The following is a 114135-nucleotide window of genomic DNA, read 5'->3' on the forward strand; positions in this document are numbered from 1 at the left end:
ATGCCGCCGCCGCACCGCGGGCGGCGCTGCGGGGTGGCATTCGCGCCCTGGCCCGTTCAGGCAGCGCCGGGGCGTAAACCGGGCGGTCCGGCGGATGCCCTACAATCCGCGCCATGGGTAACGGGGCCATCCACATCTCGAGCAGCCTGGCGATTCCGGAAGACGAAATCGTCGAGCGCTTCGTGCGCGCCAGCGGCGCCGGCGGGCAGAACGTCAACAAGGTCGCCACCGCGGTCGAGTTGCGCTTCGACCTGGCCGGCTCGCCGTCGTTGCCGGAGCCGCTGCGCGCGCGTCTGCTGGCGCGGCGCGATCGCCGCATCACCGCCGACGGTGTGCTGGTGATCGATGCGCAGCGCTTCCGTACCCAGGACCGCAACCGCGACGATGCGCGCCAGCGCCTGGCCGAGTTCATCGCCGCCGGGCTGTCGGTGCCGAAGCGGCGCATCGCCACCAAACCCTCGCACGGCGCCAAGTTGCGACGCCTGGACGCCAAGCGCGAGCGCAGCCAGATCAAACGCGGCCGCTCACCCGGCCGCTGGGAGTGACTTTTGACCGAACGCGATTACCGCCTGCCCGCAGCGCCCCCGAACATCCCGATGGTCAAGCCCAGCCGCTTCATGCGCTGGCTCGGCCGCACCGCCTTGCGGCTGACCGGCTGGCGGGTGGTGGGCGAGTTCCCGAACGAGCCGAAGCTGGTGATGATCGTGGCCCCGCATTCGTCCAACTGGGACGGCTTCGTGGGCTTCGCGGTCAAGTTCGCGGTCGGCTTCGAGGTGCGCGTGCTCGGCAAGACCCAGTTGTTCTGGTGGCCGCTGGGGCCGCTGCTGCGCAAGCTTGGCGGCATCCCGCTGGACCGCAACTCGCCGCGCGGGGTGGTGGAACAGGCCGTGGCGCTGATCCGCGGCGCCGAGCGCATGTGGTACGTGATCACCCCCGAGGGCACGCGCAAGCGCGTGGAGAAGTGGAAGACCGGGTTCTGGAAGATCGCCCACGGCGCGCAGGTGCCGATTTTTCCGGTGTATTTCGACTACCCCAGCCGCACCATCGGCCTCGGCGAAGTGGTATGGACCAGCGAGGACATGCAGGCCGACATCGCCGCGATCCGCACCTGGTACCGGCCGTGGCGCGGCAAGCATCGCGATACGTTGTGAGGATGGGCGGCGCTTGAGGGCTGCGCCGACCCGCCGTTGCACCCAACGGCGCCACCCGCTGTCGTAGATACCGTCTTACCCCCTAGCAGGCAAGGCCCCTTTTCGGGTCGAACGCGGTGCCCGATTTGAGGACGCCATAGGCGAGGTGCAGGAGCTTGCGCATAGCGGCGCACACGATCTGCTTGCCGGCTTTGCCGCGTTCGCTTAGCCGCTGTTTCAGCGCCCGGATGACCGGGTTGTGGGTCATGGCCACCAGGGCCGGCATGAACAGGCCCGCGCGCAGGCGCGGCGAGCCGGTGCGCGAGATGCAGACATGGCCTTTGCGGTCGCCCGACTCCTGCAGGCACGGATTCAGGCCGGCGAAGGCGGTCACCGCCGAGGCATCGGCAAAGCGCCTCACATCGCCAAGCTCGGCCAGCATCAAGGCCGCGCTGGTGTCGGCGATGCCCTGGATGCTCACCAGTAACTCGCGCTGCCCCCGCAAGGTCGGATCCTGGTCGATATGGTCATCGATGGCCTGCTCGATCTGGGCGATGTGATGTTGCAGATCGGCCAGATGGACCTGGATCGAGTCCTTCACCTGGGCCGGAGCGACGTCCAGCCGGTTGCGCTCCATCTGCAGCATCTGTTGCAAGTCCTGGCGCCGGCGCACCAGTGCCTTGAGCTGCTTGAGCGCCGGCGGATCAGGGTGCCAACGGCGTAACTGCTCGCGGTGACGCAGGGCATAGCTGGCGATCAGCTTGGCATCGCTGCGATCGGTCTTGACCCGGCTGAGCTGGCTGCGTGCATACGCGGCCGTCTGCGCCGGGTTGAGCACGCACACCCGATAGCCTCGTGCGTGGAGGAACTCGGCCAGTGCCTGGTGGTAGGTGCCAGTGGCCTCCATGGCGATCCAGCTCTCGGGCTGCGCATGCGTCTGCAGCCATGCCTGCAGGGCCTGGAAGCCCTTGGCATCGTTGGACAACTTGGCCTTGGTACGGTGCTTGCCATTGGTCAGCTCGATGGCCACATCGAAACTGCGCTTGGCGACGTCGATGCCGATGACGGGAGACATACGCGATTCCTCCATCGTGTCAGGGTCATGATCGGCGCTGTGCCCGGTCCTGCCTTGTCGATGCGAGTTCACGCCGGGGGCGGACTCTGGATACCGTTCGGACACCCAAGGGCCAGCATGTGGAGAGGGGAGCCGATCTACGATGCAAGCTCTAAGCTTCAGGAGCGACTGGACTTCCCACACCTCCTCCGATGATCAGTCGGAAGACATGACGCCTGTTTAAGGGCGACAGGTCCAGATACAAGGAGCGGCTTCAGCCGCGACCGGGCATCGGGAAAGCTTCGGTCGCGGCTGAAGCCGCTCCTACAAAAAAAGCGCGTCGTACTTCATCGTCGATCCCGTACGATGCCTCAGCCATGGTCGAGGTTTCAGTCGTGATCGGCTTTCCCGATGCCCGGTCGCAGCTGAAGCCGCTCCTACAGGCAGCGGATCGTGAGTCCTTGTGGGAGGGACTTCAGTCCCGACGACGGACGGTGTCAGTCCGCGTTCGGTTTCGCGCGTCGCGACGGAATTCGCTCCCACAGGGAGCCTGCGTTGCATCGATGCTGCATTGCAGGGCCGGTGGAAATGCGCTGGACATGGTGCCTGCCTGCAAAGGTCAGGTGTCTGTTGTAGGAGCGGCTTCAGCCGCGACAGGCCTTCCCGGTAACGCCCTGTCGCGGCTGAGGCCGCTCCCGCACGATCGCTTCGACGCCTGCGCTACAGCGCGCTGCCGCCGAACTTCTGCGTGTATTGCAGGTACACGCTGCGGCCCACGGTGTCGAACCAGGACACGTCGTAATACGGGTACGCCGTGTAGGTGCGGTCGTGCGGCGGCATCTTGTCGAACAGGTTGGTCACCGTCAGCGACAGCTGCGCGTGGTCGGTGAAGCGGTGCTGCAGCGAGGCGTTGTAGCGATAGGTCGCCCCGATCCAAGGGCTGTCGCCGCTGGCCGGGTCGTAGACCTGGTCGTAGGAATCCGAGGTGGGCAGCCGGCCCAGGCGTTCGCCGTGCAGCGTCGCGGTCCAGGCGTTGCGCTCCCACGACACGCTGGCGCTGGCCTTGGTGCGCGGGATGTCGTAGCCGCTGTTGACCGCGAACTCATCCACCATCGCTTCGCCGGCGTACACCTGGATGTCGTGGCGGCGCACCCAGGTGTAGTTGCCGCTCAGGCGAAAGGTGCCGATGCCGGTGTCGAGGCGGTACTGCGCGCTCAGGTCGATGCCGTTGGTGCGCTCACGGGCGATGTTGATCGGATTGACGTAGACCCCGTACAGGCGGCCGTCGGCGCTGCGGGTGACCCGTGCCAGCGCCTGCTGGCAGGTGGTGGAGGTGGCCTGCAGCACGCCGAGGCGGCAGTCGGCCTCGTCGCGCAGCACCTGGTCCACGCGCAGGTCCTGCACCTGGTCGCGCATGTCGATGTTGAAGTAGTCCACCGACAGGTCCAGGTCCGCCAGCGGCGACCACACCAGGCCGGCGGTCCACGAGGTGCTGTTCTCCGGATCCAGCGCGCGGTTGCCGCTGCGGCCGCGGATCACCGCGTCCTCGTTGTAGCTGCAGTCCTGGATCGCCACGTCCGGTTCCTCGCTGGCGCAGCGGTAGTAATCGACCCCGGTGGTCTCGTCGTTGCCGGGGCCGGCATACACGTAGTGCAGATCCGGCGCGCGGAACGCGGTGCCGTAGGAGGCGCGCACCAGCAGCGTGTCCACCGGCCGCCACTCCAGCCCACCGCTGTAGGTGAACTTGCCCAGCGCGCGCCCGGCGAAGCGGTACTGGTCGTAGCGCCCGGCCAGGCTCAGCGACACCGTCGACAGCACCGGCAGGCGCAGCTCGCTGGCCAGCGCCCAGCGGTTGCGGCTGCCGTGGCCATCGGAGTCCTTCCAGCTGTAGTAGTAGTACTGCGTGGCCAGCGGATCCGGGCGCAGGTTGTAGCCCTGGTTGCCGAACTCGGCGGTCGCGGCGATGCCGGCATCGCCGCCGGGCAGCGAGAACAGCGCGGTGTTGGTGGCGGTGAAGGCGAGGGTGTCGGTGCGCGAGCGCGGCTGGTACACCGTGCGCTGAGCGATGCTGTCGTACTCGGCGCGGCTCAGCGGCGTGTACAGGCGCTGCGGGTCGGCGTTGAAGATCGGCAGCCCCGAGTCCTCGTCCACGCCCAGCTGCGGGCCGAGGAACAGCGCGTTGGCGCGCGCGGCGACGATCTGCGGCCAGCTGATCGTGGCCTGGTACTGCGAGTGGCTGAGGCTGGCCTCGTAGTCCCAGTCCGCGCCCAGGTGGCCCTTGAAGCCGGTGGTGACGCTGAAGGTCTTCTGCCGGGTGCGGATGGTGCCGGCGTTGAGGCCGCCCATTTCTTCCGGGCTGAACTGCCGGCCCCAGGCTTCCACCTGGTCGGTGGCCTGGTTGTAGAAATAACCCTGCTCGTTGCCATCCGGGGCCATGTAGCCCCATTGCGTCACGTCGCGGAACAGCGACAGCTCGTGGTAGCCCAACTGCACGTCGGCGAACCACTCGCTGCCGTTGTCGAAGGCGTAGCGCAGCGAGGCGTAGCCGTTGAAGCCGCGGCGCTTGTTGGTGATGGTGCCGTAGCCGATCGAGGCGCTGCTGCCGCAGAACGCGCCGTAGCCCGGGCGCGTGGCGTAGCCGGTGCTGCCGCCGTTGAGGCCGGACACTGACGCGCAGGTGTCCTCGCCCGGGTCGAGATAGTTGTCGTCGTAGTCGGTGCGCAGGAAGGTGCGCCGCGGCACCTGCGAACGCGCGGTGGGGCCGTCCAGGGTGCTGTCCTGGCGGCTGCGCTGATAGGCCCACAGCGGCGTCTGCGACACCAGTTCGGTGCCGAACACCGCATCGAAATTGCCGCGCGACCAGCCGCTGCTGAGGCTGAGGTTGAAGCTCTCGCCGCCGCCGCGGGTGGTGTCGCCGAAACGGTAGTCCAGCGTGGTGCCGTCGGCGTGCTTCTTGAGGATGAAGTTGACCACGCCGGAGATCGCGTCCGAGCCGTAGATCGCCGAGGCGCTGCCGGTCAGGATCTCGATGCGGTCGATCATGCCCAGCGGGATGTTGGAGATGTCGGTGAAGTTGCTGCGGCCCTTGAACGGCATCGGGAAGTCGGCGATGCGGCGGCCGTTGACCAGCACCAGGGTGTGGTTGGGGCCGAGCCCGCGCAGGTCCACCTGCTGCGCCCCAGGCGAGAAGTCCGCGCCGCTGGCCGACTGCGGGCTCTGCGTCTCGCCGCCGTTCTGGGTCATCGCGCGCAGCACGTCCGGCACCGAGGTGAAGCCGTTGGCCTTGATCTGCTCGGCGCTGATCACGCTGATCGGTGCGGGGCCTTCCACCTGCGTGCGCGGGATGCGCGAGCCGGTGACGCGCAGCGTGTCCAGTTGCGCCACCGGCGCATCGGCCGCCGCGGCCGGCGGCGGCGCGGCGGCACGGGCTGGCTGCGCGCGGGCCGGGGCCGGCTCCTGGCGCCGCACCAGCCAGGCGCCGGAGGCATCGCGCTGGGCAACGAAGCCGCTGCCGCGCAGCACCTGCTGCAGCGCCTGCGCCGTGTCCAACCGGCCGTGCGCGCCGCCGCTGCGGGCCTGGCCCAGTTGATCGGCGCGGTAGATCAGTTGCGCGCCGGATTGCCGCGCCAAGGCATCCAGCGCCGCACGCAGCGGGCCGGCGGGGACGTCCACCGCGCCGGCGGCGGCCACGGCAGCGGGTTGCGCCTGCGCCGCACAGGCGCTCGCATAGGCCATGCTCAGCAGCAGGGCGCGCATCGGATACCGCATCGAGTTTTCTCCCCAAACGGGCGCGGAGCGCGCCTCCGTAGCTCCAGGACGAACGAGACCGGCAAATCCCCCCGCCACCGCGACTCCCCGGCGCGGAACGGCTCACCGACTGTGCAACAGCACCGTGTCGCCGCGGCGCTCGGCGCGGATCGGGAACCCCTGTTCGAGCAGGCGCACGAAGGCGTCGACGTTGGACCAGCGCACGTTGCCGCCGACCCGCAGCGCCGCGGCGCCAGCGTCGGCGACCTGCAGCTTGACGGTGTTGTAGCGGTTGAACTCGGCCACCGCCGCCTGCAGCGGGGTGTCGTCGAAACTCAGGTAGCCGCTGCGCCAGTCCAGCACGCGCTCGGCCTCGGCCAGCGCCACCCGGCGCACCAGTACCCCGTGCGGACCGGCCTGGGCGATGCTGCCGGCGTGCAGCAGCAGCGGCGGCGCCTGCGGCGCGCTCGCCGATTCCAGCCGCACCGTGCCTTCGGTGACCACCACGCGCAGCGCATCGGCTTCGCGGCGCACCGCGAAGCGCGTGCCCACCGCCACCACCCGGCGCACGCCGCTGGCGACCACGAACGGCCGGTCCGGGTCCTTGCTCACCACGAAGAACGCCTCGCCGCGCTGCAGGTCGATGTGCCGCTGCGCGTGCGACAACGCCACCGCGATACGGCTGTCGCTGCTCAGCGTCGCCTGCGAACCATCGGCCAGGGCCACCGGGCGCAGCTGGCCGGTCACGCTGGCGTAGGCGGTCGGTACCGGTTCGCGCGCATGGCGCCAGCCCAGGCCCAGCACCGCGGCACCGATCAGCGCCGCCGCCAGCGCGGCCGGCCAGCGCCGGCGTGGCTGCGCGCGTGGACGTGGGGCGAAGTGCAGGTCGCGCAGATCGGGCGCGGCCGTGGCGGCCGGCACCGTCGTGCTGCGGCCGCCCAGGCCCTGCCAGCGGCCGCGTTCGGGCACTTGCCCATCGCGTTGGCCTGCCCCCAGCGCCTGCAGGCGCCCGCTCTCCTGCCAGGCGGCCTGCAGGCGCAGGAACGCCACCCGGTGCGCGGTGGCCGCGGCCAGCCATGCGTCCAGGCGCGCCTGCCGTGCGTCGGACCAGTCGCCGCGGTCGCGCCGCGCCAGCCAGGCCGCCGCACGCGCCTCAATCCACCTGCTGTCCATCGCGTGCCCGCGCCTGCATCGGCTTCGCCGGCGCAGCCGCGCCCTCGTCGCCATGGAAATGATCGGCCAGCAGGCGCATGCCCCGGGCCACCTGCTTCTCCACGCTCTTCTCGCTGATGCCCAGGCGCACGGCCACCTCCTTCTGCGGCAGTTCCTCGACCCGCCGCAGCCAGACCACGCTGCGGCAGCGGTCCGGCAACCGGTCGAAGGCGGCCGCCAGCCGGCCCAGCACCTGGCGTCCGCCGCACCAGCGCTCCGGCGACAACTCGTCTATGAGGACGTGCATCGACTCCAGATCCCCCACCGCCTCGATCGACACCACCCGGTTGCGGCGCAGGCGGTCGGTCATCAAGTGCCGCGCGGTGGCGAACAGGAACGACTTGGGCAGGCTCGGCCGGGCCTTGCCGGCGGCCTCGTAGACGCGCACGTAGATCTCCTGGCGCAGGTCGTGCCACTCCTCGCGATGCGGCCAGCAGCGCCGCAGGTAGCCGCTGAGCGCCTGCTCGTGGACGAGGATTTCTTGGACGAACCAATCGTCGAGGGAAGCGGGCATGGATCCCACATTAGCCGATCGCCGGCGCGTGCGGGCAAGTGCCGCGCGTCGAACATGGGAGGGTGGCGCGGCGGGGGGAAACCGTGCCGCCGTTCGTCCCCTCTCAGCAACGAGCCGCACGCTCGCCTGCCCGCCCGTTTCCCGAGGAGATCCGCATGACCCGTTCCGTCGGCATGTTCCGGCCCTGGATGTCGCTGCTGCTGGGCCTGTGCCTGGCCACGCCCGCCGTCGCGCGCGATTACCGCCAGTACCTGGTCGGCGACCCGGCCGCGCCCACACCCGGCCCGGTGTCGCCCGGCCTGCTGCTGATGGGCGGCGGCGACCGCAACTACGACGCGCTGCGCTGGTTCATGGCCAAGGCCGGGCATGGCCACGTAGTGGTGCTGCGCGCCTCGCAGGCGGGCGAGGTGGGCGAGGAGTTCTATCGCAAGGTCGGCGGCGTGGCCTCGGTGGAGACGTTCGTGTTCAGCGGCCGCGGCGCCTCCAGCGATCCGGCGCTGCTGCGCGCGCTGGCGCGGGCCGACGGCATCTTCATCGCCGGCGGCGACCAGTCGCGCTACGTGCACTACTGGAAGAACACCCCGGTGGCCGACGCCCTGGACGCGCACGTGCGCGCCGGCAAGCCGCTGGGCGGCACCAGTGCCGGCCTGGCGATGCTCGGCGAGTACCTGTACGGCTCAATGGACGGCGGCAGCATCACCAGCCCGGCGGCGCTGGCCGATCCGCTGGGGCCGGCGGTCACCATCGAGACCGACTTCCTGCACCTGGACCTGCTCAAGCGGGTCATCACCGACACCCACTTCCGCGAGCGCGACCGCCTCGGCCGCCTGTTCGTATTCCGCGCCAAGGCCGCCACGCTGGCGCCGCAGGGCGCGCCGCTGATCGGCCTGGGCGTGGACGAAAGCGCCGCGCTGGCGGTGGAGGGCGACGGCACTGCCCGCGTCTACGCCACCGATCCGCAGGCCGTCGCCACCGTGGTCGCCGGGCCGCTGCAACCGCCGACCCCGGCCGGGCAGCCGCTGCAGGCCGCCCGCATCGAGACCGTCGGCGTCGGCCCCGGCTCCACCCTGCACCTGCCCGACGGCCGCGTCGAGGCGCCGGTGTTCCACCGCTACTACGCCGTGCAGGACGGACGCATGCGCGAGATCCCGGCGACCACCCTGGTGATTCATGGCGGTGCCGGCGTCGAGCGCGCCAGCAGCAGCGCCGCCGACCTGGCCGAGGCGCGCGCGGCGATGGAACAGGCGTTGCGCACCGGGCAGGCGCTGCTGGCGCAGGGCAAGTCGGCGACCGATGCGGTCGCCGCGGCGATCGCCGTGCTGGAGGATTCGCCGCAGTTCAACGCCGGCAAGGGCGCGGTGTTCACCCACGATGGCCGCAACGAGCTGGACGCGGCGATCATGGACGGCCGCACCGGCAAGGCCGGCGCGGTGGCCGGCGTGCACCGGGTCAAGAACCCGATCGCACTGGCGCGCGCGGTGATGGACCAGTCCGAGCACGTGATGCTGGTCGGCGACGGCGCCGAGATCTTCGCGCGGCAGCACGGCATCGCCCTGGTCGATCCGTCCTACTTCCGTACCGAGAAGCGCTGGCGACAACTGCAGCAGGCGCTGAAGGAAGAGGCCAACAAGCAGGCGCACGCCGACCTGGAGACGGCCAAGCACTTCGGCACGGTCGGTGCGCTGGCGCTGGACCTGCAGGGCAACCTGGCCGCCGGTACCTCCACCGGCGGCATGACCAACAAGCGCTACGGCCGCGTCGGCGACTCGCCGATCATCGGCGCCGGCACCTACGCCGACAGCCGCTGCGCGGTGTCCGGCACCGGCTGGGGCGAGTTCTACATCCGCGCGGTGGCCGCCTACGACATCTGCGCGCGGGTGAAGTACGCCGGGCAGAGCCTGGCCCAGGCCGCCGATGCGGTGATCGACAGGCAGATCCCCAAGGCCGGCGGCGACGGCGGCGCGATCGCGCTGGGCGCCGACGGCAGCGTGGCCTTCCCGTTCAACACCGAGGGCATGTACCGCGGCTGGATCGGCGCCGACGGCGTGCCGCACGTGGCCATCTTCAAGGACGAGGCGTTGCCGCTGCCCGGCGGGCAGTGAGCCGGCGCGCCGGCCCGCTCCGCGGTGCCGGCCGCTTCCTTGCGATTGGCCGGCGCCCGTACCGCCGACCGTCTTGCCCCCTGGCAGGCAAGGGTCCTTTCCGGGTCGAACGCGGTGGCCGATGCGAGGACGCCGTGGGCGAGGTGCAGGAGCGAGGTCACCCTGCCGGCGCTGGCGCCAAGCCCGCGCCCGGCGATCTGTACGCCGGCTGGCTGCCGTACCGGGCCGAGCCAATGGCACATGCCGCTGCCAGGCAAACCCGGTAACGTGGGCGGCTGTCTTGGCCCCAAGGTCCTCCCAGGAGTTCCACCTCATGTCGCGTAACGTCGTTCTGGCCGCCGCCATCAGCCTGGCGCTGGCCGCCTGTTCCGGTAAGGAGTCCACCCCCGTGCCCGCCGCCCCCGCTGCTCCGGCCGCCGCGCAGCCCGCCGCCGCCGCCAACCCGCTGCTGACCCCGAGCACGCTGCCGTTCCAGGCGCCGCCGTTCGACAAGATCAAGGACAGCGACTACCTGCCGGCCTTCGAAGAAGGCATGAAGCAGCACCTGGCCGAGATCCGCAAGATCGCCGACAACCCGGAACCGGCCACCTTCGCCAACACCCTGGAAGCGATGGAGCGCAGCGGCGAGACCCTGACCCGCGTGTCGCGCATCTTCTTCGGCCTGGTCCAGGCCGACACCAACGATGCCCGCCAGAAGATCCAGGAAGAGATCGCGCCCAAGCTGGCCGCGCACCAGGACGAGATCAGCCTGGATCCCAAGCTGTTCGCGCGCATCAAGAGCCTGTACGACCAGCGCGACACGCTGACCCTGGACCCGGAGCAGAAGCGCCTGGTCGAGTACGAATACCAGGAGTTCGTGCGCGCCGGCGCGCAACTGTCCGACGCCGACAAGGCCACTCTGCGCAAGCTCAACGTCGAAGAGACCACCCTGGCCACGCAGTTCCACACCAAGCTGGTCGCGGCCACCGCCGCCGGTGCGGTGGTGGTGGACGACAAGGCCAAGCTCGACGGCATGTCCGACGGCGACATCGCCTCGGCCGCGCAGGACGCCACCGCGCGCAAGCTCGACGGCAAGTACCTGCTGGCCCTGCAGAACACTACCCAGCAGCCGGTGCTGGCTTCGCTGAAGGACCGCGACCTGCGCCAGCAGGTGATGGCCGCCTCGCAGTCGCGCGCCGAGAAGGGCGATGCCAACGACACCCGCCAGACCGTGCAGCGCCTGGCGCAGCTGCGCGCGCAGAAGGCCAAGCTGCTCGGCTTCGACAGCTATGCCGCCTACAGCCTCAGCGACCAGATGGCCAAGACCCCGGACGCGGCGCTGAAGCTGCTCACCGACACCGTGCCCGCCGCCACCGCCAAGGCGCGCAGCGAGGCCGCGGAGATGCAGAAGGTGATCGACGCGCAGAAGGGCGGCTTCAAGCTCACCGCCGCCGACTGGGACTTCTACGCCGAGCAGGTGCGCAAGGCCAAGTACGACCTCGACGAAGCGCAGATCAAGCCGTACTTCGAACTGGACAACGTGCTGCAGAATGGCGTCTTCTACGCCGCCAACCAGCTGTACGGCCTCACCTTCAAGGAACGCACCGACATCCCCACCTACCACGACGGGATGAAGGTCTATGAGGTGTTCGACAAGGACGGCAAGTCGCTGGCGCTGTTCTACACCGACTACTTCAAGCGCGACAGCAAGTCCGGCGGCGCCTGGATGGACGAGTTCGTCGGCCAGAACGGCCTGACCGGCACCAAGCCGGTGGTCTACAACGTCTGCAACTTCACCAAGCCCGCCCCGGGCCAGCCGGCGCTGCTGAGCTTCGACGACGTCACCACCATGTTCCACGAGTTCGGCCATGCGCTGCACGGCATGTTCTCCAACGTGAAGTATCCGACCCTGGCCGGCACCGCCACCTCGCGCGACTTCGTCGAGTTCCCGTCGCAGTTCAACGAGCATTGGGCGTCGGATCCGAAGGTGTTCGCGCACTACGCCAAGCACTACCAGACCGGCGAGGCGATGCCGGCCGACCTGGTGGAGAAGATCAAGAAATCGCGCACCTTCAACCAGGGCTACGCCACCACCGAATACCTGTCGGCGGCGCTGCTCGACCTGTCCTGGCACACCCTGCCGGCCGACGCGCCGCTGCAGGACGTGGACAAGTACGAGGCCGACTCGCTGAAGAAGTACAAGGTGGACCTGCCGGAAGTGCCGCCGCGCTACCGCACCACCTATTTCGACCACATCTGGGGCGGCGGCTACTCGGCCGGCTACTACGCCTACTTCTGGGCGGAAGTGCTCGACGACGACGCGTTCCAGTGGTTCAAGGAAAACGGCGGCCTGTCGCGCAAGAACGGCGACATCTTCCGCGCCAAGATCCTCTCGCGTGGCAACACCGTCGACCTGGCCACCCTGTACCGCGACTTCCGCGGCAAGGACCCCAGCGTCGAGCCGCTGCTGGAAAATCGCGGCCTGAAGAACTGATCGGCGCGTCGCCGATCGGGTGTGTCGAGAACGGGATGGCCTTGCGGCCATCCCGTTTTTCGTTGGGGGAATGTGCGGTTGCTAATGCAGCCGTTCGCTTCCCGCAGGCAGCACGACCGGCTCCAGCGTATAGACCGCACACGCCTCACGCACGCCGTTGGGCGTCGCTGCGCGCAGTGGCTGGCAGGCGATCTTCAGCAGCAGCGCTCGCATTAGCGCCGGCCGGCGTGCTCGAGCTCGATTTCTGAGCTGCCTACGCGGCAGTGAACGCTAACGTGGCTTTCCATCCTCGCCAGCATAAGGTTTCCTCGGCAACAGGACGCCTCCTCTGCTCGCTGGAGTTGTTGCTGGTAGGCAGATGCGATCACTGCTTTAAGCTTGTCCACGACGTGCAAAGCAGCGCCGAGTAGTCGAAGGACGACCGCTTGGCGCCCAGTCGTCAGGTGGGGATCTCACAAGCGAAGAAATCCAACGGCTGTCTCAGAATTTGCAACAAGGACCGGTAAGATGGCGCCGCCAAGGAGCTGCACGCTGCGGCTACCGGCACTACAACTCAATCGATGCTCAAGGACGAAGCTATGCCGAACCCCCACGTTCGTGCCGCCCGCCGTTTCGGCGGTGCCTCCCTGCTGCTGCTCGCCGGCGCGCTAGCGACCTTCCCCAGTGTGGCGGTCACCCCGAAGCGGCAATATGGGCCGCCGTATGTCGGGGATTCCAGCAATGGTTCGCAATCGTTTGCCACCGTGAACGAGGCGGTGCAGTTCGTCATCGATGGCGCCATGCGGGTGTGCCAATCCAATGGCTGCGAAAAACCGCCCGTCTTTACCGTGTCCTACAGCGACGGCTTCGCGGCCGCGAGCGTGTATCAAAACGGCCATTGGTGGGGCGATGTCTACGCCAACGATAAGATTGTGGGCGAAGGCCAGCCGGTCAAGAACACGGGCAGTTGCAACACCGGGTGCACCGGCGGGCTTGGCCAGGCCGGCGACAACACCGGCCCGCATGGCAGCAGCGGCAACGCGGCTCTGAAGCAAGGGGGGGTGCATCGGGGAACCGCCTTCGAAGGCGACCCCATCAATACGTCCACGGGCAACATGTTCCGCCAGGACACCGACTACGACTCGCCGACCTGGCTGACCCTGCGCCGGTTCTACAACAGCAAGACCTTCGTGACCGCGGTGACGCTGGGCAAGCAGTGGCGCCACTCCTTCGAGCGTCGACTGGATCTGATGCTGTCGGGCGTCGCCAATGGAGGCAGCTTTATCGATGTCCAACGGCCTGACGGTGTGGTGGAACGGTTTCGTCCCAGCAACGGCGCGTGGGCGCCGGATCCGGACATCGCCGATACCTTGACCGAGCGCCGCGACAGCGCCGGCGTGTTGCTGGGCTACTCCCTGGCGGTGGCGGCGACCCAGCAGACCGAGCTCTACGACACCGCCGGCCTGCTGCGCTCGGTGTTCGATCGCATGGGCCAGACGGTGTTGACCTTGCAATACAGCGACCTGCCGCCGGTCGCTGGCAGCAAGCCGCCGCCGAACCTGCTGCAGCGGGTCACCGATGCCGGTGGCCGCTCGCTGAACTTCGCCTACGACAGCAACAACCGCCTGAGCACCGTCACATTGCCCGACGGTGGCACATTGACCTACGGCTACGACAGCATCGGCAACCTGACCTCGGTGCAGTATCCGGACGGCAAGACGCGCCAATACGTTTACAACGAGGCCTCGCTCACCTCCAACAAGAGTCAGCCGACGGCATTGACCGGCGTCGTCGACGAGAAGGGCGTGCGCTTCGAAACCACACGCTATGCCAGCAGTGGCGATGCGATTGCGTCGAGCTTCGCCGGCAACGTCGATGCCATCTCGGTCGAGTATTCGGCCTCCACCTCCAACTGGGCCACCCCGGCCGCAGTCACCTCGCCGCTGGGATTCAGGACCTTTCTGACATACACCGACACCGGCTACGGCTCGCTCAAGCCGACCGGTGCCAGCGTGCCGTGCGGTCAACAATGCAATCAGCCCTGGAAGGCGCTGACCTACGACGACAACGGGTATCCGGCGTCGAGGACCGACTTCAAGGGCACGGTCACCAAGACCACCTACACGGCCGGTGGCCTGCTGACCCAGCAGATCGATGCGTCGGGGACTGCGCAGCAGCGCACGACGAACACCACCTGGAACACCAGCCTGCGCGTGCCGCTGACGCGCACGGTGCTCGATGCGACCGGCGCCACGACCGCCAAGACGGTGTGGGCCTACAACGCCCGCGGCCAGCAGACAGCACGTTGCGAGATTGATCCGGCCGTATCCGCCGCCATGAGCTACAACTGCGGTAGCACTGCCAACGCGCCGACCGGCGTGCGCCAGTGGCTGACCAGCTACTGCGACGCCGTGGACGGCACGCAGTGTCCGCAGATCGGCCTGGTGCTGAGCCAGGACGGCCCGCGCACGGACGTGACCGACACCATCACCTACCGCTACTACCTGACCGCCGACGAATCCGGCTGCAGCAACATCGGCGGTGCCTGCCATCGCGCTGGGGATCTGTATCAGGCCATCGACGCGCTTGGCCGGGCTACCACGTATGTGACCTACGATCGCAACGGGCGCCCGACGCGCACCCAGGACGCCAATGGCCTGATTCGCGACCTCACCTACACGCCACGCGGCTGGACCGCCTAAAGCACGTTGCGCGCGAACGCTGATGGAATACCGTCCGACCAGGATCAGACCACAGTCGTGGCCTACGATGAGGTGGGGAGCATCAAAAAGGTGACCGACCCCGACGGCACGTTCGTCACCTACGGTTACGACGCCGCGCATCGCTTGACCGACGTGACCGATGGTGCCGGCAACACCATCCACTACACGCTGGATCCGTCGGGCAACCGGGCCAAGGAAGATATCAAGGACGCGTCGGGCAACCTCACGCATACGCTATCGCGTCTCTACAACCGAATTGGCCAGTTGGCGACGCAGGCCACGGCCGAAGCCGATCCGACCGACTTCAGCTACGACGACAACGGCAACGTGCAGTTGGTCACCGACGCGCTCAAGCACAAGACCCAGGCCGACTACGATCCGCTCAACCGGGTCAAGCAGACCACGCAAGACGTGGGCGGCATCGCCGCCAAGACCCAGTTCGACTACGACGCGCTGGACCGCATCGCGAAGGTCACCGATCCCAAGGGCCTAGCCACGGTCTACCAATACAACGGCCTGGGCAACCTGTTGAAGCTGACCAGCCCCGACACCGGCGTGACCAGCTATACCTACAACAATGCCGGCGACATGGTCACGCAGACCGATGCGCGCGGGACCAAGACCAGCTATCTCTACGATGCGCTGGGGCGCCTGACCAAGACCAACTATGCCGACAAGGCGCTGATCGCCACCTACACCTATGATGCCAGCGAGAACGTGTGCGCGGCCGGGGAAACCTTCGCGCTGGGCCGCTTGAGCAAGTTGCAGGACGGCAGTGGCACGACCCAGTATTGCTACGACCGGTTCGGGCGCGTGGTGCGCAAGGTGCAGACCACCAACGGCAATGCGTTCGCGCTGCGCTACGCCTACACCAAGGGTGGCCGCCTCAGCCAGGTGACCTATCCGGACGGCGCCGTTGTCGACTACGTGCGCAACGCCCTGGGACAGCCCACGGAGGTGGGCGTCACGCCCGCCGGCGGCGTGCGTCAAAAACTGCTGAGCGGCGCGACTTACTACCCGTTCGGCCCCAGCGCTGGCTGGACTTATGGCAACGGCCGTCCGTTGCAGCGCGTGCTGGACAAGAACTACCGCCCGCTGGCGATCCAGGACGGCCGCAAGGATGGCCTGAACATCGGCTTTGGCTTCGATGCGGCGGGCAACCTCACTGCGCTGACCGCGCCGGGCAACACCGCACCCGTGGTGAAGTTGGGCTATGACAACCTGAATCGGCTGACCGCCTTCAAGGATGGCCCGACCGGCACGCTGATCGATGGCTACAGTTACGACGCCACCGGCAATCGCCTCAGCGCCCAGGTCAACGGCGCCAGCCAGACCTACACCTATCCAACCGACAGCCACCGCCTGGCGAGCGTGGCTGGCGCAGCGCGCAGCTACGATGCCGCGGGCAACACCACGGCCATCGATGGCACGGCCCGCACGTTCGCCTACGACGCGACGGGGCGCATGAGCCAAGCCACGCGCAATGGCACGTTGGCGATGGAGTATCGCTACAACGAGCGGGGCGAGCAGGTGCGCCGCTTCCTCGGCACCAACAACACCTACACTGTCTACGACGAAGCCGGCCATTGGATGGGCGACTACGACACCAACGGCAAGGCGGTCCAGCAGGCGATCTGGCTCGATGACCTGCCGGTGGGGGTGCTGGCGGGGGCCGCACTGAACTACGTGCAGCCGGACCACCTAGGCACGCCACGGGCGGTGATCGACTCGGCGCGAGACGTTGCCATCTGGGCTTGGGACATCAAGGGCGAGGCCTTCGGCACTACGCAGCCGAATCAGGATCCGGACAACGACGGCACTGCGTTCGTGTTCAACCTGCGGTTCCCGGGTCAGCGTTACGACAGCGCAACGGGGCTCAACCAGAACTATTTCCGCGACTACGACGCTGGCGCTGGCCGGTATGGGCAGAGTGATCCAGTAGGCTTGGGAGGCGGGCTCAATACTTATGCCTATTCGGAATCCAGTCCCTTTGCTAATAGTGATCCGTATGGACTAACTATCGTTGTTCCGCCGTGGTGGTCCATATCTTCGCCGAAGCCCGCTTTGACGCCTCGCCCAATAACGGCCCCTATTGATCCGGCTATTCCGGTTCCAGGCACTTCATCCAATGACCCCTTGGGTGAATATTGCCAAAGCCTTGCGAGAAGAATCGAAAACACCAAGAAGGAGATCTATGAAAAGAGATATCCAGATCTTGGTAAGGATCCTAATCCTCTCCCTTGGCGTATAGGGCCAGGAGAGAAGTTGAGAGATACTATTCGAGGACATGAGAAGCTGCTGAATAGAAGGCTAAGGGAGTTGAGGCAGCTTGAGGACGAATATGACCAGAAGTGTCGTATAGTCGCGTGCACTTAGATTCCAATTTGGATGGGTTGAAAGTGGCTAAGAAAACAGAATTTCAGCGGGCTGCGGGCAAGCTCATCTCTGCCATTCAAAAGGAGTGGGGCGAAGAGCTTGGTGAGAAAAATGCTGATTTCTCGGAAGATGTTATGAATGCTGCGCACGACATCCTGCAATGCAGAAGCTCTGAAAAATTGAGAGACATGTTAGGTGGGAAGAACGTAAGACAGCATCTGGGGGATGTTTGGGTGCAGCGGCATCCCAGCGTGAAGCCCGCCATTGCGGAACTAGAACGAGTCGTTGCCGCTGACTTGGGGGCATAACAGGCGTGGGGTTTTCTGACACTGCGATCGTAAGCTCCCCTATCTGGCAGACACCGCATAAGTAGATCTTTCTGGCATCTTTCCCCAGCCAGGAGGTTCCATGCGCACATCCAAATTCACCGAGTCTCATATCGTTGCCACACTCAAGCAGGGTTGACGCCGGGTTACCGGTCAAAGACATCCGCCAGGTCGGCAGCAGCACGGCGATGTATTACCAGTGGAAGAGCAAGTACGGCGGCTTGGAGGCTTCCGAGCTGCGGCGGTTCAAGAGTTCGAGGCCGAGAACGCCAATCTTAAACGGATGTACGCCGAGCTGGCCCTGGACAAAATTGCGATGAAGGGTTTGATCGCAAAAAACTCTGGGGCCGGCGCGCAAGCAAGAGGCCGTGCGGTACATGGTGCAGGTGCACGGGTGGCCGTTGCGTCGGTCCTGTGTTTGTGTCGGACTGTCCAGAGCGACGTGGAACGCGCCGCCGTTGGGCTGGACGGGGCGTGATGCCGAATTGATCGCGGCAATCGCCGGCTTCGTCGAGGCCCACCCCAGCCACGGCTTCTGGATGTGTAGCGATCAGCTGCGAAAGACACATGTGGACTGGAACCCCAAGCGGATCTATCGCGTGTACAAAGCCATGAAACTCAACCTGCGTCGCTCCGCCAAGCGGCGCTTGCCCAAGCGAGGACGCGTTGCGCTCTACATCCCGCATTGCCGGACAGGTTCTCGTCGTGGACTTCATGAGCGATGCCCTGGCCTATGGTCGGCGCGGCAAGGCGCTCCAGCAGGCGATCTGGTTCGACGGCTTGCCAGGGGGCGTGCTGGTGAGCACGACGCTGGACTACGTGCAGCCCGACCAAGTGGGGACGCCACCATGGATTGTCGCCAAGAAAAAGGACGGCTTGCTATGAGGCGGCAAATACCAGTTATCGTCAATGTATGGGGTATGAGTGATGATGGCCAATCGTGGTGAACTGATCGCAGAAAGAGCTCTTCTGTTTTCTGAAGCCTCTGGCTCAGATTTGAACGAGTTAAAGGTGCAAATTTTTTCTCCAACTTTCGCCGATTTGACAGGTCTAAATGCAAAATTGGATCAAGGTGCTGCTATTTGCGTCGTAAGGTTTTTGGGGATCGCTGAGCCGGATGTGGAGATACATGGCATAGATGGCGTTCATGCGTTGAGTCAGGCCGCTGACGTGGACTCGCTACTGAAGGTGGTTGCCAAGAAGAATGGTTATCAGCTCTTCTGGACTTCTGGCGAGCCCTATTTCGAAGACTGATTAGCTCGCGAAACGGCTTAATATATTGGATGTAAATGTATAAAGCCGACGGAAGGCCTCGCATTCGAGGCCTTTTCTTTGGCTCAATTGAGGTTGCTGCCTTCGAGAAACCGGCCATGGAGTATCGCTACAGCGACCGCGACTAGCAGGTGCGCCGCTTACTCGGCACCACCAACACTTGCACTGCCTGCGATGAAGCCGGCCATTCGTTCGAGCATTTCTGAGCTGCCTACACGGCAGTGAACTCAAAAGCTTGCGTCACCTCGATCATCTCTGCTTTCTGAGCTGCCTGTTTCTCGGCGCACGGCGCTCACCGAAGGCGCTATCGCCATGCCTTTCGTCACTGGTCCGCCGAGCCGCCAAGCGCGCACTGTCGCACTGGCACATCCCGTGCCGCCTTCGTTCACCAGAGGTGCCCCATGACCCCCACCGATCCGCATGCCACCCGCCTGCAGCGCGCCGCGCGCTGGACCCGCAAGGAACTGTTGCCGATGGTGGTGATGCTGTTGCTGCTCACCGCCGCACGGTCGTCCTTTGCCAATCACTACGTGGTGCCCTCCGGCTCGATGCAGCCGACCCTGCAGCCTGGCGATCGTGTTGCCGTGGACATGAGCGCTTACGGTCTGCGCGTGCCGTTCACCGAGTACCGCGTGTTCGAGCGCGGCCGGCCGCAGCGCGGCGACGTGGCAGTGTTCGATTCCCCGCGCGATAGCACGCGCCTGATCAAGCGCGTGGTGGCGGTGGCGGGCGATCGTGTGGACGTGCGCGATGGCCATCTCTCCATCAATGGCCAGCCGCTGCAGGTGGGCGCCGCGGGCGATGCGGAGCGATTCGGCGCACGCATCGCGCGGCTCGACCTGGACGCGGGCGGCGGTCCGGACCTGCACGACGTGCGCGTGCCGCCCGGCAAGCTGCTGGTCATGGGTGACCATCGCGGCGACAGTTTCGACGGCCGCTACTTCGGCTTCGTCGATGCGGACAAGGTCTATGGCAAGGCGCTGGCGGTGTTCTACCGTCGCGGTGAGGGCTTTGAGTGGGCGCGGCTGTAGGGCATCGCTCGCAACGACGGGACGTGATCCGTAGGAGCGGCTTCAGCCGCGACGGGCTTTACCGGTAAGGCCTGTCGCGGCTGAAGCCGCTCCTACAAGGGGGCAACCTGGTTCTGCTGGGACATGGCGAGTGCAGGCCTTCAGTCGGCGAGCAGGAGCTGCTGCCGGTGGTGCGCTCAGAACGTCACGCCCGCCAGCGTGCACGCCACCTCCCACAGCCGCGCGGCCACCTGCGGATCGCGTGCCTGCCGGGCGATCCTGGCTGGTGCCGGGTCGCCTTTCAGTTCGAACAGGCCGTCTGGTCCGTAGTACGCGCCGCCCCGTACCTGCGGCGAGGTCGCGGCGTAGAGCGTGGGGAGTGCCCCGGCCGCGGCGGAATGGCTGATCAACGGCGCCAGCCACCTGGTCGCAGTGCCCACTACGCTGCGGCGTCCGTTTGCGTCCGGGCCATTGGCGACCAGCGCGGTCTGCGCGATGCCGGGATGCGCGGAGACCGCGCACAGGCCCCAACCCCGCGCGTCACTGCGCCGCTGTAGTTCCAGCGCAAACATCAGCATCGCCAGCTTGGATTGCCCGTAGGCCTTCCACGGCCGGTACGGGCGTTCGCTCTGCAGGTCGTCGAAGTCGATGCGGCCGTGGCGGTGCGCCAGGCTCGACAGGTTCACCACGCGTGCGGCCGGCGCAGCGCGCAGCAGTGGTAGCAGCCGCGCGGTCAGCGCGAAATGGCCGATGTAGTTGCTGCCGAACTGCAGCTCCAGGCCGTCGGCCGTGGTCTGCCGCTGCTGCGGCGCCATCACGCCGGCGTTGTTGATGAGCAGATCCAACCGCGGGTAACGCATCGCGATGCGCTCGGCGAAGGCGGCCACCGAGACCAGCTGCGCCAGGTCCAGCGCTTCCACGCGTACGTCGGCCGCCGGATGCGCAGCCAGGATCGCCTGCCGCGCGGTCTCGCCCTTGGCCGGGTTGCGGGCGGCCAGCACTACGCTGGCGCCCGCGCCGGCCAGCGCCAGCGCAGTTTCGTAGCCCAATCCGCCGGGGCTGGCGCCGGTCACGATCGCGAGCTTGTCGCGCTGCGACGGCAGGTCGGCCAGGGTCCAGCGGCTCACGGCGCCACCGCCTGCGCCAGCGCACGCCACCAACGCTCTCCAGTGGCCGGCTGCTTCAGGTCGACGCGCTCGCCCATCCGCGGCGTGGCCAGCGCCACGCCGGCGGCGTCGGCCAATGCCGCGAGGCGTTCGAAGGGTTCGTGCCAGGCGTGCATGGCCAGGTCGAAGGTGCCGTTATGGATCGGCAGCAGCGTGCGTCCGCGGATGTCCCGATGCGCCTGCAGGGTCTGTTCCGGCTGCATGTGCACGTGCGGCCACTCCACGTCGTAGGCGCCGTTTTCGATCAGCGCCACATCGAAGGGACCCAGTCGCTCGCCGATCGCCTTGAAGCCATCGGAGTAGCCGCCGTCGCCGCTGAAGAACAGCTTCAGTTCCTGCGTCTCGATCGCCCACGAGCACCACAGCCGGCGCCCGCGGTCGAACATCCCGCGCCCGGAAAAGTGTTGCGCCGGGGTGGCGGTCAGCGTCACGCCGTCCACCGTGGTCGACTGCCACCAATCCAGTTGCCGCACCTTGTCCGCAGCCACGCCCCAGCGCATCAGCAGGTCGCCCACGCCCAGCGGGGTCACGAACGTCCCGACGCGCTCGGCCAGGCGGCGGATGCTGGCGCGGTCCAGGTGGTCGTAGTGATCATGCGAGAGGATCACCCCGGCGATCGGCGGCAACGCGTCCAGCGCGATCGGCGGTGCGTGGAAGCGCCGTGGGCCGGCGAACGGAAACGGCGAGGCGCGTTCGGAAAACACCGGGTCGGTCAGCCAGAAGCGTTCGCGCAGCTTGAGCAGCACGGTGGAGTGACCGAGCCGGTACAGACTGCGGTCGGGCGCCGCCAGCAGTTGCGCGGCGGTCAGCGGCAGCACCGGCAGCGGCTGCGCGGGCACCGCCTCGGGCGACTTGCGGGTCAGCAGATGCCACATGATCCGCAGGGTCCCGGCCAGACCGGGCATGCCGCTGGTGCCCGGGGTGGCGTTGCGGAAGCGGCCATGGCGGTACTGCGGCGAGCCCAGATGCGAGGGCGGGACACGGGACAGCGGGGGAGCGGACGCAGACATTGCAGCAATCCTTGAAAGGTGATCCGGCAAGATAATTACACTACACAGTGTAGTTTCCTTTTCGTGAAAGTAAACCGTCCGGTGTAACATCCGTCCATGGCTTCTCCTTCCACGCCCACCCCGGCACGGCTGACCGAACGCAAGCGCCAGGCGATCCTGGAGGCGGCGATCGCCGAGTTCCGTGGCCATGGCTTCGAGGCCACCAGCATGGACCGCATCGCGGCCAGTGCCGGCGTGTCCAAGCGCACCGTCTACAACCATTTCCCCAGCAAGGAAGCGCTGTTCGACGAGATCCTGGTGCAGCTATGGCAGCGCAGCCTGGACACGGTCGGCGTGCCCTACAACCCGCAGCAGCCGCTGCGCGCGCAACTGCTGCAGTTGCTGCAGCAGAAGCTGCAGATGTTCGACGATCCCGCCTTCGTCGGCCTGTCGCGGATGGCGATCGCCGAAGGCATGCGTGCGCCCGAGCGTGCGCGCGAGTTGACCGCGCGCCTGGGCAGCAAGGAGGAGGGCACCCTGGTCTGGTTGCGCGCGGCCCTGGCCGATGGCCGGCTCAAGCCGTTGCAGCCCGAGTTCGCCGCGCAGCAACTGCATGCGCTGATCAAGGGCTTCGCCTTCTGGCCGCAGCTGACCATGGGCCAGCCGCCGCTCAGTCCCGCGCAACAGGCCGAGGTCGCCGCGTCGGCGACCGACATGTTCCTCGGGCATTACGCGCGGGATCCGGGTTAGCGAGAGTGCGTGGGTGTGCCCGCGCAGCACGGTTCTCTACATTCCGAGCGTGCATAAGGAGCGATGCAATGAGATACACGGAACAGCAGATCATCGGAGACCTCGGCGAACTCGCGGTCGCGCGCGCCTTCATCCGGTACTTCCGCTGGCCGTGCCGGCGCCAGACCGTCGATCTGGGCGTGGATGCCGAAGTCGAGATCACCGACGACGATTTGAACGCCACTGGCAAGATCATCAAAGTCCAGGTCAAGGCCAGCATGAGCCCATTCGTGGATGGGAAGAACACGGTCTATCTCGAGACGCGCCATGTCGATTATTGGAAGGACTTTTCCGTGCCGGTGCTGCTGTGCGCGGTGAGCGTGGCGACCGACGAGGTGCTTTGGAAAGTGATCGCCTCCGATCGCGACTATGCGACGGGCCAGGGCGGCGCCAAGGTCGAATTCGATCGGGTCGCCGACGCCTTGTCGCCGGCGTCTCGCCACGCCATCGAGCGGATCGCGGTCGAAGGCGGCGACATGATCATGCAGATCCTGGGGATCGCCGAGGCAGCGATTGTCCCGATGCTCGGTAAGACCGGGACGCCCGCGATCTCGCTGGAGGACAGTGCGCAGGTCGAACGGCATGCATTGAACGGGCGCTTGCTGAGCATGGCCCATGCGCTTGTGCAACTCACCAGCAATTCCCGCCCTGCTGCCACCACTCGCCTGGCATGGTTGCAAGGTGCCTGGAACGCGATCGATCAGGCGCTGGATAGGGAAAACAAAGCTGATCTCTACTGAGCAATGGCGCCGAATGACGCACTGTCTCGTATCGATGGGGGGCGGCACCTGCTACCGGCCAAACGTGGCCGCGCGGCTGCCTGCCGAGCCGACGCGCCGCGAACAGGCGCGTGCGGCATGACGTTCCTGGTCTGCCGGTTCGCGGCGTGGCAAGGAATGTGGGGATGAACCGGCATCAGCCCTCGCACCACACCGCCAACTCGTAGCCGTCGCGGTCGGCGAAGTGGAAGCGGCGTCCGCCCGGGAACGCGAACACAGGGCGCACGATGCGGCCGCCGGCCGCTTCGATGCGGGCCTGCGTGGCTGTGAGATCGGTGGAGTACAGCACCACCAGGGCACCGCCAGGCTGCGCGGTGCCGTGGAAGAAACCGCCGCTCAGGCGGCCGTCGCGGAACTCGCAGTAGTCCGGGCCGTAGTCCTGGAAGGTCCAGTCGAAGGCCTGGCCGTAGAAGGCCTTGGCCGCATCGATCGAGGCGACGGCGAATTCCAGGTAGTCGATGCGGTGATGCTGTTCGGCGCGGGACATGGGCGGCTCCTGTGGACGAGGCGCCAGTATCGGGCAGCGCGCGGCGGCTGGCTTGGCGAAAACGGCCACAGCGCACGTCCGGTGTCGGCTGCGAGCGGCATGTGCGGGCGAGCGCGATCCCGGCGATGACGGAGGCGCGGCGGCGCCGCGAACGAGGGAGCGATGGCATGGACATCCAGGTACTGGCGCGGCGGATCTTCGACGCACAAGCCTTCAGCCGGCTGCTCGGCGCGCGGCTGGACGCGATCGGCGAGGGACAGGTCGAGATCGTCCTCGACATGCGCGACGAACTGCGCCAGCAACACGGCTTCGCGCATGGCGGCGTGCTGAGCTACCTCGCCGACAATGCGCTCACGTTCGCCGGCGGGCTGGCGCTGGGCGGCGATGCGCTGACCGTCGAGTTCAAGATCAACTACCTGCGTCCGGCACGCGGCAGCCAGCTCATCGCCCGCGCGCAGACGCTCGGGCAGGGCAAGCGCCAGGCGGTGTGCCGCTGCGACATCGTCTCGGTCGAGGAGGGCGGCGAACGTCTGTGTGCCGTGGCGCAGGGCACCATCGTCGCCGCACCCTGAGCCGTGTGCCGATGCCGACCGTCTCGGGCGCCTGCGTCGATGCCGGGCTGCGCGAGCGCCGGTCGCGATCCGTGCGGACGCACCGGGCCGGAGTCATTTCGGCGGCAGCGTCTGCACGAACGCGATGGCCTCGCGCAGCAGGCGCGCGGCGAGCGCGTCGTCGGCGAAGGTCTCCGACGCGACCCGGACCCAGCCGGCCATCGCCCGGCCGCGCGACAGCATCGGCACGATTCCCGGTATCGCCAACGCCCACGCGTCGTGACCCTTGCCGAGCCGCACCAGCACGCCGTCGTCGCGCGCGCCGCACAGCAGATGGCCGTGCAGCAGCCAGGCCCAGCCACCGAACATCGGCTTCTCGGTCAGATCGCGCTGCGCACCGAGCGTGTCGCGCAGCATGTGTTCCAAGCCTGCATCTCTGGCCATGTGTCACCCAGGTCTTCGCACTTGGCGGCACGGTAGCAAACTGCGCAAGACGACAGCCTGCGCTCGGTGCAGCGCGGCGCCGGCGCCGGCATGCAGGCAAGCGGTTTTCGCCGTAATCCGAGCGAATGCAGGTGCGCGCGTAGGCGCGGTTCCTGGCCACTTTTTCGTGATCAGCCGCGATGGGTGTTATCGGGAATGCCTGTCGCGGCTGAAGCCGCTCCCACGGGTGCGGCACCAGCCTTGTCGGAGGACCGCACTGTGGGAGGGACTTCAGTCCCGACGACGGAGGGTGTCAGTCGGCGTTCGGCTTCGCTTGTCGCGGCTGCATGACAGGTGACTCCTACAGGGGGCCACAGCGCGCGTTTGTCGCGATCGGCGGCGCATTGCCGTTGCAGGCCCTGTCAGCGCGCGTGCCGTTGCACCAACTCGCGTGGGCTGAGCCCGGTCAGTTGCCGGCTGTCGCGCACCAGGTGCGGTGCGTCGCCGTAGCCGGCCTCGAGTGCCGCCGCAGTCAGGCTGGGATGCCGGTGGGCCAGGCCCAGGAAGCGTTGCAGGCGCAGGATGCGCTCGAGGGTCTTGGCGCCGTAGCCGAAGGCGTCGTGGCTGCGCCGCCGCAGCGTGCGTTCGCTGACGCCCACCATGCGGGTCAGCGCGGCCAGGCGCGGTGGCGTGTCGCCGGCGAGTTGTGCGAACAACCAGGCCATCTCGCGGTCGGCCTGCAGCGGGCGGCTGGCGCACAGTGCGTGAAGGGCCGCCAGCGGGTCGGCGGCCTCTTCCAGGCGCGCCTGCCAGTGACGGCCGCGTCTGCCCCACAGCGCGTCCAGCGGTATGCGCTGGTCGGCGATGGCATGCAGCGACAGGCCGAGCAGGCTGGGCCCGGCGCCCGCAGCCAGCCGCACCGCCGTCAGCACGCTGCCCGGCGCCACTGTGGCGTCGGTGGCGCAGTGGTCCGGCCCGGCCACGAACAGCGCGCGACCGTCCCAGATCAGATCGACGCAGCCGTCGGGCAGCACCTGCGTCGCGTCGGTGTCGGCCTCGCCCTGACGGAAGCGCCAACTGCAGCGCAGGCGGTCGCGCAACGCCGGTGGTGCGTCGCATTCGGCTAGCGGGAGGGCAGGGACATGGGCGGTCGGTGTGCAGCGAGCGTGCCGCCACCGTAGCAGAGGCAATGGCGCCGCTGTCTCGCGCGGTGTGGCTACCGCTCCGACGGCCCGCTCTCGTCGTAGCCGCGCGGGGTGAACAGGTCCGGCTGGATCAGTTCGATGAAGGCACGTGCCTGCGGCGACAGGTACTTGCCCTTGCGCACCACCACGCCGTAGCTGCGCGCCGGGAAGTAATCGCCCAGGGCGCGGGTGGCCAAGCGCGCATGGTCGGCGTCGGTGAGGCAGATCGAACTGACGATGGACACGCCCATGCCCATCGCCACGTACTGCTTGATCACCTCCCAGCCCCCGACCTCCAACGCCACGGTGTAGGGCACCCGTGCCTGTTGGAACACCAGGTCGACCAGGCGGTAGGTGACCTGGCGCCGCGGCGGCAGGATCAGCGGGTACGGCGACAGATCCTCCAGGGTCAGCTTGGGCTTGCGGGCCAATGCGTGGTCGCGCGGGGCGATCAGCAATTGCTCGAAGCGGTACACCGGGGCGTAGCTGAGGTCGGCTGGCACGTCGAGCATGGAGCCGACCGCCAGGTCCACCGCGTCCTCGCGCAGCAGGTCGGTGCCGTCGGCGCTGATCGCGTTGTGCAGGGTCAGCCGCACCTGCGGGTGGCGGGCACGGAAGGCCTCCACGATCTTGGGCAGCAGATAGAGGATGGTGGAACTGTTGGCGGCGACGTTGAGCTCGCCGGCGTCCAGCCCGCGCGCCTTCTCGCGGAAGTCCGCCTCCAGCCGGTCCAGGCTCTCCACCAGCGGCTGCGCCATCTCGTACAGCAACTGGCCCTCGCGACTGGGCACCAGGCGGCGACCACTGCGCTCGAACAGCACCACGCCTAGCTCCCGTTCCAGCGCCTGCAACTGCAGGGTCACCGCCGGCTGGCTGACGAACAAGGCCTCCGCAGCCCGCGATACCGCCCCCAGCCGCACCGTCTGGCAGAACGCGCGCAGCGGTTTCAACCGGTCGGATTTGTAAGGAAATCGAGGGGTTGCAGTGCTGCCCGTGGCCATGACGTGATAGATATAAGTATTGCTTATATAAAGCATTGACAAAACTGCTTTGTCAAATACATGCGCTGGAAGCACGGTGGAGCCCCGGAAACATCGAGGAATCCCCACATGTCCGCCCCCGCTTTCGCCGCCGCTCCCGACCCGTCCACGCGTTCCACGCCGGGCATTGCCCTGACCACGTCGCTGGCCGGCCAGGACGCCTTGCTGCCACCGCCGCTGCTGGCCCTGCTGGTGTCGCTGCACCGGGCGATCGAGCCGGAGCGGCAGGCGCGACTGGCGGCGCGGCGCGAGCGCCAGGCGTTCTTCGACGCCGGCGGCCTGCCGGACTTCCGTGACGACACCCGCGCCATCCGCGACGGCGACTGGCAGGTGGCGCCGCTGCCGGAGGCGCTGCAGGACCGCCGGGTCGAGATCACCGGCCCGACCGATCCGAAGATGGTCATCAACGCGCTGAACTCCGGCGCCAAGGTGTACATGGCCGACTTCGAGGACTCGACCGCGCCGACCTGGCGCAACCTGGTCGCCGGCCAGCGCGCGCTGGCCGAGGCGGTGGCCGGTACCCTGACCTTCACCGCGCCGGCCGCGCGCGACGGCAGCCCGGGCAAGCGCTATGCGCTGCGCCCCTACGAGGAACAGGCGGTGCTGATCGTGCGCCCGCGCGGCTGGCACCTGGACGAGAAGCACGTGCTGGTCGACGGCCAGCCGCTGGCCGGCGGCCTGTTCGACGCGGCGCTGTTCGCCTTCCACAACGGCCGCGCGCTGCAGGCCAAGGACCGCGGCCCGTACCTGTACCTGCCCAAGCTGCAGTCGATGGAGGAAGCGGCGCTGTGGGAGACCGCGCTGGCCCACGTCGAGGACATGCTCGGCCTGCCGCAGGGCCAGATCAAGGTCACCGTGCTGATCGAGACGCTGCCGGCGGTGTTCGAGATGGACGAGATCCTGCACGCGCTGCGCGGCCGCATCGTCGGCCTGAACTGCGGCCGCTGGGACTACATCTTTTCCTACCTGAAGACCTTCCGCCGGCATCCGGACCGGGTGCTGCCCGAGCGCGGCCAGGTGACCATGACCCAGCCGTTCCTGAAGGCGTATTCGGAACTGCTGATCCGCACCTGCCACCGCCGCGGCGCGCATGCGATGGGCGGCATGGCCGCGCAGATCCCGATCAGCCACGACGAGGCGGCCAACGAGCAGGCGATGGCGCGGGTGCGCGCGGACAAGCTGCGCGAAGTCACCGCCGGCCACGACGGCACCTGGGTGGCGCACCCGGCGCTGATCCCGATCGCCCGGTCGGTGTTCGACGAGCACATGCGCACGCCGAACCAGCACGCGGTGCGCCGCGAGGACGTGCAGGCCGACCGCGACACGCTGATCGCCCCGTCCGCCGGCACCATCACTCGCGCCGGCTTCGAGGGCAACATCGAAGTGTGCGTGCGCTACCTGGCGGCGTGGCTGGACGGCAACGGCTGTGTGCCGATCCACCACCTGATGGAGGACGCCGCCACCGCCGAGATCAGCCGCAGCCAGCTGTGGCAGTGGCTGCATGTGGGCGGCCTGCACCTGGACGACGGCACCGCCATCGACTTCGCCCTGTTCGACGCCTGCCTGCGGCAGTTGCCGGCGCGGCTGGGCGAGCGCGCGCTGCTGCCGGGCGGCGCGCGGGTGGACGAGGCGATCGCCTTGCTCGACCGCCTGACCCGCGACGAAGAGCTTGCCGATTTTCTGACCTTGCCGGCCTATCAGTTGATTGATTGAACGCGGGGATTGGGGAGTCGGGATTGGGGATTCGCAAGGGCGGATGCCCGTCCTCCCCGAAGCCGACCGCGACACCCCACCGTTTCATCGCTGCATCCATTTCGAGGAGAACGCCAGATGAGCACCACGCTGCAGACCGCCGAACAGATCCAGCGCGACTGGGACACCGATCCACGCTGGGCCGGGATCACCCGCAACTACACCGCCGCCGACGTGGTGCGCCTGCGCGGCACGGTGCACGTGGAGCATTCGCTGGCCCGGCTCGGCGCCGAGAAGCTGTGGAAGTACCTGCACGAGAAGGACTTCGTCAACGCGCTGGGCGCGCTGACCGGCAACCAGGCGATGCAGCAGGTCAAGGCCGGGCTCAACGCCATCTACCTGTCCGGCTGGCAGGTCGCCGCCGACGCCAACCTGGCCGGGCAGATGTATCCCGACCAGTCGCTGTACCCGGCCGACTCGGTGCCGGCGGTGGTCAAGCGCATCAACAACACCCTGCTGCGCGCCGACCAGTTGCACCATGCCGAAGGCAAGGACGAGATCGACTTCCTGCAGCCGATCGTGGCCGACGCCGAGGCCGGCTTCGGCGGCGTGCTCAACGCCTTCGAGCTGATGAAGGCGATGATCGAGGCCGGCGCGGCCGGCGTGCACTTCGAGGACCAGCTGGCCTCGGTGAAGAAGTGCGGGCACATGGGCGGCAAGGTGCTGGTGCCGACCCGCGAGGCGATCGAGAAGTTGAACGCCGCGCGCCTGGCCGCCGACGTCATGGGCGTGCCGACCCTGCTGGTGGCGCGCACCGATGCCGAGGCCGCCGACCTGGTGACCAGCGACATCGATCCCAACGATCGTCCGTTCACCACCGGCGAGCGCACCGTCGAAGGCTTCTTCCGCACCAGCAAGGGCCTGGACCAGGCGATCAGCCGCGGCCTGGCCTATGCGCCCTACGCCGACCTGATCTGGTGCGAGACCGGCAAGCCGGACCTGGAGTTCGCGCGCAAGTTCGCCGAGGCCATCCACGCCAAGTTCCCCGGCAAGCTGCTGGCCTACAACTGCTCGCCCAGCTTCAACTGGAAGAAGAACCTGGACGACGCCACCATCGCCAAGTTCCAGCGCGAGATCGCCAGTTACGGCTACAAGTTCCAGTTCATCACCCTGGCCGGCTTCCATGCGCTGAATTACTCGATGTTCAACCTGGCGCACGGCTATGCGCGCCGGCAGATGAGCGCCTTCGTCGAGCTGCAGGAGGCCGAGTTCGCCGCCGCCGACCGCGGCTTCACCGCGGTCAAGCACCAGCGCGAGGTCGGCACCGGCTACTTCGACGCGGTGACCCAGGCGATCCAGCAGGGCCAGTCCTCGACCACCGCGTTGACCGGGTCGACCGAGGAAGAGCAGTTCCACGGCGAGAAAGCGGCCTGACCTGCAGCCAGACGCTCACGACTCGCCCCTCCCTGGCAGGAGGTGGGAAGCCCGGGTTCGCCCGGGCTTTTTTTTTGCGGCGCGCTGGCGCCGGCGGCGGGAAGCTGTCTACCGGGTGCGACACCTGGCCGCGGCGTCTCTTTGGCGACGAGATTGGCTGTGAAACGTATCGTGAGCATCACGTGTAGGTGCTATGCTCCCCAGCCAGGGGCCAGCGACGTCACATGAGGGGGCCGGATGAGCTGCGACAGCGCCGCATCCACCGCACGCGGCACAATTTCCAACGCTGCGGTCGCTCCGAAGCCGAACGAGCTGGCGGTGCTGACGGCCGCGGAATTGCGCCTGTTTTCCGAGTTCGGTCGCGCCCGCACGGTGCGCGCCGGCGATGTGCTGTTCCGCCGCGGCGACGGCGGCAGCGCCATGTTCGTGATCACCAGCGGCGTGATCGATCTGGATTTCGGCGAGGACCTGGTGGTCAAGCACCTGGGCCATGGCGAGTTCTTCGGCGAGCTGGGTCTGTTGATCGGCAACCACATGCGCAGCGCCGACGCGCTCGCCGCCAGCGATGGCGCCCTGGTGGAGCTGGACCACGACGACTTCCAGCGCCTGGTCGACCGCGACCCGGGCGTGGTCGCCTACTTCCTGCGCCGTACCATCATGCGCGTGGTGATGAACGAGCAGACCCTGATCCGCCAGCTGCGCCGACGCAACCGCGACCTGGAAGCGGCGCTGGACAACCTCTACGCCACCACCCACCAGCTCACCCAGACCGAAGAACTGGTGCGCACCGACGAACTCACCGGCCTGCACAACCGCCGCGGGCTGATCCTGCGCCTGCAGGAGTGCCGCCGCGACGGCCGTTCGCCCGGTCCGGGTCTGCTGCTGATCGACTGCGACCGCTTCAAGCACATCAACGACGCCCACGGCCACCTGGTCGGCGACCGCGTGCTGCAGAACGTCGCCAACATCCTGCGCTCGGTGGCCGGGCCGGACGACATCGCCTGCCGCCTGGGCGGCGACGAGTTCTGCCTGCTGGTGGCCGCCGGCACGGTCGAGGATCTGCGCCGCATCGGCGAATTCGTGCTCGCCACCGTGCAGAACCTGCTGGGCGTGCCGCACCCGGCGCCGCACATCTGCCCGGTCAGCATCGGCATCAGCCGGGTCGACCCGCATTCGGACTGGAACGACTGGTACGCCAACGCCGATGCGGCGCTGTACGAAGCCAAGCGCCAGGGCGGCAATCGCCTGTACTGGCACGACCTCGCCTCCGCCAACTGCTGAGCCACCGCGCCCCCGCCGAGCCGCCGCCATGACCGACGCCCCCGCACCGCCGCCCGAGGTCCCGCAGCTCCGCACCCTGCTGCTGACCGACCTGTGCGACTCGGTGGCGCTGGTGGAAAAACTCGGCGACGCCAAGGCGGCCGAACTGTTCAAGCAGCACGACTCGCTGGTGCTGGAGCTGCAGCAACGTTGGCGTGGCCGCCTGATCGACCGCTCCGACGGCCTGCTGCTGCTGTTCGAACGGCCCATCGACGGCCTCGGCTTCGCCCTGGACTACAGCCGCGGCCTGCACGCCCTGGGCGCGGCGCGCGCGCTGGAGCTGAAGGTGCGCGCCGGCCTGCACGTCGGCGAGGTGCTGACCTGGCGCAACAGTGACGCCGCGGTGCAGGTGGGCGCCAAGCCGCTGGAAGTGGAAGGCCTGGCCAAGCCGACCGCGGCGCGGCTGATGACCCTGGCCCGACCCGGACAGATCCTGCTCTCGGCGGTGGCCGAGTCGCTGACCCATCGCGCCGCGCGCGAACTGGGCGAGCGCGGCGAGCGCCTGCTGTGGAAATCGCACGGCCGCTGGCGCTTCAAGGGCATGCCCACCGCGCAGGAGATCTACGAAGTCGGCGAGATCGGCCACACCCCCCTGCGCGCGCCCAAGCCCACGCCCAAGGCCTGGCGCGACATCCCGCTGTGGCGCCGGCCGGCGGCGCTGGCGGCGGAAGCGGCGCTGATCGCCGCGTTCGCGCTCGGCGCCTGGTTCGTCACCCGCCCGCAGCCGGCCATCGCCTTCGCCGAGCGCGATTGGGTGGTGGTGGGGGATCTGCGCAATCTCACCGGCGATGTCGCCCTGGACGACTCGCTGCAGCAGGCCTTCCGTATCAGCCTGGAACAGTCGCGCTATGTCAACGTGCTCAGCGATCTGAAGGTGCGCGATACGCTGATGCGGATGCGCCGCGATCCAGAGCACACGCCGTTGGATCGCGCCATAGCTTCGGAGATCGCGCAGCGCGACGGTGCGCGCGCCGTGCTGCTGGCCACCGTCTCGGAGGTCGGGGGACGGGTGCGGGTGAGTGCGGAAGTGGTCGATCCGCGGACGCAGGCGACCGTCTATGCCGAGTCCCACGACGGCCGCGGAGCGGGCTCGGTGCTGGCCTCGATCGATTCGGTGACCGCATCGCTGCGCGAGCAATTGGGCGAAGGCGAAGAGATCATCAGAAAGAATTCGCCGCCGCTGCCGAGCGTCACCACCAGCAGCCTCGATGCCCTGAAGGCTTACGCCATCGCGGTGAAGTACTTCACCCGGCGCGACTATCAGACCGCCGATCAGTACTTCGCCAAGGCGGCGGAGATCGACAAGGATTTCGCGCTCGCCTACATGGGGTCGATGCGGGTCGAGATCTCCACCGCCAACAACCGCGCTGCGCTGCAGTATCTGGCCAAGGCCATGGCCTTGCGCGACCACCTTTCCGAACGCGATGCGCTGTACCTGGATGCATGGGCGAGCGAACTCGGCCCGCACCCGTGGCGGCAGGCCAAGCAGAAGTGGAAGATGCTGTCGGAACTGTATCCGGACTACTATGCCGGCGCGGCGCAGTTCGCCTGGGACGAGTTCACCGAAGGCAATTACGCTTCCGCCGCGCATAGCGTGCAGAAGTTCGCGGTGCCGCAGAATCCGCTGCGCGACGTGGCGGTGGAACTGCAGGGCCGCATCTACCTGGCGCAGGGCCGGTATGGCGACGCGCTGAACGCCTTCAAGCAGGCCGAGGAACTTGGTGGCTATCCGGCGACCCGGCGCCATGCTGCGGCGTTCGCGGCGATGAAAGACTATCCGGCGGCTGGCAGGATCATGGCGGCGCTGGCGGCGTCGGGAACGGCGCTGACCGACCACTTCGAACAGATCTCCATTCCGCTGGACCAGGGACGTTTGCACGATGCCGCCGCTGCCGCGCAGGCGGCCGTGGCGGCGTCGGCGGATGCCGAGCCAGTGATCCGTTATCCCCTGCAGATCGCGCAGCAGGCGGTCGCCTTCGTTACCGATCCGCGCACGGTGGACAGGGCGTTGTTGGCGCGAATCGCCGGCGAAGCGTTGGAGCGCGCGGTCCACGGTGACGCCGGCGATCGCGACGACCTGATCATCGTCGCGATGTCGGCGATCCGCTTGGCGCAGCGCAGCGGCGACCGAACGCTGTACGACCTGCACGCTGCGCAGCTCGCGTCCCTGGTCGCGGAGTCGGGCTTTCCGCCCATGACCAAGCTGCTGTCCTTGCTGCAGGCGCAACAGCTCGTCGACAGCGGAAATCCCACGCGTGCGGTCGCTCTGTTACGCGAACAGATCGATGGCCGGGAGCCGTACCAGCTCCATGTCAGCCTGCGTGACGCCTTGCTCGCGGCCGGCGAGAAGAAACAGGCCATCGCCGAAAACGACTGGCTGGTCGCGCGTCGCGGCCTGGCGTACATCGAGCCGACCGGCGGACTGGTGCTGCAATCGATGAATGTCGCCGACGCGAACCTGGCGGTGCTGAGTACCACGGAAATCCTGGCCAGCCTTGGCGAGGCCGACCAGGCACGGCAGAAGGCGGAAACCTTCCGACGCGCCTGGGCCGGGCAAGCGCTACCGAACTATCTGGCGGTCAGGCTGGCGACGACGGAACCCGCCTCGAAACAGTGAACGACCGTGTGCGTACCCTCGGCGGTGAGGTAGGCCAGCAGCAATTCCAGGGCTTCCTGGATTTCTTCCTTGCTCGCCAGGTCCGACGTGCACAGGCAGGTCGGCTCCTCCAGCGCGGCAGCGGCGCGTTGCTCGGAAAGGCCGAGGCTACGCAGCGCCGCGCCCGGATCCTGCGCGAACAGCGCGCGGAAGTCGTCGTCGGTGGACAGAAGCGTGAGCAATTGCTGGGCGGTGGCGAGATCGAAGGGCGGATGCCCCTGCGGCTGATCGGTCATGATGTGGTCCCCTGTTGCGATAGCGGTGGACATGCGATGCACGCATGGTGGAGGTGCGGTTGCCACGGGTGCTCGCAGGAGCGACCGGGGCCGCGACGGTATCCTAGCAGTCCGGCATCTCTCCAACGTGGCAAATCGATGCAGCGCTCCCGCACCGCGGAAACGAGGGATTCATGCGCCTGAGGCGCTGCGCCGTGCTGTTCGTCGAGGCGAGGGAAAGCGTGGCGTTCGACCTGGCTAGCCTGCTGCGGGGCGGTGCGGGCCTGCGTCGCCGGCGGGCCTGGGTCGCCCTGGCGCCGCACTTGGACGGCGAGCTCGAACTGGACGTGGCCGAGCTTCCGTTGCTCGGCCAGGTCAGTCCTACGGAATGGGTCGAGCGCGCACAACTGGTCGACCATGCGGACGATGCGATCGAGCGGGCGCTTGAGCGCGGCCTGCTGATCGGCGACGACGCACGTTCTGCGGCGTTTCGCGAACGCGACGAGGCATTGCGGTCCGCGCATTGGTGGCCGGCTGCCGCCGTCGCGCACTGGGCGAGCCGTTGGCAGGGCATCGATGGGGTGACCGCGATGGAGCGCAACGGCATGGTGTCCGCCCCCGACCTGCGCCGCAAGCTGGGGGCGCCACCGCCCGAAGTGCAGGAGGTCGATTCCGGTCTCGCCAGGATTCCGCTGCCGCGGCTGGACGACGGCGCGTTCGAGGCCATGCTTGCGCGTCGCGTCACCTGCCGCAACTACGACGCTGCCCGCACGCTGCCGCATGCGCTGTTCCTGCGCATGTTGCAGCGCGTGCTGATGGCGCGGGCGACGCTGCGTGTCCAGGACGATACTGTATTCCTGAAGAAGAACGTGCCGTCCGCTGGCGGGTTGCATCCCACCGAAGCCTATCTGCTGGTGCGCCGGGTGGAAGGGATCGAGCCGGGGCTGTACCACTACCACCCGGTGGAGCATGCGTTGTCACCGTTGTCGTGCCCGGGGCCGGACATCGACGCATTCGCGCGTCTGGCGCTGGCCGGACAGCACTGGTTCGCCGATGCCCACGTGCTGGTGCTGCTGGCGCCGCGATTCAACCGGACGTTCTGGAAGTATCGCCAGCACGCCAAGGCTTATCGCGCACTGACCCTGGACGTCGGCCACATTTCGCAGGCGTTGTACTTTTCGGCGACCGATCTGGGGTTGGGCGCGTTCGTCACCTCTGCCATCAACGACGTCGATCTCGGCAAGGCACTGGGCCTGGATCCGATGCGCCAGAGCGTCATGGCGATCTGCGGCTTCGGTTGGCGGTCCGAGCACGCAGCGACGACCGAGTTCGATCCGGCGTGCGACGTCTGGGCGGCGGGGCCGCCTTCGCGGGCCTGAGTGTCTCGCGACGGTTCGGCCGGCCGTCGCCATTCGGCGCCAAAGCATCGCAACCGCGGCGCTTGCGCAGCGAGCAGCTGAGCGATGGCGATGCGCTCGATCCGCGTGAACTTCTCACATTCCGCGCCGGCACGTGCCGGTGAGACATCGCGTTCCTGAGCCAGGAGCCGTGGCGCCCTGCGGAAGCTGGCCGTGGTCATGGGCATCGCCAGGGCCTCCGCCTGCGTGTCGAAGCGATGTTGATACGGACAAGGCCGCGTATCCGCCGTCGCCCGATACCGTAACGATACTTCGATCGCGCCGCCATTGCGCCTAACGTCTGCATCGTCGGTTCTCGCCACGCCGGGATTGCGAAGCGCAGCCAGCGCCGACCCCAAGTCCGCCAGATCGCCTTCGGTCCAATCCTCTCAGGAGCACACATGAAAAACATGACCTTGCGCAACAACACCAAGTACGTGGCCCAGTTCGTGGTCACCAAGGGCCAGCAGGTCGTCGCACGCATCCCGGGCATCGAACCCAATTCCTCGATGCTGGTGCCGACCGACAATGCCTACGAAGTGACCGCGACGGCGGTCATCGACGGCAACACCTACATCTCCGCGCCGCTGCAGGTGTCCGGACCCACCGGTTTCCTGGCGCAGGTGCTGCAGGTCAGGGCGCAGGGCACGTACGAGTTCAACGTGGTGGAGGTTCCCAGTCTCAACCCGAGCCAGTTGCAGTTCCAGAAGACCTGCCTGAGTCCGGTCACCTTCACCATCACCAAGAACAAGCGGCCGCTGCAGAGCGTGGTGGTGAACGACTCGTTCGAAGTCCAGTCGTTGGACATCAGCGACACGTACTACGTCTACGCCGTGGTCAACGGCGTCACCACCGACACGCTGACCACCAGCAACCCGGAGTCCACCATCACCGCCAGTACCGACAGCAGCGATCTGGAACGCGGCTACGCCACGCTCGACCTCGGTTGAGCACGTGTCCGGCCCGCATGCACGGGCCGGACTTCCTTCTGAGGAACGATCATGGCACTCGAATGCGGCCCATCGCTGATCGTGCGCAATCGCATGCGCGTGGATGCGCGCCTGCGCTTCCATTGCGGCCGCCACGCACTATGGGACACGCGCCTGCAGCCCGGTGTGTCGCTGGACGTGCCGGACCTGGCCTACGCCGACATCGAGATCGCGACCTGCCATCTGGATCCACAGACGCAGGTGGCGAGCAGGCTGTCCACGCGCATCGACGGCGGCTTCGGGCGCAGCGGTGTCGAACTGCCGCGGCTGGTCGCCAAGGTGCAGTGCGGCGCGGGCGGCAGCGGCTTCGCCGTCGCGCAGGAAGCGCACCCGGACGCCCAAGCGCTCGGACTGCTGAACCTGACCGGCGCGGAGGTGCGCTTCCACTGCCGGTTCCTGTGTACGCCGTTCGAGTGCGTGATGAACGTGCCGCCGCAAGCGACGCACCTGCTGCGCCTGGGCCACGTTCAGCTGACGGTGACGGTCGATGGGTTGACGACCGCAGGGCTGCCTTTGCTGCCGTGGCGCAGTAGCGCCGCCACCATCGAACCGTCCCACGACAGCGGCGAGCCGCGCTTGCAGTGGTCGCCGGCCGGACCTTGATCCATTCCTTCCTTGCCGTCGGAGCGACACCATGGACAAACAGATGCTCAGCTTCACCAGCGCGGTTCCCGCGGACCAAGTGCTGACGTACGCGCTCAAGGACAGCACGCCGGGGGCGAGCCCGATCAGATTCTCGCTGGCCTGCGACGGGACGATGGAGTACGACTGCGGCCATGACATCCCGCCATGGACGGTCGACTACTACGTCAACGAGAACAAACGCAACGGGAAGCTGCTCTCCAACGGCCAATGTCAGGTGCCGCAGGCCGGTTCGCTGATCTCCGTGGACGACGGCCATCACTGCGTGATCGGTCCGCCAGCGCCGTCTGCGCTGGCCGGCGAGTCGTTCGCTCCCATCGATGGCGTGCCCGCAACCGGGGAGAACGCGCTCCTGCCGGCGCTGCCGCAGGTGCTGTCGACCGCTGCGCCGGGCGAGCCGGCAATCGGATTCGCGCCAGCGCATGCCGATGCCGCGCCCACCGTCGCGCCGCCGCGCCTGCGTGCCGACATCGCCGGGTATGTGCAACAGGCGCAGGTGCAGACGCAATGGTGTTGGGCCGCGGTCGCGTCGTCGGTGGCGACCTTCTATGCGCCGCCGCCCAATCCCGAGTTCAGCCAATGCTGGCTGGCCTGCTGGGCAACCGGTGCCGACACCTGCTGCGCCGACGGCGGCAGTGCCGCGTGCAATCAGCCGCAGTTGCAGAGCCAGGCATTGCAGCACGTGGGTCATCGCCGTGCCTCCAGCGCCGGCCGGTTGTCGTTTGCTGAAGTCCGCGCAGAGATCGATGCGCTGCGGCCGATTGCGGTCACCGTGCTCTGGGCCCGAGGCGGCGGTCATGCGCTGGTGATCACCGGTTACAGCACGTTGCAGAGCAGGCCGTACGTCACCGTGCAGGATCCGTCTGGTGCGGCCACCGCGCTGGTCGCCCTGGACGACTTCCCCATCGGCGGCAGCTGGAACTGGACCGTCACCACCCGCGCTTGAATTCGGAGTTCCCCTCATGAAGATCGTTCCCAATCCGAACCTGCCGGATGCAACGGCGCAGGTCGTGGCGCTGGTCGCCGACGCGCTGGCGGCGGCGGTCGCGCCGCCAGGCCTGCAAGGCGTGAGTGCCGAGCAGATCGGTATCGAGACACCGCACGCGATCCTGGAACTCGCACTGCAGGACCTGGCCGACGGCCGCGGTCTGGACAGCGCGACGCGTACCGGGCTGCGCTATCTGCTGCGCAACCCCAAGGCCGCGGACGCGATCGCGGCAGTGGCCGATGTCGGCATCGGCCGCAGCAATCCGGCGGCGCTGTGGGTCAAGTCGCTGAGCCATGGCGCCTGGTCGAGCCGACTGGCCAGTGCACTCGCGCGGATGGCCGCGTATCCGGCGCCGGAGACAGCCGGCAGCGTCGAGCTGGCGCTGTTGCGCTGCCGCGGCGTGAATGTCGAGGCGTTGGTGGCCCTGCCCACCGCCGGCGGCCACGCGATGGTGTTCCCGTTCATCAGCGCTGTCCCCGCGGTGCAAGGCGGCGCCTACCGGGAATCGGCCTTCTTCGACGCGCTGTGGCCGGAAGCCCGACGCGCGCAGCGGGTGTTCGCCCGGTCGCGCCCCGACGAGGAATCGTTTGTCGGCTGATCGTCTCGCCCCGCAGCGGCGCCATCGCCGTCGCCGCTGCGGCGTGCCCGTTTGACTTCTCCCACGTGGATCGCTCATGTCCCTGTCTGCCGACACCCTCGTCTCCGCGCCCTCCGCAGTGCCTACGGACGCGCCGCATCGCCACCTGTGGCAGCACGCGGCGCGCGCCGGATTCCAGGTGCAGGTGACGTGGTCCTGGCGCGAGGAAGGGCGTGGCGTCGAAGGCGAGGTGCGCGATCTGCGCGGCGGCGAGGCCGTCGCCTTCGCGCTGAGCCTGGCGGAGGGTGCGCACAAGGCGCTGCTGATGCTGACGCATGCGTCAGGCAGGCAGCCGGAGACCTTCATCGACGTAACGCTGCGTCTGGTGCGCGAGCACGATGCGGTCGCGCTGATGTGCAACCTGCCGCTGGACGAGAGTCGCTATCTCGAGCAACGCGTCGGTGAATGGCGCACGGCGACGCCGGACCAGCCGGACGGGGATGCGGGCGACAGCGCGGACGATGCGTCCTTCATCCAGGCGCAGGCGCGCGCGGAGGATCTGTTTCCGTTCGTGTGGATGCAGCCGCCGAGCCCGTCGCAGGCCGCCGACGCCGCGTTGCGCTTCCTGCGCTGTCCCGATGCGTTGCTGAAGAACGCAGCCACCGCGATGCCGTTGTACGCCGCCCTGCAGGCCGCCGCCGATGCCGCGGCGAAGATCGCGGCGGCGCGGCAGTTCCGCACCGGGACGGCGTTCGTTCCTGCCTTGGAGGCGCTCGGCGCGACCGTGGCGGCGATGCCGGCGCTGGCGACGCACCTGTGCGGGATTGGCGGCGAGTGGCCGGTGTCGGAGATGCGCGCTTACGTCTGCGCCGCACTCGGTTTGCCGGCGGGAACCACGCCCGCCGACTATCTGGCCGGGGCCGAGTGGCAGGCGGCCGAGCCGCAGCTGTGGCAAAGCGTGTTCGCCTTGGCATTGGTGGGGACGGCGCCCGATGCGGTGTTGGCCGCACACCTGATCGCGGCCTTGCGGGTGGGCCGCTTGCTGGCCCTGCTGCCGGCGACGGCCGCGACCGCAACGCCCACCGCGGCCGATGCCGAGGCGGGCGCCGCCGCCGCCCCTGGCCCCGATCCTGCCAACACCAACACCAACACCAACACCGCGCCGACGCCGTTCCCGCCTGCGCGTCCCGCGCCGTCGCCGCAGCACGCCTCGGTCCGCCAGAAGGTGCTGCATGCCCGGGTGGTGGTGCCCGACGCCGTCGCCACGCAACCGCCGCAGCCTGCGTTGCGCGGTGCCACCGCCGATGGGCGGGCGCGCTGGGAGGTGCTGGGCGTGGGTGAATTGAAGATGGCGCGGCATCGTCTTGCCGGGTATGCGCCGGGCGAGCTGGCCGACGTGGTCAACGTGATGCCGCGCGAACGCCAGGAGGTGTCCGAGCGCAGCGTCGAGCGTCATGTCGAACGCACCCGCGCCAGCACGGTGGAGACGCATGCGCAGGAGCAGCGCCAGTTGCGTTCGGCCAGCAGCGAACTGGCCGACAGCATCGCCGAAGTGATGGCGGCCGATGGCCTGGGACGCAACCTGAGCGGCGTGCAGCCCAGCTACGAGAACCTCAACATGCAGCTCAGCGGCACCTGGGCCGGCGCCGCGGCCAAATCCGGCTGGCGCAGCCGCGACAGCGCGTCGCTGGCGCAACGCATCACCGAACGCGCCGCGCGGCGCATGAACGATAGGGTCAGCCAGCGTCGCGGCCAGGAATGGCATGCGCTGCGCGAGCAGCGCCGCGCACAGTCCATCGACAATAGCGGCCATGGCCGTCTGGTCGGTGTGTACCGCTGGATCGACCGGGTGGTGCAGGTGCGGCTGGACCCGCTGGGCAGTCGCCTGGTGCTGGAATTCGAGCTGGCGCAGCCGGCGCAGCCGTGGCTGGCGCAATTGCGCCTGGCCGCCACGCCGCCGCTGCAGCCGCCGCCGACCTTGCCGCTGCCGGCGAGCGGGCAGCCCCCATGCAGCGTGGTCACCGCGGACAACTACCTGGCCTTGGGCGCGACCTACGGCGTGTTCGACCTGGAGCCGCCGCCGTCGCCGCAATGCACGGTCAGCGCGACCCTGGATCGGGTCGCGCTGGCCGATCTGGGGGTGCTGCGGGTGCCGGAGGGTTATCAGGCGCAAACGGCGCAGGTGACGCTGGCCGTGGCCGACAGCCGCTACGTGATGGCCTGTTCGATCGGCGGCCATGACGCCAGCGCCACCTCGCCCACGGCATTGCCGGCGTTGAGTGCGCCATTGCCCGCCTACGCGACCGCGACCGCCGCGGGCCCGGCGCAGATCGCGCCGCCGGTGGTGATCCAGCCGTATCAGAAGACCCAGCAACTGAGCGGGCTGACGCTGGCCGGGGCGGTGCCGGTGACGGTGATGACCTCGGCACCGGCCTTTGCTGTGTGCGTCAGCCTCGACTGCGCGTTGATCGGTGGCGCGGCGGCGTCGCCGCTGTTCCAGGCCTGGCAGTTGCGCCAGTTCGCCCGACTGCAGCGCGCCTGCGCCGAGGCGTGGAGCGGCTACGACGCCGCGCTGCGCGCATGCATCGACACGGCAGCGGTGCAGCCGCTCGCCCTGCAGCGCCAGGTGCTGCAGCAGGCGTGCATCGCCGCGCTGCTGCCGGCGCTGCCCGCCGAGGCACTGGGGCCGCGTGAGTTGGAGGCCGTGCTGGATGCCGCGCATATGACCTGGCAGTACCAGGCGTGGCCGCTGGACAGCGTTCACCCCTGGCCGGTGCCGGCGCCGGGACAGGCGCAGCGCGCGTCCCAGCAGGAGAGCCTGCAGGGCTTCCTGCAGGCGCGCAGTGCGCGGGTGCTGATGCCGGTCGCGGTGGGCTGGGAAGCCTGGCTACTGTGGTTGCTGCAATGCCCGGCGCCATGGGCCGGCGGACCTGCCGACACGCCGGTGGTCGCCAGCAGCGAGGGGGTGCTCGAGACCTTGTACGGCGCGGCCGAGTTCCCGCCGGAGCCGGCGCCGCGCTGGACCCTGCGCGTTCCCACCACCTTGCTGTATCTGCAGGACGGCGCAGGCCTGCCCATGCACATGCGCCAGGAGTCCGCCGATGATCAATAACGGGTTCTATTTCCCCGGCCTGCCGCTGCCCCGGGGACAGGTGCCGATCGGCGTGGTGCTGCCCTATGCCGGTCCGCTTGCCGACACCGATGCGCTGTCCAGCGCGGCCCGGGCCGAGGTGCGGACGCGGCTGGCCGCGGACGGCTGGCTGTTCTGCAACGGCGATGCGCTCAGTTGCAAGGACTACGCGCTGCTCTATGCAGTGATCGGCACGGCCTTTGGCAGCGATGGCAATGGGCATTTCAACCTGCCGGACCTGCGCGGCCGCTTCGTGCGCGGGGTGGACGGCGGCAGCGGGCGCGATCCGTCGCTGGACAAACGCCAGCCCGCCGCCTCGGGCGGCAACACCGGCAACCAGGTCGGCTCGGTGCAGGCGGACGCCTACCAGGGGCACGAGCACGACTACAGCGCGTCCAGCACCAGCATCGAGGTGGAGCCGGGCGAGGTGCCGGTATTCGGCCCGGTGGACACCGTCCAGGCGACGACCAGCCAGCTCGCCGATCAGGCCGGCGATGGCGCACCGCGCGCAGACAAGGAGACCCGTCCGGTCAATCTCTATCTCAACTACATCATCCGCTATCGCTGAGCGCCGTGCGGCGGCGCGAACACGTCGTGGCGCAGGCGGGCGCAGATTGCCGTGGACAGCGCTTCCTGGGTCTGCAGCACACCCTCGTCCGGCTGATCGAAGCGCTCGCACCACAGGACGCATTCGCTGTGCGGATCGACCAGGCGCAGGGTCGCCCGGGCGATGCCTTGCACCTGCCGCACGCTGCCTTCCAGCCGATAGGCCGATGCCGCAGCCGAGGTGCATGCGGAGGGCAGGGCGGCGCCGCTCGCCACGCAGGGCGAGACGATCGCCAGTCCGCCCAGCTCACGATGCAGCCGATGCATCAGCTCCTCGCGCAAGCCCAGCGCGAAGCGCACCGCACCCCGCCCCTCGGCCAGCGCCTGCAAGGCGGACACCAGCAGCGTGCGGTGCGCCGCGCCGGCGGCCGTGCGCTGGGTCTGGGAACGGTGGATCAGCGCGGTGTAGCTGCCGTTTGGGATCTCGAAGCGCAGCGGATCGGCAGCGCCAGCGTCGGCGTAGTAGCGGCCCAGTCGCTCGCGCAGCCGCCCGACCTGTACCCGCACGCTGGGATCCTCCTGGGGGCTGTAGGTGCGCGGGTTCTTGCCCAGCGCTTCCAGGCCGATCCGGTACTCGCTCGGCCGTGCGTCCTGGCCGTCGAGGCTGGCCTCCACCAGGTAGCGCAGCAGCCGGCGCATGCAGGGCGAGCGGGCGAACGGTGGGCTCGCCAGCACCCCGGCCAGGGCCGCGCGTACCGCCTCGGCCTGCTCCGGCGCATTGCGGTTCGATGTGACGGCGGCGGTGGCAAGGGCGCGGTATGGGTGGCTGTCCTGCATGGAGGCGGCTCCGTAAGTGCACCACCTGGCGGATGTATACGAAGCGTGATGGTGCGTTCGGTAGACTGGCGGCGGCCCACTGCGGCGTCTCTTCCGATTACCTTACGATGCGTAACTTGTTGGAAGAGCAGGGGTTTGGTCCCGAGCCCGATGGCGCCCCAGCGCATGCGTTGCCGCTCCAGGAGCGCTTCCGTTTCGGCGCGTGGTGGGTCTGGCCGCAGGCCAACGCCATCGCCGGCGAGGTGGATGCCACGCGCCGGCAACTGGAACCGCGCCTGATGCAGGTACTGGTCGCGCTGTGCGCGCGTCCGGGCGAGGTGCTCAGCAGCGAGCAATTGCTGCACGCCTGCTGGGGGACCACTGTGTATGGCGACGGGCCGCTGCACAAGGCCATCGCGCAACTGCGCAAGGCGCTGGGCGATCCGCCGGGGCAGGCCCGCTACATCCAGACCATCCGCAAGCGCGGCTACCGCACCGTCGCCGCAGTCCTCCGCGATGCGCCGCATGTGCCGCCGCGCGAACCCGCACCCTGGCGCGACGGTTCGCCCTTCCGCGGACTGGAGCCGTTCGCCTCGCAGCATGCGGCGGTGTTCCATGGTCGCGCCCGTGCCCAGGCCGAACTCATCGCGTGCGTGCGCACCCAGCATGCCCACGGCGTGCCGATGGCGTTGCTGCTCGGCCCCAGCGGCAGCGGCAAGACTTCCCTGCTGCAGGCCGGGCTGCTACCGGCGCTGCAGGATCCTGCAGCCGGCGATCTCGCGTTGCACACGGTGTCCAGCGTGGACAGCGCGCGTATCGCCCTGGTCGGCCCCTGGTTGCCGCTGGCGGAGGCGCTCCTCGGCTGGCGCCTGGTAGGGCAGCCGCTGTGGCCGGGGCAACCGGCGGCGGTGCTGGCGCGGCGCCTGGCCGAGGCCTCGCCGTTGGTACTGACCGAGCTAAGCTGGCATCTGGACGTGGGCCTTGGGCGGCCGCGCCGCGGCCCTGCGCTGGGCCTGGTGGTGGATCAACTGGAGCAGCTGTTCCTGGCGCAGGATCTGGATGAGCCGGCCCGCGCCGCCTTCGTCGACGTCCTGCAGGCGCTGGCGGCCAGCGGCGAGGTGCTGGTGCTGCTGGCCTGCCGCAACGACTTCTATCCGCAACTGACCGCGCTGGCGCCGCTGCTGGCATTGAAGCTGCGCGGCGGGCATTACGACGTGCAGCCGCCCAGCCAGGCCGAGATCGCGCAGATGATCCGCCTGCCGGCACGTGCCGCCGGCCTGCGCTTCGGCACCGATCCGCGGACCCAGGCGCACCTGGACGACGTGCTGTGCGCCGTCGCCGCGGCCAGCCCGGATGCGCTGCCCCTGCTGCAGTACGCCCTGCAACAACTCTACGAAGCACGCACGCCGCTCGGCGAACTGAGCGCCGAGGCCTACCAGCGCATCGGCGGCCTCGAAGGGGCGGTGAGCTACCGCGCCGAAACCGTGCTGGCCGCGCTCGACCCGCGCGAACGGGCCTGCCTGCCGCAGATCCTGGCGCGGGTGGTGTCGCTGGCCGAGGACGCGGCCGTGGTCGGGCGCCGCGTCGCCTGGCGCGACATCGATAGCGCCGCCCAGCGACAACTGGTCCAGGTGTTCGTCGAGGCGCGGCTGTTGGTCAGCAGCGCCGGTGCCGGCGATGCCGAATTCGCCGTTGCCCACGAAGCCCTGTTGCGGCGCTGGCCGCGCGCCATCGCCTGGATCGAGCAGCATCGCGCTGGGCTGCGCGCGCGGGCGCGGCTGGCGGCGGTCGCCGCGCGCTGGCAGGAGGAGCGGCGCAGTCACGACCTGTTGCTGCCGGAAGGGCGTCAGTTGGACGACGCGCGGCAGTTGCTGGCCGACGGGACGATTCCGCTGGCCGCGCCGGAGCGCGCGCTGATCGCGGCCTCGGCGCGGCGTGCCGGCGGCCGCCGGCGCCTGCGCATCGCCGCGTTCGCCAGCATCGTCGGGCTGGGGCTGGCGGCCGGCGCCTTCGGGCTGCTGGCCTTGCGGTCCGATCGGCAGGCGCAGGCGCAGCGCAGCCGCGCGGAAGGGTTGCTGACCTACATGCTCGGCGACTTCGGCGACAAGTTGCGGCCGCTGGGACGGCTGGACCTGCTCGAGGACATCAGCGCCAAGGCGCTGGCCTACCTGACCGACGCCTCGGCACCGGCGCGCACCGCGCCCGAGCAGCGGCAACGCGCGCAGGCGCTGGCGTTGGTGGCCGAAGTAGAGGTGGCGCGCGGCCATCCGCAGCAGGCGGTGCAGGCGCTGGACGCCGCGCAGGCGATCCTGCGGGCGCGCCTGGCGCAGGCGCCGCAGGACGTCGACGCCCTGCGTCTGTCCGGTGCCAATGCCTTCTGGCTGGGCAAGATCGCCCTGGACCGCAACGCATGGCGGCAGGCGCAGGCGCATTTCCTTGCCTACCTGCAGGCCGGCCAGCGTTGGCAGATGCAGCGCCCGCACGATGTCGATGCGTGGGTCGAGCAGTCGTACGCGTTGAACAGCCTGGGCACGCTGTGGCTCAGGCACGACGATCTGTCGCGTGCAGCCGACGCTTTTGCTGCCTCCATCGCGCTCAAGCGCGCCGCGCTGACGCGGCGTCCGCACGATCCGACACTGACCGCCGAACTGGCCGATAGCCTGACCTGGCAGGCCTCCGCGCAACGCCGTCGCGGCGCACTGGCGCAGGCGTCCCGCACCTACGCCGAGGCGATTCAAACGCTCGAAGGCATGCATGTTCCGGTGCCGCGCGATGCGCTGTGGGGCCATCGTCTGGCCACTGCGCTGACCAACGGCGCCGAACTGGATGCCGCCATGGGCGATGGTGCGGGAGCGATGGCGCGACTGCAGCGCGCCATCGCCCTCCTCGATCCGCTGGTCGCCGCGCAACCGGAGCAACTGCAGTGGCAGCGCGACCGGCTGTACGCGCAACTGCAGCGCGCACGGCTTGCCGCGCCGGGAGCGCCGGCGCGGTCGCCGAGCGCATGGCGCGCGCTGGTCGATGCTTCACGGGCCCTGGTGGCGCACGATCCGAGCAATGCGCAATGGCAACGATTGCTGGCAGCTGTGCAGACCCAGTCGGCCCTGGCGTTGTCCGCTACCGGCGCTCGCGCGCAGGCCGGCGAGGACATCGCGGCAGCGGTGGCGATCCTGCAGCCTGCCCACCTGCGCAACCCCGACAACATCAATGGCCGCCAGGCGCTGGCCGAGGCGTGGCTGGCATCGGCGCAGATCGCCGGTCGCGACACGGCCGCCGCCCGCTCGGCGTGCCAGCGCAGCGCCGACCTGTTCACCGCGGTCAACCAGACCAGCGAGGACTACCTTATTCTCCTGCCGTGGATGCGCAGCCAGCACTGTCTGGGCAACGATGCGGCCGGCGCGCGCGTCGCACGCCTGCTGGCCACGATCGGCTACCGCGGCGCATCGCATGACGACTTCGATCTTCCACTCACCAAAGGACGCTTGCCTCATGACCCAGCACGCCCATAACATCCTGTCGCCCGACGATCCCATCGCCACCATCGAGGTGACGGTCTACGTCTACCGGGTGACGGATCGCGATGCGCCGCAGCCGCACGGCAACACCGCCAGTGGCCAGTACATCGTCCTGCTCGACAAGGACGTGGTGCACGTCGAAGCCGCAGGCGTCTCCACCGATATCGTGTATCGGCTGAGCCCCGACACCGTGGCACGTGGCATCGCTTTCACCGGTGCCTTCGCCAGCGACCCGCGCTTCCAGCTCAGCGGCCCTTATCTGCGGAGCAGCGCGACCGGCTCGGCGGATCCTGCCCACGACGTCCTGTCCTACCAGCATTGCAACACCCACGCCAGCCTGATTTCGTTGTCGCTGCAGTTCAGCGACACGCAACAGCCGGACAGGAGAGTGGCCTACGACCCGCAGGTCACCAATTCGCCTGGCGATAACGGCTGACATCGTTGCGTTGGTAGTGCCGCCTTAGCCGCATCGCACTAGCGGCTGGCGTCGGCGTCATGGACATAGAGGCGGCTGAGCAGCGGGACGTGCGTCGATCGCCAACTCCGCCGATGCCGGGTGTTGCACCCGGCATCCCGCGGCTCGACGCCATGCCTGCTTCGCGACGCTGCAGACCCCGTGTTCCTCCACGTCGTTCCGAATCCTTGGCATGGTCGCCATCGTGGCTGCGCGCGGATCAGTCACGGCATTTGCCAATGCTCCAGCAATGGTCCACCCGTCCCGAGTAACGGATCGCTCCGCGGAAACGGCACCTCGGCGATCCGTTGCAGCATCGCGGCGCTGGGCGCCTCCCGGCAGATGTCCCAGTCCTGGCCCTCGGGATAAGCGCCGACGACCATGAAGTCGGCGCTGGCGAACAGCCGGCAGTGGCCGGTGCCGGCCGGCAGCAACAGGGCATCGCCAGCCGCGAGCGCGACCTCGATGCCGCCGGGGCCGCCGAGCAGCACGCGGGCGCTGCCACCGGCGACGCCCAGTACCTCGTGCGCGGTGGAGTGGTAGTGGTGGTAGTCGTAGATGCCGTCGCGCCATTGCGGCGGCCAGCCGTGGGCGCCGAAGCGGCGTTCGAAGCCGTCGGCGTCGATGGCGCCGACGCAGTGCCGGTAGTGCAGCACCGGCAGGAACGGGTGGTTGGGCACCCAGTCGTGCGGCGGTAGTTGCCAGTGGTCCAGCGGCATCGCGGTTCTCCTGCACGGTCGTCGGCAGGCCGATGCTAATCGGTCGATGTCGTCGCCATGTCGCCACAGGAACGCAAGCGCGGTGGCGGTCGCGCGGCGTGCCTGCTGCCCACGCGATGCGCCGCATCGCGCGGTGTCCGGATTGCCCCTCAATGCAGAGGCACACTCTCCACGTCGCCGTTCTGATGCGTACCCAGCCGCCCGACCATTGCCGCACTGCTCGGGTTCAGTCCGACCACATGGACCTGCGCGCCGTGGCGGCGGAACTTCAGTACGACCTGGTCCAGTGCGCCGATGGCGCTGATGTCCCAGACGTGCGCCTGGCTCAGATCCAGGGTGACCCGCGCCGGCGCATGGGCGAAGTCGAAGGCGCCGGCGAAGCTGCCGGCCGAGGCGAAGAACAGCTGGCCGCGGATGCGGTAGGTGTGGCCGCCATCGGCGTCCTGGCTTCTGGCGATATCGAGCATGCGCCCGACCTTGCGCGCGAAGAACAGCGCCGACAGCAACACCCCGGTGAGCACGCCGCGCGCCAGGTCGTGGGTGGCCACGGTCACCACGACGGTGCCGAGCATCACCACGCTGGAGCTGGCCGGGTGGGTACGCAGCTGCACCAGCGAGCGCCAGCTGAACGTGCCCACCGAGACCATGATCATCACCGCCACCAACGCGGCCATCGGGATCTGCCGTACCCAGGCGCCGGCGAACACCACCAGCAGCAACAGCACGCTGCCGGCGACCAGCGCCGACAGGCGGCCGCGCCCGCCGGACTTCACGTTGATCACCGACTGCCCGATCATCGCGCAGCCGGCCATGCCGCCGAACAGGCCGCTGACGATGTTGGCCAGGCCCTGGCCCACGCATTCGCGGTTCTTGTCGCTAGGCGTGTCGGTCATGTCGTCGACGATCTGTGCGGTCATCATCGACTCGAGCAGGCCGACCACCGCCATCGTCGCCGCGACCGGGAACACGATCCGCAGCGTCTCCAGCGTCCACGGCACGGTCGGCAACAGCAGGCTGGGCAGGCGATCGGGCAGTTGCCCCTTGTCGCCGACGGTGGGCACGTGGATGCCGAAGTACAGCGCCAGTCCGGTCAACAGCACGATGGCCACCAATGGCGGCGGTACGGCCAGCCCGCGCGTCCAGCGGTGCCCGAGCAGCAGCGCCGTCGCACCGCCCACGGCGACCGGCAGCAGCGTCCACGGCGCCATGCTGCCTGCGGTCAATGCCGCGCCCAGCACCAGCAGCCACAGGCCGATGCCGGGGAAGCTGCGTCGAGACAGCCAGGGCAGGCCGTAGATCAGCAACAGCCCCAGCGCCACCAGTGGGTACACCGGCACGGGCACGCCGATCAGTTCGGGCAGTTGCGCCATGAAGATCAGGATCGCCAGCGCGTTGACGAAGCCGGTGATCACCGAGCGCGAGACGAAGCGCATCAGCGCGCCGAGCTTGAACAGCCCGGCCAGGATCTGCAGCACGCCGGTCAGCAGCGTGGCCGCCAGCAGGTAGGGCAGGCCGTGTTGTTTGACCAGGCCGATCATCAGCAGCGCCATCGCGCCGGTGGCGGCGGAGATCATGCCGGGGCGTCCACCGGCGAAGGCGATGGTGACGCAGATGCAGAAGGCGGCGTACAGGCCGATCTTGGGGTCGACCCCGGCGATGATCGAGAACGCGATCGCCTCGGGAATCAGCGCCAGTGCGACGACCAGGCCGGCGAGCACGTCGCCACGAAGATTGCCGCACCAGGATTGGCGCAGGGAAGAGGAAAATTTCAAGGTAGACACTCCCGACACCGCCCTGTCGCAGGGCAGCGCTCGCTGTATGCAATGGAAAACCAGCAACCTGCGGCCAGCCGTCGAGGCGGGCCGATGCGAGCGGCGGGGTTCAGGGTGGCGTCATGGGAAGCGCGTGGTGAGGGATCGGCGCGAGCAGAGGCGCGTCGCCAGTATACGCGACGGCTGTCGCCGTGCCCGCTGTGACCGCATCCACGCTGCCGCCATCGTGCGACTCACGTTGCGCTCACTTTCGCGGCGCAGAATGTGGCAATCGCAACGCCGCATCGTGGAGTCGGCCATGCAGGATCTACGCATCGATCATGTCGATGGCGCCTTGTCCGCCCTGGACCAGGCCGACCCGCAGTACAAGGCGGCGCTATGGCAGTGGGCGTGCCTGGAAATGCTGCACGAGACGCTCAGCGCCATGCACCAGCTCTCGCACCGCGCCGGCGTGGCCGAACTGGTCGCCGATGCCTGGCTGGCACCGGTCGATGTCATTGCGCCGGAGCAACCGTTCCTGGAGCGCGCCGCATTGGCCGATCCCCGCGTGCCGGCGTTCGCACTGGCGCTGGATGCGGCGTCGTCGCGGCAGTCGCGCGCCGAGCTGTGGCGCAGCGGCTACGCCAGTGCGGTGCAGGCCACCTTGCAGGGCATGCAGGCATTGGCCGGCAAGCACCGAATCGACGCGCGGCTGCCGCAGCACGCCGCAGTTGCCTGAGCGCTGCGCGGAGCACGCCATTCGTGCTGCTGCGCCTTCGGGCGGGCGTGATAACGCGGCATGTGTTCTGCTCGTACTGAGTCGTCTTCGTCGCTAGCCTCGGCCGTGCGCGCCGGGGCGCAGCACCGCCTCGACATTGCGCTTCGCTGGTCGCGCAATGACACGCGCCCCACATCGCGTTCACCCCCATGCGACGGCCTTCGCGACAGCCTGGGTGCATGCGCCACGACGACCGCCATCCTGCGGCTCCCCCTTCCGCGCCCTCGCCGCCACCGAGGCGCGTCCGAGACGCCAGCGGCACTTCCGAAGCCGCGGCCTGGTGGCGGCAGCTGCGTGGCAGCCGCTGGCTGGGCGCAGTCGTGGTGCTGCTGTTGCTGGCGCTGGTCGTCGTGCTCCTGCTGCGCTGGGGCGGCGCGTGAACGAGGCAGTGCGCCTTCCCGATCCGCACGGAGCATCCCACATGGCCCGATCCGCTCCCCATGCCCAGGTCCGCGCCTGTCATCTGCGCGAGGCCGCGTCCGCTGGCCATGAGGCGGCCACGCATGCCTGGGTGGTCGCCGAAGTGGCGCGCCTGATGCATCTGCCGTTGCACGAGGAAGGCTGTGCTGCCGGAGCCTGTGCGTTCTGCGTGCCGGACGAAACCCTCACCACCGCGCAGGCCGAACAGTTCGGCGTGCATGCCGCGGCCGATCTGCTTGGCGGCGTGGTGCCGCATGCCTTCGTCGCGACCAAGGCGATCAGCCATCCGCTGATCGATGCCGATGCACAGGCGCCGGATGGCTGGCAACCGGACCTGGGCGTGGCGCTGGCGTCGGCCACGCTGCCGGGCTACACCGCCTTCAGCGCAGCGGACGCCCGCCGCGCGTATGCGTGCCTGTGCGAGGGCGGCCAGGTGCGGCTGAAGCTGCCACATGGGGTCGGTGGACTGGGGCAGGTGTTGCTTGGCGATGCGCAGGCGCTGGATGCCGCGCTGGCGGCACTGCCCGCACAGGAGCTGAACCGGCATGGCGTGGTACTGGAACGGCATCTGCACCAGCCGACCACCTTCAGCGTCGGCGAAACCCACTGCGCCGGCGTGACCATCGCCTACTGCGGCACGCAATCGCTCACCCGTGACAGCAGCGGCCGCGAGGCGTACGGCGGCTCGGAACTGCACGTGATCCGCGGCACCCTCGACACGCTGCTGGAGCAGCCATTGCCGCCGCGCCAGCGCACCGCGGTGATGAAAGCGCGCGATTACGATCGACTGGTGGCCGCGGCCTATCCCGGCTTCTATGCCTCGCGGCGCAACTACGACGTGATCGAGGGCCTGGTGCCCGACGGCAGCGTCGCCTGCGGCGTGCTCGAGCAGTCCTGGCGTGTCGGCGGCGCCACGCCGGCGGAACTGGCCGCGGTCGCCGCGTTCCAGCAGTCGCCGACGCTGCAGCGCGTGGTCGCCGCCACCGTCGAACGGTACGGTGCGCATCCGCCGCCGCCGGCCGGGGCGCAGGTCTACTACGTCGGCGAGGAGCCGCGCACCGGCCTGCTGACCAAGTACCGCTACATGCGCAGCGCGGCCTGATCCATGGAAGCCGAACTTTCCAGCATCGACATCGCAGTGGATGGCGCATCCCTCAGCGGCACCCTGCTGACGCCGACCAGCCGCCTGCCCGGCGTGCTGTTCGTGCATGGCTGGGGTGGCAATCAGCACCACAACCTGGTGCGCGCGCGCGAGGCGGCGGGCCTGGGCTGCGTCTGCCTGACCTTCGACCTGCGTGGCCACGAAGGTCTGGCGGCGATGCGCGAGACGGTGACGCGCGCGCAGAACCTGGACGACATCAAGGCGGCCTACGATCGCCTGGCGGCGTCGCCGCAGGTGGATCCGGAGTCGATCGCGGTGGTGGGGCTGAGCTACGGCGGCTATCTGGCCGCGTTGCTGACCCTGGAGCGGCCAGTGGAGTGGCTGGCGCTGCGCTCGCCGGCGCTGTACAAGGACGCGCACTGGGACGGCCCGAAAGTCGCGCTGAACCGCGATCCGGACCTGATGCCGTACCGGCACCGCGTGGTGGCGCCGGCGGACAACCGCGCCCTGGCGGCATGCCAACGCTATCGCGGCGATGTGCTGCTGGTGGAGGCCGAGCGCGACGTGATCGTGCCCGGGCAGGTGCTGAGGAACTACGCCGCCGCGTTCTCCAACGCACGCTCGCTGACCACGCGCACGATCGCCGGCGCCGATCACGCGCTGACCGAGAAGGCGCACCAGGCCGCCTACACGCGCTATTTGATCGACTGGTTGACCGACATGGTGATCGGACGCCGCGTGGCGCTGGCCAGCAGCGTGGTCGAACAACGCAAGCAGCGGCTCAAGCGCAGCGAGGGCGATGCAGCGACGGCGCCGGGCCAGGGGTCGAACGCGTTCCACGGCCGCCTCGAAGCGAAGGAGCGCAGCGCCCCGCCGCCTACTTCCACCTCGCCGCCCACTTCGTCGCGTTGAGCCGTATGCAGCGCGGGAGGCGTGTGACCGCTGCACGCGGCGCAGGCCGCGAATGTGCCGTGTGCGCGATGGTGTGCTAGCCGGTTGTCGCTGCTGTGCCGGCAGGCGGCGCCCTGGGCGCTTTCAATAACGCCCGAAGACTCGTCGTAGGAGCGGCTTCAGCCGCGACAGCAGTTCCCAGTAACGCCAGTCGCGGCTGAAGCCGCTCCTACACGGGCGACGATGAGATGCCCCGCTGCGCGAGGCGCTCTTCAGTGACAACGCCCCGCATGCGCCAGGTGCTGCCAGGCATGCCGCACCAGCCAGCGCGCCTCGTCCCATGGCACCGACAGCATCGGCGCGCACTGGTGATAGGCGTCCTGCAGCACGCGGTACAACTGCGCCTCGCTGGCGCGCGGGTAGGCCAGGTACACGTCGTAGCCGATCTTCAGCAACTGCGCGTAGTCGGTGAAACCCTGATGGCCGAGGCGGCCCTCGGCGTGGGCCTGGCGCCAATACGCCATCTCCGCGTCCAGATCGACGGCGTGGCGGTGCTGATGCGCAGGATTGGCAGGCTGGGCAAGTGCGGAGGCGGTGTGCATGGACGTCACTCCGATGTCGGCGATCCCCTGTGATGCCGATCCTAGCCGATGAACGAAGGCTGACCGTGAGGGAGGCGTTTGCCGGGCGTGAAGCCGCGCCGTCGTCGGCCTGAGGGCCAGTCGCGGGCTGGGATGGTCCGCACCCTGCATCGCTTGGCCCTTTGATTGCAGGCATCTCCGGCGTCCCCTGAGGCCCGTGTGTCACGGCGGCCGGGCATGCTGCACTGCAGCTTGCGCCGAAATAATGATGATCTATAACTATTATCAGTCCTAAGTGATCTTTCCTCCCCTCCCCCCATGCAGGCCTATCCATGAGCAGCTACCAAGACCGCTGGCAGACCGTCCAGGTCGAGATCGACGCAGGCATCGCCTGGGTCACCCTGAACCGGCCGGACAAGCGCAACGCGATGAGTCCCACCCTCAATCGCGAAATGATCGACGTGCTGGAGACGCTGGAACTGGACAGCAGCGCCGAGGTGCTGGTGCTGACCGGCGCCGGCGAATCCTGGTCGGCCGGCATGGATCTGAAGGAATACTTCCGCGAGACCGACGGCAGGGAAGAGATCGTGCAGGAGCGCATGCGCCGCGACTGCTCGCAGTGGCAGTGGCGCCTGCTGCGCTTCTACAGCAAGCCGACCATCGCCGCGGTCAACGGCTGGTGCTTCGGCGGTGCGTTCTCGCCGCTGGTGGCCTGCGACCTGGCCATCGCCGCCGACGAGGCGGTGTTCGGGCTGTCGGAGATCAACTGGGGCATTCCCCCGGGCAACCTGGTCAGCAAGGCGGTCGCCGACACCATGGGCCACCGCAACGCCATGCTCTACATCATGACCGGGCGTACCTTCACCGGCACCGAGGCGGCGCAGATGGGCCTGGTCAATGCCAGCGTGCCGCGTGCGCAGCTGCGTGACGAGGTGACCAAACTGGCGCAGGAACTGCAGCAGAAGAATCCGGTGGTGCTGCGCTTCGCCAAGCACGGCTTCAAGCGCTGCCGCGAGCTGACCTGGGAGCAGAACGAGGACTACCTGTACGCCAAGGTCGACCAGTCCAATCACCGCGATCCCGAGAAGGGCCGGCAACAGGGCCTGAAGCAATTCCTGGACGACAAAACCATCAAGCCCGGTCTGCAGACCTACAAGCGCTGACCCGTCGCGTCGCCTGCGGCCCGCGGGGCCGCGGCGGCGTTGCCGCACGCCGTACCGTCTCTTTCCTCCGGATGGTTCCGATGAATGCCGCTGAGTCCGTTGCCACCGCCGTGCGCTACCGTCCTGTCGGACTGAGCCACGCCGATACCGAGGTCCACCGCGATGCCGACGGTGTGCTGCGCCTGCGCGCGCGCGAACCGCTGGCGCCGCTGCCCAGGCACCTGCTGCAGCGCCTGCAGCATTGGGCGCTGCACACCCCCGATGCGACCTTCGTGGCGCAGCGCGACGAAGACGGGCAGTGGCGGCGCCTGAGCTACGCGCAGATGCTCGAGCGCACCCGCCGCATCGCCGCCCATCTGCTGGACATGGGGCTGTCGGCGCATCGGCCGCTGGCGATCCTGTCCGGCAACGACCTGGAGCACCTGCAACTGGCATTCGCGGCGATGTACGCCGGCATCCCGTACTGCCCGGTGTCGCCGGGTTATGCGCTGTTGTCGCGCGATTACGCCAAGTTGCGGCACGTGGCCGAGGTGCTGCGCCCGGGCCTGCTGTTCGCCAGCGACGGCGAGGCGTTCGCCACCGCCATCGCCGCGGTGTTTCCCACGGATGTGCCGGCCGTGTGCGTGCGCGGTGCGGTGCGCGACCGCGCCAGTCTGCGCTTCGACGACCTGCTGGCGCCGCGTGCGCTGGATGCCGCCGATGCGGCCTTCGCCGCCTGCGGCCCGGACAGCATCGCCAAGTTCCTGTTCACCTCCGGCTCCACCCTGCTGCCCAAGGCGGTGATCACCACCCAGCGCATGCTGTGCGCCAACCAGCAGATGCTGTTGCAGACCTTCCCGGTGCTCGGCGAGACGCCGGTGCTGGTCGACTGGTTGCCGTGGAACCACACCTTCGGCGGCAGCCACAACATCGGCATCGCCCTGTACAACGGCGGCAGCTTCTACCTCGACGACGGCAAGCCGACCCCGGCGCTGTTCGAGCAGACCCTGCGCAATCTGCGCGAGATCGCGCCCACCGTATACCTGAGTGTGCCGCGCGGTTGGGAGCAGCTGGCGCAGGCGCTGGAACAGGACGCGGCGCTGCGCGAGACCTTCCTGTCGCGCATGCGCATGTTCTTCTTCGCCGCCGCGGCGCTGTCGCAGGAAGTCTGGGATCGCCTGGAACGCATCGCCGAGGCGCACTGCGGCGAGCGCATCCGCATGCTCGCCGGCCTGGGCATGACCGAGTGCGCGCCGTCGTGCACCTTCACCCACGGCACCAGCAACACGCCCGGCGACGTCGGCGTGCCGGCGCCGGGCTGCGAGGTCAAGCTGGTGCCGGTCGGCGACAAGCTGGAAGCGCGCTTCCGCGGGCCGCACGTGATGCCGGGCTACTGGAACGCGCCGCAGCAGACTGCCGAGGCCTTCGACGAAGAAGGGTTCTATCGCTCCGGCGACGCGCTCAAGCCGATCGATCCGCAGTACCCCGAGCGCGGCCTGCTGTTCGACGGACGCCTGGCCGAGGACTTCAAGCTGTCCTCCGGCGTGTTCGTCAGCGTCGGCCCGCTGCGCACGCGGGTGCTGATGGAAGGCGCCGCCTACGTGCAGGACGTGGTGGTCACCGGCGCCGACCGCGACGCCATCGGCCTGCTGCTGTTCCCGCGGCTGGATGCGTTGCAGGCGCTGTCGGGGCTGCCCGCGCAGGCCGACGCGGCGCAGGTGCTGCACGCGCCGCCGGTGCGCGCCTGGCTGCAGCGGCTGCTGGACACGCTCAACCGCAGCGCCACCGGCAGCGCCAGCCATGTCGCGCGTGCGGCGTGGCTGGAGCAGCCGCCGAATCTGGAAGCGGGCGAAATCACCGACAAAGGTTCGATCAACCAGCGCAACGTGCTGCGCGCACGCGCAGCGTTGGTCGAACAGCTCTACGCCGGGACCGCGCCGGGCGCTGTCGCGGCGCCGTCATGACCGGGCCACCCCGGCGCGGCACCGCATAGGCGGATCGCGCTTCTTCGCACCACTGGCTTCGAGACTTGGGAGGGAATCGATGACTGTGCCTCTTGCGCGCACCCGGCGTGCGCCCCGTAGCGTGTGCCTGGCAATTCTGTGCAGCGTCGGCTGCGGCCAGGCCAATGCCGAACCCGACGGCCCGCAGGGCAAGCTGCTGGCCGATCAGGAAGACTATTCGGCGCTGGCGGCGCGTCCGCGCCAGGGCTGGGAGAAGTGGAAGTACATCCCGCTCGGCGATGGCTGGCTCAGCCTCGGCGGCGAGAGCCGCACGCTGTATGACTACCGCGAGCACGCCGGCTTTGGCCGCTTCGCCACCGATCCGCACGGCTACGCGCAGCAGCGCCTGCGGCTGTGGGCGGACTACCGGCCCTCGGCGTATGTGCGCCTGTTCGGCGAGCTCGCCGACAGCCGGGTCGCCGGCCTGCAGACGCGGCCGGTGCAGGCCACCGACCGCAACCCGCTGGATCTGGCGCAGGGCTTCGTCGAGCTGTCCGACGGGCAGGCGCAACCGGCCTGGCGCCTGCGCGCCGGCCGCCAGCAGATCGCCTATGCCTGGCAGCGCCTGCTCGACCCGCGCGATCCGGCCAATTCGCGCATGCCGTTCGATGCGGTGCGCCTGCTGACCCGACAGCCGCGCTGGAGTGGCGGCCTGCTGTGGGGGCGCCCGGTGCTGACCCGCACCGGCAGTTTCGACGACCGCAGCAACCGCGACCAGCGCCTGTGGGGCGCGCACGCCGAAGTGCCGCTGTCGCCCGGCCAGCCGAAGGCGGCATTGCTGGAGACGCTGTACCTGGACACCGTGCAGGACGGGCGCCGCTATGGCGGCGTGGTCGGCGAGGAGCATCGGCACACCTTGTCCACGCGCCTGAGCGGCGCCGTGCAGGGCTGGGACTACGACCTGGAACTGATCGGCCAGCGTGGCCATTTCGCCGGCCAGCGCGTGCGCGCCTGGCAAGGCACGCTGTTCGGCGGCTACACCTTCGCCGCGACGGCATGGACGCCGCGCCTGGGCTGGCGCATGGAGGCGTCCTCCGGCGACCGCGATCCGCGCGATGGCGAACTCAATACCTTCAACGGCCTGTACGCGCGCGCCTCGGTGTTCGACGGCAGCATGATCAGCAGCAACGTGCGTTCGTTCGGCCCGGAACTGGTGCTGCGCCCCAGCGAACGGCTGTGGATCGACATGTACGTGCTGAAGCTGCAACGGCAGAGCCTGCACGACGGCGTGTACGCGGCCGGCTGGCGGGTGCTGCAGCCGGGCGACGCCAACGCCGAACGCGACATCGGCACGCGCTCGGTGCTGTGGGTGAAGTACCGCTTCAACGCCTTCGCCAGCCTGGACGTGTACGCCCACTACACCCAGGCCGGGCCGTTCCTGCGCGAGGGACCGGTGCGCGGCCGCGACTATTTCTACATCGCCCCCTTCCTGACCCTGCGCTTCTGAGCCGGAGCCTTTCCATGCGCGATCCGCTGCCATCGTCTGCGCCGTACCGCCCGCTGTATGCGTGGTACGTCACCCTCGTGCTGTTGCTGGCCTACACGCTGTCCTTCGTCGACCGGCAGATCCTGGGTCTGCTGGTGCAGCCGATCAAGCGCGACCTGCAGTTGTCCGACTCGGCCTTCAGCCTGGTCCACGGCTTCGCCTTCGCGGTGTTCTACACACTGATCGGGGTGATGCTGGGTCGCGTCGCCGACCGCCGCAACCGCCGCAACCTGATCGTGCTCGGCGTGGTGGTATGGATCGCGGCGACCGCCGCCGGTGCCTACGTCACCAGCTTCTTCACCCTGTTCCTGGCGCGGGTGTTCGTCGGTGTCGGCGAGGCCTCGCTGTCGCCGGCGGCGTACTCGATGCTGGCCGACTATTTCCCGCCGGAAAAGCGTGCGCGGGCGATGAGCGTGTACACCTCCGGCGTCTACATCGGCTCGGCGGCCGCGTTCATCGTCGGCGGCCTGGTGATCGCGGCCACCAGCAAGGAGAGCATGGTGGTGCTGCCGCTGCTGGGCAGCTTCAGGCCCTGGCAGGCGGCCTTCATTCTGGTCGCGCTGCCCGGGCTGGCGGTGATCGCGCTGATGGCCACGGTGCGCGAGCCGGCGCGGCGCGAACAGGCCGCGGCGGTGCCCAGCGTGCGCCCGGACCTGAGCCACCTGCGCGACAACGCGCGGGTGTACGTGGCGCTGTTCCTGGCCAACGGCGTGATCGCGATGATCACCTTCGGCATCACTGCGTGGCTGCCGGCCACCTTCATCCGCCGCTGGCAGTGGACGCCCGGCGAGATCGGCCCGGCCTACGGCATCATCATCCTCACCTTCGGCATCGCCGGCATGTTGTTCAGCGGCTTCCTCGCCGACCGCCTGGCCGCGCGCGGCAACCGCGATGCGGCGCTGAAGATCTCGCTGGTCGGGGCCGTGCTGCTGGTGATCAGCAGCGCACTGTTCGCGGTCGCGCCGGGACCGTGGCCGGCACTGGCGGCGATCGCGCTGACCACCTTCGTGCTGGGCATGCCGGTGGCGCTGGCGCCGGCGATCCTGCAGGCGGTCACCCCGAACCGGCTGCGCGGCCAGGTCACCTCGATCTACCTGCTGCTGGTCAACCTGATCGGGCTGGGCCTGGGTCCTTTCCTGGTGGCGCTGGGCACCGACCACGTGCTCGCCGACGAGCGTCAGGTCGGCCTGTCGCTGGGCGTGGTGTGCATGGGCGCGGCGCTGCTCGGCGCGCTGTGCCTGTGGACGGCGGCCGCGCCGTACCGGGCGCTGCTGCGGCGCGTGGACGCGGCGTTGTGACCATGCGCGGCCATGCCCCTACAATGCAGCTGCGACGGTGTTGCCGGCCGGCGCCGATGGATGCGTGCGCATCCGCCGTGACCTGGTCGCAGGATGCCCCATGCAGGAAGCGCAGTGAGTTCGAAACCGAGTCCCGAGATGTCCAGCAGCGCGTTGCCCGCCGATCCGCATGTGGACAGCGTGGACCAGCGGCGCCTGACCAGCCTGATCGGCTACCGCATCACCCGGACAGAACTGCAGGTGCGGCGCCTGTTCCAGGATTGCGTGCGTGCCTTCGAACTGAAGCCGGTGGAGTATTCGCTGCTGGTGTTGGTGGACGCCAACCCCGGCATCAACCAGCGCCAACTGGGCGAAGTGCTGAGCGTGTCGCCGCCGAACCTGGCGATCGTGGTCGCGCGCCTGGTCAAGCGCAAACTGCTGCGCCAGGTGCGCGGGCGCCAGGACCGGCGCATGCAGCACCTGCATCTGACCGCTCCCGGCATTGCGCTGCTGGCGCAGGCCGAAGCCGAAGTGGTGCGCATGGAGCAGCAGCTCGGCACCGCGCTCGGTGCGACCTCGGCGCGCGCGCTGCTGCAGGCGCTGGACCGGCTGGACGCGCTCGAGCGTCTGTAGCGGTCCCCGGCGGCGCGGCTGGTTCCCGCCGACCGCCCCGCTTTTTCACTGATTCGCGACCCGTCGCCAGCGTCCCGCTGACGGCGCGCGTCGCCGCGTGGCCGCGCCCTGCGCGCGGCGGCGCCCATTCGCGTTCCTGTCTCTGTCCCCCCGCACCCCGCCGTTCCCCTTTCGCTTGGAGTGCCTGCCCGTGAAGCGTGTTCGCCACCGTGTCCCCTCGCCGTCGCGTGCCCGTGCGCGCCTGTCCCTGCTCGCCGTGCTGGCCATCGCCTGGGTCGCCCCGGCGGCCGCGCAATCGGTGCCGCAGAGCGCCACCTTGCCGACCGGCATCAATACCGGCGGCACCAGCTTCTTCGATGGTTTCAGCAAACCCAATCCGGGCTGGACGGCGATCCAGTACCTGCGCCGCTACGACTTCGATGCGATCAAGGACGCGCACGGCGACGACGTGCCGGTGTTCCGCGATCCGCACATCGGCTCCTCGGTGTGGGTGACCCAGGTGGCCTACCTCAGCGACTACAAGCTGTTCGGTGGTTCCCTCGGCATCACCGCGCTGGCTGCGCTCGTCGATCTGGACACCTCGTTCGCGTACGACAGCCCGGTGGCGCTGCGCGACAACGGCGCCGGCCTGGGCGACCTGACCATCGGCCCCTACCTGCAGATGGCGCCGGTGATCCGCGATGGCCGCCCGGTGTTCTCGCAGCGCTTCGAACTGGATGTGCTGGCGCCGATCGGCAAGTTCGACCGCAACCGCGACGTGAACCAGGGCTCAGGCTACTGGTCGGTGCTGCCGAGCTGGGCCTTCAGCATCCTGCCCACGCCGCGCTGGGAGATCAGCGGACGGCTCAACTACCTCTACAACTTCCGCGCCGACAAGGCCTCCAACGTGCCGCAGGGCGACGGCTTCGTGTTCCGCAACGGCCAGGCCGGCGACGCGGCGTGGCTCAACTTCGCCAGCTCGCTGGAAGTGGTCAAGGACCTGCACCTGGGCATCAACGGCTACTACCTCAAGCAGCTGCGCGACAACCGCACCAACGGCCAGCGCGTCGCCGACAGCAAGCAGACCCAGTTCTATCTCGGCCCGGGCCTGTCGTGGCGGATCGACCAGAAGAACATCTTCAACGCCAACTTCTACATGCCGGTGGAGGTCAAGAACGCGCCTTCCGGCCACAACGTCAACCTGCAATACATCCACGTCTTCTGACGACCAACCCCGAAACGGACACGCGCTGCCATGAACCTGCACAACAAGACCCTCCTCGTCACCGGCGTGGCCTCCGGCATCGGCGCCGAGGTCGCGCGCCTGGCGCGCTTCCACGGTGCCACCGTGATCGGCATCGACCGCCAGCCGGTCAACATGACCCTGCACGGCTTCCACCAGGCCGATCTCGGCGACCCGGCCTCGATCGACGCGCTGGTGGCGCAGTTGCCCGAGCGCATCGACGCGCTGGCCAACATCGCCGGCGTGCCCGGCACCGCACCGGTGGACGTGGTGGCGAAGGTCAACTACCTGGGCCTGCGCCACCTCAGCCAGGCGCTGCTGCCGCGCATCGCGCCCGGCGGCAGCATCATCAACATCGCCTCCATCCTCGGCGCCGAGTGGCCGCAGCGGCTGGACCTGCACAAGCAACTGGCCGCCGCCGACAGCTACGCCGCCGGCAGCGACTGGCTGGCGGCGCATCCGGTGCCGCAGGCGACCTGCTACCAGTACTTCAAGGAAGCGCTGATCGTGTGGACGCTGCTGCGCTCGCGCGACTGGTTCGCCGACCATTCGGTGCGCGTCAACAGCGTCGCGCCCGGTCCGGTGTTCACGCCGATCCTGGGCGATTTCGTCACCATGCTCGGGCCAGAGCGGGTCCAGGCCGACGCCGGCAAGATGAAGCGCCCGGCCTATGCCGACGAGGTCGCCGAGGCGGTGGTGTTTCTGGCCTCCGATGCGGCGCGCTGGATCAACGGCGTCAACCTGCCGGTGGACGGCGGCCTGGCCGCCACCGCCCTCTGAACGACTTCTTCTTCCTCTTTCCACGAGAGCACACAGCATGCACAGCACCGAACCCCTGGCCGCCGCCTCCACCTGGAGCGAGCGCATCTTCAACGGCGAGTGGGTCGCCGCCCAGGGCGGCGTCCTCGAGGTGATCGAACCGGGCAGCGGCAAGCCGCTGCACCGCGTCGGCCAGGCCAATGCCGCCGACGTGACCGCGGCGGTGGCGCAGGCACGCGAGGCGCAACGCGCCTGGGCGGCCACGCCGCCGCGCGAGCGCGCGGCCGTGTTCCATCGCGCCGCGCAGGTATTGCAGCAGCATGCGGCGGCGGCCGCGGCGCTGATCGCCCGCGAGACCGGCGGCATCCTGCCCAAGGGCGAGCACGAGGTACGCGAGGCCATCGTGCTGCTGCAGCAGGCCGCGGCGATGCCGCTGCAGGCGCAGGGCCAGGTGCTGCCGAGCGCGCCGGGCCGGCTGAGCCTGGCGCGGCGCCTGCCGCTGGGCGTGGTCGGGGTGATCTCGCCGTTCAATTTCCCGCTGGTGCTGTCGCTGCGCTCGGTGGCGCCGGCGCTGGCGGTGGGCAATGCGGTGGTGCTCAAGCCCGATCCGCGCACGCCGTATGCCGGCGGCTTCGTCATTGCCGAAGTGCTGCAGCAAGCGGGCCTGCCGAAGGGGCTGCTGCATGTGCTGCCGGGCGGCGCCGACGCCGGCCAGGCGCTGGTCGAGGCACCAGGCGTGCCGATGATCGCGTTCACCGGTTCCACCGCCGCCGGCCGCCGCATCGGCGAGCTGGCCGGCAAGCACCTGAAGAAGACCGCGCTGGAACTGGGCGGCAAGAATTCGCTGATCGTGCTCGACGATGCCGACCTGGACAAGGCGGTGTCGGCGATCGCGTTCGGCGCGTACTTCCACCAGGGCCAGATCTGCATGGCCACCGGCCGCGTGCTGGTCCAGCGCAGCATCGCCGCGGAACTGACCCGCCGCCTGGCCGAGAAGGCGCGGCACCTGCCGGTCGGCGACCCGGCTACCGCGCACGTGGCGCTCGGCCCGATCATCGACCAGCGCCAGCTGCAGCACGTCAAGGAGGTGGTCGATGCCTCGGTGGCGGCGGGCGCGGTGATCGAGGCCGGGGGTACCCACGACGGCCTGTTCTATGCCGCCACGGTGCTGTCGAACGTGCAGCCGGGCATGCCGGCGTTCGAGGAGGAAGTGTTCGGCCCGGTCGCCAATGTCATTGCCTTCGACAGCGACGACGAGGCGGTGGCACTGGCCAACCAGACCGAATACGGCCTGTCGGCCGGCATCCTCTCGGCGTCGGTCGGCCGCGCGATGGCGCTGGGCGAGCGCCTGCATACCGGTCTGCTGCACATCAACGACCAGACCGTGGCCGATGAGGTGACCAACCCGTTCGGCGGCACCGGCGCCTCCGGCAACGGCACCAGCATGGGCGGCCCGGCCGACTGGGGCCAGTACACGCACTGGCAGTGGGTGACGATCCAGGACAGTGCGCCGCAGTATCCGTTCTGAGTGTTGATTCGCCGGGCGTCGCATCGGCGCCCGGTGATGCGGTGGCACGTAGTGAGTGCAGGGAGCGGCGTTTGCTCCGTTGTGTGCAGGTCGAGGCGTACGCGGCCTGCGCGGTCGGTGTGGCACCGGCACTGCAGTGTGGGAGGGACTTCAGTCCCGACGCCTCGGCGGCGATTCACCATTGCCGCTGCGTTCGTCGCGGCTGAAGCCGCTCCTACACCGGACGACGCTGAAATATCCTTGTAAATCCTTGTAGGAGCGGCTTCAGCCGCGACCGGGCCGTCCCGACGACCCCCACGCGCTCACCCCTGCGCCCGCTGCCGGAACTGGATCGGCGAACACCCCGCATGCCGGCGAAAGCAGCGGCTGAAATACGCCGCATCCGCATAGCCCAGGACTTCCGCGAGCTGCTGCACGGTCAAGGTGGTGTAGACCAGGCTGCGCCGTGCTTCGAGCATGATCCGCCGCTGCAGCAGTTCCAGCGCCGAGGCGCCGGCCAGGCGCCGGCACAGCGCGTTGAGATGGCTGCGGCTCAGTCCGAGCCGGTCGGCATAGCGGGCCAGCGGCCAGTGTTCACGGTAATGCGCGTCGATCAGCGCGGTGTAGGCGCGCACATGGCGCGCGCCGCGGTCGGCATCGTGCGGATCGGCATGGACATGTGCCAGTGCGCCGCGTGCAGCCCATAGCAAGGCCTGGGTCGCCAGCGCCTGCAGCATCGGCTCGCGGCCGGGGCGGCGTTGCGCGTGTTCGGCGGCGATGGCGGCGAAGCAGGCATCGAGCATCGGTTGTTGGTCGCCCGCGGGCAGGCATAGCGGCCGCGCCAGCGCTTCGTCCAGACTCGGCCACTGCGCCGACAGGCGCTGCCGCAGCGGTGCCGACACGGTCACGATGTGGCCGCGCACGTTGCGCTGGAAGCGGAAGCCGTGCACGCACAGCGGCGGCAACAGCAGCAGACACGGGCCGCGCAGACGCTGCTGCGTTCCGTCCAAGTGCAGGCCGGCGCTGCCGCGCTGCAGATACAGCAGTTGCAGCAGGTCGTCGTGGCGGTGCGGACGGATATGCCAGTCGTGCAGGCGGCTGCGCGCGGCGATGGATTCCCAGTGCAACAGGTCCGGTGTCTCGCGGTCGCCGGTCTCGCCGTACAGGCGGAAGGCCGGGACCGTGACGGGCGACGCGGCAGCGGCGGAAGCAGTGCGGGGCATCGGCGAAAAGTACCGGAATCGGTCGCGATGATCCATGTCCTCGGTGCGCTGCAACCGGAACACTGTGGGTCGGTCCCATCCTCTGGAGGACATATGCGTACCCAGGTCGCCATCGTCGGCGCCGGCCCGGCCGGACTGCTGCTCGGGCAGTTGCTGCACGGCCACGGCATCGACACCGTCATCGTTGAGCGGCAGACGCCCGAGCACGTGCTGTCGCGGATCCGTGCCGGTGTGCTGGAGCAGGGCACCGCCGACTTGTTGTGCGCCGCCGGTGCCGGCGCGCGCATGCAGCGCGAAGGCATCGTCCACCATGGCTTCGAACTGGCGCTGGAGCAGCGCCGCGAACGCATCGAACTGAGTGCGGCAACTGGCGGCCGTGCGGTCACCGTCTACGGCCAGACCGAAGTGACCCGCGACCTGATGGACGCACGCCAAGCGGCCGGCGCCACCACACTCTATTCCGTCGAGGATGTGCAGCTGCACGACATCGACGGGCGGCAGCCTTGGCTGAGCTTCGTACAGGACGGTGTCACGCAGCGCCTGGACTGCGACTACGTGGTCGGCTGCGACGGCTTCCACGGGGTCAGCCGCCGTGCGATCCCGGCCGAGGTGCTGCGCGTCTACGAGCGGGTCTATCCGTTCGGCTGGTTGGGCGTGCTGGCCGACACCCCGCCGGTGGCCGACGAGCTGATCTATGCGCGCAACGCGCGCGGCTTCGCCCTGTGCAGCATGCGTTCGCCCACCCGCACCCGTTACTACGTGCAGGTGCCGGCGGACGAGCGGGTGGAAGACTGGTCGGACGATCGCTTCTGGGACGAACTGCGCAGCCGCCTGCCCGACGACGTGGCGCAGGCGCTGGTCACCGGCCCCTCGCTGGAGAAGAGCATCGCGCCGCTGCGCAGCTATGTCGCCGAACCCATGCAGTACGGCCGCCTGTTCCTGGCCGGCGATGCCGCGCACATCGTGCCGCCGACCGGGGCCAAGGGCCTGAACCTGGCCGCCGGCGACGTCGGCCTGCTCGCGCACCTGTTCGCGCAGGCGCAGCAGGAGCGCAGCGAGACGCCGCTGCAGCGCTATTCGGAGCTGGCGCTGCAGCGTGTGTGGAAGGCCGAGCGCTTCTCCTGGTGGATGACCACGATGCTGCATCGCTTCCCGGACGAGGACGCGTTCAGCCGCCGCCTGCACGACGCAGAACTGGACTACCTGCTCGGCAGCGCTGCCGGCCGCGCCACCATCGCCGAGAATTACGCGGGATTGCCGTTGGCGCTTTAAGAGCGGGGATTGGGGAGTCGGGATTGGGGATTCGTCGAGCCGCGTCCCAGTCAGTCTGCGCATGTCGATCGTGCCCGTCTTCGCTTTCTTCAAATCCCGAATCTCGAATACCCACTCTCGATAGAAACGTTGTCTATCACCGCGATCGATGACGGCGATCAAACGGGCGGATCGACGACGGCGTAGACCGCCAGCACGTTGCTGCGCCATGCACTGCATACGAACATTTGGGTGCGTACTACCGCGCCATTTCTGATGTCGAGGTAACTGTGGCGGTTCTCCCAGACCAGGAAAAAAGCCGCTAAATCCGCGCGTTTTTCGTAATTTCCCGCGTCGCGCAGCCACTGCGCATTGCTACGCTGCAGTCGCGCCGGTGCCAACGTTGCCGCGCATCGCGGCAGCGCAGCGTCATTGCGCATTCCCCTGTTCCCCCATCGGAGAGTCTTCCATGAAGATCCGCTTTCAGGCCTGTCTGCTGGCGCTGCTGCTTGCGCTCCCGGTCGCGTCCGCGTTCGCGCAGACTGCGGTCACCGCCAATCCCAACCACGAACAGTTGCTGCATGGCGAAGACTGGCGCACCACCGTCAACAAGCGCCTGGTCTACGACTTCTGGCGCATCGTGTTCGAAGCCGGGCACACCGAATATGCGCCGATGTACATGGCCAAGGACTACATCCAGCACAATCCGACCGTGGCCAACGGCCGCGATGCGTTCCTGGCGTTCCTGACGTCGTTCGTCAAGCCGACGCCGATCCAGCCGCGGGTGCAGTTGCCGCTGGTGGCGATCCTGGCCGAAGGCGACTACGTGACCCTGGTGTCGGTGCGCACGCTGCCCGATCCCAAGGACGCCAGCAAGACCTACACCACCACCTGGTTCGACATGTTCCGCATCCAGAACGGCAAGATCCAGGAGCACTGGGACGCGGCGACCAAGTGACGCCGCACGGATGATGAAGACCCGCAGGCGCCGCCCACTGCTGTGGACGGCGCCTGCGGTACGTGCGGATGACGCCGCACGTGCGAGTCAGAACGCGTCGGCGCGGTAGCCGGTATCGATGCTGAGGCTGCCGCCGAGCGCGCGCGAGACGCAGGCGCACAGCTTGCGGTTGCTGTGGCGTTGCTCGTCGCTGAGGAACACGTCGCGATGGTCCAGCGGCGCGGCGGCTTCCAACACCTCGACCACGCACAGGCCGCATTCGCCGCGGCGGCAATCGGCCATGACTTCCACGCCGGCCGCGCTCAGCGCATCCAGCAGCGATTCGTTCTCGGCGACCTGCACGGTCTTGCCCAGTGCCGGCACCTGCACCACGAACGGCTGCGCCGGTGCGTTGCCGCTGTTGCCGAACGTCTCGAAATGCAGACGCGCGCGGGCGCGGCCGTCGTCGCGCCAGCGTTGTCGCAGTTCGTCCAGCAGCGGCAGCGGGCCGCAGGCGTAGACGTCGGCGTTGCGTGGCCACTGCGCGATCTGCGCGGCCAGCTCGAGCTGACCCAGATGCTCAGGACAGAACAGCTGCAAGCGCTCGCCGAGCAGGTCCTGCAGGTGCTCCAGGTAGGCCATGCTGGCGCGGCTGCGGCCGGCATAGAGCAGCTGGAACGGGATGCGCCCGCGCGCCAGCCGTTGCGCCATGCCCAGGATCGGGGTGATGCCGATGCCGCCGGCGACCAGCACGATGTGCTCGGCGGTCTCGTCCAGCGCGAAGTGGTTGTTGGGCGAGGAAATGTCCAGTTGGTCGCCAGGCGCCAGCGTCCACATCGCGCGTGAGCCGCCGCGGCTGTCGGGCACGGCGCGCACCGCGATGCGATAGTGACCATCGGCGGCAGGTTCGCCGACCAGCGAGTAGGAGCGCTCGTGCCAGGCCTCGCCGATGCGCACGCGCACGTCGAGGTGGCTGCCGACGCTGAACGGGCGGCTGGCGCGGCCCGGATCGAGCACGATCTCGCGCACGTCCTGGCATGGCGTGGCGACGGCGACGACGCGGGCGGTGGTCCACTGGGTGTCTTTGCGCATGGCGGGGTCCGGCAGGCGTGGAAAGGAGAAGCGGGTACGGCGTGCGCCGCGATCAGGCGGGCGAGCGGCGCCGCAGCAGGCGACTGCCGGGAATCTGTCCCAGCGCGTTCTGGTCGTGCAGGGCGTGGTGGGCGTTGCGCTGCGCCAGCCGCGCGTGTTCGCGCATCAACGCTTCGGCGCGCGCGCCTTCGCGGCGCACGATCGCGTCCAGCACCTGGCGGTGCTGGTCCTGCGCGATCGACAGCACGGTGGCAGCCTGGCCACGCTCGAGCACGAAGCTGCTGGGCGAGGCGAACGGCAGCTGCGCGACCCGCGCGAACTCGCGCGAGAGCAGCGCACTGCCGGCCATCTCGAACAGCAGCGCGTGCAACTGCGCGTTGCAGCCGACATAGCGTGCGAAGTCATCCTCGCTCAGCGGTCGCGTCGTCAGGACGGCGTCGATCTGGGCCAGCAGCGCCTGCGCCTGCGCCAGCAAAGCCGGCTCGGCACCGCGCTCGGCGGCACGGCGCGCGGCCAGACCCTCCAGGGTGCCGCGCAGTTCGATGGCGTCGTCCACATCCGCCTCGTCGAAGGCCTGCACCGCATAGCCGCCGCCACGCAGCGGCTGCACCAGGCCTTCTTCGGCCAGCCGCTGCAGGGCGGCGCGCACCGGCGTACGCGATGCACCGAGGCGTTCCACCAGCGCGACCTCGGACAGGCGCTCGCCGGCGGCAAGCTCGCCGGCCAGGATCAACTCGCGCAGTTCCAGCAGTGCGCGGGTGGTCTGTGCAGCGCTGGAGCGGAACGGATGTGCGGTCGGCATGGCGGGCTCCTGTGTGTGCGGCGGGTTCAGCCGACCATGCGCAGCTGCAGGTCCTGGCTGCGCTGCTCGGCGGCGATCATGCGCTCGATCAGGCGCCGCGCCCACATGCCGCCGGCATCGACGTTGAGGTTGTAGAACACATGGTCCGGATGCGCATCGATGGCGCGCTGCTGCGCTTCTAGGATCAGTTCGTCCTCGCCGAACACGCCGCTGACGCCATCGCGCAGGCGCGTGGTGATCGACTGCTCGTGCAACGAGTGATTGCGCGCGAACGCCCAGAAGTAGTGGCAGGTGCGATCGGTTTCCGGGGTGATGGTGTTGAGCACGTAGCCGTTGACCCCGCGCGAGCGGTCGCCCTGCGGCGCGCCGCTGCCGGCCACCGCCACGCCGACGTCGATGGCGATGGTGCAGGGCGCTTCGAAGCGGATGATCTGCCAGCGGTCGACCTTGCCGCGGTAGCCGTGCGCGTGTTCGATCTGCCAGGCCCAGAACGGCGGCGGGTCGATGTCCAGCATCCAGCGCGAGACCACCGTGCTGCGTTCGCCGTGGACCACGTCGAACGGCGCCTCGGCGACCTCGTCCTGGCCGATGCTGGAGCCGTGCACGAAGGTCTCGTGGGTCAGGTCCATCAGGTTGTCCAGCACCAGCCGGTAGTCGCACTTGACGTGGATGGTGCGGCCGTCGCCGGCCCAGGCCGGGTCGTCGTTCCAGTGCAGGTCCGGCACCAGCGCCGGATCGGCCAACGCCGCGTCGCCGGGCCACACCCAGACGTAGCGGTGCCGCTCCACGGTAGGGAAGCGGCGCACGCAGGCGGAAGGATTGATCGTGTCCTGCGAGGGCATGTGCACGCAGCGCCCGTTCGCGTCGTAGACCAGGCCGTGGTAGCCGCAGACCACATCGTCGCCGCGCAGCCGGCCCATCGACAGCGGCACCAGGCGGTGCCAGCAGGCGTCCTCGAGCGCGGCCACGCGGCCGTTGCTGGTGCGGTACAGCACGATGTCCAGATTGCACACCTTGCGCGGCAGCAGCGCGTGCTTGACCTCGTGATCCCAGGCGATGGCATACCAGGCATTGAGCGGAAATGCCGGAGCGGACGACTGCATGGCGGCGACCTCGATTGTGTATACAACAGGCTGGGGGATGATCCTTGCGTGTTGCGGCGCACAACCGCGTACTGAGGCCATCGCGCCATCGCCGATGCTCGGCGATGGAAGAATGTATACAACAGGGCGGGGCAGGCGCGCCGTTGCCACGTCGTTAAATTGTTCGTTTATCGAACTATGCATCCGATAATCGGATTGACCGCCCGTCAGTGCCGGCCTAACGTGGCGTCCCGGAGCGACCTGGAGGAGGATGTCGTGGCAGACCCCGTAATGCGCCTGCGCCGCCGTGCGCTGCGCCCCCGGCCGGCGACGGCGGAGCGGCGCCGATGATCGACAAGACCCTGGCTTCGTGCGCCGACGCGGTGGCCGACATCCACGATGGCGCCACGGTGATGATCGGCGGCTTCGGCACCGCGGGCATGCCCGATGCACTGATCGATGCGCTGATCGCGCAGGGCGCACGCGAGCTGACCATCGTCAACAACAACGCCGGCAACGGCGAGACCGGGTTGGCCGCGCTGATCAAGCACAAGCGCGTGCGCAAGATCGTGTGCTCGTTCCCGCGACAGAGCGACTCGCAGCACTTCGACGCGGCCTACCGCGCCGGCGAGCTGGAACTGGAACTGGTGCCGCAGGGCAACCTGGCCGCGCGCATCCACGCCGCCGGCAACGGCCTGGGCGCGATCTTCACCCCCACCGGCTACGGCACCGAGCTGGCCGCCGGCAAGGAGACCCGCGAGATCGACGGCCGCCACTACGTGCTGGAGTATCCGATCCGCGCCGATTTCGCGCTGATCAAGGCGCACCACGGCGACCGCTGGGGCAACCTGGTGTACCGCAAGACCGCGCGCAACTTCGGCCCGCTGATGGCGATGGCCGCGACCTGCGCCATCGTGCAGGTGGAGCAGGTGGTGGAACTCGGCGCGCTGGACCCGGAAGCGGTGGTGACCCCGGGCATCTTCGTGCAACGCGTGGTGGCGGTGGCCACCGCACAGGAGGGCGCATGCACGCACTGACCAGCCGCGGCATCGACCGCAACGCCCTGGCCGCGCGCGTGGCGCGCGACATCCCCGAGGGCGCCTACGTCAACCTGGGCATCGGCCTGCCGACCGCGGTGGCCAACTTCCTGCCGGCGGACAAGGAGATCTTCCTGCACAGCGAGAACGGCCTGCTCGGCATGGGCCCGGCGCCGCCGCCGGGGCAGGAGGACCCGGACCTGATCAACGCCGGCAAGCAGCCGGTGACATTGCTGACCGGCGGTTGCTATTTCCACCACGCCGACTCGTTCGCGATGATGCGCAGCGGGCGCCTGGACGTGTGCGTGCTCGGCGCGTTCCAGGTGTCGGTGCATGGCGACCTGGCCAACTGGAGCACCGGTGCGGCCGATGCCATCCCCGCGGTCGGCGGCGCGATGGATCTGGCGATCGGCGCCAAGCAGGTCTACGTGATGATGGAACTGCTGACCAAGCGCGGCGAGCCCAAGCTGGTGAGCGCGTGCAGCTATCCGCTGACCGGGCTGCGCTGCGTGTCGCGGGTGTATACCGACCTGGGCGTGTTCGCGCTCGGGCCGGACGGCGCGCGCGTGCTCGAACTGGTCGAGGGCGTGAGCCTGGACGACCTGCGCCAGGCCACCGGGCTGGCGCTGACCCTGGCCGATTCCACGGAGGCGGCATGAACGAGGCCTACATCATCGACGGCATCCGCACGCCGATCGGCCGCTACGGCGGCGCCCTCGCCGGGGTGCGTGCGGACGATCTCGGTGCGGTGCCGCTGCAAGCGCTGCTGGCGCGGCATCCGCAGCTGGATCCGGCGCAGATCGACGACGTCTACCTGGGTTGCGCCAACCAGGCCGGCGAGGACAACCGCAACGTCGCGCGCATGAGCCTGTTGCTGGCCGGCCTGCCGAGCAGCGTGCCGGGCAGCACGCTCAATCGCCTGTGCGGGTCGGGCCTGGATGCGGTCGGCACGGTGGCGCGCGCGCTGCGCGCCGGCGAGCTCGGCCTGGCCATCGCCGGCGGCGTGGAGTCGATGTCGCGCGCGCCGTGGGTGATGGGCAAGGCGGAGAGCGCCTTCGCCCGCAACCAGCAGCTCGAGGACACCACCATGGGCTGGCGCTTCGTCAATCCGAAGATGCAGCAGCTCTATGGCGTGGACCTGATGGGCGAGACCGCCGAGAACGTGGCCGCGCGCCACGGCATCTCGCGCGAGGACCAGGACGCCTTCGCGCTGCGCAGCCAGCAGCGCACCGCCGCCGCGCAGGCGGCCGGTTTCTTCGACGGCGAGATCACGCCGGTGACCGCGCCGGGCAGGAAGCGCGGCGAGACCATCGCGGTCAGCGTCGACGAGCATCCGCGCGCCGATACCACGCCCGAGGCGCTGGCCAGGCTCAAGCCGATCTTCCGCCAGCCTGGCACGGTCACCGCCGGCAACGCCTCGGGCATCAACGACGGCGCGGCCGCGCTGCTGCTGGCCAGCGCCGCACAGGTGCAGGCGCTGGGCCTGACCCCGCGCGCACGCGTGCTGGGCTTCGCCAGTGCCGGCGTGGAGCCAGCGTACATGGGCATCGGCCCGGTGCCGGCCACGCGCAAGCTGCTGGCGCGGCTGGGGTTGTCCATTGGCGACTTCGACGCGATCGAACTCAACGAAGCCTTCGCCGCGCAGGGCCTGGCGTGCCTGCGCGAACTCGGCGTCGCCGACGATGCCGCCCATGTCAACGCCAACGGCGGCGCGATCGCGCTCGGCCATCCGCTGGGCATGAGCGGCGCGCGCCTCACCCTGACCCTGCTGCGCCAGCTCGAGGCCAGCGGCGGCCGCCGCGGGCTTGCGACCATGTGCGTGGGCGTCGGCCAGGGCGTGGCGCTGGCGATCGAGCGGCTGTAGCCGCTCGCCCATCGACGCTGCGCCCCGCACGCCGGCATCATTCTTCCAGCCAACCGGCTCCGCACGGAGCCAGCGAGACCGCACGATGCACGACGACACCCCCATCGATCCCCTGCTCGGCTATCGCCGCCCGTACCCGGGCACGCAACCGGCCTATCTGCATCCGCCCTACGCCTCCACCGGCGCGCGCGGCCCGATCCGCGATCCGATCGCGATTCCGCTGACCCTGTCCGAGGCCACCGGCCCGACCCTGGACCGCACCACCCTGGGCGACCATGCGGCCGATCTCACCGCCGGCTTCCCCGGCGCGCCGTTGGGCGAGCGCATCATCGTCAGCGGGCGCCTGCTCGACGAGAACGGCAAGCCGGTGCGCAACAGCGTGGTCGAGGTGTGGCAGTGCAACGCCGCCGGCCGCTACCTGCATGCCGGCGACCAGCACGACGCGCCGCTGGATCCCAACTTCACCGGCACCGGCCAGGTGCTGACCGACGACCACGGCCGCTACCGCTTCACCACCATCAAGCCGGGCGCGTATCCGTGGCGCAACCACTACAACGCCTGGCGCCCGGCGCACATCCACTTCTCGCTGCACGGCGACGGCATCGGCCAGCGCCTGGTCACGCAGATGTATTTCCCCGGCGATCCGTTGCTGGCGTTCGACCCGATCTTCAACTGCGTGGAGGATCCCAAGGCACGCGAGCGCATGGTCTCCGCGTTCGACTGGGAGAACACCGCCAACGAGTTCGCGCTGGGCTACCGGTTCGACATCGTCCTGCGCGGACGCAAGCAGACCCCTTGGGAGTGAGGCGATGAGTTTCCAGGCAACCCCTTCGCAGACGGTCGGCCCCTACTACCGTATCGGGCTGGAGCCGCTGTACCGCACCGAGATCGCGCCGGCGCAGGCGCAGGGCACTCACGTGGAAATCGCCGGCAGCGTGTTCGACGGCAACGGTGCGCCGGTCGGCGATGCGCTGCTGGAGATCTGGCAGGCCGATGCCGCCGGCATCTACGACCATGCCGCCGATCCGCGCCGCGGCGAGCACGATCCGGCCTTCCACGGCTGGGGCCGGGTGCCGACCGACGCGCAGGGCCGTTTCGCCTTCCGCACGGTCAAGCCCGGCCGTGTCGCCGGGCCCAGGGGCCTGCAGGCGCCGCACCTGGTGGTGCTGGTGTTCATGCGCGGCCTGCTGCGCGCCGCGCCGACGCGGCTGTACTTCGGCGACGACGACCTGGACGGCGACGCGATCCTGGCGCAGGTGCCGGCCGAGCGCCGCGCCACCCTGGTCGCGCAACCGCTGGCGGCGCACCGCTACCAGTGGGACGTGCGCATGCAGGGCGAGCACGAGACCGTGTTCTTCCGCTATTGAGCGCGACAGACATGTTGCACAGGCCGCAGCGGTTACCCTGCTTGACCTCTCCACCGCGTACGAACCGATGAGCGTGTCCGAGTCCCTGTTGCGTCCATTGTTCGGCGATCCGATCGTCGATGCGGCCTTCGACGATCGCGCCCGCCTGCAGGCCATGCTCGACGTGGAAGCGGCGCTGGCGCGCGCGCAGGCGCGTTGCGGGGTGATCCCGGCCAGCGCGGTGGCACCGATCGCCGCCGCCTGCGATGCCGCGCGCTACGACCTGGCGGCGCTCGCCGCCGCCACCGCGCTGGCCGGCAATCCGGCGATCCCCCTGGTCAAGGCGCTCACCGCGCAGGTCGCCGCCGCCGATGAAGACGCCGCGCGTTGGGTGCACTGGGGCGCGACCAGCCAGGACATCATCGACAGCGGCGCGGTGCTGCAGTTGCGCGCCGCGCTCGACCGCGTGGAGGCGCAACTGGAGGCGCTGTGCGCGGCGCTGGCAGCACTGGCGCAGCGCGAGCGCGACACCGGCCTGCCCGGGCGCACCCTGTTGCAGCAGGCGGTGCCGGTGACCTTCGGACTGAAGGCGGCAGGCTGGCTGGACGCGCTGCAGCGCAGCCGCCGGCGCCTGCGCGCGCTGCGCGAGGATGCGTTGGTGCTGCAGTTCGGCGGCGCCGCCGGCACCCTGGCCGCGCTGCAGTCGCAGGGCCTGGCCGTGGCCGAGGCCCTGGCCGCGGAACTGCGCCTGCCGTTGCCGGCGCTGCCCTGGCACGCGGCGCGCGACCGCATCGGCGAGATCGGCGCGGCGTTCGCGTTGCTGGCCGGCAGCCTGGGCAAGATCGGCCGCGACGTTGCCCTGCTGATGCAGTCGGAAGTGGCCGAGGCGTTCGAACCGGCCGCGGCAGGCAAGGGCGGTTCCTCGGCGATGCCGCACAAGCGCAATCCGGTCGGCTGCGTGGTCGCCATCGCCGCGGCCACGCGCGCGCCCGGCCTGCTGGCGATCTTGTTCGCTGCGCTGCCGCAGGAACACGAGCGCGCGGTCGGCGGCTGGCACGCCGAATGGGAAACCCTGCCGGAGTTGGTCCGCTTGAGCGCCGGCAGCCTGGCCCAGGTGCGCGTGCTGATCGAGGGCCTGGAACTGGACCGCGCGCGCATGGCCGCGCATCTGGACAGCCACGGCGGCCTGCTCTACGCCGAGGCGGTGGCGGTGACCCTGGCCGCGCACCTGGGCAAGGCCGCCGCGCACGCGCTGGTGGAATCGGCGGTGCGCCGCGCGCTGGCCACGCGGCAGCACCTGCGCGCGGTGCTGGCCGAGGAGCCGCAGGTGAGTGCGGTGCTGACACCGGCGGATCTGGATGCGCTGTTCGCCAGCGACAGCTGGCGCGGCATGGCCACGGTGTGGATCGAGCGCGTGCTCGCCGCGCAGGCGCGCGCGTGAGCCGCCGCGCCGTGCCTGTCTGCCGCAGCGTCGGCGACACGTTCTAGACTTGCCGGTGCCGCGCGGTTCCATGCCGTGGCGGCCCAATCCATCTTCCAAGCGAGCGCCGACCATGCCGATCCTCGACCTGCCCACGCATCGTCTGCATTACCGCATCGACGGCAGCGAAGGCCGTCCGTGGCTGACCCTTTGCAATTCGCTCGGCACCGACCTGCACATGTGGGACGCGCAGATCGCGGCGCTGGCCCAGCATTTCCGCGTGCTGCGCTACGACCGTCGCGGCCACGGCGCCTCCACCGCCGCGCCGGCGCCGTACGCCATGGCCGATCTCGGCGGCGACGTGCTGGCGCTCTGGGATGCGCTGTCGATCGAACGCAGCCATTTCTGCGGCCTGTCGATCGGCGGGCTGACCGGGCAGTGGCTGGGCCTGCACGCCGGCGAGCGCCTGCTCAGCCTGACCCTGTGCGCCACCGCGGCCAGGATCGGCAGCGCCGAGAGCTGGCAGGCGCGCATCGACCAGGTCCGCGCCGAGGGACTGGCGCCGCTGTGCGAGGGCACGCGCACGCGCTGGTTCACCCCGGCCTTCGCCGAGGCGCAGCCGGCCACCGTCGAGGCGATCCTGGACAGCTTCCGCGCCACCGACGCGCAGGCCTACATCGGCTGCTGCCAGGCGCTGGCCGAGGCCGACTTCCGCGAGCGCCTGGGCGAGATCCGCGTGCCGGTGCTGGCCGTGGCCGGGCATGACGATCCGGTGTGTCCGCCTGCCGAGTTGCAGGCCATCGCCGCACAGGTGGCGCAGGGCGAGTACGCCGAAGTGCATGGCCGCCACCTGTGCAACGTGGAGTCGCCGCACGCCTTCAACGACGCGCTGCTGCGCTTCCTGCTGCAGTAGAGCGCGCCTGCCTTTCCCCACGTTTCAGGAGTCGACCCGATGGACGAGAACGAACGCTACGCCGCCGGCCTGCAGGTACGCCGCGCCGTGCTCGGCGATGCCCACGTCGACCGCTCGCTGGCCGCGCGCACGCCGTTCACCGAGGAGTTTCAGGAGTTCATCACCCGCACCGCCTGGGGCACGGTGTGGACCCGGGAGGGCCTGCCGCGGCACACGCGTTCGCTGCTGACCCTGGCGATGATGGTGGCGCGCGGCCACGACGAGGAGTTCAAGTTGCACGTGCGCGCGGCGCGCAACAACGGCGTCAGTGCCGACGAGATCAAGGAAGTGCTGCTGCAGGCGGCGATCTATTGCGGTGTGCCGGCGGCCAACCATGCCTTCGCCCTGGCCGCGCCGATCCTGGCCGAGCAGGCCGCCGAGGGCGGCGCCTAGAGCGCGCAGCGCTCCGCTCAGCGCACCTTACGCACTTCGGTGTCGGCCGGGCGCAGCCGCGTCCCGTCGGCGGCGCGCGGCTGCATGCGCGCGACCGGCTTGCCGCTGCGCGTGTCGATCAACGCCGAATGGCGCTCGCCGTGGTCGAACAGATGCCGTTCGCCCCACTGCCGCAGCGCCAGCACCACCGCGAACAGGTCCTCGCCCTTGGCGCTCAGCGCGTACTCGCGGTAGGCGCTGCCGTCGGACGCTTCGCGCGTCTCCAGGATGCCGGCTTCGACCAGCTTGCGCAGCCGGTCGGCCAGGATGTTGCGCGCCATGCCCAGGCTGCGCTGGAAGTCGCCGAAGCGACGCACGCCATCGAAGGCATCGCGCACGATCAGCAGCGACCAGCGGTCGCCGATCAGGTCGGCGCTGCGCGCCACCGGGCAGGGCGAAGCGGGTATGGCAGGGCGGGACGGCATCGGCGTTCCAGGCAGGCGCTCGGCGGTAGTGGTTGCATTTTAAAACCTATCGGCCTAGCCTGAAACAAGTTTCGTTTTGAAACCGGAACAGGCGAGCCATCGATCATGCAATCCGTCACCGCTGCGCCCGCCATGCCGCGGCGCCTGGTCTGGCTGTTCGCCATCGCCAGCGGCCTGAGCGTGGCCAATGTCTACTACGCGCAGCCGCTGCTGGACGCGCTGGCGGTGGACTTCGGCATCCGCCCGGCGGCAGTGGGCGGCGTGGTCAGCGCGGCCCAGATCGGCTGCGCGCTGGCCCTGCTGTTGCTGGTGCCGCTGGGTGACCTGGTGGAGCGCCGCCGCCTGATGGCGGTGCAGGCGCTGGGGCTGGTCGCGACGCTGGTGGTGGTGAGCGTGGCGCGGTCGGCGCCGGTATTACTGGCCGGCATGCTCGCTGTCGGCCTGCTGGGCACGGCGATGACCCAGGGCTTGATCGCCTACGCCGCCAGCGCCGCGGCGCCGCAGGAGCAAGGGCGGGTGGTCGGTGCGGCGCAGGGCGGTGTGTTCATCGGCCTGTTGCTGGCGCGGGTGTTTGCCGGCGGGGTCAGCGAACTGGCCGGCTGGCGCGGGGTCTATGCCGGCGCCGCGGCGCTGATGCTGGCGCTCGCGTGGCCGCTGTGGCGTTGGTTGCCGGCACTGCCGGTACCGCTGCAACCGCTGCCGTATCCGCGCCTGATCATGTCCATGCTGACGCTGCTGCGGCAGGAGCGCGTGCTGCAGGTACGTGGCGTGCTGGCGCTGCTGATGTTCGCGGCGTTCAACATCTTCTGGAGCGCGCTGGTGCTGCCGCTGCGCGCGCCGCCCTATGCGTTTTCGCACCTTGCCATCGGCGCCTTCGGCCTGGTCGGCGTGGTCGGGGCGCTGGCGGCCGCGCGCGCCGGGCACTGGGCCGACCGCGGCCATGCCCAGCGCACCAGCGCCGCGGCGCTGGTGGTGTTGGTGCTTGCGTGGTGGCCGTTGTCGCAGTTGCAGCAGTCGCTGGCCGCGCTGGTGCTGGGAATCGTCCTGCTCGACCTGGCCGGGCAGGCGCTGCACGTCACCAGCCAGAGCATGATCCTGCGTCGCCGGCCGCAGGCGCACGGCCGGTTGATCGGCCTGTACATGCTGTTCTACGCGGTGGGCAGCGGACTGGGCGCGATCGCGACGACCGCGACCTACGCGCAGGCCGGCTGGGCGGGCGTGTGTCGCCTGGGGGCGGCGGTCAGCCTGCTGGCGTTGCTGTTCTGGTGGGCGACGCGGCGGGTTGGCGCGGCGTCGGTGGCGCTCAGTCCAGCACCCGGCTCAACTGCTGCGCCGCATGCCGCAGCGCCGGCAGCACCGTGCTCTGCAGGCTGCCCAGGGTCATGCGCGCCACCGAGCTGCCGACGTTGAGCGCGGCGACCACACGGTCCTGGCGGTTGCGCACCGGCACCGCCACCGAACGCAGGCCGATCTCCAGTTCCTGGTCAACCACCGCATGGCCGTCGCGCTGCACACGCTCGAGCAGGGCCTGGAACTGCGCGCGGTCGGTGACGGTGCGTTCGGTGCGCGGACGCAGCGGGTTGCGCTCCAGGTAGCTGTTCAAGGTGTCGCCCGGCTGCGCCGCCAGCAGCACCCGGCCCATCGAGGTGCAGTACGCCGGCAGGCGGCTGCCGGCGCGCAGGCCGATCGACATGATCCGCACCGTCTCCGCCCGCGCCACGTACAGCAGGTCGTCGCCGTCGAGTACGCCCAGCGAACAGGACTCGTGCAGGGTGTCGCGCAGCGCATCCAGCACCGGCTGCGCCGCCACCGACAGGGCGGCGGTGGACAGGTAGCCGCTGCCGATGCCCAGCGCGCGCGGCAACAGCACGTAGCCGCGGCCATGGGTGCCGGCGTAACCGAGCTTCTCCAGCGTGTACAGCACGCGCCGCACCGCCGCGCGCGGGATGCCGGTGTCGGCGCTGAGCTGGGCCATGCTGACATCGCGGCTGTGCTGGCCGAAGGCGCTGAGCACGGCCAAGCCGCGCGCCAGCGAGGTCATGAAGTTCGGGTCGCCTTCGCATTCGCCGATGCGCCGCATCAGTTCCGCGGCCAGGCCGCGCTCGGGCGGGGTGGGAGCGGTGGCGGCGCGCGCGGTGCGGCGTGCGCGAGGGGGACGCGGGGAATCGGACATGGAAGCGGCGGCGGCGGCGATGCGTCCGATGGTAGTGGCTGCGCCTGCGGGCGTCGATGCCGCGGCGTGCATGCGCACCACAATGCCGTGCCGTGTCATCGACCCATGCTGTCCGTAGGAGCGGCTTCAGCCGCGACCAAGCGTTACCGGGAACGCCCAGTCGCGGCTGAAGCCGCTCCTACGAGAGTCGAGTTTCGGCCCCTGGCCTCAGTCGCCCAGCCGCACCACCAGCTTGCCGAAGTTGCCGCCGCTCAGCATGTCGATGAAGGCCTGCGGTGCGTTCTCCAGCCCGTCCACCACGTGTTCGCGGTAGCGCACGCGGCCGTCGGCCAGCCAGGCGCCCATTTCGCGCAGGAACTCCGGATACAGCTTGACGAAGTCGCCGACGATGAAGCCGCGCAGGGTCAGGCGCTGGCGCAGGACCTGGCCCATCAGCGCCGGCAGTCGGTCCGGCCCCGGCGGCAAGGCGCCGTTGGCGTTGTAGGTGGCGATGGTGCCGCACACCGGCACGCGCGCGAAATCGTTGAGCACCGGCAGTACCGCATCGAACACGTGGCCGCCGACGTTCTCGAAGTACACGTCGATGCCGTCGGTCGCGGCGGCGCGCAACTGCTCGGCGAAGTCCTTGGCGCGGTGGTCCAGGGCCACGTCCACGCCCAGTTCCTCGCGCAGGTAGCGGCATTTCTCCGCACCGCCAGCGATGGCGATGACCTTCGCCCCGCGCAGCCTGGCGATCTGCGCCACCGTGGCGCCGACCGGGCCGGTGGCCGCCGCCACCGCGACGGTCTCGCCCGGCTGCGGCTTGCCGATCTCGTGCAGGCCGGCGTAGGCGGTGAAGCCAGGCATGCCGTACACGCCCAGCGCAGTGCTCGGCGGCAGCGGCGAGGCGGGATCGAGCTTGCGCCGCAGGCTGGCGCCATCGACGACCAGATGGGTCTGCCAGCCGCCGTTCTGCACCAGCACCAGATCGCCCGGCGCATGGTCGGGGGAGTTGGATTGCAGCACTTCGGCCACGGTGCTGCCGACCATGGTCTCGCCCAGTTGCACCGGCGGCGCGTAGGACGGCGCATCGCTCATGCGCCCGCGCATGTACGGGTCCAGCGACAGCCAGCGGTTGCGCAGCAGCACCTGGCCTGGTCCAGGCGGCGTCAGTGGCGCCTGTTCGGTACGGAAGTTGTCGGTGCCCGGCGTGCCCTGCGGGCGCGAGGCGAGCACGATGCGGGTGGTGTGGGTGGGGGCGGTCATGCGGTTTCCTCACTTGCGGTATTCAGTTGCGCGATGTCCTCGGCGGACAGCTGCAGGCGCGCGGCGGCGAGCAGGTCCTGCAGTTGTTCCAGGCTGGTCGCGCTGGCGATCGGCGCGACGATGCCGGGCCGCGCCATCAACCACGCCAGCGCCACCTGCGTGGGCGTGGCCGCATGCTTGCCGGCGATGTCGTCCAATGCGGCGAGGATGCGCAGGCCGCGCGCGTTGAGATAGCGTGCGACCACGCTTGCGCCGCGCGCCTGGCTTTTGCCCGCGTCTTCGGCGCGACGGTACTTGCCGCTGAGGAAGCCGCTGGCCAACGCGTAGTAGCACAGCACGCCCAGGCCCTGTTCGCGCACCAGCGGTTCCAGTTCGGCCTCGTAGCCGGCGCGGTCGTACAGGTTGTACTCCGGCTGCAGCGTTTCGTACCGGGGCAGGCCGTACTGCGTGGAGACGTTCAGCGCCTCGCGCAGGCGCGTGGCGCTGTAGTTGGAGGCGCCGATCGCGCGCACCTTGCCCTGTTCGATCAGCCGCCCGAACGCAGCCAGCGACGCTTCCAGCGGCACCGAATCGTCGTCCTCGTGCGCCTGGTACAGATCGATGACGTCGGTCTGCAGGCGCTGCAGCGAGTCCTCCGCGGCGGCAGCGATGTTGTCGGCCGACAGGCCCGGGCGTTCGGCCCACTTGCCGACCTTGGTCGCGATCAGCACCTTGTCGCGCTTGCCGCTGCGCGTGAGCCACTGCCCGATCAGTGCTTCCGATTCGCCGCCTTGGTTGCCGGGCACCCAGGCCGAATAGATGTCGGCGGTGTCGATGAGATTGCAGCCGGCCTCGACGAAGGCATCGAGCAGGGCGAAGGAGGTCTTGGCGTCGGCGCTCCAGCCGAACACGTTGCCGCCGAACGCCAGCGGTGCCGCATGCAGGCCGGAACGGCCGAGTTCGCGCGTGTGCAGCATGGAAAACGTTCCACTGTGGGGGAGGCGACAGGATAGTCGTCAGGGGTTGGATGGCCGTCAAATACGCGAGAAAACATCGTTCTGTAGACGTGATTGGCGCTAACGGAAGTGCAACATTCGGCGCTACCGGGCCGCGTGCTAGGCTCGCGGCACCTCTCTTGCGGATGCCTGCCATGACGCTTCGTACCTCGCTCGCCTGCGCCTGTACCCTGGCCGTCGCCACCGCGTTGCTCGCCCCGGCGGCGCAGGCGATCAAGCCCGCCGACACCGCCACGCTGCCGGCACCGGATGCGGCGCTGCAGACGGCGATCAACGGCAGTTGGCGCGACCGCGCCAACGTCGCCCGCGATGCCTATCGCCATCCCGGCCAGACCCTGGCGTTCTTCGGCATCAAGCCGACCCAGACGGTGATCGAGGTCACCCCGGGCGGCGGTTGGTATTCCGAGATCCTTGCGCCGTACCTGCGCGAGCGTGGCCAGTACATCGCCGCGGTGGTCGATCCGGCGGCGGTGCCGGAAGGGCGTGGCCGCGACTACCAGCAGAAGGCGCGCAGCGGCCTGGAGCAGAAGTTCGCCGCGGCGCCGGCGCAGTACGACCGCGCGCGCATCGTGGCGTATGCGCCGAACGCGCCGGTGTTCGGCCCGCCCGGCTCGGCCGACCTGGTGCTGACCTTCCGCAACGTGCACAACTGGCGCATGGCCGGCCAGGCCGAGGGCATGTTCAAGGGCTTCTACCAGGTGCTCAAGCCCGGCGGCGTGCTCGGCGTGGTCGAGCACCGCGCCAAGGCCGACGTGCCGGCCGACGACAAGAGCGGTTATGTCGGCCAGGCGCAGGTGATTGCCATGGCCGAGGCGGCCGGCTTCAAGCTGGCCGGCAAGAGCGAGCTCAACGCCAACCCGCGCGACAGCAAGGACTATCCGGGCGGCGTGTGGACGCTGCCGCCGAGCAACCAGCACGACGCCGCCGACGACGCCAAGTACCAGGCGATCGGCGAGAGCGACCGCATGACCCTGAAATTCGTCAAGCGCTGACCGGCGCGCGGGCGGGGAGGCGCGAGCGCATGGGACAATGCCTGCGCCGCGCCGTGCGGCGCAGGTTCGCCGCCGTTTCCGCCGATGCTGATCGCCTTCAACAAGCCCTTCAACGTGCTGTGCCAGTTCACCGACCGCAGCACGCCGCCGCGGCGGACACTGGCCGAGTTCGGCCTGCCCGCCGACGTGTACGCGGCTGGGCGCCTGGACTACGACAGCGAAGGCCTGCTGCTGCTGACCGACGACGGCGCGCTGGCGCACCGGCTCACCGATCCGCGGCACAAGCAACCCAAGACCTATTGGGTGATGGTGGAGGGTGCACCGCAACCGGAGCAGTTGCAGCGTCTGCGCGACGGCGTGCTGTTGAACGACGGCCCGACCGCACGGGCCGAGGTGACGTTGCTGGATGCGCCGCCATCGCTGTGGCCGCGGGATCCGCCGGTGCGCTTCCGCAAGAGCGTGCCCGATGCCTGGTTGCAGGTGGTGTTGCGCGAAGGCCGCAACCGCCAGGTGCGGCGGATGACCGCGGCGGTCGGCTTGCCGACCCTGCGCCTGGTGCGTGCGGCGATGGGCGCACACCGGCTGGACGGGTTGGCGCCGGGGGCCTGGCGCGCGCTGTAGTGCGTGGTGTGCCGAGTGACGCGTAGGAGCGTTTCAGCCGCAACATGGGAACCTCTGTAACGCTCCGGTCGCGGTAGACGCCGTTCCTGCGTTAGAAAAGCAGGGTCGCAGCGAATCCATAAAAAAAGCGACCGGGATGTCTCCCGGTCGCTGCGTTTCATGCTGCGGCTGCCGTCAGCGGCAGTACGCGGATCTCACTCTTCGGTGGCGTCCTGCGCTGCGGCATTGCGGCGCGTGCCGCGGGTGCTGGCGGCGCTGCGGCGCGCACCGACGTTGCCGCGCTTGTTGGCGGCCTCGATGCGCTGCGCGTTGCCTTCGATCGGCGCGCCCTTGTCGCGCTGGCGCTTGCGGTAGATGGCGTAGCCGAGCAGACCCACGCCCACTGCGGCAGCGGCGATCGCGATGGCCGGGTTGCGGCGCACGGCGGTGCGCGCGACCTTGGAGCCGGTCTTCACTGCACCCATCGCTGCGCCAGCCTTGAGCGCGCCCATCGCCTTGCCCGACTGCAACCACTTGTTCGCCTGCGGGCCGAAGTGCTTGAGGCTGTCGCCGGCGTGGCTGGCGAGATCCAGGGCGCGATCGGTGATGATGGTCAGCTTGCTCATGGGCGTCCCTACTGGCAGGAATGAAGGGCTGCAGTGTCGCCCGCCTACCGTATACGGGGCGTTAGCGCAGCGCCGCGGATTCGTCTGCCGGCTGAATGCGGGGCGTGGATTTGGTCGCGCCATCGACGGCTGAGTGCGCCGCGTGGGCCTGCCACCACGCGCACTGCCGTTGCCGCGTGGCGCAGCGATGGCTGGCCGTCGGGTCGAGCCGCTTGGAGCCGATTGCGGCTTTCATGACGGCCCATCGGCCTAGGTACGCGCGTGCGTGGCTGCGTCGGCGCTCGGACGTGGTCCCGCTTCCCTGGCGCAACCCCGCGTAAGCATGGCATGACGCGCTTACGCGGGGCCGATGACACACGCTAGGTACCGCGCGGCTTGGCGCGGTGGCTGGCGGTGGCGGTCCAGGGGTCGTCCGGCCAGGGGTGGCGCGGGTAACGACCCTTCATTTCCTTCTTCACTTCCGGGTAGGTGCTGGACCAGAAATTGCGCAGGTCCTGGGTGACCTGCAGCGGGCGCCCGCCGGGCGAGAGCAGGTGCAGCAGCAGCGGCACACGGCCGTCGGCGATGCGCGGGGTGTCGGCCAGGCCGAACAGCTCCTGCAGCTTGACCGCCAGCACCGGCGGCTGCGGCTGCCCGGCATGGTCCAGGCTGTAGTCGATGCGCCGCTCCATGCCCGACGGCACTGCGACGCGCACCGGTGCGTGGCGGTCGATGGCCTGGCGCCTGTCCCACGGCAGCCGCGCTTTCAGCGCCTCGCCCAGCTCGTCCTCGCTCAGCGCATCGAGCCGGGTCTTGCCGGCAAAGGCCGGGCGCAGCCAGTCGTCGAGGCTGTCCAGCAGCGCGGCATCGCCCAGGTCGGGCAGGTCCAGCTCCGGCATCCACTGGCGCAGTCCCGCCACCCGCGCGCGCCACTGCGTCAGACCCTCGCTCCAGGGCAGCGCCTGCAGTCCGAGTTCGCGCACCGCCTCGGTCAATGCCGCGGCCGCCTGCGCCGGCTCGACGCGGCCAGCGGGGCGGCTGTCGAGCACGATGCGATCGAAGCGTGTCTCGCGCAGCGCGCTCAGCGCGCGCCGCTCGGCATCCCAGCGCACCACGTCTTCCTGCGCGAAGCGCTGCGGAAACTGCGCGCGCAGATAGGTCTCGTCCACGGGCGCGGCGCGCAGCAGCAGTGCGTCCTTGGCCTCGTGGCGCAGTTCGGCGGCGACCAGCCAGGGCTCGCCGCGCAGGTCGCTGTGCTCGAACAGGCGCACGCTGCGGCCGTTGGCCAACTGGTAGCGCAGCGGATCGCTGGGGTGACGCGTACCGATGCGGTCGGGGAAGGCATGCGCCAGCAGATCGCCGAGTTCGTGCGCCTCCACGCTGTCCGGCGCGGCGGCCTCGCTGCGCAGGCGCCGCCGCCACTGTTTGGCCGCCGCGTCGATCGCCCCCAGCGCGCCGCGGTTGGCGTCGTGCGGCACGCGGCCGCGGCGGAACGCGGCCAGGGCACGCCAGCGCGCGGCCAGCGCATCGCCGCCCTGGCGCAGCGGATCGCGCGCTTCGATCAGGGCGGCGAGGTCGCAGGCCAGCGCCTGCGCGCGCGCATCGTTGGCCGCCAGCAGCATCGCCGCCAGCCGCGGATGCGTGCCCAGCGCGAGCATGCGCCGGCCGCTGGCGGTGATGGCGCCGTTTGTGCCGAGCGCGCCGAGCCGCTGCAGCAGCTCGCGGGCGGCAGCCAGCGCACCGACTGGTGGCGGATCGACGAAGCGCAGGCCATCGTTGCCCCAGGCCGCCAGCTCCAGCCCTAGCCCGGCCAGTTCCACCTGCAGGATCTCGGCGCGGCGTTGCGCCTCCAGGCGTTGCGACTGCGGCCACAGCCGGTAGGCCCAGCCACTGGCGACGCGGCCGGCGCGACCGGCGCGCTGGTCGGCCGATGACTGGGCGATGGCGGTCACGTCCAGCCGCGAGAAGCCGCTGTTGGGATCGTAGTGCGGCTCGCGCGCCAGCCCGGCATCGATCACCACGCGCACCCCGGGCAGTGTCACCGAGGACTCGGCGACATTGGTCGCCAGCACCACGCGTCGTCGCCCCTGCGGATCGGGCTGCAGCACCTTGCTCTGTTGCTCCACCGGCAACTCGCCATGCAGTGGCAACACCTCCACCCCGCTCCCTTCTCCCTCCGGGAGAAGGTGGCGCGCAGCGCCGGATGAGGGTGCGTCCAAGGCGGTGCCAGCTGGGGTAACGCCAGAGGCGGTGCCGGCTGGGGTCATGCCCGATGCGCCATCTCCTGGCGCTATGCCCGCCACCGCACCACCGCCGACACCCGCCGCTTCCAGCGCCGCCTGCACCCGCCCGATCTCGCGCTGTCCGGGCAGGAATACCAGCACATCGCCCGGATGCTGCTGCAGCACATGCTCGACCGCACGCCGGGCCTGCGCTTCCAGCGACTCCTCGCGTCGCGCCGGGAAGTGCGCGATCTCCACCGGGAAACTGCGCCCGGCGCTGGACAGCCGCGGAGCATCCAGGAACTGCGCCAGACGCTCGCCGTCCAGCGTTGCCGACATCACCACGATGCGCAGGTCCTCGCGCACCTGCGCCTGTACGTCCAGGGCCAGCGCCAGGCCCAGGTCCGCGGCCAGGTGGCGCTCGTGGAATTCGTCGAACAGCAGCGCACCGACCCCGTCGAGCATCGGGTCGTCCTGCAGCATACGGGTCAAGATGCCCTCGGTGACCACCTCGATACGGGTACGCGCGGACACCTTGTTCTCGAAGCGGATGCGGTAGCCCACGGTCTCGCCCGGCGCTTCGCCGCGCTGCCGGGCCATGAAGGTCGCGGCGCTGCGCGCGGCGACGCGGCGCGGTTCCAGCATCACGATGCGCCGGCCTTGCAGCCAGGGCGCGTCGAGCAGCGCTGGCGGCACCTGGGTGGTCTTGCCGGCGCCGGGCGGGGCTTCCAGCACCAGGCGCGGATGGGCGGCGAGGCTGTCGCGGATCTGCGGCAGCAGCGGATCGATCGGAAACACGGCGGACGTCATCGGCCAAGGATACGGGGCCGCTGCGCCGCTGTAGAGCGGTGGCGGGCCCACGGCCCGTACAATCAGCCGCTTTCCCGGCTGATTCCCGCGCAATCGCATGACCCTGATCGACATCGGCGCCAACCTCACCCACGAGTCCTTCGATCGCGACCGCGACGCGGTGCTGGAGCGCGCCCGCGCCGCCGGCGTCGCGCAACTGGTGGTCACCGGCGCCAGCCGCGAGCACTCGCCGCTGGCGCTGCAGTTGGCGCGGCAGCATCCGGGCCTGCTGTACGCCACCGCCGGCGTGCATCCGCACCACGCGGTGGAATACACCGCCGAATGCGATGCCGAACTGCGCGCGCTGCATGCGCACGCCGAGGTGGTGGCAGTCGGCGAGTGCGGCCTGGACTACTTCCGCGACTTCTCGCCGCGGCCGGCGCAGCACCGCGCTTTCGAGCGGCAACTGCAGCTGGCGGTGGACACCGGCAAGCCGCTGTTCCTGCACCAGCGCGACGCCCATGCCGACTTCATGGCACTGATGCGCCAGTTCGACGGCAAGCTCGGCCCGGCGGTGGTGCATTGCTTCACCGGAAGCCGCGAGGAACTGTTCGACTACCTGGACCGCGACTGGTACATCGGCATCACCGGCTGGCTGTGCGACGAACGCCGCGGCGCGCACCTGCGCGAGCTGGTGAAGCACATTCCCGCCGAGCGGCTGATGATCGAGACCGACGCGCCGTACCTGCTGCCGCGCACGCTCAAGCCGACGCCGAAGGACCGCCGCAACGAGCCGGCGTTCCTCGCGCACATCGTCGAGGAACTGGCGCGCGACCGCGGCGAGGACGTAGCCACTGTCGCTGCTTCCAGCACTGCCGCCGCGCGGACCTTCTTCCGTTTGCCGATGCCGGCCTGAGTACGTCGCCGCAGCGGGTTTCGTGATTGGAGATTCGTGATTGGGGATTGGGGATTCGTAAGAGCGTGATTGGCTGTACGCGTTTTTTGTAGGAGCGGCTTCAGCAGCGACCGGTCACCGGTCGCGGCTGATGACCCGGCGACCATGCCGATCCTTTGCGCGGCCCTGCGGGCCGATGCGCCGCTGGGAGAGCCTGGACGGAGTGGGTTGGGATTTTCTTGTGGGAGGGACTTCAGTCCCGACGCCTGACGGTGTCAGTTGGCGTTGGGCTTCATCCGTCGCGGCTGAAGCCGCTCCTACGTGGGTAACGTGAGTCGGCCTGCCCGGGCGGCGCCCTCCTCAATCGACCTGCGCGTCCTCGCGCTTCGCTTCGGCCATCGCTTCCGGCTCCAGCTCCTCGGCGCTGCGGTTGAGCTTGACGAACACGCCCCAGGCGACCAGCAGCAGTGCCGCACACAGACCGACCGCGGCGGCGTAGGGCAGCTTGGCCGGGTCGTCGTGCATCAGTTCGAAGATCGACACCAGGGTCTCGATCGCCAGGGCGATGACGATGACCACGAAGAACCGCGACAGATAGCGGCGCACCCGGGTCGGTCCGCTGACCTTGACGTCGCGCTGCACCTCTTCCTCGTAGATGGTCTGGCCCAGTTCCAGGGTCACCAGCGCCACGGTGAGCAGCCCGATCGCTTCCAGCACCACGTTGAAGCGGTCGCGCACCACCAGTTCGCCGCCCGGCGTCAGGCCGTGCCACAGCTCCAGCACGGCCATGCAGATCAGCCCGGCCGCGCACAGCAGGAACAGCACGATGATGAGGAAATGTCCGCCGCGGAACAGTTTTTCCATGCGCGTGCCCGTTGCCGCCCCTGAGTGGTGGGCGAGCATAGGCGCCAGGCGCGTCAGCGGCGCGCGAAGATGCATGTCCTATGGGGTAAGGAGGCACCATGACCTGCGGCGCGCAGCGCACCGTGGCAGGCGCGAAGGATGGGGCGGCGTACCGCGCCGCTTCCTCGCGGTGCCCGTCAGCGTGCGGGGAGGCCGGCCTGGTATGCCTGCAGGTGGCAGTACGCGGCCATCAACAGCGGCGCGGCGTGCCCGGCGCTGCGGGCGCGGGCGAGCATGTCGCCGACGATCTGCTGTGCTTCCACCTGCTGCCCGGCTTCCAGGTCGCGCAGCATCGATGCCTTCATCGGCGAGCCGGGCTGGGTCAGCAATTGCAGCGCGCTGGCTTGCGCCGCCTCAGGCACCGGTTCGCCGGCGGCCGCCGCCACCGCCGTGCATTCCGCATACAGGCCACGCACCAGCGTCACGCCATCGTCGCTGGCGACGATGCGCCCGATCGGCGCGCGCATCAGGCAGGTGGCCGCCGCCAGCGCGGTGAGGAAGGTGTACTTGATCCATTGTTCCTGCGCGATCCGCGGCGCAGCCAGATGATCCACTTCGGCCTGCGTGCAGGCCTCGGCCAGGGCACGCACGCGTGCGCTGTCGGCACCGCGCCCGTCGCGCTCGCCGAAGGTCAGCGAGGCCGGCTTGGCCAGGTGCTGGATCGCGCCATCGGCATCCAGTACGGCGCTGATGAAGCACAGCCCACCGATCACCCGTTCCGCACCGAAGCGCGCATCCAGTGCCCGGTAGTGGCGCAGGCCATTGAGGATCGGCAATACGCTGGTGCCGTCCAGTACCGCCGGCGCCACCGCGTCCAGCGCACTGTCCAGGTCATAGGCCTTGCAACTGAGCACTACCAGATCGAACGGGCGTGCCTGTGCCGCGCCGGGCAATGCTTCTACCGTGAGTGTCTTGACCGCGATCGCCGCATCGCCGCGCGGACTACGGATGCGCAGACCATCGCGTTGCAGGCGCGCGGCCCGCGCTGGTCGCACCAGGAAGCTGACATCGGCGCCGGCCTGGGCCAGGCGTCCGCCAAAGTAACCGCCGGTCGCGCCGGCACCGAGAATGAGGATACGCATGGGACGAGGGCCGCAAGAGAGTGGGGATGCGACCCGCTGTCGGGACGCGTACCGGCAAACGCGTGGCTGCGCGTTTGCCGGCGGTGCGACGCGAGCGGCAGTGCCGCTGTGCCACACCGAAACTGTGCAGGCAACGAGGGCGCGACCGCACGCGGCAGCGCGCCTGCGCGGCTCAGTTCTTCTTTACCAGCTCGACGCGGCGGTTCTGCGACTTGCCTTGTTCGGTCGCATTGTCCGCCACCGGATCGGCGTCGCCGAAGCCGGCCGAGGTCAGCCGTGACGCCTCGATGCCCTGCGCGACCAGCGCGGCGACCACCGCCTTGGCGCGCCCTTCCGACAGCGTCTTGTTGTGCGCGGCATCGCCGGTGCCGTCGGTGTAGCCATTGACGGCCAGCTTCAAAGTCGCGTCCTGCTTGAGCAATTGCACGACCTGCGCGATCTGCGGTTGCGAATCGGGCAGGATATCGGTCTTGTCGGTGGCGAAGTTGACGTGCAGCGCCACCTTGCCGGTCTTGTCGATCTGCGTCTTCAGTTCGCTGGCCGGCAGCAGGCTGGCGGTGACCTGCAGCGGCTTGGTCTCGGCGATCAGCAGGCCGCCGCCGAACTGGTAGCTGCACAGGTGGATCCAGATGTCGCGGTCGGCGCGATGCACCACGAACACCTGCACCGGGTTGTTCCAGACATCGCCCAGGCCGCTGTTGTACTTGGTGGCGAAATCCCGCGGCCATTCCTTGATCTTCTGCGTGGCCGCTTCGGGAATCCGGCCGTCGAAAATCTTTTTGCCACCGAGCGCAGTGACCATGGCCTCGATGTTACGTTCCAGTTCGATGTCCGAGAACGTTTTACCGTCCGCCGCATTGATCTGCGCCGACCAGACCTTGCCCTCGACCGGTTGCAGGCGATCACCGGTCCAGAACGGAACTTGATCGAAGTCGGTGCCATCCGGTTTGTTACCGGTGACATATCCGCTGGGCAGGGCGATGTAGGGGAAGTCTCCCAACGGGACGTCGGACACCGGCAAGCTGGCCGGGTCGAATGTGGCACTGGTGGCAGGTTGCTGTGCGGAAGCTTCCTGCGTGCTGCCGGCGGTCGCCGCGGGGGGCGTTACCTGATCGTCGGAATGCGCGGGCTGCTCATGCTTCTTGCAGGCGCTCAGACTTGCGATGACGGCCAGGACCAACGTCGCCGCTACTGCTCTTTTCACAGAGGTACTCCTTGTCGGGGGACGAACAAAACTAGTGTAACGGGAGGTCGGCCGATCTTGCCGCAGAACCATGAATCCGCGTCGACCGGCAATGGCGACACACGTTTGGATCGCAGCATAGGCGCGATCAGTGCGTCGGGTCGGGTGGCTGGAACAGCGCGTCCGGTTGCGGGCCATAGTCGACGCGTTGGATGTCCCAGTGCTTTTGCTGTTCCATTCCGGTCTTGCCGCGATAGGCGAGCACCAGGCCGGTCTCACGGTCCAGCCACATCGTGCCTTGCCGGGTTCTGCCTGGTCCGTCCGGATTGGCCAGGCGGTACCGCCATTGCACCGCGTCGCGGCCCGCACGCAGGCCGCTGTCGCCACGCTGGCAGTCGGCGAACATCCCAAGTCCCGCGCAGGGTTGCTCCGGATCGAAGCGTAGCGGCCAGCGCATGCCGGGAACGGGCATCGCGCCGCCCTGCTGGCCGACGATCCAGCCGGTGGGCGCACCCTTTGCCAGGATCAGCGCATACGACCGACCGCTGGCATCCTGGAACTGGATGCGCAACGCGTCGTCGCGAAAGAACACCGTCGCCGGCTGCGCCGCGCCGCGCGGCTGGATCCGGCTCAGGCCGCCAAGTTCGTTGGTGCTGACCTGCGCCACGCCGGAGAACGCGGCGTCCTCGGCGCACGCCGAGCCGGCAATGATCTGGCACAGCAGTGCAACGCACGCCAGCAGCGCGAGACGGGACATCACTTGTCCAGGTTGCCCTGTTTGGCGATGGGTGACTGCATGCGCACGATGGCGTAGCTTTCGATCGGCAGGCGCCGGGTGAACGTTTGAAGGGGAGAGGACTCGAATGTGCCCGGCTTCAGATACTGGGAATTTCCACCCAAGACCCAATCGACGAAAGGAACTACCAACGGTGCGTCGTAGACCACCTTGATCTTGAGGATGTTGGCGTCCTGGACATTTACCCCACTGCTGCCGATCGCGGTGCTGCGGTAGGCCAGCGTGTCGTTGGGCAACGCATAGCTGCCGTCGTACTGGCGCTCCTTGAAGTTGTTCCATGCGGCGCGGGTTGGATTGATGACGGTGATGTGACCGTGCATCTTCAGCGTCAGATCGAGCTGGGCTGCCCGACGTGCGGTTTCCACGCCCATTAGGCTTTTGTCAGTGGCGTACAGCGGCATCATGCCCTTCTCGAAAGCGGCACGCATTTCTCCTCGATCCACCCCGCTCACCGCGCCCGCGCGCGCTGCCATAAGCGCAGCATAGTCGAGCGTGGACTTCATGCGGTACAGCAGCACCGCCTGGATGACGGCGAGCAGTAGGAACAGCAGCACCGGCGTGATGATCACCAGTTCCACCATGGATTGGCCGCGCATCGACGTGCGACTGCGGAGGGTGCGGACGCGTGCATTCATGACCGGACTCCCGGAGAGGAAGGCGCCGGCGCGGTGGCGCGCCAGTGCCAGTGTTCGCCGCGTTGCGGTTGCAGGCGGTCCAGCGCACCGCCATGGAACTCAATGGTGGCCGCGGCGCGCCGGCATAGTGCCGTGCGATACGGTCTGACGTTCTCGCGCCACTCCAGCACGGCATCGTCGTGGCCCAGGAACACCAGATCCAGCGGGTAGGCCATGCCGATGGTATGCACGCTGGCGCAGGGGCGGATCAGCAAGGCCTCCGATCCGTCCGTGGCCAGCGCCGGGCGCGCCAGCAGCCCGCGCGCGCGCGACCACCAGGTATCCGCGGCCCACACCTGCGGGATTGGGGCGCCGGCGCTGCGCTCGATGCACCCGCGTTTCACAGGATCCCCTCCTGCAGCATCTTCAAGTAGATGAAATAGCCCAGGAACAGGAAGATCAGCGGGAAGAAGAACATCACCAGCGGCAGCATCATCTTCACCGGCGCTTCCAGCGCCAGCTTCTCGGCGCGCAGGAAGCGTTCCTCGCGGCGCTGGTTGGCCTGCGCGCGCAAGGTGTCGCTGAGGTTGGCGCCGACCTTGTCGGCCTGGATCAGCGCGCTGGTGAAGCTGGTGATCTGCGCGATGTCCATGCGCTCGGCCATGCGCCGCAGCGCTTCGGCGCGCGGCAGGCCCGCGCGCAGATCGCGCAGCATGCGCGAGAACTCCTGCGACAGCGCGCCTGAGGGTCCCTTCGCGACGGCCTGTTCGATGCCGCCGGTGACGTTCAGGCCGGCCTCGACCGCCATGGTGATGAAGTCCAGGTAGATCGGCAGATCGCGCACCACGGTCTTCTGCCGCGCCTTGCGGCGCTCGCCCAGCCACAGGGCGGGATACAGCCAGCCGAGCACGCCGCCGAACAGCAGGCACATCAGGCCCGAGCCGATGCCGAGGTGTCCGAGCATGCCGGTGCACAGCAGGAAGAAGACAACGACAACCAACGCGCTGGCCATGCGCAGGCCATAGAACTCTTCGGGCGTCAGCGTGTAGTCCTGGCCGGCCGCCTGCAGCTGCCGGTGGGTCTGCTCCAGTTGCGCCACGCTCAGGCGCGGCGCAATGCGCCGGGTAAGGACGGTCACCAGCGGCCACATCAACTGCATCAGCCGCGGCAACGGATCGTAGTAGGTGCGGTCTTCCAGCTCGACTTCGCGGATCACCCCGCGCGTGCCGATCACCACCAGCGTGACGGCGCCGGCGGCCAGAAGCCCGACGAGGGCGAGCATCCAGGTCATACGTCGATCGTCATGATTTTCTTGCAGAGGCGGTAGCCCAGGTATTCCATGACCAGGCAGATGGTGATCACCACCCAGCCGTGCCAGCTGTGGAACATCGGCTGCATGGTTTCGCTGTACATCAGGCTGAGATAGCCGATCAGGAACACCGGCAGCATCGCCATGACGATGCCCTGCAGGCGGCCCTGGGCGGTCAGTGCCTTCACCTTCTTCTCCATGGTCAGGCGCCGGCGCAGCGTCTCGGCCAGGGTCGCCAGGGTTTCCGCCAGATTGCCGCCCACCTCGCGCGAGATATTGACCGCCGAGACGAACAGCTCGGCATCGGTGATGGGCACGCGCTTGCTGAAGTTCTCCATCGCCTCTTCGGCGCGAAGCCCCATGTGTTGTTCGCGCAGCACCAGCGCCAATTCCTGCGCCAGCGGCGGTTGCCCGTCGTGGACCAATACCTCCATCGCCGGCGCAAACCCGACGCCGGCACGCAGGCTGCTGGACAGCATCTGCAATGCGTCGGGGAGCTGCTCCTGGATCTGCTCGAGCCGGCGCTTGCGCAGGAACGCGTAGATCTTGCGTGGCGCAAAGAGCAGGAAGATGCCGATCAGTACCGCGATGATTAGGCTGCCGGTCAGCATCCACACCAGCAGCGGGACGATCACCATCACCACCGCGCTGATCATGTAGACCTGGGCGGGATCCAGGAACAGGAACATGTCCGCCAGGTTCATGCGCGCCTGGTCCATGAAGCTTTCGCGGTAGCGCTTCAGAAACTGCTCGCTGGAGCGCGCGATCAGCAGGAATGCCGTCACGGTCCCGGCGAACACCAGCAGGGCGATCAGCCACAGGGCCATCAGCGCGCGCTTCCCTGGTTGCGGAAGATGCCTAGGTCCACCGACACGCCGCGCTCGGCGAGTTCCTCGTAGAACTCGGGCACTGCACCGGTCGCGACGAAGTTGCCGGCGACCTTGCCATCGGGGCCGTGATAGGTGGTGGGCTTGAACAGGAACAGGTCCTGCATCTGGATGGTGCCGCTTTCGATGCCGGTGATTTCGGTGATATGGCTGACCTTGCGCGAACCGCAGGGATAGCGGCGCTGGTGCACGATCAGGTTCACCGCCGACGCGATCTGTTCGCGCACCACTACCATCGGCAGCTCCATGCCGGCCATCATCACCATCACCTCCAGGCGCGACAGCGTCTCGCGCGGGTTGTTGGCGTGCGCGGTGGTCAGCGAGCCTTCGTGGCCGGTATTCATCGCCTGCAGCATGTCCAGACACTCGCCGCCACGGCACTCACCGACCACGATGCGATCCGGGCGCATACGCAGCGCGTTCTTGACCAGATCGCGGATGGTGATCTGGCCTTTGCCCTCCATGTTGGGCGGGCGTGCCTCCAGTGCCACCAGGTTCGGCTGCACCAGCTTGAGTTCGGCCGCGTCCTCGATGGTGACCACGCGGTCGCCATCGGGGATGAAGTTCGACAGGATGTTCAGCAGCGTGGTCTTGCCCGAGCCGGTACCGCCGGACACGACGATGTTGCGGCGCTCGCGCACCGCCATGATCAGGAACTCCAGCATCGCCTCGTTCAGCGATCCGAACTTCAGCAAGTCCTCGCCCAACAGCCGGCGAGTGGCGAACTTACGGATGCTGATACTGGGGCCGCGTAGGGCGACCGGCGGAATCACCGCGTTGACGCGCGAGCCGTCCTTCAGGCGCGCGTCGACCAGCGGAGAGCTTTCGTCGATGCGCCGTCCCAGTGGAGTGACGATGCGCTCGATCGCGGCCAGGCAGGCGCGTTCGTTGGAGAACACCACTTCGGATTTCTGGATGCGCCCGGCACGCTCGATGAAGATGTCGTCATGGGAGTTGACCATGATTTCGGTGACGGTCGGATCGTCGATCAGGTCTTCCAGCGGCCCCAGCCCGATCGCCTCGTCCAGGACCTGCTTGGCCAGCCGGCGCGGGCTGATGTCCGCTGGCAGGTCGCTGAACTCGCGTTTGATGATGTCGTCGATCAGGTTGATGGTGCTGTCGCGCAGCGCGCTGTCGTCCATGCTGCGCACATCCATGCGGCGCAGATCCATCTGCCGCACCAGCGCCATGTGCAACTTGGTGCGCCAGGTGGCGATATCCGATGGTGGCGGCCCGGCCACCACCATCTCCGTCGCGACGGGCGCAGACGGCTGGCGATCAGGTGCCGCGTCGGTTGCGGGTGCTGCCGACGCCGGCTCGGTCTTGACGGCCGCGCTGTCGTTGGCGGCCGGCGTCTGCCTGACGATGCGTGCGTCGTCGCCGCTGACCTTCAGCATGTACTGGCCGATGCGGATCTCGTCCTTGCCGTCGATCGGCCCCTGCTTTGCCAGCACCACCTTGCCGTTGAGCGTGATCGGCTCGCGCCCGCCCAGCGGCAGGATGAACACGCCGTCGTCCTCGCGCAGCAGGGTGGCGTGCTTGCCGGCGATGTTCCAGCCCTGCAGCATCACCAGGTTGGCGTCGGCGCGGCCGATGCCGCACTCGCGGTGCATGCATTTGACCTGGCGCGTGTCGCCTCCCGGCGTATTGATCAGCACTGTGAACATGGCGGTGAACCTTGCGCTCCGTGGGGTGGGTTACTTGATCAACTTGTCTTGCCGCGGGCTGATCTCGTCCTGCAATTCCTTCTCGATCCCCTGGGCACGCTGCAGATCCTGCAGGTTCTCCGGGGAAGTCGGGCTGACGATGCGCGGGGTCACGAAAATGACCAGTTCGGTCTTGTTGCCGCGGAAGCCATCGGAGCGGAACAGCTTGCCCAGGATCGGGATGTCGCCCAGCAGCGGCAGTTTGTCCACGGCCTTGGAGGCCTCCCGATCGAGCAGGCCGGAAATGACGATGGTCTGGCCGGCATTGACGTTCAGCTCGGTCTCCACGCGCCGGGTCAGGAAGCCGGGAACGCCCTGCACCGACACCGATGGATCGATCCGGCTGACTTCGGCCATGATCGAGGTATTCACCTGATTGGACGAGTTGACCGTCGGGTTGATGTTCAGGCGGATGCCGTATTCCTTGTACTCGATCTGGGTCTGGCCGAGGATCGACGGCACCACGATCGGCACTTCGCCGCCGACCAGGAAGGTGGCGTTGCTGCCGCTCTTGGCGCTCAGCTTGGGCTGCGCGAGCACCCAGGCCTTGCCGCGGCTCATCAGCAGGTTGATCTTCGAGGCGATGGTGGTGGCGATGCCGAAGTAGCCCTGCGGTCCGGACAGCCTGGTCGGCAACCGATCCTTGATGTCCTGGAAGGTCTGGTTCTCCTGCGGCAGCACGCGGAAGTAATCGTTTTTGGTGACGTCGCGGATCAGACCGCCGATCGGGCCGTCGATGGTGCTGTCCCAGCGGATGCCCAGATCCTCCACGGCGTTCTTGTTGAACTCCATGATCGACACGTCCATCTGCACCATCGGCCGCATGCCCACCGGGTCGGCGCCGGCGAAGTTCAGCACCTGCGGATAGATCTTCTGCAGCGCCTGGATCTTTGCCGTGGTGGCGGCGTCGATGTCGTTGCCCGAGATCACCACGTTGGAGCCGATGGCCCGCACGGTGATGCCCGGCGTATTGCCCAGCAGTTCGCGCACGGTCTCGGCCGCGCCTTCGGACTTGCTTCCCCCCACCGTCACGCTGACGTCGCGCTGGCTGCCATCGGCCATCCACAGGTGCACGTTGGTCTCGCCGGGCTTGGTACCGATCATGACCACTTCGGACTTGCCGACCGAGAAGACACTCAGGACCTCGCCGTCGCCGACCGCGATGCGCCGCAGTGCCCCGGGGACTCGCCGAACCACGGCCTCGCCGGCATAGATGCTTTGCGACGACTGGATCAACGGGGCGACCGACGGCTTCTTGTCACCGGCCAGGGCGACGCCGCCGCCACCGCCCGACGAGGCGCCGCTGCTGCCCAGTTCCTGGATCTGCGATTCCACCGATTGCTTGAACTGGTCGACCTGGCGCCCTTGCGCCATCAGGCGCGCCTGCTCGGCCGAGGGTGTATCCGCTGCCTGACCAGCCGCCGGTGCGGCCTGCGTTGCAGGCCGTGCCACCGCTGCAGCCTGCGCGGAAGGCCGTGCCGCCGGTGCAGCGCTCGCGGCCTGTTGTGCCGATGCATTCCATCCCCCGATGCCCGCCAGCAACACGCCGGCCAACCATGGCGCCGATGCTCCGGCCTTGCTCCTGCGACGTGTTGCCTGCGTCATGCTTAACCCTTTCCGCCAATGATGAACTCAACGCGGCTGCTTCCGCTGCCTATGTCTGCCGAATCGCCGGAACCCAGCGACCGCAACAACTGACTCTCGCTCATGCCCGTTGCTGCGCCTGGCGAGGTGTCTTTGATCTCGCGCAGCAGCACGCGCACCGCCCCTACCTTCGAGGCGACGGCCAACTGCTTGGCCTGGTACTGGTCCAGCTCCAGGGTCACGCTGGAAAAGCCGGTGGACGTATTGGCTTCCTCGCCGTCCTTCGGCGTCGGCGCCTCGCCGATGCGGCTGCCGGCGGCCAGCACCTTGACCTTCTGCAGCAGTGGGAACACCTGCGCGCCCGCGCCCTGGCCACCATTGCCGCCGGTGGTGGCGTCCTTGACGAAGAAGATGTCGATCAGGTCGCCTGGCGCGATCATGCCCGAGATCGAATTGTTCTCGTCGACACTCATCGTGTAGGCGACCTTGCCCTTGGGAATCAGCCGCGAGAACTGGTCGTACAGCGGAACCAGGGCGCTGGCGCTCAAGGGCGCACCACCGCGTGCTGGTGCACGCAGCATCCTGCCTTCGAACTGGGTGTGATTGTCGGGCGTGACCGCATCGGCGGGCGCGAACTCGGCCGGGATCGTGCGCAGGGCCAGATCGCCACCTTGCAGGATGGCGCCCTGCGGCAAATCGTTCACTGGCACCGCGACGTCGACCATCGGTCGGTTGTCCTGAGTCCGTTCCGCGACCGTGGTGCGGATGTAGCTGACCGCGATGAAGGCCGCAAGGCCGGCCATGACCACGGCGATCAGGATGAAAAGAACGTTCTTGCTGAGTTTGGGTTTCTGCATTGAAGAAGTGCCGTCGGCGGGTTTGTCTCGAAAAGGATTCAGCCCGTCAGCACGTCGGAGACCGAAATGGCATAGACGAACGCGGCATAGAGTTCTTTCAGGGTGGTCACCACTTCAGTGATCACGTCGGGCTTGGCGATCAGCACGATCACCAGCGCCATGACCACCACGGTGTATTCGATCGTGGACTGGCCGCGCTGCAGGCGCCGGCCGGGCAGGGCAAGCGCGTTCATTCGACCACCGCCACGATCACGGTGCCGGTCTGTCCCCGGCTCGAGGTCACGGTGACGCGATCGTCCTGCCGGGTGAAACGGGAGACGCAGTGCGGGCTGCTCGCAGTGCAGGTCGACGAGGAGCCGTCGCGGGAATAGCCCTGACCGGCGAAGTACCGCGCGTAGTACTGCTGGTTCTGCAGCGGCGTGTAGCGGTTGAGCATGCTCAGTGTCCTGACATGACGCGGGGTGTCCATGTAGACGATGTCCTCGGCGACCTGTGTGTCGGGTAGCCGGCCGAAGCCTTTGCCGACGCCGTCGGCGGGGAGGTTTCTCTTCGGAATTTCCATCACGCCGATCTGGCCCTGCGTACGGTTGGCATCGCCACTCAGTTCCACCGTGATGTAGTAGCCGCTCTTGGTCATGTGGCCGAGTACGGTCTTGCTGCCGGCCGGCGTCGCCACGACCAGATCGCCCCATGCCTTGCGATAGAACTGCTCGACCTGCTGCGGCGACTGGGCGACGCGGAATCGGCTGGCGCGCATCGCGATACCGTTGTAGAGCATGTGGTCGGACACGACCTCGCCGGAGGCTTCGTCCGGGACCGGGACGTCCGGCCAGTCCACCGCACGCGCCGGCTGCGCCGCCACCGCAGATAGCAGCGCGCCCAGCCCGCTGGCGAGCATGCGATGGGAGCGGCGCGTGTTCATGGCTTGCCCGGCTTGACCGGATAGTTGGTCAGCTTGTCCGAGGGCACGACATCCGGCTCGATGGTGCCCAGCTCCAGATCGCCGAGGGAGCCGACCATCGGCAGGATCGGCTTCAACGGCTTGACCATGTCGAAGATGCGATCGAGGCCGCTGAAGTAGGACACTGGCGCCAGCGGACGCACCGCGCTGACCACGCTCCGCGGTCCACTGCGTGGCCCGGACGCGTTCCAGGCATCGGTCAGCAGGGTCTGGTGGCGCTTGTCGACCAGATTGAGATTGTCCAGCGGTTCCAGAAAACGCGCAGGTCGCCCGTCCGTCGTCTTCAGATCGCGATAGTTCAGTGTCACCTCAGCGGTGACATAGCCGTTGCGATTGGGCGGAAACGCGCCGTCGGCGAAATTCCGCGGCACGAGCCCGGCCGCGTTGTCGACATAGCCGGGCGAACCGCTGTTGGCGGTTCGCGTGATCGACAGGTCGCTCTTCTCCAGCAACTTCCGGTTGGAGAAGGTGTTGAGCATCTGGTCGGCGAACGCACCGCTGCCGTTGCCGGACGCACGGCTGGTGATCGGCGTATCGGCGTCGGCAAAGTTGCGGTCCAGCGCGCGTTGCTGCAACTGGGCGCGACTGGGCGGTTGATAGTTGTTGGCCACGCTGGCTTCCCAGGCAGCATTGCGCGCGGCTTGCATCGCCATTTGCTTGCTGTGTCCCAGTTTGGCGACGACGGGAATCAGCAGGAACAGCGGAACCAGCACGGCGGCACACACCGCCAGCTCCACCATCCCCTGTCCGTGCATCCTGCGCGGTGAAAAGAACGTCGTCTTCATCCTGCGTCCTCCTAGTTCTCTTCCTTCCCGCCCGCCACGTTGGAAGGAATCAGGCCGCTGCCGAGGCTGAACGACTTGACCTGCAGCAAGCAGCCGTTGCCGCCCTGCAGCGGTTTTGCATCCAGTGGAATGGACTGCAGATAGTTGCCTGCGCCGTCAACCGTACAGCCGGCAACGTCCGCGGGAGAGTCGGAAAAGCCCCATTTGGTGCCGCCAGACCACATGCAAACTTCCTGCTTGCCGTTTTGCCAGCGCGTGCACGGCTGGCCCTTGATCTGGCTCTCGCCCGCCAACTTCCAGCCGATTGACTGAACGTTCTGACGCTCCTGGGTTCGGGCGTCGCTATCCAGCGCGGTGTACATGCCGCTCGTGTCTTCGACAGCGCTCTTGTCCGTGTGTTGCTCGAGCTTGATCATGCAGGTGGCTTGCGCGCTGTCGCCATCGACGCCAAGCGTCCAACTGACCTGATGTGCGAACTGGCGATGGGCGTCGATCATGATCTCGACCTCGCCGGTTCCCAGCTTCGCCTCTTCTTCTGCGGAGAGCGCACGCATCGGCATGCCGGAACCGCGGCAGGCATCCAGCTTTGCCTGGTAGTTCTTGCGCTCCCAGTTTTCGCCTCCCATACGCGATTCCCATGTCAGGACCACGTGGAGTGCAGGGAGTGACTTGACGCCACTTTCGGAGGACGAAGATTCTTCGCCGCTATTGCCTTCTGTCGCGTCGTGCGATTGGCACCCGGCGGTGAACGCCAGAGATGCCATGCACACAAGTGCCAAGGGGCGAAGTCGATTGGTTGATACCATCATGGAGCAAGCACCAGGAATCTGCGGTCAGAATCGGGAGTCTTCACCAGGCGCGCCTGCCAGTACGGGCTGAACAGGCTGCCTTTTTCGAACTTTCCGTCGCCTCTGCCCCACACCGAGCGCCGGAAGGCGCTAAGTTCATAGGGCCGGTTGAAGTAGACCTGGGCGCTCGCCATCGCACGCAGTTGCTCGCCGTGCGCCTCGTCCTTGAGTTGCATGCGCCCGCTGCCGATCTTCAGCGCGGAACTGGTACGCGCCTTTGCGATCTGAGTGCCCACTTCGACGGTATAGATTGGCCCTGCGTTGGCGCCCTCAGGACTTTGCGAATAGGTGTCCTTGACGTCGTGATACCGGGGGCTGACGCCATAGCGATAGCCACTGAGGAATGCCTTGTCGCGCTTGAATTCCGGAGAGACAGCGGGGTCGCCCTCGATGAACCTACCGGCGATATCGCTACTTCGGGTGCCGTTGTAGGCCTGGTAGCGGCGGCCGTCATAGGGCGATTTCCAACCCTGCCCATTGTTCATGCCGGCGAAGAAATTGGGTTTGCGCCCGCTCACCGCCTGGGTACCGCCCCAGCCGATCGGAAACTTGAAGGTCTTCAAGAACAGGGGCAGACGGAACTGAAAGGCGTCCACACCCGACCAGCGGTCGTACTCGACCATGTCGGTGCCGCCGTTGTTGTTGAATACGCCGAATGCAGTGCCGTCGCGTGCGCGCGTGAACGTGTCGCGAGACGCCATCACGACATTGCGATAACGCTCGCCACCCTGATTGACGCTTCTCAGGCCTGCGCCACGACCAGGATCATAGGATTGAAGTTGGTTGCCGGCCAAGCGAACGTTGTTTGCAAGTACGAACTTGCCGCCTGTCGTCAGATCGGCATCTGGCACGTTGTCCTTGACCACTTTGCTTGCCATGGTGAAGACGTTGGCTTCTGACGCAAACGTGCTTACAGCTGCCTCGGCGGCCAGCGAGTAGGGATGGTCGAGTGCCTGGTCCAGCCAGGTGGTGGTGACATTCGCGGCCTGCAGAAAGAGGATTCGGAACGCCTTGATGGCTCTATTGAGCACGGTCATCGCGCGATCGATGGCGATCAGCGCTTCGCCCAGGCCAGGCACCCAGAACAGCAGCACTTCTGCGAACTTGTTGAATTTTTCGAAGTGGACCGTGGTGGAGTGGACCATGGTCAGCCAGGAGTTGAGGCTGACGATCTGCGCGATCGCCACTTCGTTGGCGACGCGTCCGCGATTCAGATAGGCAGCGAAATTGCGCGCGCGTGCCTGTTCGACGGCGATGCTGTACGCAGCGGCATCGGCGGCATTGGTGAGTTCGACCTTCTTACCGACCACCTGGCCGGTGTTGAATGTCACCAACAGCCCCACGCACAGCACCATCAGGAATACCAGCACCATGGGCATGGCCTGCCCTCGCATCCTGGAGCGGACGCGGAGCGGCCCCGGCGCGACCATCGTGGTCGAGGGATTGGCGGCGGCGATGGTCACCATACGGCTTCCTTCGGGCAATACCACGCCGAGGGCACGACGCACGCGTCGGACCCGGCTGGTTCCATTGGATTTGGGGTGTGCTAGCTGAGCGCAGAAGCCCGCATAGGGCTGCTGCCGACAAGATCAACGGCAGGCCACCATCTGCCCGCGCCGGGCAGATGGTGGCAAGGGCCTTACTTGTTGCCGTTGTACTTGTCCATGCCCTTGTCGTTCTGGGCCTGCTGCTGCGCCTTGCCTGCATTGGTGCCAGCGCGGCCGATCATGCCGCTGGCATCCTTGCCCGACAGTTCCTGCGCCATACCGGCGACCTGGCTGCGGACGGTGCCGCCGAAGAACGTGAACACGCCGATCGCCGCGATCGCGATCAGGGCCACGATGATGATGTACTCGGTCATGCCCTGGCCCTGCTGCTTGCGGCCGAAGCGGATGGGCTTGCGTTGGATCTTCATCTGATTCCTCTCCTTGGCTCGATCGCCCAATTACCGGCAACACACAAACGTGCCAGCGGCAACGTGTGGCGACATGGGTTCATTAAGTGAAGTCGTTCACGGAGACGAAGCTGGTCTCCGGCCCGCGCTTTACGTCCAGTAAAGAGATGGTGTGTAGCGGACGTGTGCACTGTAGCGTCGGCTTATTGCCGTTACAAGAAAAGTTGCGTTAATAAATTGGCGATAAATTTGATGTGAATCACACTATAGAGTCAAACTTTGGACGCGTGCGATCCCGTATGGAATATACAATTGTGAATTCGGTGCAGTCGCGCCGTGCGCACCGTCAGATTTGGCTGTGATGCGTGGCGGATATGTCGGCATGTTGCACGGGATGCCGTCCGCGAATGGCGCTCCGTCCGCGATCCCACGCGCGGGGCGGGGTGACCGCGGGCGGCCGGCGACGCGGGACGAGACAGTCGGCAATGTGTATCGATGCGGAGCAAGGCAGATGCGCTTGCTTCGGTCGGGCCGGTAAGGCCGCAGCATCGAATGGCGGGTGACCTGCCGCCACGCTGCTTGCAGTCAGAGGAACCGGGCGGACACGGGACGCATCCAGCGGCCCCGGCGCCTGGATGCGTCGGGCATGCGAAGGCGTGGAACCCCTGGACGCCGGGGTAGTGCGGAGAGCACGCGGGGCGTCAGCTCCGCAACCCCACCCCGCGCCGCAGCAGCCACAGCGCCAGCGCCGACAGCACCGCGACGAAGCCCAGCATCAGGCTGTAGGCCACCCACACCGGCACGTCGCTGCTGCCGAGCAGGCCGTAGCGGAAGGCGTTGACCATGTAGAAGATGGGGTTGGCGTGGGTCGCGGCCTCGGCCCAGCCGGGCAGCAGCTTGACCGAATAGAACACGCCGCCCAGATAGGTCAGCGGGGTCAGGATGAAGGTCGGCACGATCGCCACGTCGTCGAACTTCTTCGCGTAGACCGCGTTGATGAAGCCGGCCAGGGAGAAGATGGTCGCGCCCAGCAGCACCGTCGTCAGGGTCACCAGCGGGTGCGGGATGCGCACCGGGGTGAAGAACATGGCGATGATCAGCACGATCACGCCGACCATCAGCCCGCGCAGCACGGCGCCGGCGACGTAGCCCCACAGGATCACCCAGTTGGGCATGGGGCTGACCAGCAGTTCCTCGACGTGGCGGCCGAACTTGGCGCCGAAGAAGCTGGAACTGATGTTGCCGTAGCTGTTCTGGATCACGCTCATCATCACCAGGCCGGGGACGATGAATTGCATGTAGCTGTAGCCGCCCATGTCGCCCACGCGCGAGCCGATCAGGCCGCCGAAGATCAGGAAGTACAGGGTCATGGTGATCGCCGGCGGCACCAGGGTCTGGCCCCAGATGCGCAGGATGCGCTTGACCTCGCGGCGCACGATGGTGCCCAGCGCGACCCAGTTGCGCTGGGCCGGGGTGGCGTCGGAAACGGGGAGGGTGGAATCGGTCTGGGTGGTCATGGTCGTCGCCGTGGGGGCATCAGGGAGTGGCGGGCGGCGGCGTGGCGCCGGCGCTGGCCGTGGCGGCGTCGCGGTGCTCGCCGGTGAGGCGCACGAACAGTTCTTCCAGGCGATTGCTCTTGGTGCGCATGGAGCGCACGCGGATGCCGGCGTCGCCCAGTGCGGCGAACACGCGGTTGAGGTCCATCGCCCGCGGCATGTCCAGGTCCAGGGTGTGCGCGTCCTGGGCGAGCAGGGTGGTGCCTTCGATCGCCGGCAACTGCGCCGGCAGCTCGCCGTCGATGTCCAGCAGGAAGCCTTCCACGTCCAGCTTGGCCAGCAGTTCGCGCATCGGTCCCTGTTCGACGATGCGGCCGCGGTCGATGATCGCCAGGTTGCGGCACAGGCTCTCCGCTTCCTCCAGGTAGTGCGTGGTGAGGATGATGGTGGTGCCGGCGGCGTTGATCTCGCGCAGCACGCGCCACATGTCGCGGCGGATCTCGATGTCCACGCCGGCGGTGGGTTCGTCCAGGATCAGCAGGCGCGGCCGGGTCATCATCGCGCGGGCGATCATCAGCCGCCGCTTCATGCCGCCGGACAGGGTGCGGCTCATCACCTGGGCCTTCTCCCACAGGTGCGCGCGCTTGAGTTCCACTTCGGCCAGGCGCTCGGCCTCGGCGCGCGGCATGCCGTAGAAGCCGGCGTAGTTGACCAGGATGTCGAAGGGCTTCTCGAACAGGTTAAAGTTGATTTCCTGCGGCACCAGGCCGATCAGGCGCATCGCCGTGCTGCGCTGGCTGCTCAGGTCGGTGCCAAACACCTCGACCTGGCCGGCGCTGAGGTTGACCAGCGAACTGATGATGCCGATCAGGGTGGACTTGCCGGCGCCGTTGGGGCCGAGCAGGGCGAAGAAGTCGCCGGGCAGCACGTCCAGCGACACGCCATGCAGGGCCTGCACGCCGTTGTCGTAGGTCTTGCGCAGGTCGCGCACGCGCAGGGCGGGCGCCGGCGTCTGGGAAGAAAGAGCAGGTGCGGGAGTCAAGGCGGGCCTTCGCGCCGCATCGACGGCGCAGGAGAAGTGCAGCCGCTATTATAGAAGACCTCGTGGGGTCGCCCCCGGCCACAGACTGTTGCATCTCCGTGCCTGCCCAATTCCCGCTGAAACTGGTCGACCGCCACATGCTGGCCCCGGCCGTCGGCCACTACCGCTTCGTCCGCGACGACGGCCAACCCCTGCCGTTCGCGCCCGGCCAGTTCGTGCAGGTGCACTTCCACTATGCCGACGGCACGGCGACCAAGCGCAGCTACTCGCTGGCCACCCGCCACGATCCGGCGCAGCCGGCCGACGCCACGGTGGAGATCGCGGTCAGTTTTGTCGCCGGCGGCGCGGCCACGGCGCTGTTCGAGGCGCTGGAGATCGGCGGCCAGGTCTGCGCCAGCGGTCCGTACGGGCGCTTCTGCCTGCAGCCGGGCGACAGCAACCGTCGCTATCTGCTGATCGCCACCGGCACCGGCGTCACCCCGTACCGCTCGATGTTGCCGCTGCTGGAAGCGGCGATGGCCGAGCGCGGCGTGGAGGTGGTGCTGTTGCTGGGCGCGCGGACGCCGGCCGAGCTGCTGTACGGCGACGAGTTCCGCGCCTTCGCCGAGACGCATCCCGGTTTCCGCTTCGTGCCGTGTTTCTCGCGCGAGCTGCCGGAAGCGCCGCATGCCGATGTGCGGCATGGCTACGTGCAGCAGTTCCTCGGTGAATTCGCGCCCCAGGCCGAAGGCGACATCGCTTACCTTTGCGGCAATCCGAACATGGTCGATGCCTGCTTCGACGCGCTGAAGGAGGCTGGCCTGCCGGTGCAGCACATCCGTCGCGAGAAGTACGTCAGCAGCAAGTAGCGGTCGGCGCCGGCGTCCCTCGTAGGAGCGGCTTCAGCCGCGACCGCCTCGCTGGGAAGGTCTGTTGGGGGTGAAGCCGCTTGCTCCATAAATGCCGAGCGCGCTTCGCGCCCGCACCCTCACCCCAACCCCTCTCCCGAGGGGAGAGGGGCTTTGGCTTCTCCCATCTCCCCTCGGGACCATGGCCCCCTTTTTTTTGGGGGGGGTGCTCTCCGCAGGGGCGGATGAGGGACGGCGAAGCCCCGCAATGACCGATCGGCGTGAGCGCTGCGCGCGCCGGACCCTCCGTACCCTCACCCCAACCCCTCTCCCGGAGGGAGAGGGGCTTTGGCTTCTTCCATCGCCCCTCGGGACCATGGCCCCCTTTGGGGGGAAAGTGCTCTCCGCAGGGCGGATGAGAGGTATCCGCATCCGGGCGCCGGCGGGTCCATTGATGCTTTCATCCCGTCTGTAAAGGACGCTTGACAGGCGTTCGCGCGGCGCGCATTCTCCTGTCAAGCGTGCTTGACAGGGGAAAGGTCAACACGACAAGGGGCGCAGCCGGAACGGGCGCCGGATCGGTTGGACTGAGATTGGGGGGCATGGGATGGGCAACTGCAGGCGCAACGCGATCGTGGTGCTGTGCGCGAGTCTGGCGCTGTTGGCGGCGGGGGCCTGGTTGCCGTTCGGCGGCAGCGCCTATCTGCGTGGGGTGTGCATGGGCGTCGGCATCGGCGGCCTGTTCATGGCGGTGTTGCTGTGGTGGTCGCGGGGCAGCCTGTACGACAGCGCGCCGCGGGCGCTGGCGCGGCGCTACTACCGCGAGTTCTTCCCGCCGATGGGGGCCTATGTGGTGGTGATGCTGTTCTGGAAGCGTCTGCTCGACAGCGTCGACGTGCTCTGGCTGCGCGTGGTGGTCGCGCTGCTGCCGGCATTGATGCTGGCGCTGGTGATCCGCGCAGTGGCGCGCTTCGTGCGCGATTCCGATGAAATGCAGCGGCGCATCGAACTGGAGTCCATCGCCATCGCCGCCGGACTGACCTGTGGCGTCTACATGGCGGCCGGGTTCCTGCAGGCGGCGCAGGTGATCGCGCTGTCGGCCTCGAGCGCGATGCTGTGGGTGTTTCCCGCACTGTGCATGACCTATGGGGTGGTCAAGGTCGCGAACGCGCGCCGCTACCAATGAACAGCCGCATCCGCGAACTGCGCGAGGCGCAAGGCTGGTCGCAGGGCGAACTGGGCGAGCGGCTGGGCGTGTCGCGACAGACCATCAATGCGCTGGAGACCGGTAAGTACGATCCGAGCCTGCCGCTGGCGTTCCGTATCGCGCGGTTGTTCGCGCACAGCATCGAGCAGGTGTTCCTGTTCGATGAGGCCGAGTAACCGCGTACTCCGTTCCATGCCCCACCGGGCACCGACGACGCCATGTTCCGGCATGGCATTCTGCAAGCCATGACCTCAAGGATGCGAACCATGCGACACCCTTCCCGGCCGTTCGCCATTGCGGCGGCCACCCTGTTGCTCGCCGCCTGCCAGGCGGCCCAGGCGCCGGCGCCGCAGACGTCCGAACGCAGCTACGGCGCGCTGCGCTTCCACCCGTGCACGCTGACCAATCCGGTGGCCTCCAACAACGTGCCGGCGCAGTGCACGCGCATGGCGGTGGCCGAGAATCCGGCGGCGCCGAACGGCCGCAAGATCGAGCTCAACATCGCCTGGCTGCCGATCACCGGGGAAGGCGGCAGCGACCCGGACCCGGTGTTCTTCCTGGCCGGCGGTCCCGGCCAGGCCGCCACCCAGGTCGCCAGCATCGTCGACATGGCGCTGCGCGAGACACGCAAGCGCCGCGACGTGTTCCTGATCGACCAGCGCGGCACCGGCCAGTCCAATCCGCTGAGCTGCCTGGGCCCGGACGGGAAGGAACTACCGCTGGCCGATCCGGTGCGCGCGCCCACCGCCGCCGAACTGGTCGACTACGCGCGGCGCTGCGCGCAGTCGCTGCAGGGCCGCGCCGACCCGCGCTACTACACCACCACCCAGGCGATCGGCGATCTGGACGCGGTGCGTGCCGCGTTGGGCGTGGACAAGATCAACCTGATCGGCGGCTCCTACGGCACCCGCGTCGCCCAGCAGTACGCGCGTCGCTATGCACCGCACGTGCGCAGCGTGGTCATCGATGGCGTGGCGCCGAACGACCTGGTGGTCGGCGGCGAGTTCGCCAACACCTTCGAGGATGCGATCGCCCTGCAGGCCGAGCAATGCAAGGCCGACGTGGCCTGCGCCAAGCGCTTCCCCACCGATACCCGCGCGCAGCTGCGGGCCGTGGTGGAGCGCCTGCGGCAGGCGCCGGTGGAGGTGGACTACCGCGATCCGGCCAGCGGCCAGAGCCGCCACGATCGCGTCACCGCCGACACCGTCACCAGCCTGGCGTTCTCGTTCTCCTACGCGCCGCAGACCGCGTCGCTGTTGCCGCTGGTGCTGGACGAGGCCGCCAACGGCCGCTACGGGCCGTTGATGTCGCTGGCAAAGATGATGGGCGGGCAGCTGGACGGGCAGATGAACCGCGGCATGCAATGGTCGGTGATCTGCGCCGAGGACGCCGACCGCTATCGTGCGCCGCAGACGCACGACACGCTGCTCGGCCCGGAGGTGGCGCAGATGTTCTTCGCCGCCTGCCCAGCCTGGCCGACCGGCACCCGCCCGGCCGACTTCACCGCGCCGTTCACCTCCAATCTGCCGGTGCTGCTGACCTCCGGCCAGCTGGATCCGGTGACGCCGCCGCGCTACGCCGAGCGCGTGCTGAAGGGCCTGCCCAACGGCCGCCACCTGGTGGTGCGCGGTCAGGGCCACGGCACCATGACCCTGGGCTGCATGCCCAAGCTGCTCGGCCAGTTCTTCGAGACCGCCGACGCCAAGCGCCTCGATGCCACCTGCCTGGACGCGATGAGCGGCGTGCCGGCCTTCACTTCATTCAACGGATGGGAACCATGAGCTGCGCATCGTTCGACAGGGAGGGGCGCGCATGATCGTCGCCGACAATCTGCACAAGGCATTCAAGACCCGCGCCGGCACCGTGCAGGCGGTGCAAGGGGTCAGCTTCCAGGCCGCCGACGGCCAGATCACCGGCCTGCTCGGTCCCAACGGCGCCGGCAAGACCACCACCTTGCGCATGCTGTACACGTTGATGGCGCCGGACCAGGGCCAGGTGCGCGTGGACGGCGTCGACGTGGGCCAGGATCCGATGGCGGTGCGGCGCGCGCTGGGCGTGCTGCCGGATGCGCGCGGCGTGTACAAGCGACTGACCGCGCGCGAGAACATCGCCTACTTCGGCGAGCTGCACGGGCTGTCGTCGGCACGCATCGCCGAGCGCACCCGGCTGCTGTCCAAGGCGCTGGACATGGACGACATCCTCGACCGCCAGACCGAAGGCTTCAGCCAGGGCCAGCGCACCAAGACCGCGATCGCCCGCGCGCTGGTCCACGACCCGCGCAACGTGATCCTGGACGAGCCCACCAACGGCCTGGACGTGATGACCACGCGTGCGCTGCGCGGCTTCCTGCGCGAGCTGCGCGAGGAAGGGCGCTGCGTGATCTTCTCCAGCCACATCATGCAGGAGGTGGCGGCGTTGTGCGATCGCATCGTCATCATCGCCAAGGGCACGGTGGTGGCCGCCGGCACCGCCGACGAACTGCGCGCCCTTACCGGCGAACCCAATCTGGAAGACGCCTTCGTCAAGGCGATCGGCAGCGACGAGGGACTGCACGCATGAGCCTGCTCCGTACTGTATTCACCGTGATGCGCAAGGAATTGCGCGACCTCTCACGCGATCGCCGCACCCTGGCGCTGGCCTTGCTGCTGGGCCCGCTGCTTTACCCGGCGTTGATCCTGGGCATGGGCGCGCTGGCCGAGAGCCGCGTGCGCACCCAGATCGACAAGCCGCTGGACATTCCGGTGATCGGCCGCGAACGCGCGCCGAACCTGGTCGCCTTCCTCGCCGCGCAGGGCCTGAACGCGGTCGCGCCGCCGAAGGACCTGACCGGGGCGATCCGCAGCCAGGACGTGGATCTTGCGCTGAAGATCGACGAGGACTACGCCAGCGCCTGGCACGAAGGGCGCCCGGCGCTGGTGGAGATCATCAAGGACAGCACCCGCCGCGACGCCGACATCCCGACCCAGCGGGTGCAGGCCGCGTTGAGCATGTATGGCCAGCAGGTCGGTGCCTTGCGCCTGCTGGCGCGCGGCATCGATTCGCAGGTGTCGCGACCGCTCGACGTGGCGTTGCAGGACCTGGCCACGCCCGAGGCCAAGCGCGGCGCGTTGCTGGCGATGCTGCTGCCGGTGTTGCTGACCATCACCTCGTTCATCGGCGGTGCCTACCTGATCCTCGACGCCACCGCCGGCGAACGCGAGCGGCAATCGCTGGAGCCGCTGTTGGCCACGCCGGCCTCGCGCAGCGCCATCGTCAGCGGCAAGATCGCCGCGGCGTGCGTGGTCGGCCTGGTGTCGCTGCTGCTGACCCTGCTCGCGTTCAAGCTCAGCGCGCAGGTGGCCAGCGGCATCGGCCGCCAGCTCAACGTCAGTTTCGTGGCGATGCTGCAGATGCTGTTCGTGCTGCTGCCGATGCTGTTCATCGGCACCTCGCTGCTGACCTATCTGGCAGCCTCGGCCAAGAGCATGAAGGAAGCGCAGAGCCACATGACCTGGCTGATGCTGCTGCCGATGCTGCCCGGCTATGCGTTGATGGTGTATCCGCTGAAGACCACGCTGTGGCAGTTCGCGGTGCCGTTCCTGGCGCAGAACCAGATGCTGATGAAGATCATCCGCCGCGAAACGATCGATCCGCAGATCTGGGCGGTGTACCTGCTCACCGGCTTCGGCCTGGCCGCGGTGCTGTGGCTGGCGGCGGTGCGCCGCTACCGGCAGGAGCAGTTGGCGATTTCCAGCTGAGCAGGAGGCAGCGCGCGGGCTGGTCCACGCGCTGCATGCCCGTCGTCGCGACGCTGCGCCGGGAATGCGATCGTGATGCACACTGCCTGCACGCGCGGCGGATGCGTCCGCCTTTTCGACGTCCCTCCGCAGCGAGTCTTGCATGTCTCCCGATCCACGCGTTGACACCGGAGTGACCGCGACCGCGGGCACGCGCCTGCTGGTACTGGGCCAGGCGCGTATCCTGCAGCCGGGGAGGGTGCGCTGGTTGAGGGCGGTGGCCTGGGCAATCGCGTTGCTCGCGCTGATGGTGGTCGTGGCAACGGCGATGCCGCTGCTGTGCGCCAGGCTGCTTCCGCCGGGTGCAGAGCGCATCGCGCCATATGCCACGGCATTGACGGCCGCCATCCTCTACGCAGTGGCGGTCCGCCTGGGCGAGCGGCGCTGGCCGGCAGAACTCGCCTGGCGCGCGGCGCCGTCGCAGTTGGCCCTTGGCCTGTTGCTGGGCGCGGCGATGTTCGCGGCGGTGATGGCGCTCATGGCGGCCTTCGGCGTGTACGCGATCCGCTGGAGCGGGCCGGCGCCGGCGTGGGGCGCGCTCGGCAAGGCGCTGCAGGCCGGCGTGGTGGAGGAGCTGATGCTGCGCGCGATCCTGCTGCGGCTGCTGTGGCGCGCGTTCGGGCCATGGCTGGCGTTCGCACTGTCGGCGGCGCTGTTCGGCCTGGCCCATCTCGGCAATCCGAACGCGAGCGTGTTCGCCGCGCTCTGCATCGCGGCGGAGGCGGGCATCATGCTGGGCGCCTTCTACGTGCTCACCGGCCGGCTCTGGGTCTCCATCGGCGTGCATGCGGCCTGGAACTTCACCCAGGGCTATCTGTTCGGCGCGGCGGTGTCGGGGACCGACATGGGGCCGGCGATCGCGCGCAGCACGGCGCAGGCCGGGGTGCCGGACTGGCTGAGTGGGGGCGCGTTCGGACCGGAGGCCTCGCTGCCGGGCCTGCTGGTATGCACGGTGGTGGGCGCGATCGCGACCTGGGTGGCCTGGCGCAAGGGGCGCTTCGGCACGTCGGCCCGCAATGCGGGCATGACACCGACGTCCTGATCGTTCCGATCGACGTGTTGCGGTCGGCGCCAGGTTGCGCCGAGGCGTTCGCTGCGCGCCCGGCCACTGCCGGGCACGCGTGGTGTTGCGAGGCTCAGCCGCCGGGATTGAACGCCAGCGTGCGGCGGGTGGTCACCGGCGCGCCGACCGGTTCGAAGCGCCAGCGCTTGGTGGCGTTCAGCGCCTCGCGGTCGAACACCCGCGGCGGCGTGGAACGCAGCACGCGGGCATTGGTGACCGCGCCGTCGGTACCCACGGTGATCTCCACCAGCACTTCGCCGGCCGTGCCCGAGCGCAGCGCTTCGGGCGGGTAGCGCGGGGCCGGGGTGCTGATCGGGCGCAGGGTCTGTGCCGTGGCCGCCGGCGCGGCCGCGGGTGCGGCAGCCGGTGCCGGCGTCGGTTGCGCGGTGGCGGCGGGCGTGGCGGGACGCGCAGCGGCCTGGCGTTCGGCTTCCTGGCGTGCGCTCTCGCGGCGCGCGGCTTCCTGCTGTGCGGCGATCTGCTGCGCCGCCTGCGCCTCGCTGGCCTGCTGCTGCGCCTGCTTCTGTTGCTCGGCCGCCAGCTTGGCCTTCTGCTCGGCGTCTTTCTTGGCCTTGTCGGTCTCGTCCTGGCCGCGCTGGGCCACGGCCTCCATGCCCTTACTCACGCCCTGCTTGAGCCGCGGCAAGGCCGGCGCCTGCGGGTCCATCTTCTCGATCAGGCCGATCAGGCGCTGCGCTTCCGGGAAATCCTCGCGGTTGATGCTCTGCTCGGCGGCGATCAGCGTGTACGGCATCAGGTCGGTCAGCGCGCTCTTGACCCCGGCGTCGTCCGGCTGCTTGTCGCGCAGCGCCAGGTAGTACTCGACCGCGTTGTTGCCGGCCGGCGCGTACATGCGGTTCTCGCGCAGCGCCTGGCTGGCCGAGTCGTGCAACTGTTCGGTGCCCATCGACTGGACCTTGGCCGAGACCGCTGGCGTTGCCGGTGCATTGGCCGCGGTAGTGGCCGGT

Annotated in this window: 103 protein-coding genes and 3 pseudogenes (1 of these 106 running past the window's edge); 59 read left to right on the forward strand and 47 right to left on the reverse strand. The window is 68.6% G+C overall.

Annotated elements, in window-relative coordinates:
- The first annotated feature begins 113 nt into the window (after positions 1–113).
- Together arfB and QN245_RS01160 are read left to right on the forward strand one after the other, a co-directional pair.
- Positions 114–545 carry an alternative ribosome rescue aminoacyl-tRNA hydrolase ArfB gene (gene arfB, locus QN245_RS01155; protein WP_160964622.1) on the forward strand — a complete coding sequence of 144 codons (432 nt, stop codon included), beginning with the start codon at positions 114–116 and terminating at the stop codon, positions 543–545.
- Between the two features lie 51 nt (positions 546–596).
- Positions 597–1151, forward strand: coding sequence for a lysophospholipid acyltransferase family protein (locus QN245_RS01160; RefSeq protein ID WP_160964809.1), 555 nt, complete (start codon positions 597–599; stop codon positions 1149–1151).
- 82 nt (positions 1152–1233) lie between these two features.
- On the opposite strand, the gene QN245_RS01165 is transcribed toward QN245_RS01160, so the two are convergent.
- From QN245_RS01165 to QN245_RS01180, 4 genes are all read right to left on the reverse strand, one after another.
- On the reverse strand, positions 1234–2205 hold the full coding sequence (locus tag QN245_RS01165) for an IS110 family RNA-guided transposase (protein ID WP_317843970.1): 972 nt from the start codon (positions 2203–2205) through the stop codon (positions 1234–1236).
- Between the two features lie 699 nt (positions 2206–2904).
- Complete coding sequence (locus QN245_RS01170; protein WP_317845425.1) at positions 2905–5940, reverse strand: TonB-dependent receptor; 3036 nt, start codon at positions 5938–5940, stop codon at positions 2905–2907.
- 114 nt (positions 5941–6054) lie between these two features.
- Positions 6055–7104, reverse strand: a complete 1050-nt coding sequence (locus tag QN245_RS01175; protein ID WP_317844331.1) for a FecR family protein — start codon at positions 7102–7104, stop codon at positions 6055–6057.
- Positions 7085–7657, reverse strand: coding sequence for an RNA polymerase sigma factor (locus QN245_RS01180; RefSeq protein WP_317844332.1), 573 nt, complete (start codon positions 7655–7657; stop codon positions 7085–7087). Before QN245_RS01180 ends, QN245_RS01175 begins: the two co-directional genes overlap by 20 nt.
- A gap of 350 nt (positions 7658–8007) precedes the next feature.
- Between QN245_RS01180 and QN245_RS01185 the strand changes: the two are divergent.
- From QN245_RS01185 to lepB, 8 genes and pseudogenes are all read left to right on the forward strand, one after another.
- Positions 8008–8529, forward strand: a pseudogene (locus tag QN245_RS01185) (cyanophycinase); the annotation flags it as partial.
- 264 nt (positions 8530–8793) lie between these two features.
- Complete coding sequence (locus tag QN245_RS01190; RefSeq protein ID WP_317845280.1) at positions 8794–9759, forward strand: isoaspartyl peptidase/L-asparaginase family protein; 966 nt, start codon at positions 8794–8796, stop codon at positions 9757–9759.
- A gap of 313 nt (positions 9760–10072) precedes the next feature.
- On the forward strand, positions 10073–12232 hold the full coding sequence (dcp, locus tag QN245_RS01195) for a peptidyl-dipeptidase Dcp (RefSeq protein ID WP_317844333.1): 2160 nt from the start codon (positions 10073–10075) through the stop codon (positions 12230–12232).
- Between the two features lie 578 nt (positions 12233–12810).
- Positions 12811–17310: pseudogene (locus QN245_RS21550) on the forward strand (RHS repeat-associated core domain-containing protein).
- Entirely contained in the window at positions 17301–17618 is a 318-nt protein-coding gene (locus QN245_RS01205) for a hypothetical protein (RefSeq protein ID WP_184648117.1), read from the forward strand. The pseudogene QN245_RS21550 and the gene QN245_RS01205 overlap by 10 nt, the downstream one beginning before the upstream one ends.
- A gap of 100 nt (positions 17619–17718) precedes the next feature.
- A pseudogene (locus QN245_RS01210) lies at positions 17719–18384 on the forward strand (transposase); the annotation flags it as partial.
- 182 nt (positions 18385–18566) lie between these two features.
- Positions 18567–18890, forward strand: coding sequence for a hypothetical protein (locus tag QN245_RS01215; RefSeq protein WP_317845431.1), 324 nt, complete (start codon positions 18567–18569; stop codon positions 18888–18890).
- Between the two features lie 419 nt (positions 18891–19309).
- On the forward strand, positions 19310–19939 hold the full coding sequence (lepB, locus tag QN245_RS01220) for a signal peptidase I (protein ID WP_317844335.1): 630 nt from the start codon (positions 19310–19312) through the stop codon (positions 19937–19939).
- Positions 19940–20115: 176 nt separating this feature from the next.
- Here lepB and QN245_RS01225 read toward each other — a convergent pair whose 3' ends face one another.
- Positions 20116–21045, reverse strand: coding sequence for an oxidoreductase (locus tag QN245_RS01225; protein ID WP_317844336.1), 930 nt, complete (start codon positions 21043–21045; stop codon positions 20116–20118).
- Positions 21042–22094: an MBL fold metallo-hydrolase gene (locus QN245_RS01230; protein WP_317844337.1), complete on the reverse strand. Its 1053-nt coding sequence runs from the start codon at positions 22092–22094 to the stop codon at positions 21042–21044. The genes QN245_RS01225 and QN245_RS01230 overlap by 4 nt, the downstream gene beginning before the upstream one ends.
- A 96-nt stretch (positions 22095–22190) precedes the next feature.
- Here QN245_RS01230 and QN245_RS01235 point away from each other — a divergent pair, with 96 nt between their 5' ends.
- Both QN245_RS01235 and QN245_RS01240 read left to right on the forward strand, forming a co-directional pair.
- On the forward strand, positions 22191–22823 hold the full coding sequence (locus tag QN245_RS01235) for a TetR/AcrR family transcriptional regulator (protein ID WP_317844338.1): 633 nt from the start codon (positions 22191–22193) through the stop codon (positions 22821–22823).
- A gap of 68 nt (positions 22824–22891) precedes the next feature.
- Positions 22892–23602 carry a DUF4365 domain-containing protein gene (locus tag QN245_RS01240; RefSeq protein WP_317844339.1) on the forward strand — a complete coding sequence of 237 codons (711 nt, stop codon included), beginning with the start codon at positions 22892–22894 and terminating at the stop codon, positions 23600–23602.
- 175 nt (positions 23603–23777) lie between these two features.
- Here QN245_RS01240 and QN245_RS01245 read toward each other — a convergent pair whose 3' ends face one another.
- Entirely contained in the window at positions 23778–24128 is a 351-nt protein-coding gene (locus tag QN245_RS01245; RefSeq protein WP_048490682.1) for a VOC family protein, read from the reverse strand.
- 167 nt (positions 24129–24295) lie between these two features.
- Here QN245_RS01245 and QN245_RS01250 point away from each other — a divergent pair, with 167 nt between their 5' ends.
- Complete coding sequence (locus tag QN245_RS01250) at positions 24296–24700, forward strand: PaaI family thioesterase (protein ID WP_184449844.1); 405 nt, start codon at positions 24296–24298, stop codon at positions 24698–24700.
- A 93-nt stretch (positions 24701–24793) separates the two neighbouring features.
- Here the strand turns inward: QN245_RS01250 and QN245_RS01255 are convergent, their stop codons facing one another.
- The 3 genes from QN245_RS01255 to QN245_RS01265 all read right to left on the reverse strand — a co-directional run bounded on the left by QN245_RS01255 (position 24794) and on the right by QN245_RS01265 (position 27287).
- Positions 24794–25096: a TfoX/Sxy family protein gene (locus QN245_RS01255; RefSeq protein WP_317844340.1), complete on the reverse strand. Its 303-nt coding sequence runs from the start codon at positions 25094–25096 to the stop codon at positions 24794–24796.
- 428 nt (positions 25097–25524) lie between these two features.
- Positions 25525–26286 carry a helix-turn-helix domain-containing protein gene (locus tag QN245_RS01260; protein WP_317845281.1) on the reverse strand — a complete coding sequence of 254 codons (762 nt, stop codon included), beginning with the start codon at positions 26284–26286 and terminating at the stop codon, positions 25525–25527.
- 32 nt (positions 26287–26318) lie between these two features.
- Positions 26319–27287 (reverse strand): LysR family transcriptional regulator, encoded by a 969-nt coding sequence (locus QN245_RS01265; RefSeq protein WP_184449850.1) that lies wholly within the window; start codon positions 27285–27287, stop codon positions 26319–26321.
- Between the two features lie 108 nt (positions 27288–27395).
- Here QN245_RS01265 and aceB point away from each other — a divergent pair, with 108 nt between their 5' ends.
- From aceB to QN245_RS01285, 4 genes are all read left to right on the forward strand, one after another.
- Positions 27396–29039: a malate synthase A gene (gene aceB, locus QN245_RS01270; protein ID WP_184648135.1), complete on the forward strand. Its 1644-nt coding sequence runs from the start codon at positions 27396–27398 to the stop codon at positions 29037–29039.
- A gap of 117 nt (positions 29040–29156) precedes the next feature.
- Positions 29157–30452: an isocitrate lyase gene (gene aceA / locus QN245_RS01275; protein ID WP_317844341.1), complete on the forward strand. Its 1296-nt coding sequence runs from the start codon at positions 29157–29159 to the stop codon at positions 30450–30452.
- 237 nt (positions 30453–30689) lie between these two features.
- Entirely contained in the window at positions 30690–31733 is a 1044-nt protein-coding gene (locus tag QN245_RS01280) for a GGDEF domain-containing protein (RefSeq protein ID WP_160964592.1), read from the forward strand.
- Positions 31734–31761: 28 nt separating this feature from the next.
- On the forward strand, positions 31762–34389 hold the full coding sequence (locus tag QN245_RS01285; protein WP_317844342.1) for a putative peptide modification system cyclase: 2628 nt from the start codon (positions 31762–31764) through the stop codon (positions 34387–34389).
- Here QN245_RS01285 and QN245_RS01290 read toward each other — a convergent pair.
- On the reverse strand, positions 34341–34664 hold the full coding sequence (locus QN245_RS01290; protein WP_255421793.1) for an NHLP-related RiPP peptide: 324 nt from the start codon (positions 34662–34664) through the stop codon (positions 34341–34343). The genes QN245_RS01285 and QN245_RS01290 overlap by 49 nt on opposite strands.
- Positions 34665–34837: 173 nt before the next feature.
- Here QN245_RS01290 and QN245_RS01295 point away from each other — a divergent pair, with 173 nt between their 5' ends.
- The 7 genes from QN245_RS01295 (at position 34838) to QN245_RS01325 (ending at position 42934) form a co-directional block, all read left to right on the forward strand.
- A complete protein-coding gene (locus QN245_RS01295; protein WP_317844343.1) occupies positions 34838–36022 on the forward strand; it encodes a putative peptide maturation dehydrogenase in 1185 nt (394 codons plus the stop codon).
- Between the two features lie 419 nt (positions 36023–36441).
- Entirely contained in the window at positions 36442–36990 is a 549-nt protein-coding gene (locus QN245_RS01300) for a hypothetical protein (RefSeq protein ID WP_317844344.1), read from the forward strand.
- 51 nt (positions 36991–37041) lie between these two features.
- On the forward strand, positions 37042–37632 hold the full coding sequence (locus tag QN245_RS01305; protein WP_317844345.1) for a hypothetical protein: 591 nt from the start codon (positions 37042–37044) through the stop codon (positions 37630–37632).
- Positions 37633–37675: 43 nt separating this feature from the next.
- Positions 37676–38617, forward strand: coding sequence for a papain-like cysteine protease family protein (locus tag QN245_RS01310; RefSeq protein WP_317844346.1), 942 nt, complete (start codon positions 37676–37678; stop codon positions 38615–38617).
- Positions 38618–38633: 16 nt separating this feature from the next.
- Positions 38634–39257, forward strand: coding sequence for a hypothetical protein (locus QN245_RS01315; protein ID WP_317844347.1), 624 nt, complete (start codon positions 38634–38636; stop codon positions 39255–39257).
- Positions 39258–39333: 76 nt separating this feature from the next.
- Entirely contained in the window at positions 39334–42348 is a 3015-nt protein-coding gene (locus tag QN245_RS01320) for a hypothetical protein (protein WP_317844348.1), read from the forward strand.
- On the forward strand, positions 42338–42934 hold the full coding sequence (locus tag QN245_RS01325; RefSeq protein WP_317844349.1) for a phage tail protein: 597 nt from the start codon (positions 42338–42340) through the stop codon (positions 42932–42934). The genes QN245_RS01320 and QN245_RS01325 overlap by 11 nt, the downstream gene beginning before the upstream one ends.
- Here the strand turns inward: QN245_RS01325 and QN245_RS01330 are convergent.
- Positions 42925–43749, reverse strand: coding sequence for a hypothetical protein (locus tag QN245_RS01330; RefSeq protein WP_317844350.1), 825 nt, complete (start codon positions 43747–43749; stop codon positions 42925–42927). The genes QN245_RS01325 and QN245_RS01330 overlap by 10 nt on opposite strands.
- Before the next feature lie 107 nt (positions 43750–43856).
- Here QN245_RS01330 and QN245_RS01335 point away from each other — a divergent pair, with 107 nt between their 5' ends.
- Both QN245_RS01335 and QN245_RS01340 read left to right on the forward strand, forming a co-directional pair.
- Complete coding sequence (locus QN245_RS01335) at positions 43857–47237, forward strand: nSTAND1 domain-containing NTPase (RefSeq protein WP_317844351.1); 3381 nt, start codon at positions 43857–43859, stop codon at positions 47235–47237.
- Entirely contained in the window at positions 47218–47679 is a 462-nt protein-coding gene (locus QN245_RS01340) for a hypothetical protein (protein ID WP_317844352.1), read from the forward strand. The genes QN245_RS01335 and QN245_RS01340 overlap by 20 nt, the downstream gene beginning before the upstream one ends.
- A gap of 242 nt (positions 47680–47921) precedes the next feature.
- Here QN245_RS01340 and QN245_RS01345 read toward each other — a convergent pair whose 3' ends face one another.
- Both QN245_RS01345 and QN245_RS01350 read right to left on the reverse strand, forming a co-directional pair.
- Positions 47922–48416 carry a cupin gene (locus QN245_RS01345; protein ID WP_317844353.1) on the reverse strand — a complete coding sequence of 165 codons (495 nt, stop codon included), beginning with the start codon at positions 48414–48416 and terminating at the stop codon, positions 47922–47924.
- A gap of 149 nt (positions 48417–48565) precedes the next feature.
- Positions 48566–50188, reverse strand: a complete 1623-nt coding sequence (locus QN245_RS01350) for a SulP family inorganic anion transporter (RefSeq protein WP_317844354.1) — start codon at positions 50186–50188, stop codon at positions 48566–48568.
- A 298-nt stretch (positions 50189–50486) separates the two neighbouring features.
- On the opposite strand from QN245_RS01350, the gene QN245_RS01355 reads away from it, so the two are divergent.
- The 4 genes from QN245_RS01355 to QN245_RS01370 all read left to right on the forward strand — a co-directional run bounded on the left by QN245_RS01355 (position 50487) and on the right by QN245_RS01370 (position 53379).
- Positions 50487–50906 carry a hypothetical protein gene (locus QN245_RS01355; protein WP_160964580.1) on the forward strand — a complete coding sequence of 140 codons (420 nt, stop codon included), beginning with the start codon at positions 50487–50489 and terminating at the stop codon, positions 50904–50906.
- Positions 50907–51124: 218 nt separating this feature from the next.
- Complete coding sequence (locus QN245_RS01360) at positions 51125–51325, forward strand: hypothetical protein (RefSeq protein ID WP_160964578.1); 201 nt, start codon at positions 51125–51127, stop codon at positions 51323–51325.
- Between the two features lie 41 nt (positions 51326–51366).
- Positions 51367–52467: a DUF3182 family protein gene (locus tag QN245_RS01365; RefSeq protein WP_317844355.1), complete on the forward strand. Its 1101-nt coding sequence runs from the start codon at positions 51367–51369 to the stop codon at positions 52465–52467.
- 3 nt (positions 52468–52470) lie between these two features.
- Complete coding sequence (locus QN245_RS01370; protein ID WP_317844356.1) at positions 52471–53379, forward strand: alpha/beta hydrolase family protein; 909 nt, start codon at positions 52471–52473, stop codon at positions 53377–53379.
- Positions 53380–53630: 251 nt separating this feature from the next.
- Here the strand turns inward: QN245_RS01370 and QN245_RS01375 are convergent, their stop codons facing one another.
- The gene (locus QN245_RS01375) at positions 53631–53960 is read right to left on the reverse strand and encodes a hypothetical protein (protein WP_317844357.1); all 330 of its coding nucleotides are present in this window, start codon (positions 53958–53960) and stop codon (positions 53631–53633) included.
- Between the two features lie 311 nt (positions 53961–54271).
- Here QN245_RS01375 and QN245_RS01380 point away from each other — a divergent pair, with 311 nt between their 5' ends.
- From QN245_RS01380 to QN245_RS01415, 8 genes are all read left to right on the forward strand, one after another.
- Positions 54272–55102: a p-hydroxycinnamoyl CoA hydratase/lyase gene (locus QN245_RS01380; RefSeq protein WP_160964570.1), complete on the forward strand. Its 831-nt coding sequence runs from the start codon at positions 54272–54274 to the stop codon at positions 55100–55102.
- An 80-nt stretch (positions 55103–55182) separates the two neighbouring features.
- Positions 55183–57045, forward strand: coding sequence for a feruloyl-CoA synthase (locus QN245_RS01385; protein ID WP_317844358.1), 1863 nt, complete (start codon positions 55183–55185; stop codon positions 57043–57045).
- Positions 57046–57124: 79 nt separating this feature from the next.
- Complete coding sequence (locus QN245_RS01390; RefSeq protein WP_317844359.1) at positions 57125–58531, forward strand: alginate export family protein; 1407 nt, start codon at positions 57125–57127, stop codon at positions 58529–58531.
- A gap of 14 nt (positions 58532–58545) precedes the next feature.
- Positions 58546–59868, forward strand: a complete 1323-nt coding sequence (locus tag QN245_RS01395; RefSeq protein ID WP_160964566.1) for a spinster family MFS transporter — start codon at positions 58546–58548, stop codon at positions 59866–59868.
- A gap of 138 nt (positions 59869–60006) precedes the next feature.
- Entirely contained in the window at positions 60007–60480 is a 474-nt protein-coding gene (locus QN245_RS01400) for a MarR family winged helix-turn-helix transcriptional regulator (RefSeq protein ID WP_184450095.1), read from the forward strand.
- 190 nt (positions 60481–60670) lie between these two features.
- Positions 60671–61684, forward strand: coding sequence for a SphA family protein (locus QN245_RS01405; RefSeq protein ID WP_425612896.1), 1014 nt, complete (start codon positions 60671–60673; stop codon positions 61682–61684).
- 30 nt (positions 61685–61714) lie between these two features.
- The gene (locus QN245_RS01410; RefSeq protein ID WP_184449874.1) at positions 61715–62482 is read left to right on the forward strand and encodes a coniferyl-alcohol dehydrogenase; all 768 of its coding nucleotides are present in this window, start codon (positions 61715–61717) and stop codon (positions 62480–62482) included.
- A gap of 37 nt (positions 62483–62519) precedes the next feature.
- Complete coding sequence (locus QN245_RS01415; RefSeq protein WP_184647461.1) at positions 62520–63989, forward strand: benzaldehyde dehydrogenase; 1470 nt, start codon at positions 62520–62522, stop codon at positions 63987–63989.
- A gap of 302 nt (positions 63990–64291) precedes the next feature.
- Here the strand turns inward: QN245_RS01415 and QN245_RS01420 are convergent, their stop codons facing one another.
- Positions 64292–65191, reverse strand: a complete 900-nt coding sequence (locus tag QN245_RS01420; protein WP_160964560.1) for a helix-turn-helix domain-containing protein — start codon at positions 65189–65191, stop codon at positions 64292–64294.
- A gap of 93 nt (positions 65192–65284) precedes the next feature.
- Between QN245_RS01420 and pobA the strand changes: the two genes are divergently transcribed.
- Entirely contained in the window at positions 65285–66463 is a 1179-nt protein-coding gene (gene pobA, locus QN245_RS01425; RefSeq protein WP_317844360.1) for a 4-hydroxybenzoate 3-monooxygenase, read from the forward strand.
- Between the two features lie 158 nt (positions 66464–66621).
- On the opposite strand, the gene QN245_RS01430 is transcribed toward pobA, so the two are convergent.
- Positions 66622–66882, reverse strand: a complete 261-nt coding sequence (locus tag QN245_RS01430) for a hypothetical protein (protein WP_317844361.1) — start codon at positions 66880–66882, stop codon at positions 66622–66624.
- Between the two features lie 29 nt (positions 66883–66911).
- Here QN245_RS01430 and QN245_RS01435 point away from each other — a divergent pair, with 29 nt between their 5' ends.
- Positions 66912–67400 carry a nuclear transport factor 2 family protein gene (locus QN245_RS01435; protein WP_317844362.1) on the forward strand — a complete coding sequence of 163 codons (489 nt, stop codon included), beginning with the start codon at positions 66912–66914 and terminating at the stop codon, positions 67398–67400.
- A gap of 87 nt (positions 67401–67487) precedes the next feature.
- Here QN245_RS01435 and QN245_RS01440 read toward each other — a convergent pair whose 3' ends face one another.
- The 3 genes from QN245_RS01440 to QN245_RS01450 are packed head-to-tail and all read right to left on the reverse strand — an operon-like array spanning position 67488 to position 70376.
- Entirely contained in the window at positions 67488–68471 is a 984-nt protein-coding gene (locus tag QN245_RS01440; RefSeq protein WP_317844363.1) for a PDR/VanB family oxidoreductase, read from the reverse strand.
- A gap of 52 nt (positions 68472–68523) precedes the next feature.
- The gene (locus tag QN245_RS01445; RefSeq protein WP_317844364.1) at positions 68524–69273 is read right to left on the reverse strand and encodes a GntR family transcriptional regulator; all 750 of its coding nucleotides are present in this window, start codon (positions 69271–69273) and stop codon (positions 68524–68526) included.
- Between the two features lie 26 nt (positions 69274–69299).
- Positions 69300–70376 (reverse strand): aromatic ring-hydroxylating dioxygenase subunit alpha, encoded by a 1077-nt coding sequence (locus QN245_RS01450; RefSeq protein WP_184449891.1) that lies wholly within the window; start codon positions 70374–70376, stop codon positions 69300–69302.
- Positions 70377–70702: 326 nt separating this feature from the next.
- Between QN245_RS01450 and QN245_RS01455 the strand changes: the two genes are divergently transcribed.
- The 8 genes from QN245_RS01455 (at position 70703) to pcaC (ending at position 77367) form a co-directional block, all read left to right on the forward strand.
- Entirely contained in the window at positions 70703–71392 is a 690-nt protein-coding gene (locus QN245_RS01455) for a 3-oxoacid CoA-transferase subunit A (protein WP_017908144.1), read from the forward strand.
- Positions 71380–72051 carry a 3-oxoacid CoA-transferase subunit B gene (locus QN245_RS01460; RefSeq protein WP_317844365.1) on the forward strand — a complete coding sequence of 224 codons (672 nt, stop codon included), beginning with the start codon at positions 71380–71382 and terminating at the stop codon, positions 72049–72051. The genes QN245_RS01455 and QN245_RS01460 overlap by 13 nt, the downstream gene beginning before the upstream one ends.
- Positions 72048–73256 carry a 3-oxoadipyl-CoA thiolase gene (gene pcaF / locus QN245_RS01465; protein WP_184449895.1) on the forward strand — a complete coding sequence of 403 codons (1209 nt, stop codon included), beginning with the start codon at positions 72048–72050 and terminating at the stop codon, positions 73254–73256. Before QN245_RS01460 ends, pcaF begins: the two co-directional genes overlap by 4 nt.
- 85 nt (positions 73257–73341) lie before the next feature.
- Positions 73342–74061, forward strand: coding sequence for a protocatechuate 3,4-dioxygenase subunit beta (pcaH, locus tag QN245_RS01470; protein ID WP_184449897.1), 720 nt, complete (start codon positions 73342–73344; stop codon positions 74059–74061).
- Between the two features lie 4 nt (positions 74062–74065).
- Complete coding sequence (gene pcaG, locus QN245_RS01475) at positions 74066–74623, forward strand: protocatechuate 3,4-dioxygenase subunit alpha (protein WP_317844366.1); 558 nt, start codon at positions 74066–74068, stop codon at positions 74621–74623.
- Between the two features lie 67 nt (positions 74624–74690).
- Positions 74691–76043, forward strand: coding sequence for a 3-carboxy-cis,cis-muconate cycloisomerase (locus tag QN245_RS01480; protein ID WP_317844367.1), 1353 nt, complete (start codon positions 74691–74693; stop codon positions 76041–76043).
- Positions 76044–76155: 112 nt separating this feature from the next.
- On the forward strand, positions 76156–76935 hold the full coding sequence (pcaD, locus tag QN245_RS01485) for a 3-oxoadipate enol-lactonase (protein WP_160964536.1): 780 nt from the start codon (positions 76156–76158) through the stop codon (positions 76933–76935).
- A 39-nt stretch (positions 76936–76974) separates the two neighbouring features.
- Positions 76975–77367, forward strand: coding sequence for a 4-carboxymuconolactone decarboxylase (gene pcaC, locus QN245_RS01490; RefSeq protein WP_152235697.1), 393 nt, complete (start codon positions 76975–76977; stop codon positions 77365–77367).
- A gap of 17 nt (positions 77368–77384) precedes the next feature.
- Here the strand turns inward: pcaC and QN245_RS01495 are convergent, their stop codons facing one another.
- The gene (locus QN245_RS01495; RefSeq protein WP_160964534.1) at positions 77385–77831 is read right to left on the reverse strand and encodes a winged helix-turn-helix transcriptional regulator; all 447 of its coding nucleotides are present in this window, start codon (positions 77829–77831) and stop codon (positions 77385–77387) included.
- A gap of 105 nt (positions 77832–77936) precedes the next feature.
- On the opposite strand from QN245_RS01495, the gene QN245_RS01500 reads away from it, so the two are divergent.
- Complete coding sequence (locus tag QN245_RS01500; protein WP_317844368.1) at positions 77937–79241, forward strand: MFS transporter; 1305 nt, start codon at positions 77937–77939, stop codon at positions 79239–79241.
- Here QN245_RS01500 and QN245_RS01505 read toward each other — a convergent pair.
- The 3 genes from QN245_RS01505 to QN245_RS01515 form a co-directional block, all read right to left on the reverse strand.
- Positions 79135–80004: an IclR family transcriptional regulator domain-containing protein gene (locus QN245_RS01505; protein WP_184647434.1), complete on the reverse strand. Its 870-nt coding sequence runs from the start codon at positions 80002–80004 to the stop codon at positions 79135–79137. The two genes, QN245_RS01500 and QN245_RS01505, sit on opposite strands and share 107 nt — an antisense overlap.
- Positions 80005–80211: 207 nt before the next feature.
- Positions 80212–81249: an NADP-dependent oxidoreductase gene (locus tag QN245_RS01510; protein WP_317844369.1), complete on the reverse strand. Its 1038-nt coding sequence runs from the start codon at positions 81247–81249 to the stop codon at positions 80212–80214.
- On the reverse strand, positions 81246–82205 hold the full coding sequence (locus QN245_RS01515; protein WP_317844370.1) for an aldo/keto reductase: 960 nt from the start codon (positions 82203–82205) through the stop codon (positions 81246–81248). Before QN245_RS01515 ends, QN245_RS01510 begins: the two co-directional genes overlap by 4 nt.
- Positions 82206–82378: 173 nt before the next feature.
- Between QN245_RS01515 and QN245_RS01520 the strand changes: the two genes are divergently transcribed.
- Both QN245_RS01520 and QN245_RS01525 read left to right on the forward strand, forming a co-directional pair.
- Entirely contained in the window at positions 82379–83236 is an 858-nt protein-coding gene (locus tag QN245_RS01520) for a class I SAM-dependent methyltransferase (RefSeq protein WP_317844371.1), read from the forward strand.
- 84 nt (positions 83237–83320) lie between these two features.
- Positions 83321–83857 (forward strand): pseudouridine synthase, encoded by a 537-nt coding sequence (locus QN245_RS01525; protein WP_160964797.1) that lies wholly within the window; start codon positions 83321–83323, stop codon positions 83855–83857.
- Positions 83858–84051: 194 nt separating this feature from the next.
- Here QN245_RS01525 and QN245_RS01530 read toward each other — a convergent pair whose 3' ends face one another.
- The 3 genes from QN245_RS01530 to hrpB form a co-directional block, all read right to left on the reverse strand.
- Positions 84052–84462 (reverse strand): hypothetical protein, encoded by a 411-nt coding sequence (locus QN245_RS01530; protein ID WP_017908157.1) that lies wholly within the window; start codon positions 84460–84462, stop codon positions 84052–84054.
- A 61-nt stretch (positions 84463–84523) separates the two neighbouring features.
- Complete coding sequence (locus QN245_RS01535) at positions 84524–84697, reverse strand: hypothetical protein (RefSeq protein ID WP_317844372.1); 174 nt, start codon at positions 84695–84697, stop codon at positions 84524–84526.
- 124 nt (positions 84698–84821) lie between these two features.
- Positions 84822–87473, reverse strand: a complete 2652-nt coding sequence (gene hrpB, locus QN245_RS01540; RefSeq protein ID WP_317844373.1) for an ATP-dependent helicase HrpB — start codon at positions 87471–87473, stop codon at positions 84822–84824.
- 97 nt (positions 87474–87570) lie between these two features.
- On the opposite strand from hrpB, the gene QN245_RS01545 reads away from it, so the two are divergent.
- Positions 87571–88368 (forward strand): TatD family hydrolase, encoded by a 798-nt coding sequence (locus tag QN245_RS01545; RefSeq protein ID WP_160964520.1) that lies wholly within the window; start codon positions 87571–87573, stop codon positions 88366–88368.
- 339 nt (positions 88369–88707) lie between these two features.
- On the opposite strand, the gene QN245_RS01550 is transcribed toward QN245_RS01545, so the two are convergent.
- The 19 genes from QN245_RS01550 to QN245_RS01640 all read right to left on the reverse strand — a co-directional run bounded on the left by QN245_RS01550 (position 88708) and on the right by QN245_RS01640 (position 106294).
- A complete protein-coding gene (locus tag QN245_RS01550) occupies positions 88708–89211 on the reverse strand; it encodes a hypothetical protein (RefSeq protein ID WP_160964518.1) in 504 nt (167 codons plus the stop codon).
- Positions 89212–89387: 176 nt separating this feature from the next.
- A complete protein-coding gene (panE, locus tag QN245_RS01555; RefSeq protein WP_317844374.1) occupies positions 89388–90332 on the reverse strand; it encodes a 2-dehydropantoate 2-reductase in 945 nt (314 codons plus the stop codon).
- Between the two features lie 172 nt (positions 90333–90504).
- Positions 90505–91608, reverse strand: coding sequence for an OmpA family protein (locus QN245_RS01560; RefSeq protein ID WP_317844375.1), 1104 nt, complete (start codon positions 91606–91608; stop codon positions 90505–90507).
- 55 nt (positions 91609–91663) lie between these two features.
- The gene (locus tag QN245_RS01565; protein ID WP_317844376.1) at positions 91664–92272 is read right to left on the reverse strand and encodes a hypothetical protein; all 609 of its coding nucleotides are present in this window, start codon (positions 92270–92272) and stop codon (positions 91664–91666) included.
- Positions 92272–92946 carry a TadE family protein gene (locus QN245_RS01570; protein ID WP_160964512.1) on the reverse strand — a complete coding sequence of 225 codons (675 nt, stop codon included), beginning with the start codon at positions 92944–92946 and terminating at the stop codon, positions 92272–92274. Before QN245_RS01570 ends, QN245_RS01565 begins: the two co-directional genes overlap by 1 nt.
- Positions 92943–93329, reverse strand: a complete 387-nt coding sequence (locus QN245_RS01575) for a DUF192 domain-containing protein (RefSeq protein ID WP_160964511.1) — start codon at positions 93327–93329, stop codon at positions 92943–92945. Before QN245_RS01575 ends, QN245_RS01570 begins: the two co-directional genes overlap by 4 nt.
- Positions 93326–94216: a type II secretion system F family protein gene (locus tag QN245_RS01580; RefSeq protein WP_317844377.1), complete on the reverse strand. Its 891-nt coding sequence runs from the start codon at positions 94214–94216 to the stop codon at positions 93326–93328. The genes QN245_RS01575 and QN245_RS01580 overlap by 4 nt, the downstream gene beginning before the upstream one ends.
- Entirely contained in the window at positions 94213–95061 is an 849-nt protein-coding gene (locus QN245_RS01585; RefSeq protein ID WP_160964507.1) for a type II secretion system F family protein, read from the reverse strand. Before QN245_RS01585 ends, QN245_RS01580 begins: the two co-directional genes overlap by 4 nt.
- The gene (locus QN245_RS01590; protein ID WP_184449925.1) at positions 95061–96788 is read right to left on the reverse strand and encodes a TadA family conjugal transfer-associated ATPase; all 1728 of its coding nucleotides are present in this window, start codon (positions 96786–96788) and stop codon (positions 95061–95063) included. Before QN245_RS01590 ends, QN245_RS01585 begins: the two co-directional genes overlap by 1 nt.
- A gap of 30 nt (positions 96789–96818) precedes the next feature.
- Positions 96819–98201 carry a type II and III secretion system protein family protein gene (locus tag QN245_RS01595; RefSeq protein WP_160964506.1) on the reverse strand — a complete coding sequence of 461 codons (1383 nt, stop codon included), beginning with the start codon at positions 98199–98201 and terminating at the stop codon, positions 96819–96821.
- 233 nt (positions 98202–98434) lie between these two features.
- Complete coding sequence (cpaB, locus tag QN245_RS01600; protein WP_160964505.1) at positions 98435–99268, reverse strand: Flp pilus assembly protein CpaB; 834 nt, start codon at positions 99266–99268, stop codon at positions 98435–98437.
- Between the two features lie 38 nt (positions 99269–99306).
- Positions 99307–99501 carry a hypothetical protein gene (locus QN245_RS01605; protein ID WP_160964504.1) on the reverse strand — a complete coding sequence of 65 codons (195 nt, stop codon included), beginning with the start codon at positions 99499–99501 and terminating at the stop codon, positions 99307–99309.
- The gene (locus QN245_RS01610) at positions 99498–100190 is read right to left on the reverse strand and encodes a hypothetical protein (RefSeq protein WP_317844378.1); all 693 of its coding nucleotides are present in this window, start codon (positions 100188–100190) and stop codon (positions 99498–99500) included. The genes QN245_RS01605 and QN245_RS01610 overlap by 4 nt, the downstream gene beginning before the upstream one ends.
- Entirely contained in the window at positions 100187–101014 is an 828-nt protein-coding gene (locus tag QN245_RS01615) for a TadE family protein (protein WP_317844379.1), read from the reverse strand. Before QN245_RS01615 ends, QN245_RS01610 begins: the two co-directional genes overlap by 4 nt.
- An 11-nt stretch (positions 101015–101025) precedes the next feature.
- Positions 101026–101778, reverse strand: a complete 753-nt coding sequence (locus tag QN245_RS01620; RefSeq protein WP_255421796.1) for a hypothetical protein — start codon at positions 101776–101778, stop codon at positions 101026–101028.
- Positions 101779–101819: 41 nt separating this feature from the next.
- Entirely contained in the window at positions 101820–103328 is a 1509-nt protein-coding gene (locus QN245_RS01625) for a pilus assembly protein TadG-related protein (RefSeq protein ID WP_317844380.1), read from the reverse strand.
- A 173-nt stretch (positions 103329–103501) separates the two neighbouring features.
- Positions 103502–103777: a pilus assembly protein gene (locus QN245_RS01630; protein WP_160964502.1), complete on the reverse strand. Its 276-nt coding sequence runs from the start codon at positions 103775–103777 to the stop codon at positions 103502–103504.
- 680 nt (positions 103778–104457) lie between these two features.
- Complete coding sequence (locus QN245_RS01635; RefSeq protein WP_160964501.1) at positions 104458–105273, reverse strand: ABC transporter permease; 816 nt, start codon at positions 105271–105273, stop codon at positions 104458–104460.
- Positions 105274–105292: 19 nt separating this feature from the next.
- Positions 105293–106294 (reverse strand): ABC transporter ATP-binding protein, encoded by a 1002-nt coding sequence (locus QN245_RS01640; RefSeq protein ID WP_317844381.1) that lies wholly within the window; start codon positions 106292–106294, stop codon positions 105293–105295.
- A 137-nt stretch (positions 106295–106431) separates the two neighbouring features.
- On the opposite strand from QN245_RS01640, the gene QN245_RS01645 reads away from it, so the two are divergent.
- The 7 genes from QN245_RS01645 (at position 106432) to QN245_RS01675 (ending at position 113146) form a co-directional block, all read left to right on the forward strand.
- Positions 106432–107142 (forward strand): FAD-binding oxidoreductase, encoded by a 711-nt coding sequence (locus tag QN245_RS01645; protein ID WP_237475211.1) that lies wholly within the window; start codon positions 106432–106434, stop codon positions 107140–107142.
- A 586-nt stretch (positions 107143–107728) separates the two neighbouring features.
- A complete protein-coding gene (locus QN245_RS01650; RefSeq protein WP_317844382.1) occupies positions 107729–108307 on the forward strand; it encodes a hypothetical protein in 579 nt (192 codons plus the stop codon).
- Entirely contained in the window at positions 108304–108504 is a 201-nt protein-coding gene (locus QN245_RS01655; protein ID WP_160964498.1) for a helix-turn-helix transcriptional regulator, read from the forward strand. The genes QN245_RS01650 and QN245_RS01655 overlap by 4 nt, the downstream gene beginning before the upstream one ends.
- A 90-nt stretch (positions 108505–108594) precedes the next feature.
- Positions 108595–110109 (forward strand): alpha/beta fold hydrolase, encoded by a 1515-nt coding sequence (locus tag QN245_RS01660; RefSeq protein WP_184449931.1) that lies wholly within the window; start codon positions 108595–108597, stop codon positions 110107–110109.
- A 31-nt stretch (positions 110110–110140) separates the two neighbouring features.
- Positions 110141–110887, forward strand: a complete 747-nt coding sequence (locus QN245_RS01665) for an ABC transporter ATP-binding protein (RefSeq protein ID WP_160964494.1) — start codon at positions 110141–110143, stop codon at positions 110885–110887.
- Positions 110884–112065, forward strand: coding sequence for an ABC transporter permease (locus tag QN245_RS01670; protein ID WP_184449934.1), 1182 nt, complete (start codon positions 110884–110886; stop codon positions 112063–112065). The genes QN245_RS01665 and QN245_RS01670 overlap by 4 nt, the downstream gene beginning before the upstream one ends.
- A gap of 142 nt (positions 112066–112207) precedes the next feature.
- Positions 112208–113146 carry a CPBP family intramembrane glutamic endopeptidase gene (locus QN245_RS01675; protein ID WP_317844383.1) on the forward strand — a complete coding sequence of 313 codons (939 nt, stop codon included), beginning with the start codon at positions 112208–112210 and terminating at the stop codon, positions 113144–113146.
- 94 nt (positions 113147–113240) lie between these two features.
- Here QN245_RS01675 and QN245_RS01680 read toward each other — a convergent pair whose 3' ends face one another.
- Positions 113241–114135, reverse strand: the 3' portion of a protein-coding gene (locus tag QN245_RS01680; RefSeq protein ID WP_160964488.1) for an energy transducer TonB. The gene runs 110 nt beyond the window's last position; only the last 895 of its 1005 coding nucleotides appear in the window; its start codon lies beyond the right edge, outside the window — the gene reads right to left on this strand; its stop codon occupies positions 113241–113243.

The organism is Xanthomonas rydalmerensis (assembly GCF_033170385.1).
In the GTDB taxonomy this organism is placed as follows: domain Bacteria; phylum Pseudomonadota; class Gammaproteobacteria; order Xanthomonadales; family Xanthomonadaceae; genus Xanthomonas_A; species Xanthomonas_A rydalmerensis.

Bases quoted from the DNA above. Each gene is read 5' to 3' on its own strand.
- QN245_RS01520 (WP_317844371.1), top strand. From the start codon at position 82,379: ATGACGCTTCGTACCTCGCTCGCCTGCGCCTGTACCCTGGCCGTCGCC.
- QN245_RS01410 (WP_184449874.1), top strand. From the start codon at position 61,715: ATGAACCTGCACAACAAGACCCTCCTCGTCACCGGCGTGGCCTCCGGC.
- QN245_RS01645 (WP_237475211.1), top strand. From the start codon at position 106,432: ATGCTGGCCCCGGCCGTCGGCCACTACCGCTTCGTCCGCGACGACGGC.
- QN245_RS01450 (WP_184449891.1), bottom strand. From the start codon at position 70,376: ATGCAGTCGTCCGCTCCGGCATTTCCGCTCAATGCCTGGTATGCCATC.
- QN245_RS01235 (WP_317844338.1), top strand. From the start codon at position 22,191: ATGGCTTCTCCTTCCACGCCCACCCCGGCACGGCTGACCGAACGCAAG.
- QN245_RS01650 (WP_317844382.1), top strand. From the start codon at position 107,729: ATGGGCAACTGCAGGCGCAACGCGATCGTGGTGCTGTGCGCGAGTCTG.
- QN245_RS01370 (WP_317844356.1), top strand. From the start codon at position 52,471: ATGGAAGCCGAACTTTCCAGCATCGACATCGCAGTGGATGGCGCATCC.
- QN245_RS01580 (WP_317844377.1), bottom strand. From the start codon at position 94,216: ATGACCTGGATGCTCGCCCTCGTCGGGCTTCTGGCCGCCGGCGCCGTC.
- QN245_RS01510 (WP_317844369.1), bottom strand. From the start codon at position 81,249: ATGACCGCCCCCACCCACACCACCCGCATCGTGCTCGCCTCGCGCCCG.
- pcaD (WP_160964536.1), top strand. From the start codon at position 76,156: ATGCCGATCCTCGACCTGCCCACGCATCGTCTGCATTACCGCATCGAC.
- QN245_RS01250 (WP_184449844.1), top strand. From the start codon at position 24,296: ATGGACATCCAGGTACTGGCGCGGCGGATCTTCGACGCACAAGCCTTC.
- QN245_RS01345 (WP_317844353.1), bottom strand. From the start codon at position 48,416: ATGCCGCTGGACCACTGGCAACTACCGCCGCACGACTGGGTGCCCAAC.
- pcaC (WP_152235697.1), top strand. From the start codon at position 76,975: ATGGACGAGAACGAACGCTACGCCGCCGGCCTGCAGGTACGCCGCGCC.
- pcaH (WP_184449897.1), top strand. From the start codon at position 73,342: ATGCACGACGACACCCCCATCGATCCCCTGCTCGGCTATCGCCGCCCG.
- cpaB (WP_160964505.1), bottom strand. From the start codon at position 99,268: ATGCAGAAACCCAAACTCAGCAAGAACGTTCTTTTCATCCTGATCGCC.
- QN245_RS01420 (WP_160964560.1), bottom strand. From the start codon at position 65,191: ATGCCCCGCACTGCTTCCGCCGCTGCCGCGTCGCCCGTCACGGTCCCG.
- dcp (WP_317844333.1), top strand. From the start codon at position 10,073: ATGTCGCGTAACGTCGTTCTGGCCGCCGCCATCAGCCTGGCGCTGGCC.
- QN245_RS01445 (WP_317844364.1), bottom strand. From the start codon at position 69,273: ATGCCGACCGCACATCCGTTCCGCTCCAGCGCTGCACAGACCACCCGC.
- pcaF (WP_184449895.1), top strand. From the start codon at position 72,048: ATGAACGAGGCCTACATCATCGACGGCATCCGCACGCCGATCGGCCGC.
- QN245_RS01325 (WP_317844349.1), top strand. From the start codon at position 42,338: ATGATCAATAACGGGTTCTATTTCCCCGGCCTGCCGCTGCCCCGGGGA.
- QN245_RS01160 (WP_160964809.1), top strand. From the start codon at position 597: ATGGTCAAGCCCAGCCGCTTCATGCGCTGGCTCGGCCGCACCGCCTTG.
- QN245_RS01245 (WP_048490682.1), bottom strand. From the start codon at position 24,128: ATGTCCCGCGCCGAACAGCATCACCGCATCGACTACCTGGAATTCGCC.
- QN245_RS01390 (WP_317844359.1), top strand. From the start codon at position 57,125: ATGACTGTGCCTCTTGCGCGCACCCGGCGTGCGCCCCGTAGCGTGTGC.
- QN245_RS01340 (WP_317844352.1), top strand. From the start codon at position 47,218: ATGACCCAGCACGCCCATAACATCCTGTCGCCCGACGATCCCATCGCC.
- QN245_RS01560 (WP_317844375.1), bottom strand. From the start codon at position 91,608: ATGGTTCTGCGGCAAGATCGGCCGACCTCCCGTTACACTAGTTTTGTT.
- QN245_RS01660 (WP_184449931.1), top strand. From the start codon at position 108,595: ATGCGACACCCTTCCCGGCCGTTCGCCATTGCGGCGGCCACCCTGTTG.
- QN245_RS01320 (WP_317844348.1), top strand. From the start codon at position 39,334: ATGTCCCTGTCTGCCGACACCCTCGTCTCCGCGCCCTCCGCAGTGCCT.
- QN245_RS01455 (WP_017908144.1), top strand. From the start codon at position 70,703: ATGATCGACAAGACCCTGGCTTCGTGCGCCGACGCGGTGGCCGACATC.
- QN245_RS01285 (WP_317844342.1), top strand. From the start codon at position 31,762: ATGACCGACGCCCCCGCACCGCCGCCCGAGGTCCCGCAGCTCCGCACC.
- QN245_RS01525 (WP_160964797.1), top strand. From the start codon at position 83,321: ATGCTGATCGCCTTCAACAAGCCCTTCAACGTGCTGTGCCAGTTCACC.
- QN245_RS01625 (WP_317844380.1), bottom strand. From the start codon at position 103,328: ATGGTGACCATCGCCGCCGCCAATCCCTCGACCACGATGGTCGCGCCG.
- QN245_RS01395 (WP_160964566.1), top strand. From the start codon at position 58,546: ATGCGCGATCCGCTGCCATCGTCTGCGCCGTACCGCCCGCTGTATGCG.
- arfB (WP_160964622.1), top strand. From the start codon at position 114: ATGGGTAACGGGGCCATCCACATCTCGAGCAGCCTGGCGATTCCGGAA.
- QN245_RS01310 (WP_317844346.1), top strand. From the start codon at position 37,676: ATGCTCAGCTTCACCAGCGCGGTTCCCGCGGACCAAGTGCTGACGTAC.
- QN245_RS01495 (WP_160964534.1), bottom strand. From the start codon at position 77,831: ATGCCGTCCCGCCCTGCCATACCCGCTTCGCCCTGCCCGGTGGCGCGC.
- QN245_RS01610 (WP_317844378.1), bottom strand. From the start codon at position 100,190: ATGAACACGCGCCGCTCCCATCGCATGCTCGCCAGCGGGCTGGGCGCG.
- QN245_RS01215 (WP_317845431.1), top strand. From the start codon at position 18,567: ATGGCCAATCGTGGTGAACTGATCGCAGAAAGAGCTCTTCTGTTTTCT.
- QN245_RS01175 (WP_317844331.1), bottom strand. From the start codon at position 7,104: ATGGACAGCAGGTGGATTGAGGCGCGTGCGGCGGCCTGGCTGGCGCGG.
- QN245_RS01300 (WP_317844344.1), top strand. From the start codon at position 36,442: ATGAAAAACATGACCTTGCGCAACAACACCAAGTACGTGGCCCAGTTC.
- QN245_RS01430 (WP_317844361.1), bottom strand. From the start codon at position 66,882: ATGCGCAATGACGCTGCGCTGCCGCGATGCGCGGCAACGTTGGCACCG.
- QN245_RS01360 (WP_160964578.1), top strand. From the start codon at position 51,125: ATGCGCCACGACGACCGCCATCCTGCGGCTCCCCCTTCCGCGCCCTCG.
- QN245_RS01290 (WP_255421793.1), bottom strand. From the start codon at position 34,664: ATGACCGATCAGCCGCAGGGGCATCCGCCCTTCGATCTCGCCACCGCC.
- QN245_RS01400 (WP_184450095.1), top strand. From the start codon at position 60,007: ATGTCCAGCAGCGCGTTGCCCGCCGATCCGCATGTGGACAGCGTGGAC.
- QN245_RS01335 (WP_317844351.1), top strand. From the start codon at position 43,857: ATGCGTAACTTGTTGGAAGAGCAGGGGTTTGGTCCCGAGCCCGATGGC.
- QN245_RS01230 (WP_317844337.1), bottom strand. From the start codon at position 22,094: ATGTCTGCGTCCGCTCCCCCGCTGTCCCGTGTCCCGCCCTCGCATCTG.
- QN245_RS01240 (WP_317844339.1), top strand. From the start codon at position 22,892: ATGAGATACACGGAACAGCAGATCATCGGAGACCTCGGCGAACTCGCG.
- QN245_RS01595 (WP_160964506.1), bottom strand. From the start codon at position 98,201: ATGGCGCAAGGGCGCCAGGTCGACCAGTTCAAGCAATCGGTGGAATCG.
- panE (WP_317844374.1), bottom strand. From the start codon at position 90,332: ATGCGTATCCTCATTCTCGGTGCCGGCGCGACCGGCGGTTACTTTGGC.
- QN245_RS01675 (WP_317844383.1), top strand. From the start codon at position 112,208: ATGTCTCCCGATCCACGCGTTGACACCGGAGTGACCGCGACCGCGGGC.
- QN245_RS01170 (WP_317845425.1), bottom strand. From the start codon at position 5,940: ATGCGCGCCCTGCTGCTGAGCATGGCCTATGCGAGCGCCTGTGCGGCG.
- QN245_RS01315 (WP_317844347.1), top strand. From the start codon at position 38,634: ATGAAGATCGTTCCCAATCCGAACCTGCCGGATGCAACGGCGCAGGTC.
- hrpB (WP_317844373.1), bottom strand. From the start codon at position 87,473: ATGACGTCCGCCGTGTTTCCGATCGATCCGCTGCTGCCGCAGATCCGC.
- QN245_RS01615 (WP_317844379.1), bottom strand. From the start codon at position 101,014: ATGAAGACGACGTTCTTTTCACCGCGCAGGATGCACGGACAGGGGATG.
- QN245_RS01385 (WP_317844358.1), top strand. From the start codon at position 55,183: ATGAATGCCGCTGAGTCCGTTGCCACCGCCGTGCGCTACCGTCCTGTC.
- pcaG (WP_317844366.1), top strand. From the start codon at position 74,066: ATGAGTTTCCAGGCAACCCCTTCGCAGACGGTCGGCCCCTACTACCGT.
- QN245_RS01665 (WP_160964494.1), top strand. From the start codon at position 110,141: ATGATCGTCGCCGACAATCTGCACAAGGCATTCAAGACCCGCGCCGGC.
- QN245_RS01550 (WP_160964518.1), bottom strand. From the start codon at position 89,211: ATGGAAAAACTGTTCCGCGGCGGACATTTCCTCATCATCGTGCTGTTC.
- QN245_RS01415 (WP_184647461.1), top strand. From the start codon at position 62,520: ATGCACAGCACCGAACCCCTGGCCGCCGCCTCCACCTGGAGCGAGCGC.
- QN245_RS01265 (WP_184449850.1), bottom strand. From the start codon at position 27,287: ATGGCCACGGGCAGCACTGCAACCCCTCGATTTCCTTACAAATCCGAC.
- QN245_RS01180 (WP_317844332.1), bottom strand. From the start codon at position 7,657: ATGCCCGCTTCCCTCGACGATTGGTTCGTCCAAGAAATCCTCGTCCAC.
- QN245_RS01590 (WP_184449925.1), bottom strand. From the start codon at position 96,788: ATGTTCACAGTGCTGATCAATACGCCGGGAGGCGACACGCGCCAGGTC.
- QN245_RS01295 (WP_317844343.1), top strand. From the start codon at position 34,838: ATGCGCCTGAGGCGCTGCGCCGTGCTGTTCGTCGAGGCGAGGGAAAGC.
- aceB (WP_184648135.1), top strand. From the start codon at position 27,396: ATGTCCGCCCCCGCTTTCGCCGCCGCTCCCGACCCGTCCACGCGTTCC.
- QN245_RS01440 (WP_317844363.1), bottom strand. From the start codon at position 68,471: ATGCGCAAAGACACCCAGTGGACCACCGCCCGCGTCGTCGCCGTCGCC.
- QN245_RS01585 (WP_160964507.1), bottom strand. From the start codon at position 95,061: ATGGCCCTGTGGCTGATCGCCCTGCTGGTGTTCGCCGGGACCGTGACG.
- QN245_RS01255 (WP_317844340.1), bottom strand. From the start codon at position 25,096: ATGCTGCGCGACACGCTCGGTGCGCAGCGCGATCTGACCGAGAAGCCG.
- QN245_RS01330 (WP_317844350.1), bottom strand. From the start codon at position 43,749: ATGCAGGACAGCCACCCATACCGCGCCCTTGCCACCGCCGCCGTCACA.
- QN245_RS01565 (WP_317844376.1), bottom strand. From the start codon at position 92,272: ATGTCCCGTCTCGCGCTGCTGGCGTGCGTTGCACTGCTGTGCCAGATC.
- QN245_RS01635 (WP_160964501.1), bottom strand. From the start codon at position 105,273: ATGACCACCCAGACCGATTCCACCCTCCCCGTTTCCGACGCCACCCCG.
- pobA (WP_317844360.1), top strand. From the start codon at position 65,285: ATGCGTACCCAGGTCGCCATCGTCGGCGCCGGCCCGGCCGGACTGCTG.
- QN245_RS01365 (WP_317844355.1), top strand. From the start codon at position 51,367: ATGGCCCGATCCGCTCCCCATGCCCAGGTCCGCGCCTGTCATCTGCGC.
- QN245_RS01380 (WP_160964570.1), top strand. From the start codon at position 54,272: ATGAGCAGCTACCAAGACCGCTGGCAGACCGTCCAGGTCGAGATCGAC.
- QN245_RS01620 (WP_255421796.1), bottom strand. From the start codon at position 101,778: ATGGCATCTCTGGCGTTCACCGCCGGGTGCCAATCGCACGACGCGACA.
- QN245_RS01355 (WP_160964580.1), top strand. From the start codon at position 50,487: ATGCAGGATCTACGCATCGATCATGTCGATGGCGCCTTGTCCGCCCTG.
- aceA (WP_317844341.1), top strand. From the start codon at position 29,157: ATGAGCACCACGCTGCAGACCGCCGAACAGATCCAGCGCGACTGGGAC.
- QN245_RS01190 (WP_317845280.1), top strand. From the start codon at position 8,794: ATGCGCGAGATCCCGGCGACCACCCTGGTGATTCATGGCGGTGCCGGC.
- QN245_RS01655 (WP_160964498.1), top strand. From the start codon at position 108,304: ATGAACAGCCGCATCCGCGAACTGCGCGAGGCGCAAGGCTGGTCGCAG.
- QN245_RS01280 (WP_160964592.1), top strand. From the start codon at position 30,690: ATGAGCTGCGACAGCGCCGCATCCACCGCACGCGGCACAATTTCCAAC.
- QN245_RS01505 (WP_184647434.1), bottom strand. From the start codon at position 80,004: ATGTCCGATTCCCCGCGTCCCCCTCGCGCACGCCGCACCGCGCGCGCC.
- QN245_RS01305 (WP_317844345.1), top strand. From the start codon at position 37,042: ATGGCACTCGAATGCGGCCCATCGCTGATCGTGCGCAATCGCATGCGC.
- QN245_RS01500 (WP_317844368.1), top strand. From the start codon at position 77,937: ATGCAATCCGTCACCGCTGCGCCCGCCATGCCGCGGCGCCTGGTCTGG.
- QN245_RS01670 (WP_184449934.1), top strand. From the start codon at position 110,884: ATGAGCCTGCTCCGTACTGTATTCACCGTGATGCGCAAGGAATTGCGC.
- QN245_RS01630 (WP_160964502.1), bottom strand. From the start codon at position 103,777: ATGAAGATCCAACGCAAGCCCATCCGCTTCGGCCGCAAGCAGCAGGGC.
- QN245_RS01570 (WP_160964512.1), bottom strand. From the start codon at position 92,946: ATGAATGCACGCGTCCGCACCCTCCGCAGTCGCACGTCGATGCGCGGC.
- QN245_RS01605 (WP_160964504.1), bottom strand. From the start codon at position 99,501: ATGAACGCGCTTGCCCTGCCCGGCCGGCGCCTGCAGCGCGGCCAGTCC.
- QN245_RS01545 (WP_160964520.1), top strand. From the start codon at position 87,571: ATGACCCTGATCGACATCGGCGCCAACCTCACCCACGAGTCCTTCGAT.
- QN245_RS01375 (WP_317844357.1), bottom strand. From the start codon at position 53,960: ATGCACACCGCCTCCGCACTTGCCCAGCCTGCCAATCCTGCGCATCAG.
- QN245_RS01535 (WP_317844372.1), bottom strand. From the start codon at position 84,697: ATGAAAGCCGCAATCGGCTCCAAGCGGCTCGACCCGACGGCCAGCCAT.
- QN245_RS01460 (WP_317844365.1), top strand. From the start codon at position 71,380: ATGCACGCACTGACCAGCCGCGGCATCGACCGCAACGCCCTGGCCGCG.
- QN245_RS01435 (WP_317844362.1), top strand. From the start codon at position 66,912: ATGAAGATCCGCTTTCAGGCCTGTCTGCTGGCGCTGCTGCTTGCGCTC.
- QN245_RS01515 (WP_317844370.1), bottom strand. From the start codon at position 82,205: ATGCTGCACACGCGCGAACTCGGCCGTTCCGGCCTGCATGCGGCACCG.
- QN245_RS01480 (WP_317844367.1), top strand. From the start codon at position 74,691: ATGAGCGTGTCCGAGTCCCTGTTGCGTCCATTGTTCGGCGATCCGATC.
- lepB (WP_317844335.1), top strand. From the start codon at position 19,310: ATGACCCCCACCGATCCGCATGCCACCCGCCTGCAGCGCGCCGCGCGC.
- QN245_RS01165 (WP_317843970.1), bottom strand. From the start codon at position 2,205: ATGTCTCCCGTCATCGGCATCGACGTCGCCAAGCGCAGTTTCGATGTG.
- QN245_RS01530 (WP_017908157.1), bottom strand. From the start codon at position 84,462: ATGAGCAAGCTGACCATCATCACCGATCGCGCCCTGGATCTCGCCAGC.